Annotated in this window: 94 protein-coding genes (2 of these 94 running past the window's edge); 71 read left to right on the forward strand and 23 right to left on the reverse strand. The window is 61.4% G+C overall.

Going from position 1 to position 115,343, the window contains the following annotated elements; genetic code table 11:
• Together VQ071_RS00550 and VQ071_RS00555 are read right to left on the reverse strand one after the other, a co-directional pair.
• A protein-coding gene (locus tag VQ071_RS00550) for an MFS transporter (protein ID WP_340511881.1) crosses the window boundary here: on the reverse strand, window positions 1-1,095 show its 5' portion. The gene continues 168 nt to the left of window position 1, outside the view; only the first 1,095 of its 1,263 coding nucleotides appear in the window; its start codon is at window positions 1,093-1,095; its stop codon lies beyond the left edge, outside the window.
• A gap of 147 nt (window positions 1,096-1,242) precedes the next feature.
• Window positions 1,243-2,142 (reverse strand): MerR family transcriptional regulator, encoded by a 900-nt coding sequence (locus tag VQ071_RS00555; RefSeq protein ID WP_340511882.1) that lies wholly within the window; start codon window positions 2,140-2,142, stop codon window positions 1,243-1,245.
• A 54-nt stretch (window positions 2,143-2,196) separates the two neighbouring features.
• Between VQ071_RS00555 and VQ071_RS00560 the strand changes: the two genes are divergently transcribed.
• The 16 genes from VQ071_RS00560 to VQ071_RS00635 all read left to right on the forward strand — a co-directional run bounded on the left by VQ071_RS00560 (window position 2,197) and on the right by VQ071_RS00635 (window position 25,663).
• Window positions 2,197-3,009, forward strand: a complete 813-nt coding sequence (locus VQ071_RS00560) for a hypothetical protein (protein ID WP_445293242.1) — start codon at window positions 2,197-2,199, stop codon at window positions 3,007-3,009.
• A gap of 99 nt (window positions 3,010-3,108) precedes the next feature.
• Window positions 3,109-3,987: an AraC family transcriptional regulator gene (locus VQ071_RS00565; protein WP_340511884.1), complete on the forward strand. Its 879-nt coding sequence runs from the start codon at window positions 3,109-3,111 to the stop codon at window positions 3,985-3,987.
• 703 nt (window positions 3,988-4,690) lie between these two features.
• Window positions 4,691-6,073, forward strand: coding sequence for an extracellular solute-binding protein (locus tag VQ071_RS00570; protein WP_340511885.1), 1,383 nt, complete (start codon window positions 4,691-4,693; stop codon window positions 6,071-6,073).
• 89 nt (window positions 6,074-6,162) lie between these two features.
• The gene (locus VQ071_RS00575) at window positions 6,163-7,056 is read left to right on the forward strand and encodes a carbohydrate ABC transporter permease (RefSeq protein ID WP_340511886.1); all 894 of its coding nucleotides are present in this window, start codon (window positions 6,163-6,165) and stop codon (window positions 7,054-7,056) included.
• A 35-nt stretch (window positions 7,057-7,091) separates the two neighbouring features.
• Window positions 7,092-7,973 carry a carbohydrate ABC transporter permease gene (locus VQ071_RS00580; RefSeq protein WP_340511887.1) on the forward strand — a complete coding sequence of 294 codons (882 nt, stop codon included), beginning with the start codon at window positions 7,092-7,094 and terminating at the stop codon, window positions 7,971-7,973.
• 9 nt (window positions 7,974-7,982) lie between these two features.
• Window positions 7,983-9,797, forward strand: a complete 1,815-nt coding sequence (locus VQ071_RS00585; RefSeq protein WP_340511888.1) for a cache domain-containing sensor histidine kinase — start codon at window positions 7,983-7,985, stop codon at window positions 9,795-9,797.
• Window positions 9,794-10,990 carry a response regulator gene (locus VQ071_RS00590; protein ID WP_340511889.1) on the forward strand — a complete coding sequence of 399 codons (1,197 nt, stop codon included), beginning with the start codon at window positions 9,794-9,796 and terminating at the stop codon, window positions 10,988-10,990. The genes VQ071_RS00585 and VQ071_RS00590 overlap by 4 nt, the downstream gene beginning before the upstream one ends.
• A gap of 791 nt (window positions 10,991-11,781) precedes the next feature.
• Window positions 11,782-14,280: a glycoside hydrolase family 95 protein gene (locus VQ071_RS00595; RefSeq protein WP_340511890.1), complete on the forward strand. Its 2,499-nt coding sequence runs from the start codon at window positions 11,782-11,784 to the stop codon at window positions 14,278-14,280.
• Window positions 14,281-14,446: 166 nt separating this feature from the next.
• Window positions 14,447-15,163, forward strand: coding sequence for an N-acetylmannosamine-6-phosphate 2-epimerase (locus tag VQ071_RS00600; protein ID WP_340511891.1), 717 nt, complete (start codon window positions 14,447-14,449; stop codon window positions 15,161-15,163).
• A gap of 77 nt (window positions 15,164-15,240) precedes the next feature.
• Window positions 15,241-16,110, forward strand: coding sequence for a MurR/RpiR family transcriptional regulator (locus VQ071_RS00605; protein ID WP_340511892.1), 870 nt, complete (start codon window positions 15,241-15,243; stop codon window positions 16,108-16,110).
• A 37-nt stretch (window positions 16,111-16,147) separates the two neighbouring features.
• A complete protein-coding gene (locus VQ071_RS00610) occupies window positions 16,148-17,074 on the forward strand; it encodes an ROK family protein (RefSeq protein ID WP_340511893.1) in 927 nt (308 codons plus the stop codon).
• Window positions 17,075-17,321: 247 nt separating this feature from the next.
• A complete protein-coding gene (locus VQ071_RS00615; RefSeq protein WP_340511894.1) occupies window positions 17,322-18,731 on the forward strand; it encodes a carbohydrate ABC transporter substrate-binding protein in 1,410 nt (469 codons plus the stop codon).
• 79 nt (window positions 18,732-18,810) lie between these two features.
• Window positions 18,811-19,704, forward strand: coding sequence for a carbohydrate ABC transporter permease (locus VQ071_RS00620; protein WP_340511895.1), 894 nt, complete (start codon window positions 18,811-18,813; stop codon window positions 19,702-19,704).
• A 15-nt stretch (window positions 19,705-19,719) separates the two neighbouring features.
• Entirely contained in the window at window positions 19,720-20,565 is an 846-nt protein-coding gene (locus tag VQ071_RS00625; RefSeq protein ID WP_340511896.1) for a carbohydrate ABC transporter permease, read from the forward strand.
• A 30-nt stretch (window positions 20,566-20,595) separates the two neighbouring features.
• Window positions 20,596-22,503: a hypothetical protein gene (locus VQ071_RS00630; protein ID WP_340511897.1), complete on the forward strand. Its 1,908-nt coding sequence runs from the start codon at window positions 20,596-20,598 to the stop codon at window positions 22,501-22,503.
• Between the two features lie 106 nt (window positions 22,504-22,609).
• The gene (locus VQ071_RS00635; protein WP_340511898.1) at window positions 22,610-25,663 is read left to right on the forward strand and encodes a glycoside hydrolase domain-containing protein; all 3,054 of its coding nucleotides are present in this window, start codon (window positions 22,610-22,612) and stop codon (window positions 25,661-25,663) included.
• Between the two features lie 60 nt (window positions 25,664-25,723).
• Here the strand turns inward: VQ071_RS00635 and VQ071_RS00640 are convergent, their stop codons facing one another.
• Window positions 25,724-26,470 (reverse strand): hypothetical protein, encoded by a 747-nt coding sequence (locus tag VQ071_RS00640; protein WP_340511899.1) that lies wholly within the window; start codon window positions 26,468-26,470, stop codon window positions 25,724-25,726.
• Window positions 26,471-26,597: 127 nt separating this feature from the next.
• Here VQ071_RS00640 and VQ071_RS00645 point away from each other — a divergent pair, with 127 nt between their 5' ends.
• Both VQ071_RS00645 and VQ071_RS00650 read left to right on the forward strand, forming a co-directional pair.
• Window positions 26,598-27,380, forward strand: coding sequence for a gluconate 2-dehydrogenase subunit 3 family protein (locus VQ071_RS00645; protein ID WP_340512367.1), 783 nt, complete (start codon window positions 26,598-26,600; stop codon window positions 27,378-27,380).
• A gap of 20 nt (window positions 27,381-27,400) precedes the next feature.
• The gene (locus VQ071_RS00650) at window positions 27,401-29,116 is read left to right on the forward strand and encodes a GMC family oxidoreductase (protein ID WP_340511900.1); all 1,716 of its coding nucleotides are present in this window, start codon (window positions 27,401-27,403) and stop codon (window positions 29,114-29,116) included.
• Between the two features lie 60 nt (window positions 29,117-29,176).
• Here VQ071_RS00650 and VQ071_RS00655 read toward each other — a convergent pair whose 3' ends face one another.
• Entirely contained in the window at window positions 29,177-29,389 is a 213-nt protein-coding gene (locus VQ071_RS00655) for a hypothetical protein (RefSeq protein WP_340511901.1), read from the reverse strand.
• A gap of 204 nt (window positions 29,390-29,593) precedes the next feature.
• Here VQ071_RS00655 and VQ071_RS00660 point away from each other — a divergent pair, with 204 nt between their 5' ends.
• Complete coding sequence (locus VQ071_RS00660; RefSeq protein WP_340511902.1) at window positions 29,594-30,649, forward strand: YjgB family protein; 1,056 nt, start codon at window positions 29,594-29,596, stop codon at window positions 30,647-30,649.
• 451 nt (window positions 30,650-31,100) lie between these two features.
• Here VQ071_RS00660 and VQ071_RS00665 read toward each other — a convergent pair whose 3' ends face one another.
• Together VQ071_RS00665 and tatC are read right to left on the reverse strand one after the other, a co-directional pair.
• Window positions 31,101-31,301 carry a twin-arginine translocase TatA/TatE family subunit gene (locus tag VQ071_RS00665; RefSeq protein ID WP_340511903.1) on the reverse strand — a complete coding sequence of 67 codons (201 nt, stop codon included), beginning with the start codon at window positions 31,299-31,301 and terminating at the stop codon, window positions 31,101-31,103.
• A gap of 110 nt (window positions 31,302-31,411) precedes the next feature.
• Window positions 31,412-32,170 carry a twin-arginine translocase subunit TatC gene (gene tatC / locus VQ071_RS00670; protein ID WP_340511904.1) on the reverse strand — a complete coding sequence of 253 codons (759 nt, stop codon included), beginning with the start codon at window positions 32,168-32,170 and terminating at the stop codon, window positions 31,412-31,414.
• Between the two features lie 156 nt (window positions 32,171-32,326).
• Here tatC and VQ071_RS00675 point away from each other — a divergent pair, with 156 nt between their 5' ends.
• Window positions 32,327-32,710, forward strand: coding sequence for a c-type cytochrome (locus VQ071_RS00675; protein ID WP_340511905.1), 384 nt, complete (start codon window positions 32,327-32,329; stop codon window positions 32,708-32,710).
• Window positions 32,711-32,820: 110 nt separating this feature from the next.
• Here VQ071_RS00675 and VQ071_RS00680 read toward each other — a convergent pair whose 3' ends face one another.
• Window positions 32,821-33,375: an NADPH-dependent FMN reductase gene (locus tag VQ071_RS00680; RefSeq protein WP_340511906.1), complete on the reverse strand. Its 555-nt coding sequence runs from the start codon at window positions 33,373-33,375 to the stop codon at window positions 32,821-32,823.
• Between the two features lie 160 nt (window positions 33,376-33,535).
• Between VQ071_RS00680 and VQ071_RS00685 the strand changes: the two genes are divergently transcribed.
• The gene (locus VQ071_RS00685) at window positions 33,536-34,003 is read left to right on the forward strand and encodes a MarR family winged helix-turn-helix transcriptional regulator (protein WP_340511907.1); all 468 of its coding nucleotides are present in this window, start codon (window positions 33,536-33,538) and stop codon (window positions 34,001-34,003) included.
• A gap of 154 nt (window positions 34,004-34,157) precedes the next feature.
• Here VQ071_RS00685 and VQ071_RS00690 read toward each other — a convergent pair whose 3' ends face one another.
• Both VQ071_RS00690 and VQ071_RS00695 read right to left on the reverse strand, forming a co-directional pair.
• Window positions 34,158-35,252 carry an N-acetylglucosamine kinase gene (locus VQ071_RS00690; protein ID WP_340511908.1) on the reverse strand — a complete coding sequence of 365 codons (1,095 nt, stop codon included), beginning with the start codon at window positions 35,250-35,252 and terminating at the stop codon, window positions 34,158-34,160.
• A 44-nt stretch (window positions 35,253-35,296) separates the two neighbouring features.
• Window positions 35,297-36,577 (reverse strand): 6-phospho-beta-glucosidase, encoded by a 1,281-nt coding sequence (locus VQ071_RS00695; RefSeq protein ID WP_340511909.1) that lies wholly within the window; start codon window positions 36,575-36,577, stop codon window positions 35,297-35,299.
• A 250-nt stretch (window positions 36,578-36,827) separates the two neighbouring features.
• Between VQ071_RS00695 and VQ071_RS00700 the strand changes: the two genes are divergently transcribed.
• From VQ071_RS00700 to VQ071_RS00755, 12 genes are all read left to right on the forward strand, one after another.
• The gene (locus tag VQ071_RS00700; RefSeq protein ID WP_340511910.1) at window positions 36,828-37,691 is read left to right on the forward strand and encodes a MurR/RpiR family transcriptional regulator; all 864 of its coding nucleotides are present in this window, start codon (window positions 36,828-36,830) and stop codon (window positions 37,689-37,691) included.
• Between the two features lie 209 nt (window positions 37,692-37,900).
• Window positions 37,901-38,815 carry an N-acetylmuramic acid 6-phosphate etherase gene (gene murQ / locus VQ071_RS00705; protein ID WP_340511911.1) on the forward strand — a complete coding sequence of 305 codons (915 nt, stop codon included), beginning with the start codon at window positions 37,901-37,903 and terminating at the stop codon, window positions 38,813-38,815.
• A 73-nt stretch (window positions 38,816-38,888) separates the two neighbouring features.
• The gene (locus VQ071_RS00710) at window positions 38,889-40,346 is read left to right on the forward strand and encodes an ABC transporter substrate-binding protein (RefSeq protein WP_340511912.1); all 1,458 of its coding nucleotides are present in this window, start codon (window positions 38,889-38,891) and stop codon (window positions 40,344-40,346) included.
• Window positions 40,347-40,433: 87 nt separating this feature from the next.
• Window positions 40,434-41,336 carry a carbohydrate ABC transporter permease gene (locus VQ071_RS00715; protein WP_340511913.1) on the forward strand — a complete coding sequence of 301 codons (903 nt, stop codon included), beginning with the start codon at window positions 40,434-40,436 and terminating at the stop codon, window positions 41,334-41,336.
• 19 nt (window positions 41,337-41,355) lie between these two features.
• Window positions 41,356-42,216 (forward strand): carbohydrate ABC transporter permease, encoded by an 861-nt coding sequence (locus tag VQ071_RS00720; protein WP_340511914.1) that lies wholly within the window; start codon window positions 41,356-41,358, stop codon window positions 42,214-42,216.
• 1 nt (window position 42,217) lies between these two features.
• Window positions 42,218-43,378, forward strand: coding sequence for an anhydro-N-acetylmuramic acid kinase (locus tag VQ071_RS00725; RefSeq protein WP_340511915.1), 1,161 nt, complete (start codon window positions 42,218-42,220; stop codon window positions 43,376-43,378).
• A 156-nt stretch (window positions 43,379-43,534) separates the two neighbouring features.
• Entirely contained in the window at window positions 43,535-44,518 is a 984-nt protein-coding gene (locus tag VQ071_RS00730; RefSeq protein WP_340511916.1) for a GNAT family N-acetyltransferase, read from the forward strand.
• A complete protein-coding gene (locus tag VQ071_RS00735; RefSeq protein ID WP_340511917.1) occupies window positions 44,515-45,219 on the forward strand; it encodes a PIG-L deacetylase family protein in 705 nt (234 codons plus the stop codon). Before VQ071_RS00730 ends, VQ071_RS00735 begins: the two co-directional genes overlap by 4 nt.
• Before the next feature lie 6 nt (window positions 45,220-45,225).
• Window positions 45,226-46,377: an exo-beta-N-acetylmuramidase NamZ family protein gene (locus tag VQ071_RS00740; protein WP_340511918.1), complete on the forward strand. Its 1,152-nt coding sequence runs from the start codon at window positions 45,226-45,228 to the stop codon at window positions 46,375-46,377.
• 87 nt (window positions 46,378-46,464) lie between these two features.
• Window positions 46,465-48,054: a glycoside hydrolase family 3 protein gene (locus tag VQ071_RS00745; RefSeq protein ID WP_340511919.1), complete on the forward strand. Its 1,590-nt coding sequence runs from the start codon at window positions 46,465-46,467 to the stop codon at window positions 48,052-48,054.
• 381 nt (window positions 48,055-48,435) lie between these two features.
• The gene (locus VQ071_RS00750; RefSeq protein ID WP_340511920.1) at window positions 48,436-48,690 is read left to right on the forward strand and encodes a hypothetical protein; all 255 of its coding nucleotides are present in this window, start codon (window positions 48,436-48,438) and stop codon (window positions 48,688-48,690) included.
• Window positions 48,687-49,601: an N-acetylglucosamine kinase gene (locus VQ071_RS00755; protein WP_340511921.1), complete on the forward strand. Its 915-nt coding sequence runs from the start codon at window positions 48,687-48,689 to the stop codon at window positions 49,599-49,601. The genes VQ071_RS00750 and VQ071_RS00755 overlap by 4 nt, the downstream gene beginning before the upstream one ends.
• A 360-nt stretch (window positions 49,602-49,961) precedes the next feature.
• Here VQ071_RS00755 and VQ071_RS00760 read toward each other — a convergent pair whose 3' ends face one another.
• On the reverse strand, window positions 49,962-50,495 hold the full coding sequence (locus VQ071_RS00760) for a phosphatase PAP2 family protein (protein ID WP_340511922.1): 534 nt from the start codon (window positions 50,493-50,495) through the stop codon (window positions 49,962-49,964).
• Window positions 50,496-50,694: 199 nt separating this feature from the next.
• Here VQ071_RS00760 and VQ071_RS00765 point away from each other — a divergent pair, with 199 nt between their 5' ends.
• Entirely contained in the window at window positions 50,695-51,852 is a 1,158-nt protein-coding gene (locus VQ071_RS00765; protein WP_340511923.1) for a glycosyltransferase family 4 protein, read from the forward strand.
• Between the two features lie 271 nt (window positions 51,853-52,123).
• On the opposite strand, the gene VQ071_RS00770 is transcribed toward VQ071_RS00765, so the two are convergent.
• Entirely contained in the window at window positions 52,124-52,876 is a 753-nt protein-coding gene (locus tag VQ071_RS00770; protein ID WP_340511924.1) for an SDR family NAD(P)-dependent oxidoreductase, read from the reverse strand.
• 162 nt (window positions 52,877-53,038) lie between these two features.
• Between VQ071_RS00770 and VQ071_RS00775 the strand changes: the two genes are divergently transcribed.
• The gene (locus tag VQ071_RS00775; RefSeq protein WP_340511925.1) at window positions 53,039-53,803 is read left to right on the forward strand and encodes a MerR family transcriptional regulator; all 765 of its coding nucleotides are present in this window, start codon (window positions 53,039-53,041) and stop codon (window positions 53,801-53,803) included.
• A 69-nt stretch (window positions 53,804-53,872) separates the two neighbouring features.
• Here the strand turns inward: VQ071_RS00775 and VQ071_RS00780 are convergent, their stop codons facing one another.
• From VQ071_RS00780 to udk, 4 genes are all read right to left on the reverse strand, one after another.
• Window positions 53,873-55,624 (reverse strand): hypothetical protein, encoded by a 1,752-nt coding sequence (locus VQ071_RS00780; protein ID WP_340511926.1) that lies wholly within the window; start codon window positions 55,622-55,624, stop codon window positions 53,873-53,875.
• Between the two features lie 15 nt (window positions 55,625-55,639).
• Window positions 55,640-56,788, reverse strand: coding sequence for a response regulator (locus tag VQ071_RS00785; protein WP_340511927.1), 1,149 nt, complete (start codon window positions 56,786-56,788; stop codon window positions 55,640-55,642).
• Window positions 56,785-58,551, reverse strand: a complete 1,767-nt coding sequence (locus VQ071_RS00790) for a sensor histidine kinase (RefSeq protein ID WP_340511928.1) — start codon at window positions 58,549-58,551, stop codon at window positions 56,785-56,787. The genes VQ071_RS00785 and VQ071_RS00790 overlap by 4 nt, the downstream gene beginning before the upstream one ends.
• A 95-nt stretch (window positions 58,552-58,646) precedes the next feature.
• Entirely contained in the window at window positions 58,647-59,276 is a 630-nt protein-coding gene (gene udk, locus VQ071_RS00795) for a uridine kinase (RefSeq protein ID WP_340511929.1), read from the reverse strand.
• A 330-nt stretch (window positions 59,277-59,606) separates the two neighbouring features.
• On the opposite strand from udk, the gene VQ071_RS00800 reads away from it, so the two are divergent.
• Window positions 59,607-61,520, forward strand: a complete 1,914-nt coding sequence (locus VQ071_RS00800) for an MHYT domain-containing protein (protein WP_340511930.1) — start codon at window positions 59,607-59,609, stop codon at window positions 61,518-61,520.
• 91 nt (window positions 61,521-61,611) lie between these two features.
• Here the strand turns inward: VQ071_RS00800 and VQ071_RS00805 are convergent, their stop codons facing one another.
• A complete protein-coding gene (locus tag VQ071_RS00805) occupies window positions 61,612-63,471 on the reverse strand; it encodes an ATP-binding protein (RefSeq protein ID WP_340511931.1) in 1,860 nt (619 codons plus the stop codon).
• 291 nt (window positions 63,472-63,762) lie between these two features.
• On the opposite strand from VQ071_RS00805, the gene VQ071_RS00810 reads away from it, so the two are divergent.
• From VQ071_RS00810 to VQ071_RS00820, 3 genes are all read left to right on the forward strand, one after another.
• Window positions 63,763-64,071 (forward strand): EthD family reductase, encoded by a 309-nt coding sequence (locus VQ071_RS00810; protein ID WP_340511932.1) that lies wholly within the window; start codon window positions 63,763-63,765, stop codon window positions 64,069-64,071.
• A gap of 12 nt (window positions 64,072-64,083) precedes the next feature.
• On the forward strand, window positions 64,084-64,821 hold the full coding sequence (locus tag VQ071_RS00815; protein ID WP_340511933.1) for an SDR family NAD(P)-dependent oxidoreductase: 738 nt from the start codon (window positions 64,084-64,086) through the stop codon (window positions 64,819-64,821).
• A gap of 203 nt (window positions 64,822-65,024) precedes the next feature.
• Window positions 65,025-66,017: a phytanoyl-CoA dioxygenase family protein gene (locus VQ071_RS00820; protein ID WP_340511934.1), complete on the forward strand. Its 993-nt coding sequence runs from the start codon at window positions 65,025-65,027 to the stop codon at window positions 66,015-66,017.
• A gap of 16 nt (window positions 66,018-66,033) precedes the next feature.
• Here the strand turns inward: VQ071_RS00820 and VQ071_RS00825 are convergent, their stop codons facing one another.
• Window positions 66,034-66,870 (reverse strand): AraC family transcriptional regulator, encoded by an 837-nt coding sequence (locus tag VQ071_RS00825; protein WP_340511935.1) that lies wholly within the window; start codon window positions 66,868-66,870, stop codon window positions 66,034-66,036.
• Window positions 66,871-67,035: 165 nt separating this feature from the next.
• On the opposite strand from VQ071_RS00825, the gene VQ071_RS00830 reads away from it, so the two are divergent.
• On the forward strand, window positions 67,036-67,899 hold the full coding sequence (locus VQ071_RS00830) for a DUF72 domain-containing protein (protein WP_340511936.1): 864 nt from the start codon (window positions 67,036-67,038) through the stop codon (window positions 67,897-67,899).
• A gap of 87 nt (window positions 67,900-67,986) precedes the next feature.
• Window positions 67,987-68,391, forward strand: coding sequence for a hypothetical protein (locus VQ071_RS00835; RefSeq protein WP_340511937.1), 405 nt, complete (start codon window positions 67,987-67,989; stop codon window positions 68,389-68,391).
• A gap of 508 nt (window positions 68,392-68,899) precedes the next feature.
• On the opposite strand, the gene VQ071_RS00840 is transcribed toward VQ071_RS00835, so the two are convergent.
• Both VQ071_RS00840 and VQ071_RS00845 read right to left on the reverse strand, forming a co-directional pair.
• Window positions 68,900-69,715 (reverse strand): cation diffusion facilitator family transporter, encoded by an 816-nt coding sequence (locus tag VQ071_RS00840; RefSeq protein WP_445293243.1) that lies wholly within the window; start codon window positions 69,713-69,715, stop codon window positions 68,900-68,902.
• Between the two features lie 29 nt (window positions 69,716-69,744).
• Complete coding sequence (locus tag VQ071_RS00845) at window positions 69,745-70,194, reverse strand: hypothetical protein (RefSeq protein ID WP_340512386.1); 450 nt, start codon at window positions 70,192-70,194, stop codon at window positions 69,745-69,747.
• Window positions 70,195-70,468: 274 nt separating this feature from the next.
• Between VQ071_RS00845 and VQ071_RS00850 the strand changes: the two genes are divergently transcribed.
• The 10 genes from VQ071_RS00850 to VQ071_RS00895 all read left to right on the forward strand — a co-directional run bounded on the left by VQ071_RS00850 (window position 70,469) and on the right by VQ071_RS00895 (window position 83,409).
• Entirely contained in the window at window positions 70,469-70,903 is a 435-nt protein-coding gene (locus tag VQ071_RS00850) for a GNAT family N-acetyltransferase (protein ID WP_340511938.1), read from the forward strand.
• A 136-nt stretch (window positions 70,904-71,039) separates the two neighbouring features.
• Window positions 71,040-71,549 carry an SRPBCC family protein gene (locus tag VQ071_RS00855; RefSeq protein WP_340511939.1) on the forward strand — a complete coding sequence of 170 codons (510 nt, stop codon included), beginning with the start codon at window positions 71,040-71,042 and terminating at the stop codon, window positions 71,547-71,549.
• A 353-nt stretch (window positions 71,550-71,902) separates the two neighbouring features.
• On the forward strand, window positions 71,903-72,853 hold the full coding sequence (locus VQ071_RS00860; protein ID WP_340511940.1) for an ArsR/SmtB family transcription factor: 951 nt from the start codon (window positions 71,903-71,905) through the stop codon (window positions 72,851-72,853).
• Between the two features lie 178 nt (window positions 72,854-73,031).
• Window positions 73,032-74,396 carry an ABC transporter substrate-binding protein gene (locus VQ071_RS00865; protein ID WP_340511941.1) on the forward strand — a complete coding sequence of 455 codons (1,365 nt, stop codon included), beginning with the start codon at window positions 73,032-73,034 and terminating at the stop codon, window positions 74,394-74,396.
• 83 nt (window positions 74,397-74,479) lie between these two features.
• Window positions 74,480-75,370 carry a carbohydrate ABC transporter permease gene (locus tag VQ071_RS00870; RefSeq protein ID WP_340511942.1) on the forward strand — a complete coding sequence of 297 codons (891 nt, stop codon included), beginning with the start codon at window positions 74,480-74,482 and terminating at the stop codon, window positions 75,368-75,370.
• A complete protein-coding gene (locus VQ071_RS00875) occupies window positions 75,370-76,179 on the forward strand; it encodes a carbohydrate ABC transporter permease (RefSeq protein WP_340511943.1) in 810 nt (269 codons plus the stop codon). The genes VQ071_RS00870 and VQ071_RS00875 overlap by 1 nt, the downstream gene beginning before the upstream one ends.
• On the forward strand, window positions 76,176-77,261 hold the full coding sequence (locus tag VQ071_RS00880; protein WP_340511944.1) for an acyltransferase family protein: 1,086 nt from the start codon (window positions 76,176-76,178) through the stop codon (window positions 77,259-77,261). Before VQ071_RS00875 ends, VQ071_RS00880 begins: the two co-directional genes overlap by 4 nt.
• Before the next feature lie 19 nt (window positions 77,262-77,280).
• Window positions 77,281-79,032, forward strand: a complete 1,752-nt coding sequence (locus VQ071_RS00885; protein WP_340511945.1) for a glycoside hydrolase family 2 protein — start codon at window positions 77,281-77,283, stop codon at window positions 79,030-79,032.
• A gap of 88 nt (window positions 79,033-79,120) precedes the next feature.
• Window positions 79,121-81,586 carry a family 43 glycosylhydrolase gene (locus VQ071_RS00890; protein ID WP_340511946.1) on the forward strand — a complete coding sequence of 822 codons (2,466 nt, stop codon included), beginning with the start codon at window positions 79,121-79,123 and terminating at the stop codon, window positions 81,584-81,586.
• A gap of 41 nt (window positions 81,587-81,627) precedes the next feature.
• A complete protein-coding gene (locus VQ071_RS00895) occupies window positions 81,628-83,409 on the forward strand; it encodes a glycoside hydrolase family 2 protein (protein ID WP_340511947.1) in 1,782 nt (593 codons plus the stop codon).
• 74 nt (window positions 83,410-83,483) lie between these two features.
• On the opposite strand, the gene VQ071_RS00900 is transcribed toward VQ071_RS00895, so the two are convergent.
• Window positions 83,484-84,200, reverse strand: coding sequence for an AraC family transcriptional regulator (locus tag VQ071_RS00900; protein WP_340511948.1), 717 nt, complete (start codon window positions 84,198-84,200; stop codon window positions 83,484-83,486).
• 206 nt (window positions 84,201-84,406) lie between these two features.
• Between VQ071_RS00900 and VQ071_RS00905 the strand changes: the two genes are divergently transcribed.
• The 5 genes from VQ071_RS00905 to VQ071_RS00925 all read left to right on the forward strand — a co-directional run bounded on the left by VQ071_RS00905 (window position 84,407) and on the right by VQ071_RS00925 (window position 91,782).
• Window positions 84,407-85,342 (forward strand): nucleoside hydrolase, encoded by a 936-nt coding sequence (locus VQ071_RS00905; RefSeq protein ID WP_340511949.1) that lies wholly within the window; start codon window positions 84,407-84,409, stop codon window positions 85,340-85,342.
• A gap of 547 nt (window positions 85,343-85,889) precedes the next feature.
• A complete protein-coding gene (locus VQ071_RS00910; protein ID WP_340511950.1) occupies window positions 85,890-86,894 on the forward strand; it encodes a DnaJ domain-containing protein in 1,005 nt (334 codons plus the stop codon).
• Between the two features lie 30 nt (window positions 86,895-86,924).
• Window positions 86,925-89,588, forward strand: coding sequence for an ATP-dependent chaperone ClpB (clpB, locus tag VQ071_RS00915; protein WP_340511951.1), 2,664 nt, complete (start codon window positions 86,925-86,927; stop codon window positions 89,586-89,588).
• Window positions 89,589-90,371: 783 nt separating this feature from the next.
• Complete coding sequence (locus VQ071_RS00920) at window positions 90,372-90,935, forward strand: RNA polymerase sigma factor (RefSeq protein ID WP_340511952.1); 564 nt, start codon at window positions 90,372-90,374, stop codon at window positions 90,933-90,935.
• A complete protein-coding gene (locus tag VQ071_RS00925; RefSeq protein ID WP_340511953.1) occupies window positions 90,913-91,782 on the forward strand; it encodes a hypothetical protein in 870 nt (289 codons plus the stop codon). Before VQ071_RS00920 ends, VQ071_RS00925 begins: the two co-directional genes overlap by 23 nt.
• An 8-nt stretch (window positions 91,783-91,790) precedes the next feature.
• On the opposite strand, the gene VQ071_RS00930 is transcribed toward VQ071_RS00925, so the two are convergent.
• Entirely contained in the window at window positions 91,791-92,768 is a 978-nt protein-coding gene (locus tag VQ071_RS00930; protein ID WP_340511954.1) for an SDR family oxidoreductase, read from the reverse strand.
• A gap of 200 nt (window positions 92,769-92,968) precedes the next feature.
• Between VQ071_RS00930 and VQ071_RS00935 the strand changes: the two genes are divergently transcribed.
• Window positions 92,969-93,142: a hypothetical protein gene (locus tag VQ071_RS00935; protein WP_340511955.1), complete on the forward strand. Its 174-nt coding sequence runs from the start codon at window positions 92,969-92,971 to the stop codon at window positions 93,140-93,142.
• A 105-nt stretch (window positions 93,143-93,247) separates the two neighbouring features.
• Here the strand turns inward: VQ071_RS00935 and VQ071_RS00940 are convergent, their stop codons facing one another.
• Window positions 93,248-96,280, reverse strand: a complete 3,033-nt coding sequence (locus tag VQ071_RS00940; RefSeq protein WP_340511956.1) for a DEAD/DEAH box helicase — start codon at window positions 96,278-96,280, stop codon at window positions 93,248-93,250.
• Entirely contained in the window at window positions 96,277-97,884 is a 1,608-nt protein-coding gene (locus tag VQ071_RS00945; RefSeq protein ID WP_340511957.1) for an SWIM zinc finger family protein, read from the reverse strand. Before VQ071_RS00945 ends, VQ071_RS00940 begins: the two co-directional genes overlap by 4 nt.
• Before the next feature lie 186 nt (window positions 97,885-98,070).
• Between VQ071_RS00945 and VQ071_RS00950 the strand changes: the two genes are divergently transcribed.
• The 14 genes from VQ071_RS00950 to galU all read left to right on the forward strand — a co-directional run.
• Window positions 98,071-99,126: a hypothetical protein gene (locus tag VQ071_RS00950; protein WP_340511958.1), complete on the forward strand. Its 1,056-nt coding sequence runs from the start codon at window positions 98,071-98,073 to the stop codon at window positions 99,124-99,126.
• A gap of 653 nt (window positions 99,127-99,779) precedes the next feature.
• A complete protein-coding gene (locus tag VQ071_RS00955) occupies window positions 99,780-101,417 on the forward strand; it encodes a right-handed parallel beta-helix repeat-containing protein (RefSeq protein WP_340511959.1) in 1,638 nt (545 codons plus the stop codon).
• Between the two features lie 240 nt (window positions 101,418-101,657).
• Window positions 101,658-102,857, forward strand: a complete 1,200-nt coding sequence (locus VQ071_RS00960) for a right-handed parallel beta-helix repeat-containing protein (RefSeq protein WP_340511960.1) — start codon at window positions 101,658-101,660, stop codon at window positions 102,855-102,857.
• Window positions 102,858-103,222: 365 nt separating this feature from the next.
• Window positions 103,223-103,999 carry a YveK family protein gene (locus tag VQ071_RS00965; RefSeq protein WP_340511961.1) on the forward strand — a complete coding sequence of 259 codons (777 nt, stop codon included), beginning with the start codon at window positions 103,223-103,225 and terminating at the stop codon, window positions 103,997-103,999.
• Between the two features lie 118 nt (window positions 104,000-104,117).
• On the forward strand, window positions 104,118-105,221 hold the full coding sequence (locus VQ071_RS00970; protein WP_340511962.1) for a glycosyltransferase: 1,104 nt from the start codon (window positions 104,118-104,120) through the stop codon (window positions 105,219-105,221).
• 66 nt (window positions 105,222-105,287) lie between these two features.
• The gene (locus VQ071_RS00975; protein ID WP_340511963.1) at window positions 105,288-105,986 is read left to right on the forward strand and encodes a CpsD/CapB family tyrosine-protein kinase; all 699 of its coding nucleotides are present in this window, start codon (window positions 105,288-105,290) and stop codon (window positions 105,984-105,986) included.
• Window positions 105,983-106,699 (forward strand): sugar transferase, encoded by a 717-nt coding sequence (locus tag VQ071_RS00980; RefSeq protein ID WP_340511964.1) that lies wholly within the window; start codon window positions 105,983-105,985, stop codon window positions 106,697-106,699. The genes VQ071_RS00975 and VQ071_RS00980 overlap by 4 nt, the downstream gene beginning before the upstream one ends.
• Window positions 106,700-106,744: 45 nt before the next feature.
• On the forward strand, window positions 106,745-107,908 hold the full coding sequence (locus tag VQ071_RS00985; protein ID WP_340511965.1) for a glycosyltransferase family 4 protein: 1,164 nt from the start codon (window positions 106,745-106,747) through the stop codon (window positions 107,906-107,908).
• A 46-nt stretch (window positions 107,909-107,954) separates the two neighbouring features.
• Complete coding sequence (locus VQ071_RS00990) at window positions 107,955-109,304, forward strand: UDP-glucose dehydrogenase family protein (RefSeq protein WP_340511967.1); 1,350 nt, start codon at window positions 107,955-107,957, stop codon at window positions 109,302-109,304.
• Between the two features lie 46 nt (window positions 109,305-109,350).
• Entirely contained in the window at window positions 109,351-110,649 is a 1,299-nt protein-coding gene (locus tag VQ071_RS00995) for an O-antigen polymerase (protein ID WP_340511968.1), read from the forward strand.
• Window positions 110,646-111,782, forward strand: coding sequence for a glycosyltransferase family 4 protein (locus VQ071_RS01000; protein ID WP_340511969.1), 1,137 nt, complete (start codon window positions 110,646-110,648; stop codon window positions 111,780-111,782). The genes VQ071_RS00995 and VQ071_RS01000 overlap by 4 nt, the downstream gene beginning before the upstream one ends.
• Window positions 111,779-112,942 carry a glycosyltransferase gene (locus tag VQ071_RS01005; protein ID WP_340511970.1) on the forward strand — a complete coding sequence of 388 codons (1,164 nt, stop codon included), beginning with the start codon at window positions 111,779-111,781 and terminating at the stop codon, window positions 112,940-112,942. Before VQ071_RS01000 ends, VQ071_RS01005 begins: the two co-directional genes overlap by 4 nt.
• Window positions 112,943-112,946: 4 nt before the next feature.
• Window positions 112,947-114,419 carry an MOP flippase family protein gene (locus tag VQ071_RS01010; RefSeq protein WP_340511971.1) on the forward strand — a complete coding sequence of 491 codons (1,473 nt, stop codon included), beginning with the start codon at window positions 112,947-112,949 and terminating at the stop codon, window positions 114,417-114,419.
• Between the two features lie 116 nt (window positions 114,420-114,535).
• A protein-coding gene (gene galU / locus VQ071_RS01015) for a UTP--glucose-1-phosphate uridylyltransferase GalU (protein ID WP_340511972.1) crosses the window boundary here: on the forward strand, window positions 114,536-115,343 show its 5' portion. The gene runs 101 nt beyond the window's last position; the window shows 808 of its 909 coding nt (coding positions 1-808); its start codon is at window positions 114,536-114,538; its stop codon lies off the right edge, out of view.

The following is a 115,343-nucleotide window of genomic DNA, read 5'->3' on the forward strand; positions in this document are numbered from 1 at the left end:
CATCATGCCGGTGAACAGCGGGTTCAGCACGCCGTTGACGCGTCCGATGATGGACGGCTTGGACCATCTGAGGATCATCGTGCTGATGCCGATGTGAATGCAAGGGAACACGAGGCCGTTGACGAACTGGACGACCAGCGTCAGCGGCACGCTCGTCGAGTAGCCGACGATGACGGTGCAGATCGCGCCGAACAGCATACCGGTGGCGAGCAGCGCCTGCGGCGGCACCTTCTGCGCGAACGCGGCCACGAGACCGCCGCCGATCAGCATCGCGGCGCCGCTGACCATGAGCATGTACTGGAGGAAGTCCTCGGACTTGCCCAGCCGCTCCGTCACGACAAACAGGTTGAGCGCCTGCGCGACGCCGACGGCAAGTCCGGCCAGGACAAAGGCCAGTCCCAGCATGCGGAGCACGCGGCTGTGCCATACGTAGCTGAAGCCTTCGACGAACTCGGCGCGGAAGTTGCTCTGCGCCGCCGAGCGGTCCTCTACGGCGTCCGCGGGCAGGCGGACGAGCACGAGCGCGGACAGCAGGAACGCCACGCCCATGACCGCGACGGACGACTCCAGTCCGAAGCGGCTGTAGGCGAACGTGCCGAGCATCGGGCCGAGCACCATGAAGATCGCCATCAGCGACTGGAACAGTGCCATGCCTTGCTGCATCTGCGCTTCGGGCACATGCTGCTTGAACAGGCGCATGCCGGACGGCTGTGAAAATTGCGACAGGATGGCGGAGATGAAGGTGACGAGATAGACCGACTGCCACGAGCCGAAATGAATGCTGAGCAGCACGACGAACACCGATATGGCGGACAGCAGATCGCACCATACCATCGTGCGCTTGGGCCGCCAGCGGTCGGCGAACGTGCCGCCGATGAACGAGAAGACGAAGATCGGCGCGAACTCGGCTACGCTGATGAGCGAGATGGCGTAGGGGTCTTTGTTCGTCTTTTCGGCGACGTACAGCAGAATCGCGAAGTTGCGTACCCAGATGCCGATCTGAAGCAGAACGTTGGAGAACAGGATGGTCTGGAGGAAGCGGTTGGACAGCATGCCCGGTGGCTTCGCGGGGGCGGCATGGGATGCCGGATTCATAGGTTTATACACTCCTTAATCATATCGGCGTTCGTACGCGGTTGTGGCGGTTCGCCATGAGATAAACGTTCGAACGCTTCGTTTTGTTGCTTGATCATAACATAAACAAAAATGATATGTTTCTTTTCTTTTGCTTACTTCTTTTGCCTATTTTTCTGTGCCTCGCTCCTGCTCCGCATCCGCCTGAATCAGCTCGACCAGCCGGTGCAAATGATGAATCCCCCGCATCTGATCTCTGTTTTTGCGATGCAGGAATTGAAGCGAATCTCGGGCGATCTTGCGAGCCTGCTCCACATTGTTGCGGTCGAGCTCGCGCATGACCTTGCCGATCGTATCGAGCGACCGCACGGCCTTGCGCAGCGTCGCGATGATGAGAATCCGCCGCACTTGGGGCGGACTGAACCTGCGGTAGCCGTTGTCCTCCGAGCGGGACACGGAGAGCAGCCCGGCCTGCTCCCAATGGCGAATCGCCGACGCCGGCACGGACGTCTCGCGCGACACCTCGCCGATCGTCATCCATCTGCGCCTGCCGCGCGTATCCACCTGGTCGAGTTCGGCCGTATCGAGCAGCTCGATCGTTTGCTCCGCCGCCTGTTTATCCCGGACCAGCCGCGCCTGCGCCTCGCTGACCAGCCAGAGCGCGCCGTCGATCTCCCCGGCCACCATCTTGCGCATTGCCTTGCCCAGCAGCGGCATGCCGAATCCTTCGTTCATCGCGCGTATGCAGGTGAAATATGCGATATGCGTCTGCGAGTAGACCCGATAGCCGTTGGGCCCCCGGGGCACGGGAGGAACGATGCCCCACACTTCGTAATGCCGCAGCGCGGCTGTGCTGATGCCGAGCTGTCTGGCGATATCGATCGGTCTTGGCTCCAGACGGCTCTCCCTCCTTTGCTGCCCGCACGGTGCGTTCGATCCCGCCTGTATCAGTGTAATGCGCAGCGGCTGCCTTGACAATAAAGCTTCAAGCGCTACGCTAAGGTTGCCGCTGCCGAATTTGCCGTCATGCCAACGTTTTTTGGGATCAACCTTTCCATCCATAATCATGCCTTGGCCGCTTGTGATGTTTTATGTCGCCGGACGATTTATAATGAAGCGAAGATGTCTATAAAAAGGCGGGATGAGACGGTGTACGCATTTGTCATTGAGCCGGCAACATATATCGCGTTCGCGGACGAGGCCGAACAGATCGGCAAGTGCAAGGAATGGGACTTGCTCTCGGAGAAAGCGACCAAAACCAAAGTATTCTACTACAAGGGCAACGGGCTGAAGGAAGCCTGCAGCCTCGTCGGCTATGCCGATCATATGACCGCGGTCATCGAATTTGCCAACAAGCAGAAGCATTGCATTCACTACGCTTACTTGAAGGAGATGCAGGCGGCGAGCTTCGGCCAGCGCTATGAGTCCGCAGCATCGCCGGATGAGGCGAGCGCGGGGCATGACTTGCCGGCGTCTGCGGCAGCAGCCGCAGTGTATGCGCCGGAAGCCGAGGCTGCCCCGTCCGTGCCGTCGGTCTCTGCGCCGGCCGACCACGCCGCGGACCCGGCTGCCGCTGCCGACCGGCCTGCTTCCGCAGAGCCGCCGGTCAAGGCGAGAGCTTCGGCGGGCAAATCGAAGAAGGCGCAGCTTCCCGAGGAGAAGGTGAAGCTGACCGCGGTCATCCAGGAGTTCACGACGGTGCCCAATCACTTCGCCGACAACGACGACGAAGTCATCATCTACGAATCGGTCGTGATCGCAGATACCGGGACCGAGCTGGGCGAAGCCTGGTCGAGCCACAGCGCCACGCTCAAGAAGCTGGAGCTCGCGGTCGGGGACAAGCTCTCGTTCGAGGCCAAGCTCGTGGCCAAGAAGCTCGCCAAGCACCCGATCCCGTACAAGATCAACAATCCGGCCAAGATCGTCAAGGAATAAGGGCGGCGCATCTCTCGTACTCCGTCCGAATCCGACCGGGCAAAGTCGGACCGTCCGCTGCCGATCCTGCTAACCTTGTAGGCGAAGGGAGGTTGTCGCATGAACGGACTGGAGCGGCTGAACGAAGCGCTGGCTTATGTGGAGGCGCACTTGGTCGACGAGGACGAACCCGATATCGGGGAAGCCGCGCGGCGGGCCTGCTGCGGCGAGCATCATTTTCGGCGGATGTTCGCCTCGCTCGCGGGCGTGACGCTGGCGGAGTACGTGAGGCGCAGACGGCTGACGCTGGCGGCCTTCGAGCTGATCGGCAGCGGGACGCGTATCATCGACATTGCCGTCAAGTACGGCTACGGCTCGCCGGATGCGTTCACCCGCGCTTTTCAAGCGATGCACGGCTTGACGCCCTCCGAGGCGCGCGAGCTCGGACATCCGCTCAAGGCGTATCCGCGTATGACCTTCCGGATCACGATTCAGGGAGGCGACGAGATGAAGTACAGACTGGTGGAAAAGGAAGCTTTTCGCATCGTCGGCATCATGCAACGCGTGCCGCTGATCTACGACGGCGTCAATCCGCATATCGCGGACATGTGGAGCAGCCTGACTGCTGCGCGGATCGCGGAGCTGAAGGCGCTGTCCGACATCGAGCCGGGCGGATTGATCAGCGCATCGGCGAACTTCTCCGATGGGAGGAAGGACGGCGGGGAGGTCGACCAGTATATCGGCGCGGCTACGACGCAGCATACCCCGCCGCATCTGGCGGCGCTCGAGGTCGCGGCGTCGGAGTGGGCCGTGTTCGAGGCGGCGGGCGAGTTCCCGACGGCGCTGCAAACCCTGTGGGGCCGCATCTACGCCGAATGGTTCCCTTCGTCGAGCTATGAGCTGGCCCCCGGCCCCGAGCTGCTGTGGAACGAAGGCCAGGATACGAGCAAGCCCGACTACCGAAGCGAGATCTGGATTCCGGTCCGGCGGCAGCGCTAGCTCAGCCAATAATCTCCTTGCCCGCGGATAGCGGGGAGGGGGATTTTTTTGCCCTGCCGCCGCCTTCCGATGGCAGCGATAAAGTGCCACGCCGCTTGGCATCGCCACTCCGCCAAAGAAGTCTCGGCTGGAAACAAACCCGCCCCCCGGCACCGCCACTCCGCCAAAGAAGTCTCGGCTGGAAACAAACCCGCCCCCCCGGCATCGCCACACCGCCAAAGAAGTCTCGGCTGGAAACAAACCCGCCCCCCGGCACCGCCACTCCGCCAAAGAAGTCTCGGCTAGAAACGAATCCGCCCCCCGGCACCGCCACTCCGCCAAAGAAGTCTCGGCTAGAAACAAACCCGTCCCCCGGCATCGCCACTCCGCCAAAGAAGTCTCGGCTGGAAACAAACCCGTCCCCCGGCACCGCCACTCCGCCAAAGAAGTCTCGGCTGGAAACAAACCCGCCCCCCGGCATCGCCACACCGCCAAAGAAGTCTCGGCTGGAAACGAATCCGCCCCCCGGCATCGCCACTCCGCCAAAGAAGTCTCGGCTGGAAACAAACCCGCCCCCCGGCACCGCCACTCCGCCAAAGAAGTCTCACATAGAAACAAATCCCCCCCACCTTAAAAAAACAAACATCCCCTCCTAATTATGCGCATTGTATGCGATTACAGATCCCATCATAATGTGGCTATACCAAGTCAAGGGGGATATGAAATGAACTCGACCGGCAAAAAGGTAGTTGGAACCGCCATGGTTGGCTTCCTCGCGGTAGGCATGGCCGCCTGCGGCTCTAAAAACGACAACGACAACGCGGCTCCGTCTTCGTCGGCCGCATCTACCGCTTCGGCATCGGCCAGCGCGCCTGCGTCCTCCGATTCCGGCAGCAAGGAAAAGGTCACGATCACTTTCCAAAACATTTATCCCGATCCGACCGATCCGAAGTATAACATGCTTCACAAAATCGTGAAGCAGTACGAGACGGATCACCCGAACGTCCATATCGAGCTCGACTCCCTGAACACCGACCAGCAAAAGCAAAAGCTGAAGACGCAAGCCGCCTCCAACGAAGTGCCGGACATCACGATCGTCAATCCGTCCGCACAGATGAAGCCTTACGTCGATGCCGGCCTGTTCGCGCCGCTCAATGAAATGATCGAGCAGAACGGCCTCAAGGACACGTTCCAATCGGGCATCCTCGATTACTACACCTTCGACGGCAACGTGTACGCGCTGCCGGACGGCAACAACATCGCGCTGCTCTACTACAACAAGGCGCTGTTCAAGCAAGCCGGCATCGATGCGCCGCCGACGACGTTCGAGGATCTCGTCGCCGACGTGAAGAAGCTGAAGGAGAAGGGCATCCAGCCGATGGCGATCGGCGAGAAGGACACCTGGACCGGCTCGTTCCTGTTCATGAACGTCCTGCTCCGCACGAACGGCGGACCGGGCTTCCTGCAAGATATCGTAGACGGCAAGAAGACGTTCGAAGATCCGGCGTTCACGGGCGCGGTCGACGCATTCGAGCAGCTCGTCCAGGCGGGCGCATTCCAGGAAGGCGCGACGAGCTTCGATTACAATGCCGGCGAGAACCTGTTCAAGACGGGCAAAGCCGCGATGTACTTCATGGGCAGCTGGGCGACCGGCGGCATCGAAGTATCCGACGCGAACAAAGACGGCAATGTCGGCGTGTTCAAGTTCCCGACGGTCGGCGGCAAGGGCGATCCGAACCAGTTCATGCTGGCGCCGGGCAGCGCGTTCGCAGTATCCAAGAACAGCAAGCACCTGCCTGAGACGCTCGACTTCCTGAACTACTTCATGCTGAACTACCCGAAGGAAGCGTTCGCGGTCAAGGGCGCCGTAGGCGTCGCGCAGAAGGTGGACGGCGACTTCAAGGCGGCAGGCTACTCCGACATGGCGATGGAAGTGCTCGCGATGTTCAAGGACGTCCAAGGCGGCGACATCTCCTTCGACAACACGATGAACCCGGCTACGTCGCAGGCGCATCTGTCCAGCATCCAGAACCTGTTCGTCGCGAAGAAGGACGCTGCGGCGGTCGCGAAGGAACATCAGCAAGCTTACGAAGACAACAAAGAATAATCGGCGCTAACGAATGCGGTACGGAGGGAGACGCCTGGCGCCTCCCTCTGTCGCCGTATAGATGAAGCCGCCCTAAGGAGGCGACAGCCTTGAATGTACTGAAGGTATCCCGCTGGACGATCGCGGCATTCGTGCTGCCCTGTCTGCTGCTGTACGTCGGCCTCGTGTTCGCGCCGATCATCGTATCCTTTTACAACGCTACGCTCAACTGGAACGGCATCGGTGTCGCCAAGCATGTCGGCCTCGGCAATTTCCACCGCATGTTCACGAACGATTCCGTGTTCTGGCCGTCCGTCCGGCGGACGTTCATGCTCGCCGGCTTCTCCATGCTGGTGCAGCTGCCGATCGCTTTGTTCGTCGCCATCCTCATCAGCCGCTATGTCCGCAAAGCCAACTTTCTCGTATCGAGCTACTTTATGCCCGTCATTCTGTCCGTCGCTGTCATCGGGCAGCTGTGGAAGACGATCTACAATCCCGCTTCGCAGGGCGGCATGATCAACCAGATTCTCATCAAGCTCGGCCTCGATTCGTGGACGCATGCCTGGCTGTCGGAGCCGAAGGTGGCGATCTACGCCATCATCTTCATCGGACTGTGGCAGTATCTGGGCTATCACATCCTCATTCAGTTCACCGGAATACAGAACATTCCGGCCGATATCTACGAAGCCGCCAAGATCGACGGGGCCGAGGGCTTAACGGCCGACCGATATATCACCTTGCCGATGATCGTGCCGATCTTCAAGATCTCCGTCGTGCTCTCGTTCATCGGATCGCTGCAGTCGTTCGACCTCATCATGGTTACGACGGCCGGCGGACCGGCGCATGCGACAGACGTGCTGGCCAGCCATATGTACAACATCTCGATTCTGTCCCAGAAGTACGGCTACGGCAGCGCCATCGCCTGCTTCCTCGTCGTCGTCTGCCTCGTGGCGACGGTCATCATCAACTTCCTGTTCAACCGGCTGGACAGACGGTACAACTAAGTGCCCGCAATTATACGAAAGGGGGCGCGCGCCTCATGAGCCAATCCGCCAGCATCGCCGTCCGGGAGCCTGCCGTCCAGCCCCGCAGACGCGGATTCTCGCTTAAAAAGACGATCGTCTTCGGCTTCTTCGGCATTCTGCTCGTCACGCAGCTGTACCCGCTGCTGTGGCTGCTCATCTATTCGCTCAAGACCAACGAGGAGATTCTGTCGGGCAGCTTCTTCGCCCTGCCGGCTTCCGTCCAGTGGAGCAACTATTCGAACGCACTCGCGGGCGGCCGCTACTGGCATTATTTGCTCAACAGCGTGATCGTGACCTCGGCGACGATGGTTTGCGTCATCTTGCTCGCGTCGCTCGCGGCCTTCGCCATCACCCGTTTCCGCTGGAAATACGGCCAGATCGTGATGCTTATCTTCCTGATGGGCATGATGATCCCGCTGCAGAGCACGCTGCTGCCGCTCATGCTCATTTTCAAGCACATGCATATTCTCAACACGCGCTGGGCGATGATACTGCCGTATATCGCTTTCCAGATTCCGATCGCCGTCTTCATCATGAGCGGCTTTCTGCGCACGATCCCGCACGAGATCGAGGAGTCCGCGATTATGGACGGGGCGAACGTCATCCGTATTTTCCGCAGCATCATCCTGCCGGTGTCCGTGCCGCCGATCATGACCGTCTGCATCCTGACGTTCATCAACGTGTGGAACGAATACATTCTCGCCGCCACGTTCATCTCCAAGGAGGCGCTTAAGACGCTGCCGTTCGGGGTATACAGCTTCGTCAGCCAGTACTCGGTCAACTACGGCGCGATCGGGGCGTTCCTGGTGCTCGGCGCATTGCCGGTCATCCTCGTCTACTTCCTGCTGGCCGAGAAAATTACGAAGGGCATGGTAGCGGGCGCGGTTAAAGGTTAAGATGATGGCATGAGACGCTTCCAATCCATCCACGGCCGCCTGTTCCTGATCTTCCTGTTCAGCATGCTCGGACTGCTGCTCATCGTCAGCCTGGTCTATTACCAGCGGGCGAGCGAGCAGGTCAGGGACAAGGTCGGCGTGATCGCCGAAAAAAACATATCGCAGACGGTCGGCCTGTTCGAGCTCATGCTCAAAGGGTACGATAGCGTCACCAAGTCGCTGAACAGCAACAACGAGCTGATGCATCTGCTGCAGCAGAAGACGGGTCCGGGGGCCGTAGGCGCCGCCGCCGCGGTCAATCAGGAGCGGCAGATCACGGATATTTTGGCAGCCATCTTCTATTCGCGCAGTGATATCGTCGGCATCCACGTCATCGCCAGCACGGGCAAGGTGTACAGCTTCGACCGCTCGATCGGCGCCTCGACGCGCGGCTACGAGGGGACGGACTGGTTCGCCGAGCTGCAACAGTCGCGGGGCGACATGCGCTGGCTCGGCGTGTTCCCGCAGGCGCCGATGAGCGGCGGCATCGACAGCCCGGTGTTCGCCTTCGGCCGGCAGTTGTTCGAGCTGAGCACGATGAAGTCGGCCGGCTATGTGCTGATCGAGACCGAGGAGGACCCGATCCTGTCGGCGCTGTCCAACGCGAGCATCGGTCCGGGCAGCAGCGTCGTCATCCGCGATCCGTCGGGGCGCATCATCGTGCAGACGAAGCCGGAGGGCGACCCGGAGGCGGAGGCGCTGCCGACCGACTGGCCGGGCAGGCTGAAGCAGGGACAGGTCGCCGTCCGCGAACGCAAGGACGCGCTGCTCACGGCTTCATGGATCGGCACGGCGAACTGGACGGTCATCGGCGTCACGCCGAAGCGCGATCTGAAGCTGGAGCTCAAGCAGACGCAGCGCTTCCTGCTCACCGTCATCGTGCTGCTCGTCATGGCGGCTACCGTGCTGGCGACCTTCGTGTCGCGCTCGTTCTCGTCGCCGTTCAAGCGGCTCATCCAGCAGATGAAGCAGGTGGAGCTCGGCAACTTCCACGGCCAGGTGCGCGTGCATTCGTACCAGGAGCTGAATGTGCTCGTCGGCTCCTTCAACCGGATGGTGCGTCAGATGGACGACCTGATCGAGCGGGAGAAGCTGTCCTCCATCAGCGAGAAAAACGCCCAGCTGCAGGCGCTGCAATCCCAGGTCAACCCGCACTTCCTGTTCAACACGCTCGACATGATCTACTGGATGCTCGACGAGCGGGAGAACGACCGGCTGGGGCGCATCATCCTGGCGCTGTCGCGTATTTTCCGGTACAGCAGCGACTGGGAGGAGGCCTCGCGCGTGCCGCTGCGCCTGGAGCTGGAGCAGCTGCGGCATTATCTGACGATCATCGAGACGCGCCTCGGCGGCCGCGTTCGCACGGTGATCGAGGTCGAGGAGCGCTGGCTGGGCACGCGGGTGCCGAAGATGATTTTGCAGCCGATCGTGGAGAACGCGGTCAAGTACGGCCTCGAGCCGCTGAGCCGGCCGGGCGAGCTGCGCATCTATTCCGTCGAGGCCGGGTGCAGCCTGTCCATCGTCGTCGAGGACAACGGCATCGGCATGGATGCGGACACGCTGGCCCGTCTGCGTCAGGCGCTGGCCGTGGCCGACGATCGCCGCGCGGCGCCGCAGCAGGAGGACGCGGCCGGACGCAGAGGCGTCGGGCTCGCCAATGTGCATCGTCGCATCGTTCTCATGTTCGGCGAGGCTTACGGCCTGACCGTGGACAGCGAGCCCGGCCGCGGCACGGTGATTACCGTTTCATTTCCCAAGCCCGGGGGAGAGGGGGGCATCCAATGAACATTCTCGTAGTCGACGACGAGGAGGTGATACGCAGCGGCCTGGAGCGGACGATCACGCGCCAGTTCCCCGAGCATCGCGTCCTGCTCGCCGGGAGCCCGGCCGAGGCCGTGGAGCTGCTGCGGTCGCGGCCCGTCGATCTCGTGCTGACGGACGTGCTTATGCCGGGCATGACGGGGCTTGAGCTGATGGCCTTTTCCCGGGCCAAGCAGCCCCAGGTCAAATGGGTCGTCATCTCCGCCTACTCCGAATTCGCCTACGCTCAGGAGGCGGTGCGGCTGGGCGCCCGCGCCTACCTGCTCAAGCCGATCGGCAAGGACTCGCTGATCGCGCTGATCGAGGAGCTGGGCTGCGAGATTGCGGAGGAGCGCGAGCGCGGACGGGAAGCCGACCTCATGAAGCGCAATCTGCGTTTTCTGCGCGAGGCCGTGCTGGCCCGCTGGTTCGCCGGGCTCGACCTGAAGGGCACGGAGCTGGCGCCGTTTGCCGAGGATCACCCGCATTTTCACCTGGTGATGGTGCGGCTGGAGAGCGACGCCGATACGAAGCTCGAGCACTTCATCGTCGAAAATGTGCTGACCGAGCTGATGGAAGCGTCCGGCCGCGGCTTCGTCGCCAGCGTCGACTCGCGCTGCCTGCTCGGACTCGTCACGCTGCGCGAGGGGAGCGGTATGAGCGGGCTGAACGACCAGCTTCGCAGCCATCTCAAGCGCTACCTCAAAACGCCGTTCCAGGTGATGCATTCGGCGCGGATCGAGGACTTGGCCGCGGTGCCGGCAGAGGTGCGGCGGATGCGGGCGTCGATGGCCGCACAGGGCTACGAGCATTATACGAGCGGCGGCGAAAAAGCGATCGAGGTCGCGGTCCAGTACATTCACACGCACTACAGCGACGAGATCAGCCTGGAGAAGGTCGCCTCGATCGTCTACCTGAACCCGGTCTATTTCAGCCAGCTGTTCAAGCAGCGGACCGGCAGCGGGTTCAAAGAGTACGTCACCCAGCTTCGCCTCGCACAAGCGATGGAGCTGCTGCGGAGCTCGGAGCTGAAGATCGGCGACATCGCCGAACGCGTCGGTTATCCGGACGTGCGGCATTTCTCGCAAATTTTCCGCAAGAAAACAGGCTTTACCCCCTCGGAGTACCGGCAAGAGACCGGCCAAGGGGAGACGGACGAGGCGGGGGAGGGAATTTAATAAACTGAAGGGCGGGCCTTGCTCGCCGGACCCTCGCGCTTCATTGGCGGGCGGTCTGGCGGACAAGGTCCTTTTTGCGGCAAATTCGCGCCCGCTGCGGCATGCAGGCAGGGATTGGCGGGGGACGTTGCCGCGTCACCGCCGCATTCGCCGCCAGCAAGTGCTATCCGACACTACATTGAACGCCCAATAGTGGGCGGTGATGTCCTGTCACGACGGCGTCTGCCGTTAATGCGTTGTTGGAAGCAACGGACCCGCTAGGGGGAATTTGTATGGTTAATATGGAAATCGGCGGTGATACGGTCCGCGAATTAAGTCAACGTTGGTGAAGGGCCCATTGCAAGCAATCCCGCATCCCGCACGTCATGCCCTCCGCGCGCTCGCCTCCGCGCGGCGCCGCGAAGGCGAGCGCGCGGAGGGCATGACGCGTCGCCCGCTACCGCGTCAGATGCGTCAGCCGCGTGCGAACGATTAATTATTTTTTTAAAATGAACATCAGCGATAAAAAATAAATTTTGTAATATATGGGTTATATCTCTTTTTTTTCTGGCGCTGCTGCTGCGTCCGATTTTTATTGACATACAGGAACGGCCTGTTATATTTAAAATTATTTTTGGGGAAGGGGGGATGATCTGTACGGTTATTTATACAAAGAGGTGCTCGCAAACACGCTGATGGAGCAATTTGTATGAATTTCCGTACAGAAGACGGGCCGACAGCACATCGCTGTGCGGCGGGCAGGGTGCAGTCAAGCGCTGATTTCTGTTTTGAGCCGGAATTGGAGGGAGAACATGTTGAACGTTTGGATGGAGGATGAACAGCCGGATTTTCGGAGCGGCGACGTGCTATGGTCGGAGAAGCCCGCATCGGAGTGGGCGGAGGGCTACCCGATCGGCAACGGAAGACTCGGGGCGATGGTGTCGGGCGCGCCGGAGCTAGAGCGGATCGGGCTGAATCACGATCTGCTGTGGCGGAATTACTGGAAATACCAGGAGCGCGGCGCCGCTTCGTTGCTGCCGGAGGTTCGCCGGCTATGCAAGGATGGAAGGTGGGACGAGGCCTGCGAGCTGCTGCTGCGGAAAACGCCTTTGACCGGAGAGGGGCTCTACGTCAATCCTTATGTTCCCGTCGGGGATTTAGGCTTGCGGATGCTGCATCGAGAGGGGGCAATCGAGGATTACCGAAGGCATTTGGACATGGCCCGCGGAATCGCCGAAACGACATATCGGATTAACGGAATTACGTTTCGGCGGAGTTATTTTTGCAGCTGGAGCGAGGGCGTGATCGTCATTCGTCTAACGTCCGATCGGGCGGGAAGTCTGAGCGGCGAAGTATCGCTATCCCGTTTGCCCGATCCGGAATGTGTCGTGACGGGCGAGTCGCAGCTCGGCGAAGTCCGAATGAGCGGCGAGTTTGAGGAGGGCAAGCGGTTTGCGGCGGCGGTTCGCATCGCGCAAAGGGGCGGCCGCCTGACCGGTGGCCGGCGAACCTACGCACCGCCCGGCGAGCAGGAGCCGGCCAGAAATGTCAAGGGGATCGAGTTCGTGTTTCGCGACGAGAACGATCCGGACAATCCATTCGGAGCTGCCGGGGCTTCGACCTGCTTCGATTCCGCCGACGAGGTGCTGCTGCTGGTTGCGATCGCGACGGACGACGGGACGCAGGAGGACCCGCTGCAATTATGCTTAAGCAGGCTGGACCGGGTCTCGCCGGATTACGGGCAAATCCGTCAGGCGCATATCGAAGATCACGGGAAATATTACGGGCGCGCGAAGCTGAAGCTTGCGCCGCTCGGCGAACCCGTTGCTTCCGATGCGCTGCTGCGCCAGGCCTGCGAATCCGATCGCGTTCCGCCGCAATTGTTTGAGCTTTTGTTCAACCTGGGACGCTACGCTGCGATTGCCAGCGGTCGATCGCAGCCGTCGGGCGAGCCCCCGAAGGTCCCGATCAACCTGCAGGGCATATGGAATCAGGATCGGCGTCCCGCATGGGATTGCGATCTTCATCTCGACATGAATCTGCAGATGAGCTATTGGCCGCTGCATGCCGTCGACCTTGGGGAATGGTTCGCACCGCTCATGGATTGGGCGACTCGGCATGTTCCCCAAGGAGAGCGGGTGGCCCGCGATCTGTACGATTGCCGCGGCGTTGTCTTCAACGTGTCGGTCGATGCGAATCATCAGGGCGTAAGCGATAACATGTCGTACAGCTGGACTGGATCGGCCGCCTGGGTCGCCCAGCTGCTGTGGGAGCATTGGGAATACGAGCGCGACGAACGATTTTTGAGGGAATCGCTCTATCCGTTTCTCAAGCAGATCGTTCTGTTTTACGAGGATTTCTTGCAAGAAGACGATCAAGGGAGGCTCGTGCCCTGTCCGAGCGGCTCTCCCGAGATGGCGATCAAGGGAAGGTCGAACTGGAGCATGCTGTCCAGTCCGTCGACGATCGATCTGGAGCTGATTCGGGATATGCTTTCCTGCGCACTGGAGGCCTCCTCCATCCTGGGGACGAATGCGGAGAAAAGAGAAGTCTGGCGACAAATGCTGGACAAGGTGCCGCTTCCGCGCCAAAAGGATGGAATGCTGATGGAATGGTTGGAGGAACACGAGGCGGCGGACCCGGGCCATCGTCATCGCTCGCACTTGATTGGTTTATGTCCGGGCAACCGTATCAGTCTCGAGGATACGCCGGCCGATTTTCATGCCGCGAGGGCTGCATTGGCGGAACGGCAGCGGCATGGCAGCGGCAGTTCAGTAGCATTCTCAGGTATTTGGGACGCGCAGCTGCTCGCCCGAATGTACGACGGAGAGGAGGCGTACAAGCTGCTTTGCGATACGGTGAGAAATCATGTGATGGATAATCTGCTGATGTCGCTCTGCGACTGGAGGCCGCGCGGCAACAGTCTGAGCTGGTTCGGGGGAAGAAAGCTATTCCAGATTGAGTCCAGCCTTGGCATCATCGCATCGCTTGCGGAGCTGCTGTTTCAAGATCGGCGGGGACTGCTTCGCCTGCTGCCAGCGCTTCCGGAGGCTTGGCGCGATGGGGAAATCAGCGGCTTTCGCGGTCGCGGCGGGCTGGAGCTCGACCTGAAGTGGCGGGACGGCCGATTCTCGGAGGCGACGATTCGGACCCGATTGGATCGCGATTGCCAGGTGAAGCTATTCCGGGCGACCGGTCCGTTCCGCGTGGAGAAGGACGGGGAGGTGCTGAGCGGCGTGCAGTCGGACGAGGGCGTGCTGTCTTTCCGCGCGCTTGGCGGCTTCTCGTATACGATTAAGCCGCAGCGATAGCCCGGTTCGATGGGCGCTTAGCCCGCCATTCGAGAGCCTGCTGCGCCTCAACGCAGGAAATTAAGCTTTACACAAGGCAAAGCTGCTTTTATAATTGGAGGCAATATCCTTCTTATTTATTTAAAATAAAATTTAATTCCATTATTCATCCGAAAAGAGTGAGGAAATGAGCTATGCTGCGTTTCAACTGCAAAGACTGCAAGGAAAATTGATCGTTTCCTGCCAAGCGTTAGTCGACGAGGAGCTGTATGGCAGCGAAATCATGGCCAAGATGGCACTTGCCGCAAAAAACGGGGGGGCCGCCGGCATTCGGGCGAATTCTCCGGAGGATATTGCCGAGATTCGCAAAGCGGTGCAGATTCCCGTGATTGGCCTGTGGAAGCGAACGTATTCGGACTCCGACATTTACATTACGCCGACACTGTCCGATGCCAAACAGGTCGCGCAGGCGGGCGCTTCGATCGTAGCGATGGACGCGACCTTGCGGCGCCGCCCAGGCGGCGAAGATCTGCAGGAAATCGTTGCGGCGATGAAGGCATCATGTCCTTGCCTGCTGATGGCGGACGTGTCAACTGTGGAAGAAGGTGTGAACGCCGCGGAAATCGGGTTCGATATCGTGTCCACGACGCTATCCGGATACACGCCGTACAGCAAGCAGACGGACGATCCCGACTTCGAATTGGTGGCGGAGCTCTCGAAAAAGGTCGATATTCCCGTCTTCGCCGAGGGCAGGATCCGGACGCTCGAACAAGCGGCCTCCCTTCTGAAGCTGGGAGCGTACGCGATCGTCGTGGGCGCCGCGATTACGAAGCCGCGGACGATCACGAGAAGGTTCGCCGATCAATTGGAGCTGATCGCCGAACGCGCCGTCAAACCGGTTTAGTCTGCCTTGTGCCGGCGGCATTCTCCAAATATAATCGTTCTATGGGTGAAAATTTTCTTACAAGGGTGAGTAGAACGATGTCTAAAAGAGAAGGCGTCAAAGCCGGCTCCAGCACGTTGTTAATATTGTCCAGCATGTATAAGTCGTTGACCAAGACGGAACAGAAGATCGCCGACATTATCAAGCAAGAGCCCGACACGGTGGTCTATTCGACATTGACCGATTTATCGGAAAAAGCGAGAACCGGGGACACGTCGGTGCTGCGCCTGTGCCGGAAGCTCGGGTTCAGCGGGTTTCAGGAATTCAAGCTTACGCTGGCGCAGGAGCTTGTCACGACGAGCAGAAACGTGCACAGCGAAATCGAGGAAGGCGACAATCTGACGACGATTGCCCAAAAAATAACGCTGGAAAACAAAATGTTTTTAGAAAATACGTTTGACCTGCTGGATATGAAGGAGCTTCAGAAGGCGATCGACGCAATCGGAAAAGCGAACAAAATTTACTTTTTCGGCGTCGGCTCTTCCGCGAATACGGCGGCGGACGCCAAGCATCGGTTTATGAGGCTCGGCTTCAACACAGAGCTTGTGACGGATTCTCATGTTATGGCGATGTCGGCGATGCTGATGGAAAAGCAGGATGTCGTATTCGCCGTTTCAACGACGGGCAGCACCAAGGATATTGTGGATGCGGTGCGTCTGGCCAAAAGCAACGGCGCTTATTTTATTTGCCTTACCAGCCATGCCAAATCTCCGGTCACACAGTACGCGGACGCGGTTCTGCTGTCCTGCTCAAAGGAATCTCCGCTTCAGGGCGGAGCCTTCAAATCGAAGATTACGCAAATCCACGTGCTGGATATCATGACGACGGCCGTCGCGCTGCAAAACAAAGAGAAGGCGTACAGAGCCATCGAGCGCACCTCTAAAGGGATTATCGACAAGCTCTATTAATAAAAACAATCGTCGGCTGCTTGGGGAGACGGGAACCATGGATGCGAAAATTGCGATCGGAATTGATATCGGCGGCACGAACATAAAGGCGGGCTTCGTGAGCGCCGACGGGAGCATTCTTTATGAAACGTCCAGGCCGACCCGCGCGTTCGAAGGTAGGGACGCGCTGCTCGCGCAGCTCGCAAGCCTTGCGGAGGAGCTGGTGGCGCTGGCTGTCCGTACCGGCTCAAGCGTCTCGGGCATCGGAGTCGGCACGGCAGGTTATGTCACGCTGGATGGCGCAATCGCAGAGGCTACCGGCAATTTGCCGGGCTGGAGCGGGACGCGGCTGAAGGAAATTCTGGAGCGGCGGCTTCGGCTGCCGGTCTCTATCGACAACGATGCGAACGCGATGGCGGTCGGGGAGATGTGGCTGGGCGTCGGCCGAGGCCTGGAGGACGCGATTTGCGTTACTTTAGGCACAGGCATCGGCGGGGCCATCATCCGGAATCGCAAGCATGAACGGGGAAGAGACGGCTACGCGGGAGGCTTCGGGCATCAGACGATCGTATTCGGCGGACATCCGTGCACCTGCGGGCTGCGCGGCTGCTGGGAGCAGTACGCTTCGGTCACGGCGCTGCGGCGCTTCGCGCGCGAGAGTATCGGCGGAGAGGTCAGCCCGGAGCAGCTTTTCGTTCTGGCCCAAGAAGGCGATGCGCAAGCGCTATCGGTGATCGATCGCTACGCCCAGCATGTGGCGGCCGGACTCGCCAACCTGATCCATATCTTTAATCCGAGCGCGTTTATTGTCGGGGGGGCCGTCACGGCCCAGGGCGCAGCTTTGTTCGGACCGATACGGCATTATATGGAGAAGTTCGCGCTCGGCGCTTTCGTAAAGCGGGAGGTGCTTCTTCTCCCTGCCGAGCTGGGAAGCAAGGCGGGCATGGTCGGAGCGGCGAAGCTGGGGCTAGATGCGAGTGAATAGAAAAAGAGGAATATTTCATTTTTAATATTGAAAAAAGAGAAAAAATCCATTAATATTGAAATGTGAAAGTAAACGGATACATGGTGGGCTTCTCCAACATAATATGGAGGTATTTTTCTCCATTGCATGGTTCAGGGATGGGTTCTGCCTTCATCCTGTTATGGAGATGACCGGCCAGGCTTTCACAGCAAGCTTGTAACGATGGGTATGGCAGGTTGAGAGAATCATAAAATGGGAGGGTTAAGAAATGAAGAGAACAATGTGGTCGGCATTAATGCTTGTTTTTCTTGCCAGTCTGGTTTTATCTGCTTGCTCCAAAAACTCGAATCGTACCGAATCGAGTCCTTCCGCGAGCGCTTCGGCTCCGGCGTCGAGCGCGGCGCCGACGGAAAGCGCGAGCGGCTCCACCGACAAGCCCAAATTCGAGAATATGACCTTGAATGTCGCGGCGTTCGACGGCGGCTTCGGCACGGCGTATTGGCAGGAGGTCGTCAAGAAGTTCGAAGCCGACTATCCGGGAGTGAAGGTGAACCTCGATACGAAGAAAGGCGATGTCTTCCGGGATTACATCAAAACGCAATTCCTTTCGGGCAACGCGCCGGACTTCATCGCGACGCCGTTCGTCGAGACGTTCGCGGTTGACGGTCAACTGCTGGAGCTCAACGACGTATTCGACGGAGAAGCGTTGGACAAATCGGGGCCGCTCAAAAATAAAGTGCTGGACGGGTTCCTGGAGGCGAGCATGCCGCTTGGCGACGGAAAAATCCTGTACGCGCCGACCGGATTCAATGTGCAGGGGCTGTGGTTCAACAAGACGCTGTTTGACTCCAAGGGGTGGGCGAAGCCGACAACCTGGGACGATTTTTACGCGATGAACGATAAGGCGAAAAGCGTAGGCGCGGCGCTCTATACCTACCAGGGCGCTTACCCGAGCTATAACGAGTCGATTCTGCTGCCGATGATCGCCAGCCATGCGGGACCCGAGGCGCTGAAGAAAATTTTCAACTACGAGGAAGGCGCTTGGACCGATCCGAAGGTGAAAGAAGTATTGAATGTCTTCTATCAAATCGCCCAGAAGGATTATTTGATGAAGGGCACAGTCGCGCTTAACCATACGCAAGCTCAAACGGAGTTCCTGAACGGCAAGGCGCTGTTCATTCCGAACGGAACCTGGTTCGAGAACGAGATGAAGGATGCCATTCCCGCCGAGGGCTTCTCGTTCGGCTTCATGGCTCCGCCGACCTTCCCCGGAGAGCAGTCCTACGCGGTGGCGAGCAACGGCTACTACCTCATTCCCAAGAACGGCAAAAATCCCGAGCTCGCTAAGGAATTCCTGAGATATCAGTTCAACGAAGACAATATCCTCCTCAACATTGAGAAGACGGGAGAGCTGGCTGCGGTCAAGGGCGTCGTCGAACTGGCGAAGCCGCATGTTTCCCCGGCGCTGTACGAGGCGCTCAGCGTCTTCGACCAAGGCACGAAGCCGGTCATGACGGCATGGAAGGTCACGCCTCCGCTGTCGGTAAACGTTTCCGAGGCCATCTTTAACCCGTTCACTTCGGTCATGAACAAAAAGCTGACGGTAGACGAATGGTCGGCGTCCATCGAGAAATCGATGGCGACAGTAAGAAAAGAAATCGCAGCGGCAGCGAAGTAAATCTCCGAGGCCTTCCGGCTTACGCTTTGTCCGGGAGGCCTTCAATATCGCCAAGGCTGAACTTACATGAGGTGAGAAAGTGAAAGAAAAGGGACGATTTTTATTTCTGGCCGTGTGTACCGTTCCCGCGTTGCTGGTTTTCCTCGTTTTTTTCCTGTATCCGATCCTCCGCGCCTTCATTATGGCTTTTTATCGCTGGAGCGGTATGTCGAAGGGAACGGAGGTGTTTATCGGGCTGGACAATTTTCGGACGATGCTGCGAGACGATATTTTCTGGCGTTCATTCCAGAACAGCTTTGTCGTGATGCTGATCGTCCCGGCGATTACCGTCGTATTGGCTTTGTTTCTGGCGGTGCTGCTGACCCGATTTAAATTGAAGGAAAGATTCTTGTACCGGACCGTCATCTTCTTTCCGAATGTACTGTCCGTCGTCGTTACTTCGATTCTGTGGTCCTTCATCTACCACCCGACGATGGGCATTTTGAAATCGCTGTTCGAATGGCTCGGGTGGGACCGACTGGCGGGAATCGTCTGGCTGGGGCTCCCGGAAACGGCTTTGTATTCCGTCGCAGTCACGATCATTTGGGCCGGCCTCGGCTTTTACCTCATCCTGTTCATTGCCGGCATCGAAAGCATTCCCGCACAGTATTATGAAGCCTCCGCGATTGACGGAGCCGGCCAAATCCGGCAGTTTTTCTCGGTGACGCTGCCCTTGCTGTGGGGCGTTGTGCGCGTCGCCATTGTGCTGCTCCTCTCGGGCGTATTCTACGGCAGCTTTGTCTACGTGCAAATTATGACAAACGGGGGGCCGGACTGGGCTTCCGAGACATTGGTTAATTACTTGTACTATCAAGCCTTTAAAAACTTCAACATGGGTTACGCCACCGCGATCGGCATCGTCGTTTTCCTGATCGGCGTCACACTGGCTTTTATCGCGAACAGGCTGACCAGAAAGGAAGCCGTCGAGTTCTGACGGGAGGTGAACGCCATGACAGAAAACACGTCCCTGCGGAGGCTGTCGACCGCCGTCGTCAGGCTGATTTTGATCGTTTTTTCGGCTACGGTCGTCTTTCCCTTCCTATGGCTGGTCTATAGCTCGTTTAAGACCTCGCGGGAATTTATGGAGAATCCGGTTCTCTTGCCGAAGCAGCTTTATTGGGAAAACTATTCTCATGCATGGGTGCAAGCGAAGCTGGGCAGCTATTTTTTCAACTCGATTCTCGTATCTGTCAGCGCGCTGCTCATTATCTTGCTCATCAGCCTGACGTCCGCATACGCCATCACCCGTTTTGTCAACGTCTATACAAAAATGCTGAGGGGCTTATACATTTCTACTTTTTTCCTCCCGGGCATCGTCGGCTTGGTGCCGTTGTTTCTGATGATGAACGACCTGAATCTGATCAACTCCCGGTTGGGGATCGTCATCGTCTATGTCGCCGTCAATATCTCGTTCTCCGTATTTGTGCTTAGTGGCTTCGTAGGCCAGATTTCCAAGGAATACGAGGAGGCGGCGTTCATCGACGGTGCTTCGCGGTACAGCATTTTGTTCAAAATCATTCTTCCTCTCTCGATGCCCGCCATTGTGACTGTCGCCGTGTTTGTCTTTCTCGGCCTGTGGAACGAATTTCTGTACGCCTATACCTTCCTTTCGGACGAGTCGCTCATGACGGTTCCGATCGGACTCAACAATCTGTTTGCCATTCAAAAATATCAAACCGACTGGGGAGCGCTGTTCGCGGGCCTGACGATGGTTCTGCTTCCCACGCTGCTGTTTTATATTTTCGTTCAAAAGCGCATTACGTCTGGAATCGCTACGGGCGGCCTCAAGATGTAAGCAAAAAGCAAGCGAGGGGACAAATACGTCATGGAGCAAAAACGAATCGCAGTCATTACGGGCGGCGAGAGCGATTTCTTGTCGATCATCGAAAAAGCGTCCGTTCCGTTTCAAACGATCAAGCCGGAGGAGGTCGACAGGCATGAGCTGGATTCCTTCGACTCCTTGCTCATTCTCGGTGGATATCGGGAGCAACCGATCGTGTTCGGTCCGAGAGAAAGGGTCAAGCTCGAGGCGTTCATCCGTTCGGGAAAACGGGTGTTCAGCGAGTACTGCCAAAGCATCGGGGATATCTACTGCGATTCCCCGGAATCGACGCGGTTCGAAAAGCTGGCATTCTGCGCGGAGGAGGGGGACTTCGGCTCGCTGGCGCGCGGAGATTTGCTGGACGATCAATGCAATACAAGGCTCAAGCCGTACGATTTCTCGGGGCTGCCAAAAAAGGCGATTCTCCGGTACGTCAGAACGAGGGCGCATAGCAACGCCGACCTCGACAGCGAGCAGCTGGACGACTTTTCCAATATGGCTCTGTGGTTCGACCTTCCCTCCAATCTGTTGATTTGCAATTTCCGCATTTCGAACTTCGTCAAAGCCCGTTTCTCGCCCGCCGGCAGGTGGCAATCGATCGCGCAATTCATTCTCGGCTGGAGCTGCGGCCAAGAACTCGATGTCGGCTCGCTCCCCCCCGTCTACCGCCTGAACCAGTTTGACAGCGCGCTGCCTTGCGATGCCCAGGTCCATGCCTGCGTCGAGCGCGCGATCTCCTGGTTTACGAACGCGAATATGCTTGTCGATGATGGGAAGAACGGCGTGATGGAAGGGCTGGCAACGGAAATTTACCCGGATGGAAGCCAGCGCGTTCTGGCCGGCGTGAGGAACGATTGCACCGCCGAGACGGCATTGGTCTTTTATATGAACTATTTAAGAAGCGGCGAGGTCAGAAATCTGGAGATTTCGGACAATCTGCTGTCTCTGTGCTTCGATGCCTTTCAATGCAAGGAGGAGGGGCACTTGAAGGGCATGCTCAGATGGACGCAGACCGGATGGGGCGTATGCTATCAGGACGATGCGGCCAGGGTACTGATTCCCCAGCTTCTGAAAAACCTGTATTCCGGCAGCGTGGATTACGCGGAGGAATGCGTCGAGGCGCTGCGGTTTCTCGTGCGGAGCACGGGGACGGACGGCACGCGCGTCTGGCGGACGGATAATGGCAATTTGACGGAGCAGAGGATGAGGGAGCTTGGCTCGACGCCCGCTCGTTATCCAAGCGCGCATTATAACGCTTATTATCTTGGCGCGTTGCTGCTGGCCTATAAGGTAACCGGCTTGGAGGAGTTCAAGGAAGCGGGCGTCAGAGGAATGGAAACGATGATGGCGGCGTATCCCCATACGATCCGGGAGCACAGCGAGACGCAGGAAATGTGCAGGCTGATCTTGCCGTTGTCCTGGCTGTATTGGGTTACCGGAGAACAGCGGCACAAGGATTGGCTGTATCGGGTATCCGGGGACCTGACGAAGTTTAAGCACGCTTCGGGCGGCTATTTGGAGTGGGATACCGGCTATGCCGCAGAGATCAAGGAAGGCGCGGAAAGCTCGCTGCTTGCGAATAACGGCGACCCTGTCGTCGATATGCTGTATTCGCTGAATTGGCTTCCCATGGGCTTCGCCCAAGCCTTTTTGGTGACGAAGGACCCTTATTTTCGAGAGCTGTGGGAGGAGATAGCCCGGTTTTTCATCGCGGTACAAATCCGCAGCGGAGACAAGATGATCGACGGGACCTGGACGAGAGCCTTGGACGTCGAGCTTATGGAGGTAAACGGTCTGGTGGCGGATGCGGGCTGGGGACCTTGGGCGATCGAGTCGGGCTGGACCGTCGCCGAAATTGCCTCCGGGCTGGTCGTGGGGCTGCAGAGCGAGGAATTGGCGAGGTTCTATTAAGGCATGGGGAACGAGAGGGAGGTGAAGCGCCAACGAAAATCAGAGGCTCTCAGAAGTACGCACTTCCGAAAGGGCATTGCCTATTCAGAAAAAGGAGGCAATATCGATGAAGATTTGGAAGAGCACTGTGTACCTTGTATTTGCGGTTCTGCTCGTGTTGGGGACGTTGGCCATCGGAGGCTCGAGAGCGTCCGCCGCGATCAACGCTTGGACGGCGACCTCTTACGATAACGTGTTCCTGGACGAGACGAAGCCACCGAACGCCAGTACATCGATTAAGCTCGCCACCGCGAGGAACGAATTCGAAGCCGCCCAAATCGTCGTCAAAAACGAAAATTCATCGGCTTTCACAATAACGGGCGTCACCTTCAGCAATTTGACCAGCGGCTCCAACACAATCGCTTCCAGCAATCTGAAATACCAATTCGTAGAGACGATTCGGCTGAACTTCAATTCCCCGGGGTTCAATAACTACGTCCGGGAAGGTGCCGGGTGGTATCCTGACCGGCTGACGAACGCCGCGACGATCGCTGTCCAGCCCGGTATCTCGCAGCCGATCTGGATTCGGGCGTACGCGCCGAAGACGGCGGCGGCGGGCTCGTACACCGGAACGGCAACCGTGAACACGACGGCGGGCAACATTGTGGTCAATCTCACAGTGGACGTCTATAATGTAACGATTCCGGACGCCAAGGACGGGACGTTTAATACCGCTCTATGGCAGACGACCAGCGCTCCGATTTCATGGCTGACCTCCGATCCGGCTTACGACGATCTCATTTATGTCTATTCCCAGGTTCGTCCGGGCTTCTCCGCGTACAGCGCGGACTTTTGGACAGTCATGGACAGCTTCGCCCAGTTCATGCATGACTATCGCAACAACGTATTGTCCGTCAATATGGTGGATTTGTTGGTGCATGGCGGCTCTGCCTATAACTCGTCGACCGGCGTCTATACCTTCAATTGGAGCAGATTCGACGAATACATTCAGTTTTTCCTCGACCGGGACGCGGTGAAGCGGCTGGAGGGCTTGTTTATCGCCCAGGCCAATGATTACTTGGACGGCTACGGCGTCCAGATTATCGATCGCGACTCAAACAACAACAATATTCGAACCTTCGCGCCGACAGGCACCGCCAAGGCGAATAATTGGATCGACCAATTCGTGCCCGCGCTGAAAGCGCATCTGGACGCCAAGGGCTGGACCTCGATGTGGTATATGCATATCGGAGACGAGGTCAGTCTCGGGAACAGAGCGAACCAGTTCAAATACAACTCAGACCGGGTTCGCGCGCTCTGGCCGACGGTCAAGCTGGGGGATGCCGTTTTTCTCCAGGATGCCGCCGAGGATGTGCAGGGGTATTCAAATATTTTGATCCCGATGATTGATATCTACGATGCGAACGCCGCCTACTATCAAGGAAGAAAGGCCGCGGGAGACGAGCTGTGGATTTACACGAGTGGCGCTCCTCAAGGTTTGTACATGAACCGGGCGCTGGACAAGCAAATCTGGAACAACCGTCTTATGATCTGGGACGCCTTCAAGGACGGAGCGACCGGATACCTGCATTGGGGCTACAACGGCTGGCATTACTTAATGGACGATCAGGCGATGAAGGGCGACGGGTATATCGTCTACCCGGACCCGGCCAACCTGAAGCTCGCGGCTTCCCTTCGTTATGAAGGCTTGCGGGACGGAATCGAGGACTATGAGCTTCTCAAGATCGTTCAGAACACGAATCCGGCGTTGGCTGACGGAATCGTGCGCAGCCTGGTAACGAACTACTCCAATTATTCCCGCGATACGGCTTATATGAGCCGCATGCGCGAAATATTGCTGCGGTTCGCGTCCGGCCAGAGCTTCGGCCCGGACCTGGCATCCGGCAAAACGGCGACGGCTTCCACGCAGACGAGCGGCCACGAAGCGTCCCAGGCAGTGGACGGCAATTCGTCAACCTTCTGGCAATCGTCGGCCGCCGGTTCGCAATGGCTCGCGGTGGACTTGGGCTCGCAGCATCAAGTGGATGCGGTGAGGCTGAAGTGGGGCGCGAATTACGCGACAAGCTACAAGGTGCAAACCTCCTACAACGGAACGGTGTGGGCGGACGCGAAGGCCGTGACCGGCGGCGACGGCGGCGACGATTTCCTCGGCATCAACGCGAAAGCGAGATACGTGCGCATCAGCGCCACCGCGAGCAGCGGCTCCTCCTACACGTTGAACAGTCTGGAGATCGGCGGGTACGCGCTGCCCAAACAAAACCTCGCGGCCGGCAAACCGTATACGGCCTCCTCCGCGCCGAGCGGGACGTATCCCGACAGCGGCTATGAGTCGACGGACGGCTTGCCTGGCGGCATTTTCCAGGATGGAAGAACGTGGGGCACGCAGTCCAGCGGCGGCACGCAAACCCAGAACGTAACGATCGATCTGGGCTCGGTCCAGCTCGTTAACGATCTGCGGATGAAAAGGTACGAGAACTATCAGTTTAACTACGCCGCCGATTCTGTTAGCTTTTCCATTAGCACGGACGGCGTCAGCTTTACAAACGTAGGGACGTTGAACAAGACGAACGCGAGCGGGGACCAATACGTGGCAGTGTTTAATGCAGCGCCCGCCAGATACGTAAAGGCAACCGTAACGAAAGCGTACGCCCCTACCGCGGACTGGCTGTTCATCGACGAGATCGAAGCATACGGACCGTCAGGCATGCCGACGAGCAACTTGGCTGCGGGCAGAGCCTATACGAAATCGGCGGCTCCGCATGCGAACTTCCCCGACACGGGCAATGTCGAGTCTACCGACGGGATCTTGGCGGGTCCGTATACCGACGGCAAGTCGTACGGCTATTCGATATCAAGCGGACAGACGATTTCGGTGGACGTGAAATTCGACTTGGGGGCGAACAAAACGCTAAGCCTCGTGCGCGTAAAAGCTTACGATGCCGCTCCTCACGTGTACAAGCCGGATAACGTCAAGGTGTACACAAGCACGGACAACGTCAACTTTACGCTGAAGGGCGACCTTGGAGCGCCGTCGGCGGGGTGGTTCAACGCGATTTTCGCGGATTCCTCTTCGCGCTACGTCAAGATTACCGCGACGAAGACATACGGCAGCTTCGCGGATTGGCTGTTCCTTGACGAGATCGAAATCTACGGCTATTAACTGACGAAAAAAAGATGTCCCGCAGCTTGTCGACGATAAGCCGGGACATCTTTTTGCTGTCTATTTGCTGTTCTTTCCTTCTCCCTGCGCCAGATGCGTCAGCCGCGCGAGGTCGGCGGCCCGGCCGGCGCTGCCGCTGGCCGGACTGGACGAGCGCAGCCGCTCGACGATGTCGACGGCCTCCGGGCCCGCCGCCGCGACGATGCGCTCGCCGGCGCCCTGGCGCTTCAGCCACGCCTCGGCCGCGGCCAGCGTGTCCTGCGCCTGCGCATCCGGCTGCACCGACCGGATGCCGATGCCGCCGTGCGGCCCGGGCTCCGCGCCCTTGCCGGACAGGCCGCCCGTGCCGCTCAGCAGCTTGCGCTGCAGCGGATCGGAGCCCGCCTGCTGCCCGTCCGCGGCGAGGAACACCGTGCCGTCCGCGACGAGCACATGGACGTCAGCCATGCCGGCCGAATCCAGCTCGGCCTCCAGCCGGCTCGCCGGATCGTCGCCGCGCAGGCCCGAGCTGCCGATCCGGCTCAGCGTGCCGGTGCCCATGCCGTAGCCGGACGCCCCGTACTGGTTGGTCGTCTGCGTCTTGGCCCGGTCGAGGCCCGGGATGACGGCGGCGTCCGGCTGGCCGGCGACGCTGGGGGGCTGCACCGACCGCTGCTTCAGCAGATGATCGGTGCCGCGCTGCGCGTCGACCGCGTGCCTGACCGATTGCTCGCGCATGCTGTGGCTTTGGCAGGCGGACAGCGTGAGTACGCCGGCCGCGCAGGTCAGCGCGAGCAGGCGGCGTTTATTCGCGAATGCATGGACCATTTTAATCCCCACCTTATACGGATATTGTTGCGCTTAGCATGACCGTTCGAACGGAATGCATAAGGACTTAATTTTGGAAAAAACTAAGGCGGAAGAAAGCGGCAACTTTAGAAATGAGGTGGCGGAGATGGCCGACAACGATCATAAGGACGAAGCGCGGGGACAGCAGGTCGAACAGCCGTCGCGGCGAAAATTTCTCGTGCAGGCCGGCTATGCGGTCGGCGGCGTCATCGTGGGCGGGGCGATCGGGAGCCTGATCCGCTCCGGAAACGGCAAAAAGGAGACCGCGCCGGAGGCTTCGCCCGCGCCGGGCGAGACGGCGGCGAAAAGCTACAGCCGGGCGCCGATGTTTTTCACTCAGGAGCAGCTTGGCATCGTATCGGCGGCGACGGAGCGCATCTTTCCCGAAGACGACACCGGTCCCGGCGCGCTGGCGCTGGGGGTGCCGTTTTTTATCGACCACCAACTGGCCGGGGAGTGGGGCTTCAACTCGCGCGAGTATATGTCGCCGCCCTTTTATGCCGGCGAGAAGGTGCAGGGCTATCAGGGCCGTCTGAAGCGGCGGGAGATGTTCGAGATCGGCCTGCGCGAGATGGACAACTACAGTCGGACGAAGTTTTCCAAAGGGTTCGCGGAGCTGGAGGCCGCGCAGCAGGACGAGGTGCTGAAGGCGTTCGAGGCGGACGAGGTCAAGCTGACGACGATCTCGGCCAGCGGATTTTTCAAGGCGCTGCGCAGCAGCACGCTCGAGGGCGCGTACAGCGACCCGCTGTATGGCGGCAATGCGGACATGAACGGCTGGCGGATGAAAAGCTATCCGGGCAACCAGATGAGCTATACGGATGTCATCGACAAGGAATTTGCGGTCATCGCGCCGAGCAGTCTGCAGGATCATCTGAGCGCCCACTAGGCGGAGAGGACGGAAGCATTATGGCAAAAACATTGCCGAAAACGGATGTCGTCGTCGTAGGCGTCGGCTGGGCGGGCGGCATCATCGCCGCAGAGCTGGCGAAGGGCGGGCTGAACGTCGTCGGACTGGAGCGGGGCAAAGAGCGCAAGACGGAAGATTACTTTATGGTGCACGATGAGCTGCGCTACGCTTTTCGGTATGAGCTGATGCAAGATTTGTCCAAGGATACGGTGACCTTTCGCAGCAACGAGAAAATCCGCGCGCTGCCGATGCGGGCGTACGGCTCCTTTCTGCTGGGCGAGGGGCTGGGCGGAGCGGGCGTACACTGGAACGGGCAGACGTACCGCTTTCTCCCCTACGACTTCCAGATTCATTCCAAGACGGTCGAGCGCTACGGCAAAAATAAAATTCCGGACGGCATGACGATTCAGGACTGGGGCATCACCTACGACGAACTGGAGCCTTACTACGACAAGTTTGAGAAGCTGACCGGCATCTCCGGGGAGCCCAATCCGCTCGGAGGCAAGCGGTCCGCGGACTATCCGACGCCTCCGATGAAAAAGTCGCCGGCGCTCAGCCTGTTCGGGGAAGCCGCATCCAAGCTCAAGCTGCATCCGTATATGATGCCGTCGGCCAATCTGTCGGAGACGTATACGAATCCGGACGGCATCTCCCGCGCGGCTTGTCAGTATTGCGCCTACTGCGAGCGCTTCGGCTGCGAGTACGGGGCGAAGGCCGATCCTGTCGTGACGGTGCTGCCCGTGGCGCTGAAGACCGGCAAATTCGAGATTCGCACCCACTCGCATGTGCGCCGCATTTTGCACAAGGGCGGCAAGGCGACCGGCGTCATGTACACGGACGTGACGACGGGCGAGGAGCTGATCCAGCCCGCCGATGTCGTCGTCGTGACCAGCTTTGTGTTTAACAACGTTAAGCTGCTGCTCATGTCCGGTATCGGCAAGCCCTACGACCCCGCGAGCGGTACCGGGGTCATCGGCCGCAACTATGCCTACCAGGTGCTCAAGGGCAATGCCGCCGGCTTTTTCGAGGACAAGCAGTTCAACACCTTCGCGGGCGCGGGCTCGCTCGGGGTGACGCTCGACGATTACAACGGGGACAACTTCGACCACGCGGACCTGAAGTTTATTCACGGCGGCTCGATCAGCCTCAGCCAGACCGGCCTGCGGCCGATCGCCAACAATCCCGTGCCCGGCGGGACGGCGACCTGGGGCTCCGAGTTCAAGGCCAACTCCGTCAAGTACGCCAATCGCGTCCTGTCCATCGGCGGGCAAGGCTCATCGATGCCGTTCAAGCATCACTTTCTCGACCTCGATCCTACATACAAGGACGCTTACGGAGACCCGCTTATGCGGCTGACGTTCGACTTTGAGGAGCAGGATCGCCAGCTCGCGCTGTACCTGTCGGGACGGTGCGCCGAGATTATGAAGGAGATGGGCGCGAGCCATATCGACCAGCTCAAGGAGCTGGGGCCGTACGAGATCACGACCTACCAGTCCACGCACAATACGGGCGGCGTCGTCATGGGCGCCTCGCCGGATACGTCGGCGATCAATTCGTACGGGCAGATGTGGGACGCGGAAAACGTGTTCGTCATCGGGGCCAGCGCCTTCCCTCACAACTCGGGCTACAACCCGACCGGCACCGTCGGCGCGCTCGCCTACCGGACGGCGGAGGGCATCCTCAAGTATCGGCAAAAGGGCGGCATGCTGGTGTAGGCGGACAGCGAGCAGGATACAATCGACAGGCGACGCCCGGGACAGCGGGGGTCGCCTTTTCTATGGCGTCTCGGGAACACCGGCGCCGCGCACCTCCTCCAGCGAGTCCTTGAGACGCACGGCGATCTCGTCCATCTTGTATTTGTGTTCGATCGGCGCCACGCCGTCGTCGATTTTGGCGGCGTCGAGCTGCTTTAATTTTTTGAGCGGGTGGGTCAGGATGCGCGCCAGCGTGTAATAGACGGCAAAGGAAAACAAGATCAGCAGCAGCACGGACGGCGAGCTGCGGGCAATCTGTCGGCATGAAGCATCGGCCGGTGTCGGGCACGCTTGAGTACGGAGCGCTGCGCCTGGACTTCAGCGTCGGCGGCGACGGGGGCCCTTTATCCGTTTGAACCCGGAAGGAGTTGAAACCTTAATTACGGACCGAACGTCCAATTATAAGAGCACAGCAAACTACGCAAGGAGATGAAGCTTATGAAAAGGATTCAAAAAGCAACCGTTGCGATCGTGGCTGCAGGAGCGCTAACGCTCGGAGCAGCTGGTATAGCAGGACCATTCTCGTCTAATCCGGCCGCGGCCGCGTCCGTTAGCTCTTCCGCCGCGTCAGCGTACTACAAGCAGGCCCTGCAGACGCTGAACAGCTTCTACAAGCCGGCGCTTCAAGGGCAATTTCCCCGTCTTGAGGGATTGACATTAGGAGAAAGCACGCGCGAGGATGTTATCAAAGCGATCGGCGAGCCTGAAACGCCTGCCAGAGCATCGGGTGCATTCGATGTCTATCATGCGGAGATGGGCAACCCCGGGTATGCGATCTCGTATAAGCAAAACAAAATCCAGGAAATGCGTTACTTCGGGACAAATGTGGAGCGTCAGGCCAATATCGGCGGCATTACGGTGAAGATGCTCGTACAGCAATGGGGAGCGCCGCATTCCTCCACTGTTTTCAAAAACGGCAGCGTCAATCAGAAAAAGATCGTTTATATCCGCGGAGCCTATCGGCTCGAGTTTATTTTTAACAACAGCACGGATCTCGACCACATCAATCTGGTGAAAAATGACGCGGCTGCATCGTCAGATTACTACAAGCAGGCTCTGCAGACGCTGAACAGCTTTTACAAGCCGGCGCTTCAAGGGCAATTTCCCCGTCTTGAGGGCTTGACGTTAGGAAAAAGCACGCGCGAGGATGTTATCAAAGCGATCGGCGAGCCTGAAACGCCTGCCAAAGCATCGGGTGCATTCGATGTCTATCATGCGGAGATGGGCAACCCCGGGTATGCGATCTCGTATAAGCAAAACAAAATCCGGGAAATGCGCTACTTCGGGACAAATGTGGAGCGTCAGGCCAATATCGGCGGCATTACGGTGAAGATGCTCGTACAGCAATGGGGAGCGCCGCATTCCTCCACTGTTTTCAAAAACGGCAGCGTCAATCAGAAAAAGATCGTTTATATCCGCGGAGCCTATCAGCTCGAGTTTATTTTCAACAGCAGCACGGATCTCGATCACATCAATCTGGTTTCCAAAGCGTAAGTGTACCCATCTCCCTCACCGGTATTCCGGTGAGGTTTTTTTTGCGACTTCGTTGGAATGGCGTAGAAATCTGATCGATGCCGATACTTTAGCCGGTCCGGATTATTAATAATGAGAGGAACGGCAACGCTCGGATATACTTCTGGAGAAACGACAACCTGCAAAAATCGGATTGAGACCGGACACTGAAATGTCTTTAATCAAATGCTTCGGGCCGGGTCAACCGTCGGCGGACGGTTGCGACCGATCGGCCAAGGACAAAGAAAAGGCGCAGGTTTTGGCCTGTGCCGTTTCGGATTTCATTGATATTGCCGGCGATGAGCGCCTCTTTGTACGAAAGTACGCGTGCGCGTGCGGCAGGGGTGGCGGTCGATGGCGCGCGCGGCGCGTCCGAGCTTCGCTTCGCGCATAGGAGCGGGCACTTGCGGCTGCCGTGGCTGCGGGCGGCGGCTCAGGACGGATGCCGTTCCTTCAGCAGCTCGGCCGCAGGCTCGTGCTTGTCGTCCTCGATGATGCCGCGGGTCGAGCTGCGGAACTCGCGCAGCGTCTCGCCGAAGGCTTTGCCGAGCTGGGGCAGCTTGGCCGGGCCGAACACGATCAGCGCGATGGCGAAGATGATCAGTAGCCCGGAGATGCCGATATTGTGGAACATCGTTGAATCACCTCCTTTGGGATGGGGGGAGTCGTAGGATTTGCCGCTCTGTCCCATTGCCATTGCCCGTTTATTCCGTTAACCGTACACTCGGTTGATCATGAACGGCGTTAACCGGGGGCCGGGCCTGCCGCGGGCGAGGCGCTGCGCCGGAATTGCCGGCACGCGACCAGGGCGCTGCATTCGAACAACAGCAGCAGAGGCACGGTAACCGACAGATGCGAAAACAGATCGGGCGGCGAGATGCACGAGCCGACGATCGCGAGCCCGACATAGGCGTACTTGCGGACCTGCCGGATGCGCGTCGGATCGAGCAGCCCGAGCCGCGTCAGGAACAGCATAATCAGCGGCATTTCAAAGGCGATCCCGAGCGGGAGCAGCACGCCGAACAGGAAGGCGAAGTAGCGCTCGATCCCGTACAGCTCCACGGCTCCCACGCTGGCGTTCATCGACTGCATGAACTTCAGCATCATCGGGAACACGAGAAAGTAGCCGAACGAGAGGCCGCCGACAAACAGCAAAAACGAAGCCGGCACATAGCCGAACGTACCCCGCGCCTCCCGCGCGGTCAGTCCGGGCCGCACGAACGCCCAGGCGTGATACATCGCCAGCGGCAGCGTCAGCAGCGCGGCCAGCAGGAAGGCACAGCGCAGGTAGACGAACAGGCCGTCCGTAAACGAGAACACATGCCAATCGATCGGCGCGCCGGCCGCGGCTCTACTTTTTAACAGCAGCAGGATCGAAGGAGAGAGATACAGTCCCGCGCCCATCGAGGCGACGAACCAAATGCCGGTCACGATCAGCCGCTTGCGCAGCTCGGACAGATGACCGATCCACTCCTGATTTGCGCTCATCCCGTTCATTTTCATCGATATCACCCGCCGTTTGGCATAAATTGCATGCTGCCCTTATCGTGTCCAATCTGCGCCCGGCTATTCCCGCCGCACAATTGTCATCGCCGGGCGCATGGTCCTGCGTTATATGGAGAACGCTAAGCAAAAAGCATACGACGAGGTGACCGAAGCATGAATAAATGGACGGCAACGGCCGCGGCTGTCGCCCTGCTGGCGGCAATAACGATGACGGCGGGCTGCGGTAAAAGCAGCAAAAACAACAACACCTCCACGACGCCTCCGTCGAGCGAGGCGCCGGCTTCGCCTGGCGGCACGACAACGGCCTCCGGCGAGGACGCCGAGACGATCTATAAAGCGCAGTGCATCGCCTGCCACGCCGCCGACCTGAGCGGAGGCGTCGGTCCGAATCTTACCGATGTCGGCGCGCGACTGTCGGCGGACGAAATCTCCTCGCGCATCCACAACGGCGGCGGCGGTATGCCGGCCTTCAAGGACAAGCTGACCGACGACCAGATCAACACGCTCGTGAACTGGCTCAGCGCCAAGAAGGGCTGAACGGACTAGCGACGAAAAAGCGCAACAAAAAGCCCGCAATCGCGATTCCTGACAGGAATTCGCGTCGCGGGCTTTTTGTTATATGGCTGGCAACTGAGAAGCTTGTTAAATTACTTGGCTCTGACCGGCTTCAAGGCCGCGCTCCAGGTAATGAGCTGATTCAGCATCTCGGTCACAACCGGGACATGCAGTTCCGCGGGCTTGAACGTTTGCCGGTCCGCGAAGTCCGTAAATACGGAGAGGGCAGGGTGCGAACGCACGTCGGCGATCAGCAGCTCGCCGAGAATGCCGCGCAGATGCTCCGCTGCGCGGGCACCGCCGGCCGACCCGTAGCTGACGATTCCCGCAGCCTTGTGGTTCCAGGCGTCGCGCGCCAGATCCAGTGCGTTTTTCAGCGCACCCGTAATGCTGTGATTATATTCCTGAACGATAAAAATAAATCCGTCCAGGGAAGCGAGCTTTTGATTCCAGGCGGCGATACCGGGCTCCTGCATGGCGGTCGTACCGAAAAACGGCAAGTCATATTCGGCGATATCCACAATTTCGTATTCCGCGTCTTGCCGCCGGTCCGCGATCTCCTTCACCCAAGCGCCCACTTGAGGGCTGACGCGCCCCTCGCGCGTGCTGCCCAATATAATACCGATGCGGATATTGTTTGTTGTCATTGCCGATGCCTCCATCTTGTGTAATTGGCAACCGTACGAGAAACGTGTAAACTAACTACAAGTATATTGAAATATTGTGGTGTGTTAAAGTGAGGGCCCTCACTAATTCGTTATTAGATTACCTCGCCCACTTTTATTTGTCAAGGAGCGTCGCATCCTCATGGCCGGTCAGGATTCGAGCGGGCCGCAGGCAACGGAAATCGTCCAGTTGCTGCTGCGAGCCGCCCATTATATACAACAGGAATACGAAGTTCTACTCGCGGCGTCCGAGCAACCCTTTCAACTGTCCGGGTCCAGGACCCGCCTCTTGCTCACGGTGTGGAGCGCCGATACGATCCGCATGAGCGAATTGGCGGTCAAGCTGGGCGTGCGGCCCAGAACCGTCACGGAGCAGGTGGACGCGCTGGAGCGCGATGGGCTCCTCCGAAGAATCGCCGATCCGAACGACCGCCGCGCGACACTGCTCCAGCTTACCGAGGAAGCGAGCTGTCAGGTTCACAGCATCATAGCGTATCAGGCGCAAATTTCGGAGTCGCTGCTCGGAGACTTCACGCCCCAGCAGCGAGCGGATCTGAAAGAGCTGCTCTCCATCTTTTTCAACGGCAAAGAAATGGACTTCACTTGTTGAGCCCGCCAAGACGACAATCGGCCCCTTTCCTCTCTGCAAAGAGAGTGAAGGGGCCGATCAGTGCGCTTGGTGAGCCGCACATTCGCGGGACTATCGTTTTCCATGCATTCCTTCTACCGGTCTCTCAAGGGGAGGCCGTTTTTCTTTGGCCGCCTCAGAGCCGCGCCAACACGCCTTGCAGCACTTTGCTTCGCATGTCCGCATCGACGGGCGCTCCGTGCGCCAGCTCCAGCGCCCACAGTACGGCGCCCGTTGCCGGGGGCACCGCGAGCGGCACGAACCGGCAGCGCTGCCGGACCAGCTCGCTGACGTCGCGCATGTACCGCCGCATCATCAGCGGGCTTTCCGCCTTGATCCAGACGGAGCCGGACAGCACGATCTCGATCTCGTCTTCCGCGGCGAAGTCGAGATTGGCGATGCAGCCGGCCGTGGAGAGCGCCATCTGCCGGGCCGAGTGCTCCAGCAGCGCGACGGCCGCTTCGTCGCACGCGTCCGCCGCGGCGAACAACACGCGCATCAGCTCCGTGTTGGGGAGCGTGCGCTTGTACGCGCCTTCGGCCGCGTACTCCATGAAGCGCTCGCGGGACGGTACGCCGAGCAGCGCCATGACAGGCTCGGTCATCGCGGTCCGCGGGCCCAGCCGGTAGAGACCGTCGTAGACCGCACGCACGACCTTGCGGCCCAGATAATAGCCGCCGCCCTCGTCCCCGGCCAGCTCGCTGCCGATGCCGCCCACCTGCAGCCGCATCCCGCTCGGCGAGATGCCGCCGGTGACGGCGCCGGAGCCGTTGACCGAGCAGATGCCGATGCCCCGCGAGGTGCCCGCCTTGATGCCGAGGAACGAATCGTTGTCTACGGCAAAGCGGGACAAGCCGATGCGCGCCACGATGAGGTCGAGCTGCTCGCGCTGGGACGGCAGGTCGCAGCCGGCCAGCCCGAAGGCGGCCGCATCGACCTGATCCATCCGTACGCCCGCGCCGTCCAGCAGCTCGCGAATGCGCGCATCCATCTCGCGATAGGCCCCCGCATAGCCGTCGGTGAACCGCTCATGGCTGCATGTGCCTGCACGGATATGATTGACGAATTCGCCTGCGCGGTCGAACAAGAAATAATCGGTCTTGCTGTTGCCGCCGTCGACGCCGACGACATAGCCAGGCTCGTTCGCCGCTCTGCCTTCGCTGTTCCGTCCCGCCGCCCGTCTTTCGCCTATGCCGCCTACGACCGCCCGACCGCCGGTTTTCCTTTCCATCGAGATCACATCCGTTCCTCATCCGTTGAATAAGCTGCCTGCCTTCAAGCAAACTGCGGCAAATACGCCTTGTGCGCTTCCTTCAGCTCGCCGAAGCAGGCGAGCGCCGTATTGTAGTCGCCGACGAGCGGGTTCATCAGCAGCGCACGCATCGCCGCGTCCACGCTGCCGGTCACCGCCGCCGCGACCGTCTCGCGCTCGTACGCCTTCACCATCCGCATATAGTCGATGATATGGCGATTGTCGAAGCCCGGCACCGCGACCGGCACTGCGCCGTCCTTGCCGATGACCGCGGACATCTCGACCGCGTCGTCGTCCTCCATGAACGACAAGGCGCCCCGATTCAGCAGGTTCACGACATGCACCTCGCGCTTGTCGTTCCAGATCGCGTCCACGAGGCTGATCGCCACCTCCGAATAGTTGGCGCCGCCGCGCGAGGACAGCAGCTCCGGCTTCACATGCAGCTCGGCGTCCTCATAAATCCGCAGCAGATCGGCTTCGATCCCGATGCATTTCTCGCCGCGCGTCAGCTCGCTCTCTTCCAGCAGCTTGAGCTTTTTGTCTTTGAAGTAGTAATACTCGAGATAGGAGGAGGGAATCGCGCCGACCATGCCGACCAGCTCGCGGCTGAATCCGCTCGACGGAATGTTTTTCATCGCCTCGCTGTTGAGCCCGAGCTCGAGCGCCGTTTTCAGATAGTCCTTGCCGTCGTGCTCGATCGCGGTGATCCAGCTGAGGTGGTTGAGGCCGACGTACGTCATCTTGGCGTCCGGCAGCGCGAGCGTCTCGCGGATGCTCTTGTACATATTGTACGGCACGTTGCACAGGCCGAGCATCTTGATGCGGGTATGCTTCAGCAGCGCTTCGGTGATGATGCCCGCCGGATTGGAGAAGTTGATCAGCCAAGCGTCCGGACAGAGCGCCTCCATGCGCTCCGCAATGTGCAGCATGACCGGAATCGTGCGCATCGCCTTGAAAAAGCCGCCGATCCCGCAAGTCTCCTGGCCGATCAGGCCGTACTTGAGCGGGATCTTCTCGTCGAGCACGCGCGCGGACAGCTTGCCGACGCGAATCTGCGCGAGCACGAAGTCGGCATCCCGCAGCGCCTCGTCCAGGTCCTGCGTGAGCGTGACGGTGCACGGCAACTGCTCGGCTTCGATCATGCGGCGGCACAGGCTGCCGACGACATTCAGTTTGTTCTCGTCGATGTCCATCAGCACGAGCTCGCTGATTGGCAGGACGCGCTTGCGCTTGATGATTCCCTCGATCAGCTCGGGCGTATACGTGCTCCCGGAGCCGATGATCGCAATTTTCAGCTTGCTCATGATGTTCCTCCTGCGGGCCCTGTGCTATGAATCGTACGTTATCCAGCCTCGGCCCTTCATTTGCGGCTATTATAGCACGGGGTCATGCTGGCAACAATAAAATATAGAAATTTTATTTCAGTATGATATATTTATTTTAAAATAATATTTCTATCACGCCACTGCCGATCATACCGCAGGAATACCTTGTCTTTTGGAAAAAATGGCCTTACTATTTACTAAAATACGACAGAATGCGCAGGTATCTACCATGGCGATCCAGAACAACATACTGCTGAAGATCCGCGACATGAAGGACAGCATGACCCCTGTCGAACGGATGGTTGCCGAGTACATCCTCGCCAACACGGAGGAGATCCCGCATCTCTCCATCAAGAGCCTGGCGCAGTTCAGCCGGACGAGCGACGCCTCGGTGCTGCGCTTCTGCAAGACGCTCGGCTACAGCGGCTACCGCAGCTTCATCGTGAGCGTCTCGGCCTCGCTCGGCTCGATGGACGAGGAGCAGAAGGACGAATATACGGATATTCAGCCGGGGGACGATCTGAACGTCGTCATCTCCAACATCTCCTACAACAACATGAAGTCGATCGAGGATACGCTCAGCATCATCGACCGGCAGGCCGTCGCGAAGGCGGTCCAGGCGCTGCGCGACACGAACCGCATCGTGTTCTTCGGCATCGGCGCGTCCGGGCTTGTGTGCATGGACGGCGAACAGAAGTTTTCCCGCATCAACAAGATGTGCCACGCCTACACGGACGGCCACAGCCAGCTGACGGCGGCCACGCTGCTCGGCAAGGGCGACGTCGCCTTCTTCGTCTCGAACTCCGGCGACACGATCGAGATTCTCGAGGCGCTCGAGATTACGCAGCGCGCGGGCGCGACGTCGATCGCGCTGACCAAGTTCAACAAGAGCGAGCTTGCGGACAAGGCGGACATCGTGCTCAGCATCTCCACGCCGGAGGTCACGATCCGCAGCGGCGCGATGGGCTCCCGCATCGCGATGCTGACCGTCATCGACATTTTGTTCGCAGGCGTAGCCAGCGCCGAATATCCGAACATCAAGAAGTATTTGTTGAAGACTCACAATATTTTAGCGGGCAAACACCGGAGATAACGGTTACAGACATCGCCAGGAGACTGCGGCGGTGTCTTTTTTTGTTGCTTTTCTGAAAATAAAAGCGCAATTAAAACTTTTACAATGAAATTTTATTTCAAAAACTATTGACGATATGTAAGCGGTAACGGTAAGATAAATCGCAAGAGGGGACATTAAATAGATCCATGAAAGGACGATCCTCACAAACAAAGGGTAGGAGAATGGCCATGAACGAATATCTCGCGGGTCTAACCACCGAGAAGATCAATCCGGCAACCCGGACGATCGACGAGTGTACAACGGAGCAGATGCTGCATCTCCTCAACAAGGAGGATGCCGCCGTTCCGGCCGCGGTGGCGGAAGAAATTCCGAACATCAGGGAGGCTGTGGACATCCTGCACGACCGGCTAAGGCACGGGGGCAGAATGTTCTACATTGGCGCCGGATCATCCGGCAGAATCGGCGTACTGGACGCATCCGAATGCCCGCCCACCTTCGGGGTCGACCCTGAGCTCGTGCAGGGTCATATCGCAGGCGGGGATACGGCACTTCGGACAGCGGTGGAAGGATTCGAGGACAACGCGGAGGAGGGAATGGCGCTAATCGAGCGCATCGGCGTCACCGGCAAGGACGCGGTCGTCGGCATCTCCGCCAGCGGCAGCGCAGCCTTCGTCATCGCTGCGATCCGGAGAGCCGCAGAGATCGGCGCCGCCACGATCGGGGTCGTCAACAACAAGGGCTCCAAGCTCGGCGAAGTGTGCGACATCTGCATCGCGCCCGTCGTCGGACCGGAAGTCATCATGGGCTCCACGCGGCTGAAGGCCGGTTCGGCGCAGAAGCTGGTGCTCAACATGCTGACGACCGCTACGATGGTCAAGCTTGGGAAAACCTACAACAATCTGATGGTCGACCTCAAGGCGAGCAACAAAAAGCTGCAGGACCGCTCGATCCGCATCATCGAGGCCGCGACCGGCGTCGATGCCGAGCAGGCGTCGGATTATCTGGCGCAGGCGTCGCAGAGCTGCAAGCTCGCGATCATGATGATCGAGACGGGGCTCGCGGCCTCGGAGGCGGCGGCATCGCTGGCGCGCTCCGAAGGCAATCTCAAGGCCGCGATCCGCGCGCACAAGCAAGTCGTCTGAATCGCAAGGCGCAAGCAAGGCAACGGAATCATTCGCCCATATAGAGGGGCCATCCCAAGGAGGAAGCATTCGAATGATGAACAAAGGCAAAGCACTCTCGCTCATGCTCGCCGCCACGCTGTCCGTATCCGCACTGACCGCATGCGGAGGCAACAAGAACGACAACGGCGCGTCCAGCCCGGCCGCATCCGGTTCTGCCGCAGCATCCGGCTCCGCCAGCTCCGGCGCCAAGGATACGATCACGGCGCTGCTGCCGCCCGTATCGCCGACGTACCAGGACAACTTCGACCAGATGGAAAAGGACTTCAATGCCAAGTATCCGAACCTGACGCTGAAGATCGAGCCGGCCAGCTGGGAGGACATGACGCAGAAGCTCGATACGCAGGTCAACGCAGGCAGCCCGCCCGACATCGCGTTCATCGGCTCCGACGGCATCTCCAAGTACGTGCAGCAGGGCATGGCGCTCGACCTGACGGACGCCGTGACGCCGGAGATGACGGGCGACTATGACGCCGTGCCGCTCGAGTACATGAAGAACGGCTCCGGCCTGTACGGCTTCCCGGCCTATATGGAAGTCCACGCCCTCGGCGGCAACAAGCAATTCCTCGAGGAAGCGGGCATCGACTGGAAAAAGGTGCAGAAGGACGGCTGGACGTACGACGAATTCCGCGACGCGATCAAGAAGGGCGTCGTCAAAAACGGCAATACGACGTCCCGCTACGGCTTCGTATTCGCGACGGCCGGCGTCGCGTCCAAGGACTATCTGGGCATCATGGCCAAGAGCGCGGGCATGCCTGCGTCGTTCAACAAGGATCTGAAGTATGCGCTGACGAGCAAAAACTACCTGGAGCTGCTGACGGACCTGCGCCAGATGATCGACGACGGCTCGATGCCCAAGGAGCTGAGCTCGGTCGACGCGGGCAAGCGCTGGAACATGTTCCTGACCGGCCAGACGATGATCACCGGCAAGGGACTGGCGACGTTCGAGAACTCCGCCAAGAAGAACAACGCGAAGATCGACGCCAATGACGGCAGCGCGGTCAAGGACAGCATCAAGGTCGACTATATCGTCCTGCCGGTGCCGACCTTCGCCGGCGCGGCTCCGGTGTCCTCTACGGTTGTCGACGGCTATGTCGCCTTCCGCGGCAAGAAGGAGCCGACCGCCGAGCACAAGGCGAACATCGCCAAGGCGGCGTACTTCCTGTCGAGCGGCCAAGTCGCAGCGACGACGAACAACGACCTGTTCGCCGCCCACATCACCAAGAGCGGACGCGATGCGGCGGCCTCGATGAAGATCGACCGCAATCCGGACAACGTCGCCGCCGTCGAGACGATGCTCTCTCACGCCGCGCCGGCTCGTCCCGACATCCCGGCCGATCTGGGCGCCAAGGCGATCAAGATCGAGAACGAGGTCATCGTGCCGAAGATGCAGGCGCTGCTCGCAGGCGAGATCAAGCCGCAGGACATGTACGACGCCGTGAAGAAGGCTGCGATCGACGCCTTCGGCCAGGACGGCATCGTTCAAGATTAATACAGCTATGGCGTACGGATAGCCGCGTGATTCCCGCATGCGGCTATCCTTCTTCATAGCGTTCGACGCAAGAGAGGAGTCTTGTACATGGCCCAGTCTGCACAATCGGTCAAAAAGCGCAAGATCAAAGGAGACGGCGTCTGGGGCTACGCGTTCATCGCGGTCGCGCTCATCGTCTACGCCATGTTCACGGCCTATCCGGTATTCAGCGCCTTCATCATCAGCTTTCAGGAATACAAGCCGCTCGGCTCGACCTATATCGGCTTCGACAACTATACGGCGACGTTCAAGGACGATCTGTTCTGGAAGTCGATCAAGAACACCATCGTGTACACGGTGCTGACCGTCCCGGTCGCGCTGCTGCTGTCCTTCCTCGTGGCGATCATGATCCTCCCGCTGCGCAAGAAGCTGCAGACCGTATTCAAGGCCGTTTATTACCTCCCGGTGGTCGCCTCGGGCGTCGCACTGTCGCTCGTCTGGCTGTGGATCTTCGATCCGATGCCGGGCGGCATCTTCAATCAATTCATCGGCTGGTTCGGCGCGCACAACCAGAACTGGCTCGGGTCGAGCGCCACGGCGATGTTCTCGCTCGTCATCATGGCCTGGCTGTCCAGCCACGGCGCCAGCATCATCATCTATCTGGCCGCATTGCTCGGCATCGACGACAGCTACTACGAGGCGGCCGATCTCGACGGCGCGTCCTTCCTGCAGAAGCTGTGGCATATCGTCATCCCCAGTCTCAAGCCGACGACGCTGTTCCTGCTCGTGACGGCCATCATCGGATCGTTCCAGGTGTTCCAGAACGCGTATCTGATGACCGGCGGCGGACCGGACCATGCGACGACGATGGTCGGCCTGCTCATTTTCGACAATGCCTTCAAGTACTTTGAATTCGGCAAAGCCGCGGCCCAATCGTTGATATTGGCGCTTATTATAGCCCTGGTCTCGCTGTTCCAGTTCAAGTTCCTGGGCAAAGACGTGGATTACTAGGGGAAGGAGGCAACCGCAGATGTCACTATACAACAACCACACGGGCAGCCGGGCGGGCAAGGCGGCGCGCAATACCGTGATTGTCGTCCTCCTCCTGCTGTTCGCGCTGGCGACGCTGTTCCCGATTTACTTCATGGTCATCTCCTCGTTCGGAGATCCGGTCGAAGCGGGCGCAGTCAGCTATTCAATCTGGCCGGGCAAGTTCACGCTGGAGTCGTATTCCTTCTTCTTCAACTATAGCAAGTATTCGTACCGCTGGATTCTCAACTCCACGATCGTGGCAGGCGCAATCACGGTTACCAACGTCTTCTTTGCGACGATGGCCGGCTACGCCTTCTCCAAACTCCGCTTCAAGGGCAGGGGCGTGCTGTTCTCCATCCTGCTCGCCGCGATGATGATCCCGTACCAGGTGACCCAGGTGCCGCTGTACATTCTGATCGTCAACACCTTCCACATCCAGAACACGTACAGCGCGCTGATCCTGCCGAGCCTTGTGACGGTGTACAACATCTTCCTTGCCAAGCAGTTCATGAGCAGCATTCCGACCGAGATTTTGGAGTCCGCCAAGGTGGAGGGCTGCAGCCAGTTCCAGATTTTCTTCCGGATCATCGTGCCGCTGTCCAAGACGGTCATGGCCGTCATCGCGATTCTGACGTTCATGGACAGCTGGAACACGTTCTTCTGGCCGTTCCTCGTCACCAACACGATGGATATGCAGACGATCCAGGTCGGCCTCAAAAACTTCCGCTTCGCGAACACGACCTACTTCTCCCCGATGATGGCGGGCGCGACGATCTCGGCGGTGCCGATGTTCATCCTGTTCTTCAGCCTGCAGAAGTACTTCCTCGAAGGCGTCACCGTCGGCGCGGTCAAGGGCTGATATGGTTGGGGGAAAACAGTACGCGGTCGGCCTCATGTCCGGCACGTCCGTCGACGGCATCGACGCCGCGGTCGTGGAGATCGCGGGCCGGCCGGGCGGAGGCGACCGGATTGCCGTGCGCCTGCTCGCCTTCGAGAACAAGCCGTTCCCGGCGGAAGTGCGGCGCGAGATCTTCGAGCTGTTCGATCCGATGCGGGCGACTGTTGACCGCGTCGGCGCGATGAACGTACGCCTGGGCCGGCTGTATGCGGATGCGGCGCTGTCCGTCATCGCGCGGGCCGGGCTCGCGCCGGCGGATATCTCGGTCGTCGGCTCCCATGGGCAGACGATCTATCATGCGCCGGAGGCCGGCTTCACCGTACAGATCGGCGAAGGCGCTGTCATCGCCGCGCGGACGGGCATCCCGTGCGTGTCGGACTTCCGCCCCGCAGACCTCGCGGTCGGCGGGCAGGGTGCGCCGCTCGTGCCGTTCACCGAATATTTGCTGTACGGCGAGGCGGACCGTACGCTGCTGCTGCAAAACATCGGCGGCATCGGCAACATCACCGTCATCCCGGCGGGCTGCGGGCCGGCGGACGTGTACGCCTTCGACACCGGCCCGGGCAATATGCTGATCGACGGCCTCGTCAGCCGTCTGACGGAAGGCGAGCGGGAGATGGATGTCGGCGGCGAACTGGCGGGGCGGGGCAGCGTGAGTCGGGCGCTGCTGGATGAGCTGCGGCAGGATGCGTACTATGCGATGTCCGTGCCGAAGTCGACGGGGCGCGAGCGGTTCGGCGCGGACTATGTGGACCGGATCGTGCGCCGCGGCCGGGCGCTCGGTCTGTCGGACGCGGATCTCGCGGCCACCGTCACGATGCTGACCGCCTGGTCGATCGGCGACGCGTACGGCCGGTTCGTCGCGGACAGGCACCGCGCAGACCTGATGATCGTCGGCGGGGGCGGCAGCTACAACCCCGTGCTGATGCGGCTGCTGACCGCGGAGATGGCCGCGCGTGGCGTGGAGGTTGCGACGCAGGAGCAAGTCGGCGGCAGCAGCGACGCCAAGGAAGCGATCGCATTCGCGCTGCTGGCCGCGTACACGATGGCCCGGCAGCCGGGCAATCTGCCGGCGGCGACGGGCGCGTCGCGGCCGGTCGTGCTGGGCAAGATCTCTTACTAAGCGCTGGTGGCCTGGCCGTGAACGGACTCACGGTTGCGGCATGCGCATCAAAGTGTGGACATACGTCGATAGTTTGCACGGTATCGACACTGTCCCCCGATACGGACGGCGATTTGCTTCGATTGAACGCTAGTTAGCGGAGAGAGGGTGCGGCGAATGGGCAGGTTGACAATCGAGACTTGGGACGACCAATACGCGGACGCGGCCGTCGCACTATGGAACGGCGCGGCTGTCCGCGACGGCTACAAGGAGTTGACGCGCGCGAGCTTCGCGGACATTTTCACATCGAGCCCGTACTTCGATCCGGCATGCACATTCGTGCTGCTCGAGGACGGGGAGCCGTGCGGCTTCGCCTGCGGATGTACGGGCGACGATCTGCCGCTTGGCGATGTCGCGGGCTACATCACTTGTATCGTGCTGGCCGCAGGCTTTGACTCGGATTCGAACCGCGAGTCGCTGCTGGCGGCGATGGAGGCGCGATTCCGTGCGCTCGGCAAGCGACAGTCGGAGGTGCTTTTCTTCAACCCGATGAAGCTGCCCTGGTACATACCGGGCACGCCGGGCCACGAGCACAACAACGCGCCGGGCGTCCCGGTCGATACTGCCTTGTACGCCTTCCTGCTCGGCCGGGGATATGCGGATCGGGCGCGGCAGTGCGCGATGTACAGGCCGCTCGCGGACTTCGCGATTCCGGAGAGCGTCCGGGCGAAGGAAGCGCAGGCGGCCGAGACCGGCTATCGGGTGGAGCTGTACGACCCGGTGCGCCATACGGGCCTGGAGCGGATGCTGGCCGGACTCGGCAATCCCGCCTGGGAGCGCGAGATCGCGGCCTGCGCCGCGGACGGCGTGCCGTTCGTCATCGCCGCGCACGGTGCCGAGGCGGCCGGGTTCGCCGGACCGGTCGTCCGGCAGGACAACGGGCGGGGCTACTTCGCCGGCATCGGCGTCCATCCGGAGCATGAGGGCAAGGGGCTCGGCAGCATTTTGTTTTTCAAGCTTTGCGAGGCGCTGCGCGATGTCGGCGCCGACTATATGTCGCTTTTCACAGGGAGCACCAATCCCGCGATTCGCATCTACGAGAGAGCGGGCTTCAACACGGTACGTCAATTTGCCATCATGCGGAAGGAGCTAACACAATGAGCGACAAGCAGACGATATTGGCCATCGGAGGCCATGTAGGCGATATGGAATTGACGGCGGGAGGCGTGCTGGCGAGCCACTCGCTCAAGGGAGACCGCATCGTGACGCTGGCGCTCACGCCGGGAGAACGCGGGGTGCCCGCGGGCCAGGACATGGCGGACTACCGGGCTCAGAAGATTCGGGAGGCGCATGCGTTCGCAGACCTGCTTGGCGGCGAAGCGATCGTGTTCGACGACAACCCCGACGGCGAGCTGCCGGACGATGCGGCGATCCGCTGGCGCGTGTGCGACGTGATCCGCAAGGTGCGGCCGAACATCATCATTACGCATTTCAAGAACAGTATGCACAAGGACCATATGACGACGCACCGCATCGTGAACGATGCGCGCTTTTTCGCAGGCCTGCCGTCCATCGAGCGGGAACTGCCGGCTGCGTTCGCGGGCAAGCTGTATTATGCGGAAAATTGGGAGGACGCCGTCGACTACCGTCCTTACGTCTACGTGGACTTCGATCAGGAGGCTTACGACCTGTGGGTCAAGGCGGTCTCGACGCACTGGTTCGTCACGGGCAGCAAGTCGTTCCCTTACCTGGAGTACTACAAGCATCTGGCCAGAGTACGCGGCATCGAGGCGCGCAAAACTTACGCAGAGACGTTTATGGTGCCTGAAGAAACGCTGCGCCTGCGTCAATCGGCGCTGTAGGCGGCGATGGCGACGGTGCTGAACGGCGTCGACACGCTGGCGAGCGGCAAATACGACGGCTTGCTTCAGGGCAAGCGGCTGGGGCTGATCACGGCGCCGACCGGACTGACGCTCGGCTTCGAATCGACCATCCAACGGCTTCACGACCGGTACCGACTGGCCGCGCTGTTCTCGCCCGAGCACGGCGTGCGCGGCGACCAGCCGGCCGGCGGCTCGGTAGACACCTACACCGACGAGCGGACCGGCGTGCCGGTGTACAGCCTGTACCGCAAGGATTCCAAGCGCCTCACGCCGGAGATGCTCGAGCAGGTCGATGCCGTCGTATACGACATTCAGGATGTCGGCGTGCGTTATTATACTTTTATATATACGATGCTCTATGCGCTGGAGGACTGCGCGAAGGCCGGCAAGCCGTTCATCGTGCTCGACCGGATTGCCCCGCTGGACGGCGTCACGGTCGAAGGCAATGTGCTCAAGGACGGCTACCGCTCCTTCGTCGGCGGCTATCCGCTCGCGGTGCGGTACGGCCTCACGGCGGGCGAGGTTGCGACGATGGCGAACGCGCAGCAGGGCTGGGGCGCCGAGCTGCATGTCGTCCGCTGCGAGGGCTGGGAGCGGGAGCTGCTGTACCCCGATACGGGGCGGCTGTGGATTCATCCGTCGCTCGGCATCCCGCGCTTCGAGACGGCGCTGCTGTACGGCGGCACCTGTCTGTTCGAGGGGACCAACCTGTCGGAAGGCAGAGGGACGACGTTCCCGTTCGAGATGATCGGGGCGCCGTTCGTCGATGCGGAGCGGCTGTCGGACGAGATGAACGGGCTCGGCTTGCCGGGCGTGCGGTTCCGGCCGGCGTACTTCAAGCCGTCGTTTTCCAAGCATGAGGGCGAGCTGTGCCGGGGCGTGCAGCTGCATGTCACGGACGCGCGCGCTGTCCGGCCGCTCGATACCGGCGTGTTCCTCCTGCAGACGATCAAGCGGAACTATGAGGCGTTCGCCTTCCTGCCGACGCTGCGGGAAGGGTCCAGGCCGTTCATCGATCTGCTCGGCGGAGACACTGTTTATCGAGATGAAGGTTGGGATGCGCCGGCGCTGCTCGCGCGCTTCCGCGAGGAGAGCGCGGCGTTCGCGGCGATGAAGGCGGAGTTTCATTTGTATTGAACAGGGCTGCGGACAACCGGATCGCTGCGTACGCGCGGCCGACCGGTTGCCGCATTTCTTTTATAGCTGCTGAATGGAGGAAGCATGGTGAACGACCAGACTGAACATCGCCGGGAGCTGTCGCTGCGGGAAAAGATCGGGCAGCTGATCGTGACGGGGTTCCCGGGTCCCGCGATTACAGATGAGCTGCGGGAGCTGGCGCGCGAGTGGAAGATCGGCAATATCATCCTGTTCGCCTACAACGCGGAGAACAAATCGCAGCTGGCGGCGCTCTGCGGCGACCTGCAGCGTCTGATGACCGGGGCGACGGGCTATCCCGCCTTGATCTCGATCGACCAGGAAGGCGGCCGCGTGACGCGTCTGCCCCGGGATGCCGTCAACGTCCCCGGCGCGATGGCCGTCGCCGCATCGGGCCGGCCCGACCATGCGCTCACGGCGGGGCGGATGACCGCGCGGGAGCTCAGAGCGCTGGGCATCAACTTCAACCTCGCGCCCGTGCTCGACATCAACAACAACAAGCGCAATCCGGTCATCAATGTCCGCGCATACGGCGATACGGCCGAGTCGGTGACGAGCTATGGTCTGCAGATGCTGCGGGGGCTGCAGGAGGAAGGCGTGCTGGCCGCGGTCAAGCATTTCCCCGGTCATGGCGATACGGAGGTCGATTCGCATCTCGGCCTGCCCGCGGTGTCCAAGTCGCTGGCGGAGCTGGAGGCGCTGGAGCTGCGGTCGTTCCGGGCGGCGATCGCGGCGGGCGCCGAGGCGCTCACGATTGCGCATATGCTGTTCCCTGCCATCGAGCCGGAGCGGGTGCCCGCGACGATGTCGCGCGCGATCGTCACGGATCTGCTGAAGCGGGAGCTCGGCTACGAGGGGCTCGTCATCTCGGACTGCCTGGAAATGGATGCGATTCAGCAGTATTACGGCACCGCGAAGGGCGCGCTGGGCGCGCTCAAGGCCGGCATTCATCTGCTGTTCGTGAGCCATACGCCGGCGCTCGTCCGGGAGACGGTGCAGGTGATCGAACGAGCGGTCCTGTCGGGCGAGCTGCCGATGGAGACGGTCGACGCAGCGGTGGACAAAGTGCTGTATTATAAAATGAAATACGGCAAGCCGTCCGAAGCGCTGCCGCTGTCCGTCGTAGGCTGCGAGGCGCATCGGCAGGCGGCTGCGGCGATCAGCGAGGCGAGCGTCTGTCTGGTTGCGGGCGAGCTGGCGCCGATAGCAGCTGACGGGGGCCGCACCTTGTTCGCGGGCAGCCATCCTTACCGGACCGACCGGGCTTCGAGCCAGGTGCGGATGGGGCTGTCCTTCCCGGAGGCGATGGCGGATAGATTGGGCGGAGCGCAGCTGCTCACCGGGATCGACCCGGACGAGGCGGAGCTCGGACAGCTGCTGCGCGAAGCGGAGGCATGCGACCGCGTCGTGTTCGGCCTGTACAACGGGGTCGACAATCCGGGCCAGCTGGCGGCCGTGCGCAGACTCGTGTCCGCGGGCAAGCGGGTGACGGCGGTCGCGCTCGGCAAGCCGTACGATCTGGAGGCGCTGGCGGGGCTTGCATGCGGGCTTGCGGCTTTTGAATATACCGCGCTGTCCCTGGCGTCCGTCGCCCGTGTACTGGCCGGAGAGGTTGCGCCGGCAGGGCGGATCGAGCGCGTGTGGCAGCGTGACAGCTGAGTCGACATGCGCAGCAGCACGACACAGCACGACACAGCACGACACAGCTCGCGCAGCTCCCCGGGCCGGACGCCGAGCCATTAGCTGCAAATATGCAGCTAATTCTCGGCGCTGAGGGCATTTTTGGGGCGATAGCTGCAAATATGCAGTTATCGCTCCAGAAACAGCCGCCTCCCGGCGCCGAATCGCAAAATAACTGTACAATTGCAGTTATCGCGTCCAAACGTCGTGGCTCGGAAGCAAATAACTGTAAATTTGCAGTTATCTCTCTGCCTGCGGCTGGGGCAGCGCTTAGCCTGACGGTTGGCGCCAAAGGGTGCGGCGCGGGAGCAAAAAGTTGCGGCGCAGGAGCCAAAAGTTGCGGCGCGGGAGCCAAAAGTTGTGGCGTGGGAGAAAAAAGTTGCGGCGCGGGAGCAAAAAGTTGCGGCGTGGGAGCAAATAGTTGCGGCGCAGGAGCCAAAAGTTGTGGCGCGGGAGCCAAAAGTTGTGGCGTGGGAGCAAAAAGTTGCGGCGTGGGAGCAAATAGTTGCGAAAGGAACAACGTCGGCTGTGAGGGCCCGGCATGCCGAAGCCTATTCATTTTACAAAAACGAAGCGGCGAGTAACCCGGCTGCGAGCAAGGAGATACGAAGATGAAATATGTGGCGGGCGTGGATGGCGGCGGGACGAAAACCGCGGTGACCGTCATGGACGATACCGGACGCACGGTAAGCACGTTCGCATCCGGCGGCATTAACTACAACGGGCGGGACGAGGCGGAGGTTAGCCGCCATCTGGCGGAGATTGTGGCGGCGCTTGGTGTGGCTTGCGGCGGCCTGGATTCGTGCGCGCAGCTCGTCGTCGGTGCGGCGGGCGTCAGCAATCCGACCGTGCCCGGCCGCCTGACCGCCGCGCTCCGGGCGTCGGGCTACGGCGGGGGCGTCCATATCGTCGGCGATCACGAGACGGCGCTGTTCGGCGCGCTCGAGCGGGAGCACGGCATGATCCTGATCGCGGGCACCGGGTCGATCTGCTTCGGCCGGAGCGGATCCGGCGCCGTGCACCGTACAGGCGGCTTCGGCCATCTCATCGACGACGAGGGCAGCGGGTACAGCATCGGGCGCGATGTGCTGTCTGCGGTCGTCCGGTCTCACGACGGCCGTGCGCCGGGCACCGTGCTGACCGAGATGACGTATGCGAAGCTGGGCATCGGCTCAGTCCCGGAGCTCGTCGGCTTCGTCTACGACCGGCGCACCGGCAAGCAGGACATCGCGGCGCTCGCGCCGCTGCTGTCCGACGCTTGCGCGCGCGGCGACGAGGCTGCGCTCGCCATCGCCGCGCGCAGCGGCGCATCGCTGGCTGAGCTCGTCCGCCCGGTCGCAGAGCGGCTGTGGCCGAATGGCGGCGAGCTCGCGCTGGCGGGCAGCGTGCTGCTCCGCAACGCGCATGTGCGCGAGGCGCTCCTGGCGCGGCTGGCGCAGATATGCCCCGCCGTGCAGGCGGCGGCCGCCCGCAGGGACGCGTCCGCCGGCGCCGCGCTGATGGCGCTGCGCATGCTGAAGGCATAAAGAAGGGGCCTCCTTTGTCATCCGAGATGACAGAGGAGGCCTTTCTTTGCATGACCGATCAGAGGGAAGGCCGGAAGGAGAGGCGGCAGCGAAGAAGTAGTCTCACCTAGAGCTACTTCGCGGTTAACGGGGGCAACGGCGTGAAAGTAGTCTCACCTAGAGCTACTTCGCGGTTAACGGGGGCAACGGCGTGAAAGTAGTCTCACCTAGAGCTACATCGTGGGCAGCCGAGGTCATCAGCACGAAAGTAGCTTCACCTAGAGCTACTTCGAGGGCAGTCGGGGTCAGCGGCAAGAAAGTAGTCTCACCTAGAGCTACTTCGCGGGTAGCCGGGGGCGGGGTCAGCGGGCAGCACCTAAGTCAGGCCGCATGAATCCATACGCCGACGAGCAGCGCTGTGGAGCTGCCGAGGAGCATGCCGGCGACGGTGTCGCTAGGATAGTGCAGACCGAAGTAGATGCGGGACAGCGCGACGCCGGCGCCGATGGGGAGCAGCAGCGCGATCAGCGCCGGCGAGGCGGCCATCCAGGGCGTCAGCAGGGCGAAGGCCGCGGTCGTATGGCCCGAGGGGAAGGAAGGGTCCTGCAGCGGGCGCGGTCCGGTCTTGGCCTGGGGCAGTACCTGATACGGACGCGAGCGCGGGGAGACGCGTTTGGCGATGGCGACGGGCAGATGGCTGAGCGCGACCGCGGCCAGCCCTTGCCAGCCGGCGATGCCCCAGATGCCGGGAGCGAGCAAGCCGGCCGCCAGGGAGACGCTCAGCGAGAACGTCGCCCCGCCGATGATCGACAAGAGCCAGAACAGCCTGTTCAGCGCCTCCCGATTCCAGCGGACGTTGACATGAAGGAACCAATCGCTCTCGAAGCGGCTGAGCATGCGGTAGAACTGAGCCATGGCCATCACTCCTTTGCCGCGCGGGGGGCGGCGCCCTTTACCATTCAGTGTAGCTGCGAATTGTCAATCCGGTATGAAGCGCAGCCTGTCGGATTGTAAACGCAAGATCATCTCGCGAATTGACACTCCGCTGATCTCGCGGTGACGCAGCTGCCGTATGATGGGCCCAGACTGCATTGTCAGAGGAGGAGTCCGTCGCATGAGCGAGATCCGCCTGGCTTTGTTTACCGATACGTATGCTCCGGAGATCAACGGCGTCGCCAAGACGCTGCAGAGATGGATCGCATATCTGGAAAAAAGGGGAGTCGCCTGCAAAGTGTACGCACCGGCGGGGCCGCGCCGTGCTGCCGGCTACGTGGAGACCGCGGAGCGTCTGGCGAGCCTGCCGTTTTTCCTCTATCCGGAATGCCGGCTGGCGACGCCCGTCTCCGCCGCGGCCGAGCGCAGCCTGCTCGCCTTCAAGCCTACGCTCGTGCATGTGGCGACGCCCTTCGGCACCGGCCTCACGGGGCGCAGACTGGCGCTGAAGCACGGCATCCCGCTCGTCGCCTCACACCATACGCACTTCGCGCGCTACCTGCCCTACTACAATCTCGGTTGGGCGGGCACGCTGCTGCGCCGCTATCTGCATTGGTTCCATCGTCCGTGCAGGCGCATCTTCGTGCCGTCGCCGTCCGTGCTCGAGGAATGCCGCAGGGACGGCTGGCTCGGTCTCGGCCTGTGGAGCCGCGGCATCGACGCCGCCATCTTCCGGCGGGAAGGCGATGGAGAGGCATGGCTGCGCGAGCACGGCTTGCCGCCAGGCAGCTTCCCGGTTCTGCACGCGGGGCGGCTGGCCCCCGAGAAGGACGTGCGGACGGCACTCCTCGCCGTGCGGCGGTTCAGCGAGAGGACGGACGCCGACGTACGGCTTGTGCTCGCGGGGGAAGGGCCGCAGGCCGCAGAGCTGCGCCAGCTCGCCGAGCGGCTCGGGATCGCCGCGCTGTTCGTCGGCGCCGTGCCGCAGGCAACGCTTCAGCGCTGGATGCAGGCGTCCCGCGCGCTGCTGTTCCCGTCGCCGACGGAGACGTTCGGCAACGTGGCGCTCGAGGCGATGGCCTGCGGCCTGCCCGTGATCGCGGCGGATGCGGGCGCGCTGCCCGATCTCGTGCAGGACGGCGATACCGGGTTGCTCTGCCCGCCGGGGGACGCGGATGCCTTCGCTTCCGCGCTCGCGCGGCTGCATGCGGACCCGGCGCTGCGCAGCGCCATCTCCGATCGGGCGCATGCCTTCGCCGCCGCGCAGGACTGGAACGCGGTGTTCGGCCGTCTGCTCGGACAACTGGCCGGCATTCGCGACGAGGCAGACGCAATGTGAGGGCCGGGCCGCCGTCGCAAGCTGCGCAGCCGGACGACAAGAGGACTGCCCTTGTCATCCGCGATGACGAAGGGCAGTCCTCTGCTTGTCCGGGGCTGGCAGGCGCTATTGCGGCTACGCATACAGCCTGACCTCAGTCTGATCGCATTCTGACCGCAGCCCAATCGCAGCATGACCGCACTCTAAACGCAGCCCGCCCTCAGCCCGCTCTCAGTCCGTCTGACCGAAGCCCGCTCTCAGCCCGCCTCCAGTCCGTCCTCAGCCCAACGGATCAGATCGCGTACGGCGTCGCTTCCACCTGCTCGGCCTTGGCGACGGCCGCTTCGAGCGTCATGCCCGTGAACAGCTGCGCATGCAGGAAGCGGCCGCTGCGCCGATCGTCGACGAACGCGCCGACGGCGATGCCGGGGATGACGGTCTCCACGGCGTTCGGCGCCTGGGGGCCCCCCAGATCGGTGCGGCACCAGCCCGGATCGGTCAGGCTGATGACGACATCCGTCCCGTCCAGCCTGGACGCCAGATCCTTGGTGAACTTGTCGAGCGCGGCCTTGCTCGCCGCATAGCCGGCTTGCTCGGGCTCGTTGCGGATGCCGCTCGTCGTGTTGATCACGCGCCCGTGGCCGCGTTCAATCATCTTCGGAATGAGCCGGTTGCAGATCAGCGCCGCCGAGATGAAGTTGATCTTGAAGCTCTGCTCGAAGTCGCCGACGGGCGTCCGCCAGTAGTCCGTCCGATAGGCGATCTGCACCGCGGCATTGTTGAACACGATGTCGACCTGCGTGCCCTTCGCCACAATCTCGTCCAGCATCGCTTCGACCTCGTCCATCGCGCCCAGCTCCGCGCTCACGGCATAAGCCTCGACGCCGAGCGCCCGCACTTCTTCCAGGACAGGGGCCGTATGCTCGGGCTTCCTGCTGTGCAGGATCAGATTGCAACCCTGCCGGGCCATGAAGAGCGCCGTCTGATAGCCGACGCCGCGGCTCGCGCCTGTGAGCAGCGCCCATTTTCCTTTTACGTCATACATCGCTTCATCCGTCCTCCCATCATAAACGCGCGTTCACAACAATCTGCTATTATTATATAAATGCAAGCCACTTGAGTCAAAAAAATCGGTGTATCCTATAAAATAACGATTGACCTTCACGTTGCGTCAACGTGTACAGTGAAGCTGTCGGGAGGCGATCGCATGGAGTATACGGTGCAGAGGCTGGGCAGACTGGCCGGCGTGAGCGCCAGAACGCTGCGGTATTACGACGAGATCGGGATTCTGAAGCCGGCCAGAATCAATTCGTCGGGCTATCGGATTTACGGCGGGGCGGAGGTCGACAGACTGCAGCAGATTTTGTTCTTCCGGGAGCTCGGCGTCGGTCTGGAGCGGGTCAAGGCGCTGATGGACGATCCGGCCTACGACGACGTGCGGGCGCTCCGGACCCATCGCGAGGAGCTGCTCGAACGCAAGGCGCGGCTGGAGACGCTGATCGCTAGCGTCGATCGAACGCTGGCCGCCCGTCAAGGAGGAGTCACGATGAGCGACGAAGAGAAGTTCGCAGGCCTCAAGGACAGATTGATCGTCGAAAATGAGGCCAAATACGGCGCGGAAATTCGCGCCAAATATGGCCAGGAGGAGGTCGCGCGGTCCAACGAGCAGCTGCGGGGGATGAGCGAGGCGCAATATGCGGAGATGAACCGGCTGGCCGAGGAGGTCGCCGCGTCGCTGGCCGCCGCGTTCGCTACGGGCGATCCGACCGGCGAAGCCGCACAGCGGACGGCCGACCTGCACAAGCAGTGGCTGTCCTATTCCTGGAGCAGCTACTCCGAGGAGGCGCACGCCGGCCTCGCGCAGATGTACGTCGACGACGAGCGCTTCAAAGCCTACTACGAGAAGCAGCCGGGCATGACGGCGTTTCTGCGCGACGCCATCTTCGCCTACACCGGCCGCAAGCAGCAATAGACGACAACAGGGGCGCCCGCCAACCCGGCGGCGCCCTTTGTTGTCGTCATAGGTTCGGCCCGGGCTCGGCTATGTCCTGCCCGCCGCCGGAGCCATCTGCTGCGCGGCCCGGTCCGCCTCGTTGACCTCGCGCACGATGTCGCTGCCGCCGCCGGCGTACCACTCGCCCGCGAAGTCGTCAAACGCGGCGGGCGGGTCCTCGCCGTAGACGATCCGCAGGTACGCGTCATGCTCGAGCTGCGACAGCCGCCGCCAGCTGAGCAGCATCGTCCTGGTGTACGGCCCGACGAACTGCTCCGGCCGGGACAGCTCGGGCTGCGCCTCGGCGGCGAGGCGGCCCTCCAGATAGCGTTTGGAGGAGGTGGCCGCCAGCTTGCGCTCGTACGGATTGCTGGTCTGGCCGCGATAGACGCGGGCTTCGATGCTCTCGCTGCCTGCGGGTGTCGGCACGCTGCCCGGCGCGACGAGCAGAAAGTTGCCGATCGAGCTGGTCACGCCGTCGAAGTCATACACCGGCTGCCCATCCTGCACGATATAGTCGTAGCCCTCGCCGTAGCCGTAGGCGAAGGCGGAGGCAGGGTCCTCGGTGAGGGCGCCGAACACCTCGTCATAGTAGGCGAAGATTTTGTCAAAATGGTCAAAGCCCGCGCGGAACAAATAAGCGCCGTAGGAGGGGCGGGTGCCGAGCCGGCCGGCGCGCCCGTCGTCTCCTGACGGATAGGGATACGCCCTGAAGTTCACCCCGGCCGCGACGCCTTCGCCGAGCGGCCAGCCGCCCATCCAGCCGGGACCCGAGATAATCCCGGCAGTGCCCGACGAGGCGAGCGCGGCCGCCTCGTTCACATCGTGCGTGCCGAAGTCCGGCGCCAGATAACCCGCCTTGTACCAGTCCGCCAGCCGGGCGAGCGCCTGCTTCACCGACGGCTGCACGGAGCCGTACGAGAGCGCGCCGTCCGCGCCGCGGTTCCACTGCGCCGGCTGATCGCCGTAGGCGCCGAACAAAAAGCTGGCGTCGCCCATCCAGGCGTTCAGCCCCGTCTGCCCGGCGAGCGCCAGGCCGATCGTGTCGTCCTGGCCGTTGCGGTCGGGATCGCCGTGCGTGAAGGCATCCATCACCTGTTCCAGCTCGCTCAGCGTCCGCGGCGCCTCAAGGCCCAGCGTCTCCAGCCAATCCTGGCGAATCCACAGCACCGGATCGCCCAGTTTGCCGTCGGACAGCTGGGGCAGCCCCCAGCGCCGGCCGTTCAGCGTGACCGTCCGCCAGGCGTCGGGGGAGCGGCTGTACGCCTCGCGGACGCGGGCCGACGCATAGCGGTCGAACGCCGCCTCGATGTCCTCGATCGCGCCCGCCTGGACGAGATCGCCGAGCAGCGAGGGCAGCTCGTGATTGGTCAGGAACACCACGTCCGGCAGCTGCTCCCCGCCGATCAGCGCGGCGCGGATGCGCTCGCTCAGCGCATTGTCCACGTCCTTGACCATCCAGGCGTTCGTCTGCTTCACGCAGAGGCTGTCCAGCGCCCAGCGCGTGATCGGATTGTTGTCCGGCGTATCCCCGTTTTTGAGAATCTCATAGTCCCGCAGCGCCTTGACCGTCGTGATCGTCGTCACCGCTCCGCAGTCTCCCGTCGCGGCCGGGAGCACGGTCGCAGCCGCGGTCCCCGCCGCGGTCCCCGCCGCGGTCCCGCCGCTGTGTCCGGGCGCCCCGTTGTCATCGCCGCTGCCCCCGCCGCCGAAGCAGGCGGCACAGGCCATGCCGAGCAGCGCGGCGCAGCCGGCGAGCAGCGCCGCGCGCATCAGCTTGCGTATGCTCATATACGCCATCCCCGCCACCTCCGGCTACAATTGCGCCGGGCCGTCCGCCCGCGCCTCGTTCGGCCAGGGCAGCAGCACGGTCAGCAGCGAGCCGTCAGGCTGTGCGGTCGGGACGAGGCTGGCCCGTCCGCCCCAGCGCGCGAGCCGCTCGGCCATCGCCGCGAGGCCCGTGCCCGGCGTCGCCTGCGCCGGCGCGGGATTGCCGTCGTTCCACAGCGCGAGCCGCAGCTCGCCCGCGGTGTCCGTCAGCTCGACGACGAAGCGCTCCGCGCCGCCGTGGCGGATGCCGTTCGTGATGCCCTCCTGCAGCACGTGCAGCAGCGCGCGGACGAGATCGGGATCGTCGGGCGCGCCCGGCAGCGAGATGCGGCGCTCCAGCGCGATCCCGACGGTGTGCGCCGCGCCGTCCAAAAACTGCTCCACCGCATCCTTCAGATCGGCGAGCACCGGCGGCGCGGCGCCTTCGGGGTCGGACAGGCGCAGGTGGCCGAGCGTCTCGCGGATATCGTTCAGGCTGCGCCGCGCGAACAGGGCCGAATTCGCAAGCCGGCTCATGCCCTCCTCGCGGCGGTCCTTGGCGAGCTGCTTGCTCGCCGCCTCGATCTGCACGATCATCGCGGTGAGCGTGTAGCCGACGATGTCGTGCAGGTCGCCGGCGATCCGCGCGCGCTCGGCCTCGGCGGCGCGCTCCGCCGCAGCCTGCGCGGCCAGCAGGTCCGCGCGCAGCCGGGGCAGCTCGCTGCGCACCGTCCGCCGCAGCCGCTCCGCCTCGCTGCGCTCCGCCTGCCTGGCGGCGCGCTTCTCCAGCAGCCGCAGCACCGCCTCGGCCAGCTCGCTCTCGCGGACCGGCTTCATCAGATAGCCGGCGGCGCCCAGCTCCATCGCCTGCCGCGCATACTCGAACTCGGCGTAGCCGGTCAGCAGCAGGCAGTCCGTGTCCGGGTACGTCTCCCGCACGATGCGCACCAGCTCCAGCCCGCTCATGGCCGGCATGCGGATATCCGTGATGACGATATCCGCGCCGTCCGGGGCGAGCATGCGCAGCGCATCCAGCGCCTCGGGCCCGGAATACGCCTGCAGCACGAGCGACACGCCCCGCTCGGCCCATGGAATCGTCGTCGCCAGATTTTCGGCCAGATGCCGGTGATCGTCCACGATCAGTATGCTCGTCAACTGTCGTTCCTCCCCATTGCTCGTTGGTCGTCGTCCGCGTCTGCCGGCCGCCAGCGGAGCGTCACGCTGAAGCCGCCCGCCGCGCCGTGCGCGGGGATCAGGTCGGCGTCCTCGCCGAACCGGTATTTGAGCCGCCACTTGACGTTCCACAGCCCGAAGCTCGCCCCGGCCGGCGCGGGGCCGTCCAGCCTGCATCGCAGCTGCGAGAGCGCTTCGGGCGAGAGGCCGGCGCCGTCGTCCTCGACGATGACGACATGCCACGGCCCCTCCACGCGCCCGGAGACGGCGATCGACCCGGGGCCGAGGCGGCCCTCCAGGCCGTGCACGACGGCATTCTCCGCGAGCGGCTGGATCAGGAGCCGGGGGATGCTGCCTGCCCGCATCGTCTCCGGCACATCGATCTCGAATGTCATATTGCCGAGCTGCTGCTTCATGATGGACAGGTAGGTCGACACGAACGCCAGCTCCTCGCCGAGCGTCGTATCCAGCTCGCTGTTGCGCGTCGTATAGCGGAAATATTCGGCCAGCTCATGCCCCATCTCCACGGCGGGGCCGGGACGGTTCATATTCACCATGCTGATGATATAGGCGAGGCTGTTGTAGAGAAAATGCGGATTGATCTGCGATTGCAGCTGCTTCATGACCGCTTCCTTGGCCCGGATCTCCTCGCGGTACACCTTTTCGACGAGATGCTGGATCTCGGCCGCCATGTCGTTGAACCGGCTCACGACGCGTTCGAAGTCCGGCCCGGTCCCGGCGCTGATGCGGATCGACAGCCGGCCGCTCTTGAGCTTCTCCATGCCGCGCGTCAGCAGCCTGATCGGCACCTGCACATTGGCGTACAGCAGGTAGGCGGCGCCCGCGCCGAGCAGCACCAGCAGGCCGACCGTGATGAAAAACTGCCTGCGCGCCTCCGTCACCGGACGCAAAATATCCTCCAGCGGCACATAATCGACGAGCCACATGCCCAGCGTATCCGAGCGGAAGGCGTACACCCAGTAGTGCTCGCCGTCCATCGAGACGGTGACGCGCCTGCGGTCTTCGCTCCATGCGCCGCCGCCAGCCGCCGTCTTGAACGCGCCCAGCGCCAGCTCCGCGCTCCCGGACGGGGAGGAGCCGTTGGGCAGAATATCGCCCGCCTCGGAGGCCAGGAACGGATCGCTGCCGCCCTTGGACTTGAAGCTGTCGAGCAGGCCGACGATGTTGTCGGCCATCAGCTCGACCTCGACGACCGTCGTCGCCGAGCCGAGGTCGGCGTAGCCCGCGAACGGATCGACGAAGTGGCGGACGAACACCTGCTTGGCGATGCCGTTGATCTGGGCCGTCCGCAGATGCCAGGTCCGGTCGAGCCGGCCTCCGAGCGCGTCGGCGTCGTAGGGCAGCGTCCCGCCGGACGATACGGCGATCCCGGACTGCGGGAAGTACACGTTGATGCGATTCATCCAGCGCGACGACTGGCTGAACAGGCTGAGCTTGCGCTCGATGCGCTGCAGCGCCTCCGCGTAGGCGTACCGGTTTTTCGGCGGCGGCCCGCCCGCGAAGCCGACGAAGTCCGGGTCGGTCAGGATGACGTCGCTATAGCCGGCGAATTGCTCCGCCTCCGAGCCGATCTGCTCGACGAACAGCTCGAGCCGGTGCCGGTCGGCCTCGTCGATCTGCCGCTTCAGCAGCGCGGTGCTCTGCCGGTTCGAGTTGGCGAACAGGATGATGACGGGGACCGTGAGCAGCACGACCAGCAGCATCAGTTTGACAATAAGCTTCATGGCACCTCGCGCGACCATTTTCAGGGAAATTAAAGGTCTGTATCCAGCTTACCATGTAGATCGGCATTCTGGCACGATTATTGCAGAGGATGAATTCAGGAATTGCGGGGAACGCCATGCAGATACTTCTCCGTCAGCACAGTGAGCAGCTCGATGCCGACCTGGTTGTGGCCGCCCTCGGGCAGAATCAGATCGGCGTACTTCTTGGACGGCTCGATGAACGCCTCGTGCATCGGCTTGACCGTCTCCATATATTGGCGATAGACCGACTGGATCGTCCGGCCGCGCTCCTCGATGTCCCGCACGACCCGCCGCAGGATGCGCACGTCGGGATCGGTATCGACGAACACCTTGATGTCGAGCATCGCTCTGAGCTTGTCGTCGTACAGCACATGCAGCCCTTCGATGATGACGATCGGATTGGGCGCGAGCGGCTCGCGCTCCGAGCCGGAACGGCCGTAAATATTGAAGTCGTATACGGGCGCATACGCCGTCTTCCCTTGCTTCAGCAGGTTCAGATGCGCAATCAGCAGCTCGTTGTCGAACATGAGCGGATGGTCGTAATTCATCGTCGCCCGCTCCGCCAGGCTCAGATGGGGATAGTCGTTGTAGTAGCTGTCCTGGGAGATGAACGTGACCTTGCCGGGGCCGAGGCGCTCGATGACGGAGCGGGCCACGGTGGTCTTGCCGGAGCCGGTGCCGCCGGCGATGCCGATGATTAGCATGAACGTATGATCAGCCTTCCTTGGTTCGTGAGTGCGAATGCCGCAGGGCGTTCGATGTTCGTATTGTAGCACAGCCGGACAGGGGTTGCAGCAAGTCCGAACGGCAGCAAATATTCGCTATGATCAAGCAAGAAGTTTCCTTTATAATATGGATATATAATATGGATAGATGTCGATTCAAGTCGGAAAAACGGGCGCTACAGCGCCTTCCGTCATATGGTGATATTTGTGCGATATGCTAGACTGATAGTAGCGATTTGCGGAGCCTTCATCGCTTTATACTATACGAATGGGCCCATGACGCTGCACGCCGCCCGGGAAGGACATTCCATGAGGTTGCTTCAAGGTTCCTATAATGTCCCGCTCGTCGTATTGTCGGTGTTGATATCGGTGTTCGCCGCCTACTGCTCGATCGTGATCTACGAGCGGGTACGGTCGCCGCGAGGCGGGGGGCGCATCCTATGGCTGCTGCTGGGCTCGGCTGCGCTGGGGCTCGGCATCTGGTCCATGCACTTCATCGGCATGCTTGCCTATCATCTGCCGATGCCGTTCCATTATCAGCCGGCATGGCTTGTCGTTTCTATTATATTGCCGATGCTCGCGGCATCGGCCGCCTTCTGGATGATCGCCCGCAACCTCTCTCTCACGCGATCGATGCTGCAGGGCAGCTTCTGGCTATGCCTGGCCATCGTCGGCATGCATTACAGCGGCATGGCCGCCATCCGCATGCCCATGTCCCAGCACTACGATCCCGTGCTGGTCGCGGCATCGGCCGTCATCGCCTTCGCCGCCTCCTTCGCCGCGCTGAAGCTGGCCCATCGCCAGCAGACCAGCGGCGGCACGCCGGGTTATCGCATGAAGCTGATCCTGTCGATCGTGCTCGGCGCGGCGATCGCCGGCATGCATTATACCGCGATGGCCGCCGTCTCGTTCGGCAGCATGGAGGATGCGGATGCGGATGCGGAGGCGGCGCAGCACGCTGTGGGCAGCAGCCTGCCCGGCGATATGCCGCTGGCTGTCATAGTCGGGGGCGCTACGATATTCATCCTCGTGCTGGTGCTCTTCAGCGAGATTCTGGACAAGCGGTTCGCGCTCAGACTGGCGGACAGCAGCAAGCGAAGATACGACTCGATCTTCGAGCTGCATCCCGACATGGTCTGTCTGTACGACGTCAAGGGCCGCATCGTGCGGGCAAACCCGGCGGCGCAGCGCATCACGGGCTACACGACCGCCGAGCTGCCGAACCGGATCCGCTCGGAGATGCTGGGCGCGCCGGAGCTCGAGCAGCTCAAGACCTGCTTCATGGCAACGCTGCGCGGCGAGTCGGGAACGGTCGAATTCAACATCCGTCACAAACAAGGGCATCAGATCCGGCTCAGCTGCACGATGGTGCCCTGGGTGGAGAACGGACGGGTGCAGGACGTATATACGATCTCTCAGGACATCACCCGTATCCGCGAATCCGAACGCGAGCTGCTCGCGGCCAAGCGGGCCGCGGAGGAAGCGCTGCGGATCAAGAGCGACTTCCTGGCGGTGATGAGCCATGAGATCCGCACGCCGCTCAACGGCGTGCTCGGCATGAGCGCGATTCTGCTGGAGACGGAGCTGAGCCCGGAGCAGCGGGAGTTCGTCCAGGTGATTCAGGGCAGCGGATCCCTGCTGCTCAGCACCATCAACGACGTGCTCGATTTTTCCAAGCTCGAGGCGGGCAAGATGCAGGCGGCGAGCGAACCGTTCAGCCTGGGCGGCCTGGTGCAGGATACGGCCCAGCTGTTCAATGCCCACTGCCGGCAAAAGGGGCTTGAGCTTGCGTGGCACGTCAGCGGCCGATTGCCGGATGCGGTCTGCGGCGACGAGCAGCGCGTCTGCCAGGTGCTCATCAATCTGCTCGGCAATGCGGTGAAGTTCACGCCGAAGGGCCGGATCGAGGTCGACGTGCGGCCGGCCGAGGACGGGGGAGAGCCGGCCGGCTCGCGGGGGAATCGCGTCCGCTTCAGCGTCCGCGATACCGGCATCGGCATCGGCGAAGACGAGCTCTCCAGCCTGTTCCAGCCCTTCTATCAGACGGCTTCGGCCGGAGGCAAGCGCCGCGAGGGTACGGGACTCGGCCTCGCGATCTGCAAGGACCTCGTAGAGTTGATGGGCGGCTCGATATCCGTCGCGTCGGTGCTGGGCGAGGGGACATGCTTCGTCTTCGAGCTTCCTCTGCCGCCGGCGGATACGCTGGCGAGACGGCCGGGATGAGAGCGGCTCAGATCGGCTCGCCGCCTGGAAATAACGCCAAGCAGGGCCGCCACGAATGGCGGCCCTGCTGGCGTCTGCGCGCTGGACCCGCTTAGTCGTGAACGGGCAGCGAGACGGTCACTCTCGTCCCGCGGCCGACCTCGCTCTCGAAGCGGATCGCGCCTTGATGATTGTCCATGATCTTGTAGCACACGGTCAGTCCGAGTCCCGTTCCTTTTTCTTTGGTCGTGAAGAAGGGCTGTCCGAGCCTTGCGAGCTTGCTCTCGGGGATGCCGGGGCCGTTGTCGGAGAATCGTACGTGCAGGTAGCGGTCTGCCCCGAGCTCCGCCCGGATGCTGATGCGGCCGCCGGCAGGCATCGCCTCTATCCCGTTTTTGATCATATTGATGAATACCTGTTTGATTTGATTTTCTACGCAGCGGATGGGGGGCAGATGCTCCTCGAAGTTGCAGAGGATCTCCACGTTGTTCAGATGCGCCTGGGATTCGAGCAGCATGACGACATCGCGGAGGATGACGTCAGCTTCCTTGTACGCGAAGTCGAGCACCTGGGGCTTGGCCAGCACGAGCAGCTCGCCGACGATGAGCTCGATGCGGCTCAGCTCGTTCATCATGATGTCCGTGTAGCTGTCCTTGGCCACGCCGGATGCGATCAGCTTGGTGAAGCCCTTGAGCGAGGTCAGCGGGTTGCGGATCTCGTGCGCGATGCCTGCGGCAAGCTGGCCCATGGCGGACAGCATCTCGTTTTTTTGCAGCATCTGTTCGGCATGCCGCAGTCCGGTGATATCCTCCGACAGCTTGAGATAGTGGATCGTCCGTCCGTCGTTGTCCGTAATCGGCACGAGCTTGGCCGATTCCCGGTAGTATGTGCCGTCTATACGCACACTCTCGAGCTCGCCCTTCCATACTTTGCCCGCTTGGAGCGTGCAGAGCACGGCATGGTACGAATCGTCGGCCAGGGACCAGTTGCTGAGCGATTCGAGCCTGCGTCCGCGGATATCGAGCGAAGTGAAGCCCGTCGTCTCCACGAACGTTGGATTCACATACTCCACCGTGCCCTTCACGTCCGTGATCATGACCAGGCTCGGGCTCTGCTCCAGCGCGTAGGACAGCTTCAGCAGCTCTTCGTTGTAGAGCTTGAGCTCGGTAATGTCGACGAAGCTCAGCACGACGCCGCTGACCTCGCCGCCGGTCGTCCTGTACGGCATAATATGCAGGTTGTACCAGACGCCCCGTTTGCTGCGGATGACCTTCTCGAAGGGCGTCTGCTTCTCGAGTACGTCGGCGGCGGCTTCGACGAGCCGGTCGTAGCCGAAGTTGTGCGAGAGATGCGCGAGGGGCCGGCCGCAGTCGATCTCGAGCAGATTGATCTCCTTGGTGATCGCAGGCGTGAACCGACGGATGCACAGATGCCGGTCGAGCAGCACCATGCCGATCTGCGTGCTCTCAAAAAAATTGACCATATCGTCGCGAAGCTCGGACAGCTCCCGGATCTGGGATTGAAAGGCCGCGTTGACTGCGGCGAGCTCTTCGTTCAGCGAATGAACCGCTTCATTGGCGTGCCGCAGCCGGTCGTTGGCATGCTGCAGGCGGTCGTCGTTGGCCGCCAGCCGATCCTGGGCGGACCGCAGCATCTCGATCGTCGCCGCCAGCTCCCGACTCCTCGCGCGCAGGCGCTCCTCCGTCCGCCACAGCTCGCGCTCGAGCTTCATGATTCGCTCGTTGTCGTCAATGCGTGCGACCGCTTCGGCGGATGGCGGGCCTGCCGAGCCCGCGATTTGCGGGCGATTATCCCCGCCGCCGGCCGGCCCGGGATGCACGAATCCCGGCGCCCCGCTTGTCGTCTCCGCCGCGCGCGAAGCGTGCTGCCGGACAATGCCGCAGCCGTAGTCGCCATCCGTTGCCGCCGCGTTCTCCTGCGCGGCTCTCGCTTGAAGTCCTTCCGCAGCCATCCGCCAATCCTCCTGTGCTGGATCCATTCTGGTAGACGATGCGCCCAACGATAGTTTCTGTTTCCCCATATATTAGTCCTATGTCAAGAGAGTCGTCAAATTCGACAAAATCCGCTGCATACCGCGAATGAAAGCGCTGTTTTCCAAAACGATTCGGACGTCACAACGATTGTCACGGAAGATTGTGACCGTGTCATACGCGATGTGGGAGCACGGACACTTCATGCGGACGAGCCCGATTCGCCATAATCAAAGGGCATTGAAACTAACTTGCAGCTGGAGGAGAAAACGATGGCTAAGGTCGTAATATTGTTCGAAGAGCCGGTTGACCGGGAAGGGTTCGAGAGGTACTATGCGTCGGTTCATCTGCCGATCGCGCGGCAGGTGCCGGATGCCGAGATTCAGTTGTACAAAGTGTTGGCGGCGCCTCAGATCACACCGGGCTACGGACAGCCGTACAGGGTATCCGAGATGATATTCGAGAGTGCGGATAGCATGAACCGTACGCTCGCCGGCGAAGCTTGGGCGGCGGTGGCCGCGGATGCGGCCAATCTGCTGCCCTATCTGGGCAAGCCGCCGCTCGTGCTGCTGGTAGAATAGGAGGCGGGAGCTATGGCTGATATTATCGTAACCGGGACGTCCCGCGGGATCGGAGAGGCATTGGCGGAGCGGCTGCTGGCGCAGGGGCATCGCGTGATCGGCATCGCGAGAACAAATAGCGGCAAGCTGGCGGGAGGCGCGGGAGGCGGATATACGCACATCGAAGCGGACCTGGGCGAGACGGCCAGTCTGGAGCGGCTCATGGCGCGCGTGTTCGAGGCGGTCTCGCCCGGCGGCGCGCAGGGCGTATACCTGGTCAACAACGCGGCTGTGCTCCAGCCGCTCGGAGACGTCGGCGCGTGCGGCAGCGAGGCGGTCGACCGACATCTGCGCGTTAATCTGACGGCGCCGATGATTCTCTCGTCGCTCTTCGCGAGACATACGCAGCAGTGGGTGGCGGACAAGCGCATCTTGAACGTGTCGTCGGCATCGGCTTCGATACTGCTGCCCGGCATGAGCGCCTATTGTACGGTCAAGGCCGGCCTCGACGTATTCGCCAAGGTGATGGGGATGGAGCAGGCGCGGCAGGCCAATCCGATCAAGGTCGCAGCGGTGTGGCCGGGCATGATCGAGACGGCCATGCAGGCCGAGATCAGGGGACAGAGCCCGGACGTCTTCCCGAGCGCCGAGGTGTTCATCGGGGCGCTGCAAGGGGGCATGCTGACGACGCCGGAGCAGACCGCGGCCAAGCTGGCCGACCTGCTGACCGGTCCGGCATTCCCGCAGGGGGAGGTGCTGACCGAGCTGTAGGCGCAGGCCGGCGGGAGACGGGGGGCCGCAGTTGAATGGAGAAGAGCTGTCGGAGAAGAGCTGTTACGCGAGCGGGGAACCGCACGCGCGGCGGCTCTTTTTTTCGATATCAATACCGGATACAAACCTGTTAACCCCATGCATTGCCGGACAGACGGAGAACCCTTACATTGAAACTAATCAAACCAAGGAGGAATGACAGCATGGCTACCTTTTACACGCCCAAGTCCAGAGCGCACGACCGTCATCTCGTGTCGGTGGAAGAATACAAACATTATCATCGCGACGGGTACCTCATCGTTCGCGGCTTGCTGTCCAAGGAAGTCATAGACGATCTGCTGGCGCTGGCGGACAAGACCAGAGCCCAGAAGAAGCAGGGCATGGCATCGGAAGCCAGCCGCGATCCGCTGAAGGAAGAATTCGCCCAGGCCACGCGCGTGCACATGCTGTCCCGGATTGAAGCCTCCGCCGAGCAGGGCATGCTGAATCCCCGCGTACTGGACGTCGTCGAAGCGTTGGTCGGACCGGACGTATACGCGCTGCAGTCGATGATGTTCCTGAATCCGCCGGGCAAAGGCGGGCAAGGCTGGCACCAGGACGCCTGCTATATCAAGACGCATCCGGACACATTGATCGGCGCATGGATCGCGCTCGAGCGGGCGGACGAGGACAACGGCTGCCTGTGGGTCGTCCCTGGCTCGAACCATGAGCCCGTCTATCCGCCGGAGGAGGTCGGCGGGGGCAATGTGCACGCGGTCGATGCGTTCCGCGATCTGCATGCGGTCCACAACGTCAGTCATCTGGACGACGAGGTTAACACGCTGTCCCGCGTCGTCGCCCACTATCCGCCGCCGATCCCGGTCGTGCTGGAGCCCGGGGACGTGCTCTTTTTCGACTCCCACCTGTTCCACCGCTCGTATCCGAACAAGACGGAGGACCGATTCCGCCGCTCCTACGTGTGCCACTACTGCAACGCCAGATCGTGGGTGCCTTGGGATCATGACGGATTCGAAGGCGAATCGGGCAATTACAGACAGATTCTCGCACGCGGCGCCACGCATCTGCCGTACGCTTCGCCTGTCTTCGGGACCGAAGTATACCTGGCCGAGGAAGGGACGACCGCAGGAGAAGACGTCCGTATGATGGGGATGCCGAACGGCATGATGATGCCGGTCGCGGAGCGCCGCGACGGCTAACAAGCCATATGGCGAACTAACTGGATCGGAAGCCGCTCCAGGACAGGCGGCGGATCTCCGTCGCGGTACGCCCTGTCGCCGACTTGACGAGGCGGGCCAGATGGTGAGAGGTCTTGAAGCCGCAGCGCTGGGCGATCTCCGTGACCGTGAGGCCGGTGTTCGTGAGGAGCTCGATCGCGCGCTTCACCCGGAACTGCCATAGGTACTGGATCGGCGTCGTCTGCTCATGCTGCTTGAACAGGCGGACCAGATGCTCGGGCGACACGCCGGCCCGGTCCGACAATTCGGGCAGCGAGACATCCTCCGCGTAGTGCTCCCGAATCCAGACAAGCGCCGCGTACACGGAAGGGTGCTTCTCCGTCAGGAGCTGCGCTTGCTGAGATTCGCGCGGATAGAGCTGCACGGCGGCGAGACCGAGGCTTCGCACCTCGGGGTCCTCGTGCGAGCCTCGGCGCAGCAGCATGATCATGAGATCGGTCAGCAGGTTCATCTCCTCCGAGAGCGGCAGGCAGCTCGGCAATGCGTGCAGCGCTTGCTCGGTCGCCTCCGGCAAGGCTTCGAAGTTCACGGCGATCCAGCGGTGCCACGTGTCCTCGGTCCGCGAGAAGACGAACGATTCTTCTTGTCCGGGCTTCAGCAAGACGACCTGTCCCGGCTTCACGTGAAGGGGGCGGCCTTCGACGGTGATCGTCATCTCTCCCGAGTACAGCATCACGAGCTGGATGTCCTGCTGGATGCGGGGACCGAATCTGCCTCCGGGAGGGTAGACGATTGAACCGGCCTCAGCGTAGCGCAGCCGTTCGTACGGGAAGAGCAGGGGGGCGGGAATCATTCGTAGCTTGGCTTCATCCATGTTCAGGCTCCTGTCGTTCAAATTGCCGCGCCATGGTCGTGGACCGGGGGTTCGTCCGCGAACTACAGACTATTATATGACAGCACGGTATTCAAGAGGTCTTTCATTCGTCCTTCTCTCGTGTAAGATAGAGTTATAGATTGCCAGCGGGAGGAGGCGTACGAGATGATTCACATCGGATTGACGGGGTTCGGCGACCATGAGGAGCTGTACGGCAAGCTGAAGCAGGGCGAGCGCCTGCGCGAATACAGCAAGCACTTCGGCATCGTGGAGATCGACAGCTCGTTCTATGCCGTGCCGTCCGTGAAGAATACGGCGAAGTGGACGGCGGATACGCCGGACGGATTCCAGTTCATCGTGAAGGCTTATCAGGGGATGACCGGGCATCTGCGCGGCAAAAAAAACTACTTCGACGACGAAGAGACGATGTACAAAGCGTTCCACGAGTCGATCGCGCCGATGCGCGAGGCGGGCAAGCTGACTGCGGCGCTGTTCCAATATCCGCCGTGGTTCGATTGCACCCGGGAGAACGTGGATACGCTGCGCCGGACGCGCGCCTATATGGGCGACGTCGTCTGCGCGCTGGAGCTGCGCAACCGGACCTGGTATTCGCCCGAGTTCAAGGACAAGACGATCGCTTTTATGAAAAAGGAAAACTGGGTGCATACGGTCGTGGACGAGCCGCAGGCCGGCGAAGGATCGATCCCGATCGTCCCCGTCGCCACTTCGGAGCGCATGACCTATGTGAGACTGCACGGCCGCAACGCCGGCGGCTGGCATGCGAGCGGGCATCCGGACTGGCGCAAGCTCCGGTACTTGTACCGCTATAACGAGGAGGAGCTCGCCGAATGGCGGGACAGACTGCGCGAGCTGGAGCGGGAGACGGAGCACGTGCATGTCGTATTCAACAACAACTCGGCAGGCGACGCTACGCCCAACGCGATGGCGCTGATGGACATGCTGCGGGGCGAGGCGCCCGAGGAGGCGGTGGCCAAGGCGGGAGCGCGATATCCCGTGGGCGCTGTCTGACGGATGCCGGATGCCTCCTCGCAATAGGCGGACGCCGGCGGCTGTGGTATGATAGACGCAACTACAGCGAGACGGGCGGGATGGCTTATGACTTCTGAATTGCGCGTAGACCATTGTCCCGGTTGCGGCAGAATCTATCAGATCAACCTCCGGCAGCTGTGCGCGAATTGCGCCGCCGCCGAGGACGCCCTCATGGCTCTCATGGAAAAAGAGCTGAGGAGCAACCGCAAGCTGACGACCGAGGAATTGGCCGAACGCGTATCCGAGCGGCCGGAGAAGATCCGTGCCTGGATCCGCAAAGGCAAGCTTAAGGTGTACGATTACCCGAATCTTGCCGACGCATGCGACTTGTGCCAGGCGCCGATCCGCAAAGGCAAGCTGTGCCAGAACTGCTCGACGCGCATTCGCGGCGAGGTCCAGCACGCGTACGAGCAGGACCGGCTCATGCAAGAGCGCAAGCGCAGGGACAACAGCTACCTGAACAAACGCTAACAAAAAAAAGGGAAGCGGCAGCACACACTGCGCTTTCCTTTTTTTGTTGAGCGCCGGCTGGCGGGCGGTTGGCTGTCAGGCCGGCTGGCTGTTTGGTCGGTTGGCGGGTTGTCTGGTTGTCTGGTCGGTTGGCGGGTTGGTTGTCTGGTCGGTTGGCTGGTTGGTTGGCGGGTTGGTTGTCTGGTCGGTTGGCTGGTTGGTTGTCTGGTCGGTTGGCTGTCAGGCTGGCTGGTCGTTTGGCGGGTTGTCTGGCCGCAAAACCTGCATCCATGCAGGCTTTTTGTGGACCCGACGAGCCTAAGCGAAAAAGCCTGCAAATTAACATCCTTTGAGCCGCGAAGTCCGGGATCACGACCGAAACGCGGCAAAAACCTGCACATTTGCATCTTTTATCGCAAAAAACCCGCCATAAGCTGAAAAAGGATGCACATTTGCAGGTTTTCCGCCTTTCTCCCTCGGATGCAGGGATAGGGGCTTGGTCCGCTCGCGATGGGCCGCGGTCCGGCCCCTAGACGGTAATCTCGCCGTGCCGGATCGCCCCGCTCTCGACCTGAATCGTCGCATGGCTGATGCCGAATCGCCCTTCGATGAGCGTGATCGCCCGCTGCAGCACGTCCTGGCACTGGACGCCCTCCTCGACGAGGATATGGCAGCTGAAGGAGTCGAGCCCCGAGGTGATCGTCCAGATGTGCAGGTCGTGCACGTCGCGGACGCCGGACAGCGTGAGCAGCGCAGACCGGACCTCGCCATGATCGATGCCGGCGGGCGTGCCCTCCATGAGCACGTGGACCGTCTGCGAGATGACGAGCCAGGCGCTGCGCAGGATCAGGACCGAGACGACGATCGAGATGATGGGATCGGCGATATACCAGCCGAAGGCCATCATGAGGACGCCCGCGGCGATGGCGCCGACGGAGCCGAGCGCATCGCCCAACACATGCAGGTACGCGCTCCGCATGTTGACGTTGTGCTCGACGTCGCCCTGCCGCGTGAGCGCCCAGGCGCTGGCGAGATTGGCCAGCAGGCCGACGGCGGCGATCGCCATCATGGGCCCGCCGGATACTTCGGGGGGCGCCGACATGCGCTGGATCGCTTCCCATACGATGAAGCCGGCGATGATGAACAGGGCGACACCGTTGAACAGCGCGGCCAGAATCTCGAAGCGGTGAAAGCCGTACGTCCGCTTCGCGGACGCCGGCCGCGAGGCGAACCATATGGCCGCCAGGCTCAGTGCCAGCGCGCTCGTGTCGCTGAGCATATGGCCCGAGTCGGAGAGCAGGGCGAGACTGTCGGTGAGCAAGCCGCCGACGAACTCCAGCAGCATGATGCCGGCGGTGATCGCCAGCGCGATCGTCAGACCTTTGCGGTCGCCTTCGCGTCCGTGATGATGCCCGCCGATCCCGTGATGATGGTGCCCGTGATGCGAGTGCCCGTGACCGCCGTGCCCGTGACCGCCGTGCTCGAGACCATCGTGCCCGTGACCGCCGTGCTCGTGACCATCATGCCCGTGACCGCCGTGCCCGTGACCGCCGTGCTCGTGACCGCCGTGCTCGTGACCATCATGCCCGTGACCGCCGTGCTCGTGACCGTCATGTCCGTGACCATCATGCCCGTGACCGCCGTGCCCGTGACCGCCGTGCTCGTGACCATCATGCCCGTGACCGCCGTGCCCGTGACCGCCGTGCTCGAGACCGTCATGCCCGTGACCGCCGTGCTCGAGACCGTCATGTCCGTGACCATCATGCCCGTGCCCGCCGTGCTCGAGACCGCCGTGCCCGTGCCCGCCGTGCTCGTGACCATCATGCCCCTGACCATCATGCCCGTGATCGTCGTGCGGCTGCCTCTCGTTTCGTTTATCCATGGACGACCCGTCCTTCCCTCTTGGCCAGTTGCATTACATATGAATACTTGCTCATATTATAATGCCTGCTTCCGCAGGATTCAATGCCGAACCGCCGCCGGACCGGCCGATAAATCGATAAAAGCGCTCCCTTACTGCCCGCGGGCTGAATAACGTCCTCCGCCGAGGGTATATAGTAGTATATGCCATAGCGGCTGATTAGAGGAGGCGAGTGCCATGAGCAGTCCGATCGAGGGCATCAAAAAGGAAATCGACAGCATGAAGGGACATATCGACAGCATCAAAGCGGACGTCCAGGACACGGTCGGCAGTGTGAAGGACACCGTGACGGAAGCGAAGGATACGTTCAAGGGCTGGAAGAAAAAAGACGAGGTCGGCGTCATTCATAAAGAAGGCAATGCGTTTGTCGTCCGTGAGAACGCCGAGCAGATCGGCGAGATCACCTATATGCCGGACGGCGAGGACACATGGCTGCTTAATCATACGTACGTATCCCCGGAATACCGCGGCGGCGATATCGCGCGGCGCCTGCTGGCGAGAGTGGTCGACGAGGCGCGTGCCCAAGGGAAAAAAATCGTGCCCGTGTGCTCCTATGCACTCGTCCAGTTCAAGCGCAACAAAGAATATGAAGATGTCTGGCAAAAAAATTGACGTCTTGAAGTTGGGAGCGGGCCGCGGGACAAGCGCGGGCGCTCTCCTTTTTTGACCGCGCATCCGGCCGATACAAGCGTGAGCGGGCGGCAATCGCGGTTATATACATATATATCAAGACTTAGCGGAGGCGACTATGCGTGACGCGATGTACCGGTTCGAGCATGTTTGGCGGATCGAACGGGAAAAAGAACAGCTGTGGACGCTCATCCGGGACTTCGAGTACGAGGGCTGGTGGCCCGGCGTCACGATCGACAGGCTTGCGACGGGCAGCGCAAGCGACGGCGTAGGCAACGGCTACGCCTCGGTCTTTCGCTCCAAGCTGCCGTATACGCTGAAGCTGCGCGCCGACGTCGTGGACAGTCATCCGCCGGAGCGGATCGAGCTGCGTGTGACGGGGCATCTGGAGGGGAGGGCGATCATCCGGCTGCACGGCGCAGGACAGGCTACGGAGCTGAGGTGCGCGCTGGAGCTGCGGACCAGGCGGCGCTGGATGACGCTGCTCGCGCCGCTGCTGCGTCCCGTGTTCGTCTGGAATCACCGCCAGGTCATGAAGGCGGGACTGGCGGGACTGCGCGCCTACCTGAGCGCGCAGTCCGCACGCGTCGGCGGCGCATCTCCGGTACGCCGGACGGCCAGCGGCTGAAGCTGCCCATCACAACAAAAGAGGCCGTCCGAAGACGACCTCTCGTACCCGATGCGGCGCTGCTTGACTGAACCGTATCCCGCGCCTCCAGCCTGGGTTACAGACTGGACCGGGTAAGGGATACGTTCAACATTATACTACTAATGTCGACGCACCTCCTTTCCTGTACCAGCATTCTACCACAGCTTCGGACTAAAAAGAAAGTCTATTTAGAATAATCTGATTATTATTTTTGGGAGATATAAAAATTATTTAAAACAAAAAAGTAGTTTTAATACAAAATTATTGATTGCATCCCCCCGTTCGTGTAGACTTTTGGTAGAAAAGATCACATTTGCGAGGGCGGGGACGATATGCTCGAACTGAGTTTTAACGATCCGGAAGGAATGGTCAAAGTCTCGCACGCGCTCTCCACGCGGTCGCGCGTCGATATTCTCAAGCTGCTGAGCACCAGACATATGAATGTGGCGGAGCTGGCGGAGACGCTGGGCTTGCCGATGTCCACCGTGGCGAACAATGTCAAGATTCTCGAGGCGGCGCACCTGATCAACACCGAGCTGCTGCCCGCTTCGCGCGGAGCCATGAAGGTGTGCAGCCGGAATTACGACGATATCCATATCGCCTTCAGCCTGGAGAAGTCGATGCCGAAGAAGGCGATCGACCTGTACGAAGTAGAAGTGCCGATCGGACACTATACCGATTGCGAGGTTCAGCCGACATGCGGGATGGCGAACGCGGAAGGCATGATCATACGGGAGGACGAGCCTGCGAGCTTCTATCATCCCAAGCATATCGGCGCCCAGATTATCTGGTTCCGCAAGGGCTATGTCGAATATCTGCTGCCGCTCGAGCTGCCGCTGAAGGCGCGCATCGAGGCGCTGGAGCTGTCCGCAGAGATCTGTTCCGAAGCGCCGAATTACGACAACAACTGGCCGTCCGACATCTCGTTCTGGATCAATGGCGTAGAGATCGGCATGTGGACGAGCCCCGGCGATTTTGGCGATCGCAGAGGCAAGCTGAATCCGGCGTGGTGGCTCGACTGGACGACGCAATACGGGCTGCTGAAGACGTGGCGGATCGACGCCGAGCGGACGACGCTGGACATGAACAAAATATCAAACGTGAAGCTGAGCGACCTGAATCTGATGCAGCGTCCGAATATTCGGCTGCGCATCGGCGTCAAGCCGGATGCCGTACATGCCGGCGGCGTCAATTTATTTGGCAAGCAGTTCGGCGATCATGAACAGGATATCGTCATGAAAGTGCATTATTCGCTAGATGAAAACATGCCTGGCGACCTTTAATTACAGAATTCCTGTAATTCAAGGTCTTTTTGATTGTTATTAATACAACATTATGGTTTGAAATCGTTGACATTATAATTTAAAGCGTTTATTATAGGCTCATAGATACAAAATAAATGTAATAAAACAACAATGTTGTTTTGTATCTAATCACTTTAAAGTTTTAGGGGAGGCAAACATGAAGAAAAGCTATGGTTTGTCCGTAACGGCGTTACTCTCGGTGTCCCTCATGCTCAGCGCATGCGGCGGCAACAACAATGGCAATGCTTCTCCGTCCGACTCGGCAGCCGAGTCTTCGGCGCCCGCATCATCGGCGCCCGCATCTGAAAGCGCTGCACCGTCCGATAACGGCGGCAGCGGCGAAAAAGTCAATCTTAGCTTCTGGACGTTGTTCGACGGCGGCGACGGCGCGAACATGCAGGCGCTGGTCGACGAGTTCAACAAGACGCATCCGGATATCCAAGTGAAAAACACGAAGCTCGTATGGGGCGAATATTACACGAAGCTGATTACGGCCGTCGGCAACGGCACGGGTCCCGACATCGGCATCTCCCACACATCGCGACTGCCGGACCTGATCGATCAAGGCGTCGTGACTTCCTACGACGATGTTGCGCAAGACGCAAGCATCGATTGGAGCACCTTCAACCAGAATCTCCTGAACGCGACGGTCGTCGACGGCGAGCACTACGCGGTGCCGATCGATACCCACCCGTTCATCATGTACTACAACAAGAAGCTGCTGCAGGACGCCGGGCTGCTCGGCGAAGACGGCAAGCCGGTGCTGGAGCAATCGGCCGACGGCTTCGTCAAGTTCCTCGAGACGCTGAAGAGCAAGCTGCCGGCGAAGGACACCGCATTCGCGCTGTCGCCGAGCAATGACGACCCTTACCGCCTCTGGTGGGCGCTGTACTCTCAGCTCGGCGGCAACGACGTCGTGGCCGACGACCTGAAGACGGCCGCGGTCGATGCCGACAAGGGCGCCAAGGCTGCCGACTATATCCAGAAGCTGTACACGGCCGGCTATATCAAGAAAAACGATCCGGACTTCTATAAGAACTTCCAGAGCGGCACGGCCGCCATCATGATGACCGGCGTATGGGCCACGGGCACGTGGGAATCGACGAAGGGCCTCGAATTCGGCGCGATGCCGATTCCGAAGATCTTCGACCAGCCGGCAACGTGGGGCGACTCGCACACGATCATCCTGCCGACGACCAAGTCGAACGATGCGGCCAAGCGCAAGGCTGCGGCGATCTTCGCGAACTGGGTGGCGGACAACGGACAGATCTGGGCGAAGGCGGGTCACATCCCTTCCAAGCCGTCCGTACTCGAGAAGGAAGAGTTCAAGGCGCTGCCGTACCGGAGCGACTATGCTTCCGTCGCCGATACCGTCAAGTTCAGCAAGCCGTCCACCAAGGTATGGCAAATTCGCGACAACAGCTCCTTCAAGTTCCTGAACGAAGTATGGGCGAACAAGATGTCGCCGGCGGACGCCATGGCCAAGATGCAAGAGGCGACGCAGAAGATCCTGAACGAATAGGGCAGGCATAAGCGCACGGGCGAGCTTGCGGTTCAACACGAGCCGCAGGCTCGTCTGGCGATCAGGGATGAGGTGACGCGCGAATGAGAATGAACAAGATGAGAGCGGACGTGCTTGCGCTGCTGTTCTTGCTCCCGTTTTTGGCCGTATACGGCATCTTCACGATCTGGCCGATGATCAAGGGCGTGGAGATGACCTTTTACAAATGGACCTTGATCAAAAAAATGAAATACGTCGGCTGGGACAACTACACCAAGATGTTCCACGACCAGGAAGTATGGGCGGCCATCTGGCACTCGACGATTTTCGTCATCCTGACGACGCCGACGATGATCGTGCTCGCCATCCTGCTCGCGATGATCGCCAACCGCAAGTCGCGGCTGCAGAAGCTGTACCGCAGCGTTTTTTTCCTGCCCAGCGTGCTGTCGGTAGCCGTAGCCTCTTATTTGGGCCTTTTTATTTTTCAGCCTTACAACGGATTCGTGAATACGCTGCTTCATCTGATACAGCTGCTCCCCGAGAGCAAGGAGATCTTCTGGCTCAATGAGACGAATCTCTCCTGGATCGCCCTCACGCTTATCACGCTGTGGTGGACGGTCGGCTTCAACTTTATCCTCTATCTGTCGGCGATGCAGGACATTCCCGACGAGATCGTCGAGGCCGCGAAGCTGGACGGCGCGACCGATTCCACGATTTTCTGGAAGATCACGCTCCCTTATCTGACGCCGATTACGAAGACGATCGCGATGCTGCAGATTATCAGCTCGTTCAAAGTCTTTTTGCAAATTTATATCATCACGGGCGGCGGCCCGCTGGACAAGACGAGACCGATCATCCAGCTCATCTATCAGACCGGCTTCCGCAAGAACGATCTGGGCTACGCGGCCACGATGTCCTATATGCTGTTCGTCATCCTGCTCGTTCTGTCCGCCATCCAGTACTTCATCAATAACCGGAAAGGAGCGAACGCCTGATGTGGAAGTGGATCTATCGGATCGTATCCGTCTTGTTCGGCTTCCTGTTCATCGCTCCGATCGTCTGGATGCTGGTCGTCTCCATTAAAAAAGAAGGCATGAAAATCATCACCCTGGTCGACTGGTTCACGCCGCCTTATTCCTTCGCCGTCTACGATCAGATCTTGAGCGGCACCAAGCTGACGAATTGGATGTTCAACAGCTTCTTCGTCGCAATCTGCGTCACGGTATTCACGGTCGCATTCGCGGCCATGGCGGGCTTCGTCATGTCGAAGCTGCCCTTCCGGTACAAGTCCGCCATGTTCTTCCTGGTGCTGTCCGGTCTGCTCATCCCGGGCGAGGCGATCATCATCCCGCTGTACCAGGTCGCCAAGGATATGGGCCTGTTGAACTCCTATCAGGGCCTCATCATTCCCGTGCTCGCGTCCCCGGTCGCCGTCATCGTCCTCAAGAGCTTTTTCGACGGCGTGCCCAACGACCTGCTCGAGAGCGTGCAGATCGACGGCGGCGGCACGTGGCGCATCTTCACCCAGATCATGCTGCCGCTGAACCGTCCTGCGCTCGCGTCGATGGCGATCCTGACGTTCATCGGCTCCTGGAACAACTTCCTGTGGCCGTTCCTGTCGATCACCAACGATAATCTGTTCACGCTGCCGATGGGAATCCCGACGCTGATGAGCCAATATTCCGAGGACTACGTGAAGCCGATGGTCGTCAACACGATCTCCTCGATCCCGATCATCCTGCTGTTCGTCATCTTCGAGCGCCAGATCATCAAGGGCGTCAGCCTGTCGGGCATCAAAGGATGAGCGCGCCGCAAGCGGTCAAGCGACGGGAGAGAGCCATCGACCTGTTCAAGGGGCTGCTCGTCATCGGCATGATCTATTGCCATACGCTGCAGTTTTTCAGCGATCAGCAGGTGTACCCGAACGGACAGCCGTTCATCGACGCGATCAACCTGATCACGTTCTCCGGCTTCGTATTCGCCTTTGGCTACGTCTCGCAGCTGGCCTACTATGCGAAGCCGTTCCGCCGGGCGGCGCCGCGCATGCTGGTCGCAGCCATCAAGACGCTGGGCGCCTTCTACCTGTCCGGCACGGCCTACCGCCTGTTCATCGACGGGCGCGGCCTGACCTGGACGAATATCAAGCCGATCCTGCTGCTGGACGATATGCCGGGCTGGTCCGAGTTCCTCGCGTCGTTCACGTATTTGATGATCGTCGGGCTCGTATTGTTCGTGCCGCTGCGCAAGCTGGCGGAGCGCCAGTGGCTCGGCTTCGCGGTCGCCGCGGCGCTGCTGCTGGCGACGTGGATGCCGTACGGCTCCGTCCATGCGACCCAGCTCGGACCGCTCATCGGGACGCGCGACTTCGCTTCGTTCCCGGTGCTGCAATATTTTCCGTATTACATCGCCGGCATGCTGTTCGCCCGCCACCGCATCGTATGGGATTGGCGCGTACTGACTGGCGCGGCCGCCTTGACCGCCGCCTTCCTGTGGAAGTGGCTGTCGGCCGAAGGCCAGGCGCTGCCCGGCAGATTCCCGCCTACCGTCTGGTGGATCGTCGGACCCGCGCTCGTCCTGTACGGCTACTATTTGCTGTCGCGGCTGATGGAGCGCTACCCGGCGCCGTTCGCGCCGATCGAGGCGATGGGCCGCAACGTGCTGTGGTTCCTTGTGATGAGCAACGTGCTCATCTTCGCATTGAAAAGCAAGCTGTCCGACTACATGCTCAGCGCGTCTGATGCCTGCTGGATGGCGCTCGCGCTGCTGGCGATCGTGTCCTTCAGCGTGTGGATCGTCACGAAGCCGTCCGGCGGCCGCCCGCCGGCAAGAGAGAGCCGTCCGACATCGGACGGAACAACATCTGTGAATATGTCATCATCGGCATAGATAAAGGAGCAGGAGAGAAATGACTGAAGCATGGAGAAGCGAGTATCCCCGCCCGCAGTTCGTCCGGGAGCAATGGATGAGCCTGAACGGGGAATGGGAGTTCGAATTCGACGATGCGCGCGCGGGAGACAGGGAAGGCTGGTACGAAAAGGGCGACTTCAGCCGCAAAATCATCGTGCCGTTCTGCTATCAGAGCGAATTGAGCGGCATCGGCGATACGTCGTTCCATGACGTCGTCTGGTACCGCCGCTCGTTCGCCGTGCCTGCCGACTATGTCGGCAAGCGGCTGCTGCTGCACTTCGGCGCGGTCGACTACGAGGCTTCGGTATGGGTGAACGGCAGACTCGTCGCGACGCATGAGGGCGGGCACACGCCCTTCCACGCCGACATTACCGATGCGCTCCGGGACGGGGACAATGTCGTCGCCGTCAAGGCGGTCGACTACAGCAAGGATGTCACGCTGCCCCGCGGCAAGCAGTTCTGGGAGGAGAAGTCCGCGGGCATCTTCTACACGCGGACGACGGGCATCTGGCAGAGCGTCTGGCTGGAGCCGGTATCGCAGACGCATCTGGCGCGCATCCGCCTGACGCCCGATATCGATCGCAGCGAGCTCAAGCTGCAGGCATTCATCGGCGGCTTCGAGCCCGGCCGCGATGTATCGCTGGAGGCGACGGTATCGTTCGAGGGGGCGTTCCTGTCCCGCGACGTGTTCACGATCGCGCGCGAGTCCGAGACCCGCTCGATCGGCATCCACGACTTCAACGACCACGGCCTCGGCCGCTGGTGGAGTCCGGAGAAGCCGCATCTGTACGACCTGACGCTGCGGCTGCTCGTGGACGGCCGGGAGGCGGACCGCGTCGACAGCTACTTCGGCATGCGCAAGATCTCGATCGAGGACGGTGTCGTGCAGCTGAACAACCGGCCGTATACGATGCGGCTCGTGCTGGACCAGGGCTACTTCCCGGCGGGTCTATTGACCGCGCCGAGCGACGACGAGCTGCGGCGCGATATCGAGCTGACCAAGGAAATGGGCTTCAACGGCGCGCGCAAGCATCAGAAGATCGAGGACCCGCGCTATCTGTACTGGGCGGACCGGCTGGGCCTGCTCGTCTGGGGCGAGATGGCCAACTCCTATCATTTCTCCGAGACGTACGTCGGCCGTGTGACGAGAGAGTGGCTGCAGGCGGTCGAGCGGGACTACAACCATCCGTCGATCGTGGCGTGGGTGCCGATCAACGAGAGCTGGGGCGTCACCAACATCCTCGTCGACGAGCAGCAGCAGCAGCATGCGCTGGCCATGTACCATATGACCAAGTCGCTCGACCCGATGCGTCCGGTCATCTCCAACGACGGCTGGGAGCTGGTGAAGACGGACCTGGTGACGATTCACGATTACGAGTGGCGCCGGGATGTGCTCGCCGACCGCTACTCCGCGCTGGACAAGGCGCTGTCCGCCCGTCCGGGCAACCGCTGGATCCTCGTGCCGGGCTACGAATACGAGGGCCAGCCGCTGCTGCTGACCGAATTCGGCGGCATCTCGTTCAAGAAGAGCGACTGGGAGGGCTGGGGCTACTCCGGCGCCTCGGACGATGCCGACTTCCTGCGCCGTCTGGGCGACGTGCTGGAGCCGGTGCGTGCGGCTTCGCTGCTGCAGGGGTTCTGCTATACGCAGCTGACCGATGTGGAGCAGGAGATCAACGGACTGCTCACGTACGATCGCAAGCCGAAGGTGCCGCTGGACGAGATCCGCAAGCTCGTCCGGGGCAGCTGACGGCGCGGGTTCACGATATGCCAGCGACGAGGGGCGTCCGGAGCTTCAGCGCCGGATGCCCCTCGTCCGGGAGGAGGAGCGACCGGCGATGAAGCGTGCATACCGAACGGCGGGACTCGGCCTGCTCGCCCTGATGCTAGGCGTCGGCGGCTTCGGCTGTGCGAAGGGCGGGGAGCCGGCCCCCGAGCAGCCGGCCCGCACGTACGCCAACCCGATCTCGCTGACGGACGAGTGGGGCGAATACGGGCTCGGCGATCCGTTCGTTTTTAAATTCAACGGCTATTATTACCTGTATGTCAGTACGCGGGATACGGATGCCGGCATCAAGGTGTGGCGTTCGCCCGATCTCATCGACTGGACGTACGCAGGGCTGTGTACGGAGGAACCGCTCACGGCGGCGGCCTATGCGCCGGAAGTCCGCTACTGGAACGGCAAGTTCTACATGTATACGTCGCCCGCCGGTCAGGGGCACTACGCGCTCGTCGCGGACAGTCCGACCGGGCCGTTCAAGATCGCGACCGACAACTTCGGGCGCTCGATCGACGGTACGACGTTCGTCGACGACGACGGCCGCTGGTACTTCTATTATGCCGGTCCGCAGGGCATTCAGGCGGCGCCGATGACCGATCCGCTGACGGTCGCGCCGGAGGAAGACTTGACCGGTGCATACATGGACGGCTGGACCGAGGGGCCGACTGTGTTCAAGCGCGGCGGCAAGTATTATATGACGTATACGGGCAACCACGTTTTCAGCGCCGGGTATCGCGTGAACGCCGCCGTCAGCGGAGATCCGCTGCAGGGCTTCGAGGGCTTCGCGGGCAACCCCGTGCTGCTGCGCACGGACGGAGCGACGGTCGGACTCGGCCATAACTCCTGGGTGCGCGGACCGGACCTGGACAGCGACTATATGATCTACCACAATCTCGAGGGCCATGGCGTCGTCGGCCCGCTGCGGCATATGGACATCGACCGCGTCGTCTGGAACGGGGAACGGTTCTCGGTATGGGGCCCGACGTCCGAGGCGCAGCCGGTGCCGGACCTGCCGACGTTCGAGGACCGCTTCGAGCGGCGCGAGCCCGGCAAGGACTGGCGCAGTCAGGGTGCGGGCAGCTGGTCGGTCAAGGCGGGCGAAGGCCTGCGCGTCGACACGGATGCGGACGGCGGGGACAAGAGGGCGCTGCTCATAACGAAAAAGGACGCGGCGGCCGACTTCACGGCCGAATATCACGTGAAGCCGCCGGCGGCGGGACGCGCCGGCGCGGTGTTCGCCTATGATGACGGCAAAAACTACGGGACCGCGCTGATCGATGCGAACGAGCGGACGCTGCAGGTGCAGGTGCTGCGCAAAGGCAAGGTTGCCGAGGAGGTGACCGCACCGCTGCCGGCCGGCGTGGACCCGATGCAGCTGCATACGCTGCGGCTGGAGAAGTCGGGCCTCGCGCTGCGCGTGTACGCGGACGAGCTGCAGCTGGTCACGCTGCAACTGAAGGCGCCGCTCGCAGCGGGCGGCATCGGCTATGCGGCCGAGGGCGCGGATGCCGCGTTCGGCTACGTTGCGTTCAGCGATAAGGTGGATGGCGGCGGTTCGCGCGCCGCCTACGCGCCGCTGCCGGGACGGGCGGACGCCGTGCACGCCGAGGCGGCGGGCGCAGCGGCGGCGAAGCGGGCCGACGACGGCGAAGGCGGGTTCAATCTGGCCGGCCTGGCGCGCGGCCAGAAGCTGAGCTACCGCGTCAACGTCGCCAAGGAAGGCGCGTACGGCATTCGCCTCCGCGTGAAGCCCGGCGCGGACGGCGTGAAGCTCCGCCTGACGACGGAGAGCGGCGGCGCGGGGATTGAGCTGGCGGCGCCGGCGGTCGGCGGCGGCGAGGCGGGTGCGGGCGCATGGACGACCGTGGGCGCCGATGACGTCAAGCTGAAGGCCGGCACCCAGACGTGGCGGCTCGAGGTCGCGGCGGGTCAGACGGACCTGGCCTGGCTGGAAGCATGGGCCTATGCGCCGGTCGAGGCTGCCGAGGACGGCTTCGACGATCGCAACGACTTCGGCTGGACGCGGTACGAAGGCGAGTGGTCGGTGCGGGAAGGCCAGCTGCGCGCTTCCTCGGTGCAGCCGGCCAAGACGCTGTGGGGCGACTACGGCTATGCGGACTATACGTTCGAAGCGGATGTCACCGTGCCCGACACGGGCGGCGAGACCGGACTGCTGGTCCGGGCGACGAATCCGGCGAACGGCATGGAGCTGAACCAGAACCGGACGGATTTCTTGAGCGGCTACTATATTTACCTGGATGCGGCAGGCATTCATCTGGTCAAGCAGGATTACGGCTCGGAGGCGCTTCGGGACGCCGCGTACGACATGCCGAAGGCCGGACAATGGCTCCATCTCAAAGTCGAGGCGAGGGGCCATCAAATCTCCGTGTACGCAGGGGAAGCGAGCGAGCCGGTCATCCGGTACGAGGATCGGGGCGCGCGGCCGCTGCTGCACGGCAAGGTCGGCTTCAAGTCGATCGATGCGGCTTCTAGGTTCGATCGGGCGCGCATTGCGCCGCTCTGAGCACGACCGTCAACATTACGCAGAAGGAAAGGTGAACCTTGATGTCGCTAGGCATTTATCGCGAACAATATCCGAGACCTCAATTCGTCCGCGAATTTTGGCTCGATCTGAACGGGGAGTGGGACTTCGGCTTCGACGACGGCAACGTCGGGGAGTCGCAGCAGTGGTACCGGACCTTTCCGGGCGACCGCAAGATTCAGGTGCCGTTCGCTTACGAGACGAAGGCGAGCGGGATCGGCGAGGAGCAGTTCCATCCGTACGTCTGGTATCGCCGCACGTTCGAGATTCCGGCCGAACAGCGCGGCAAGCAAGTGGTCCTCCATTTCCAGGCGGTCGATTATGTCGCCAAGCTGTGGGTGAACGGCGAATATGTCGGACTTCACGAGGGCGGCTATACGGCGTTTTCCTTCGATATCACACGCTACCTGACGGACGGCGCGAACAGTGTCGTCCTGAAGGCCGAGGACAGCGACAGCTGTACGCAGCCGCGGGGCAAGCAGCGCTGGCGCGAGGCGAACTTCGGCTGCTGGTACGTGCAGACGACCGGCATCTGGCAGCCGGTATGGCTGGAATGCGTCGAGGCGCAGCATGTCGAGTCCGTCAAGATCACCCCGGACGTCGATGCCAACGCCGTGCGCTTCGACTATCGGGTGCAAGGCCGGACGAAGACGGGCGCCGATCTTCGATTGACGACGCGCATCACGATGGACGGAGCGCTCATCAAGGAGACGAGCATGGCTGTCGACCGCGACGCCCTGTCCGCGAGCGTCGAGCTGATCAGCGAAGCGCGGGAGTGGCGAGTCGAGCACTGGAGCCCGCAGAACCCGAAGCTGTACGAGGTCGAGTTCGTCCTGACGGACGGAGGCCGCATCGCGGACCGCGTCAGCTCTTACTTCGGCATGCGCAAGGTATCGATTCAGAAGGGCCAGATTCTCCTCAACAATGCGCCGATCTATCAGCGCCTTATTCTCGATCAAGGCTACTGGACGGACAGCCATCTGACGCCGCCTTCGGTAGAGGCGCTCGTGCAGGACATCGATCTGATCATGGCGATGGGCTACAACGGCGTGCGCAAGCATCAGAAGATCGAGGACCCGCGCTTCCTGTATTGGTGCGATGTGAAAGGTCTGCTCGTCTGGTCGGAGGTTCCGGCGACCTATGAATTCAACGACGAGGCGGTCTCGCGGTTCACGCGGGAATGGCTGGATATCGTCCGGCAGCAGTACAACCACCCGTCGATCATCACCTGGGTGCCGTTCAACGAGTCCTGGGGCATCGGCAACGTGTTCGCGGACCGCAAGCAGCAGCAGTTCACGGAATCGATCTATCATCTGACCAAGGCGATCGACCCGTACCGCCCGGTCGTCGTGAACGACGGCTGGGAGCATACGATCTCCGACATTCTCACACTTCATGATTATGAGGAGGATGGGGCGGCCTTCGCCGAACGCTATGCCGACAAGGACGCCATCACGTCCAACGAGATCGCCCACAGCAACCACAAGTACGCGCTTGCCCAAGGCTACGCATACCGCGGGCAGCCGATCGTGATCAGCGAATTCGGCGGCATCGCCTTCCGCACCGACAAGGGCTGGGGCTACGGCAACCAGGTCGATTCGGAGGCGTCGTTCCTCGAGCGGTTCCGCGCGATTACGCAGGCGATCAAGGATACCGATTATGTGTGCGGGTACTGCTACACGCAAGTGTCCGACGTTCAGCAAGAGGTGAACGGCCTGCTCACCGAGGACCGGACGCCCAAGATCGCGCTGGACAAGATCAGGGCGATCAACCTGGCCAAGCGCAGCGGCGGCTTGCTGGGATGAAGATGCCGCCTGGCATCGAACAGATAGAAGGAGCGCCCGGAGGCTGACGCCGGTGCGCTCCTTTTTATGCTTGTTCAAGCTTCGCCCTGCTTGCGGTAGGTGCCCGGACTCATCCCGGTCTCGCGCCTGAACAGGCTGCAAAATTGCGAATCGCTCGCGAAGCCGCAATCCGCAGCGATCTCGGATACGCTGCGCCAGGTGCCGCGGAGCAGCGCGCGGGCATGTGCGATCCGCTTGTCCAGCACATATCGGCCGGGAGACAGGCCCGTCTGCTCCTTGAAGAGGTGGCGGTATCGGTCGAGACTGTAGCCGGCCATCGCGGCCAGCGCCTGAAAGTCGATCTTCTGATGAAAGTGCTCGTCCATATAATTAAGGGCATAGCGGAACTTGTCCTCCGCGTCCGCCGGCGTGCCGCCGTGCAGCCGGCGGCGCAGCAGCAGCACCAGCTCCGACGTCAGCAGGTCGAGCATGTCGGCGTACGCCTCGTCCTTGTTCCGCATCTCCTTGGCCATCTTGAGCAGCAGCGGCAGGATAGGTTCGCTCGCATTAGACCTGTCGCCGCTTCGCTTGGCGGGATAGACGCCCTCCGGCAGCGGCGGCTCGCGCGAAGTCACGAAGCCGAGGCACAGCACCTCCGTCGGCATGACGTGGCGCTCGTCATGCGGCGTGTCGGCCGGGATGAGCGCATAGTCGTCCTCGCGATATTCGTAATCCCGTTCTCCGATGCGGGTGCGCCCTGACCCTTTCACATAATAAACGAGTTCATGGCAGCCGTGCTTGTGCATGCCCACACGAGCTCCCGCCCCGTGCCGAACGGGGAACAGGAATTCAAGTCGCGCTCCCAGAAGCTATTCCTCCTCAAATTCAGCCGGATCGTGATAAAAGCTGGCCGGATCAATATACGATATAATCAATAAAAGATGTATGCTGTGAGTGAATTGTAGCATAGACTTCCCGATACGATCAGCCAAAAAGATATAAAAAGGAGAAGATTCGGATGTTGTCTCCGTTCGTGTCGCTGACCGAGGAGCGCCGTGCCCGCATGCTGGCGCATCCCGGCGGCCAAGTGTCCATCGTATTGGACACCGATACTTATAACGAGATCGACGATCAGTTCGCCCTGATCTACGCACTGTGCTCGCCGGAGTCGATCGCAGTCGAGGCCGTGCACGCGGCGCCCTTCCACAACGAGCTGTCGGACGGCCCTGCCGACGGCATGGAAAAGAGCTACAGGGAAATTTTAAAAATCCGGGCATTGGCCGAACGCGAGGATTTGCCGGTGTACAGAGGATCGACCTCCTATCTGCCGGGACCGGATACGCCAGTCGAGAGCGAAGCGGCGCGTGACCTGATCCGCCGTGCGCTGGCGCGCGACGAAGCGGACCCGCTCTATGTCGTCGCGATCGGGGCGATCACCAATGTCGCCTCGGCACTGCTACTGGCGCCGGAGCTCGCCGGACGGATCGTCCTGATCTGGCTGGGCGGGCACGCATTCCATTGGAAGGATACGCGGGAGTTCAATCTCGCGCAGGATGTCCATGCGGCGAATGTCGTATTCGACTCCGGGGTGCCGCTCGTCCTGCTCCCTTGCATGGGTGTCGTGTCGCATCTGACGACGACGCTGTCCGAAGTGCGCGATCATGTTATGGAAAAGGGCCCCCTCGGACGATACCTGTACGAGACGTTCCTGGCCTGCATGGACGATCACGAAGGTCGCTCTCGCGTCATCTGGGATCTGTCGGCCGTCGCCTGGCTGATCAATCCGGATTGGTGTCCGAGCGAGCTGGTGCCTGGCCCGCGGGTGACTGCGGATTGCCGCTGGGCGAACGTGCCGGACCGGCACGATATCCGCTATGTCACATACGCCGACAGAGACGCGATCTTCCGCGATCTGTTCGCCAAGCTCGGACGGGCGAGCGGACAGCGGTCCTGAGCGGCCAAGCTGCGCGGGCGGCTGTGCTGGCTGCGCCGACTGCGCCGACTGCGCCGACTGCACCGACTGCGTCCAACGCACGCACTGTGCCCACTGTGCCCACTGCGCCCACTGCGCCCACTGCGCCCACTGCGCCCACTGCGCCCACTGCGCCGAATGCACCGACTGCGCCGACTGCGTCCACCTCACGCACTGTGCCCGCTCCGCCGCTGCGTCTGTCCGACCGTGCTGCCTTCTTTATCCCCTCCGCTCAGGCGGCGGGGATTTTTTGCTAATCGACCGCATGAGACCCGGACTCCGCCGACTGTCGCTGGTCGCTCTGCTCGAGCGTCGGCTCGGCAGATGCAGCCGTCGGGAAAGTCAGCAAATAGGTCAAAAAAGGTCAAATCAATCAAAAGCACCTCCCGGACGCATCCAATCGACTCACAAAGCCTTAAATCGCTCCATATGGCCTCAAATCGCTTTTGTTAATCGGAGCTGCGGGCTTTATAATGACAATAAGGTCAAAAAAGGTCAGACTAAACCTGCCCGGGGGAGGAGAAACGCCATGACGATCGGCAATCCGTACGAAGTGCTCGGCGTAGGCAAGGAAGCGTCGAAGCAGGACATCAAGAAGGCATATCAAAAGCTGGCGAAGAAGTGGCATCCGGACGTCAACAAAGCCCCCGAGGCAGAAGCGAAGTTCAAAGAGATCGCAGAGGCTTACGACATTCTCAGTCATGACGATAAAAGGGAAGCTTACGAAGAGGAACAACGGTACGCAAACATGCGACGAGAGTACGCGGGCCGTCAGGGCAGCGAATGGCGGAGCGGTTCACAGGACGAAGGCGCCAGGCGCTGGAGCGGACAGGGCTCGGGCGGGCTGTCGGAAGAGGAATTGTACGAGATGCTCTTCGGGCGAGGCGGCGGCATCGGCGGCATGCATGGGTTCGGCGCGGGAGCGGGATCGTACGGTCAGTATGACTTCGGCGGTATGGGTGGCCGGAGCTCGGCCGGATACGATCCCTTCGGCGCGAATTCGCGATCGCAGCACGCGCAGCTGAACGTGAGCCTGGAGCAAGCCTGGAAGGGCGCGAAGATCAATGTGAAGGTCGGGACAAAGGATATCGCCCTGCGCATACCCGAGCGGGCGGCGGACGGGACCGTCATCCGGTTAAAGGGAGACGGGGCGAACGGCTTGCCGGAAGGCGAAGAGCTGCTCATCACGCTGTCGGTGACGCCGGACGCCGTGTATGCGCTCGGCGAAGACGGCAACTTGCGCGCTACGGTGCAGGCGGCGCCCTGGCAGGTCGTGCTCGGCGCGGACGCGCAAGTTCGCCTGCCGGACGGCGGTCAGGTGAAGCTCAAGATACCGCCGGATTTCCCGGCCGGCAGACAGCTGCGTATTCCCGGCAAGGGGCTGCGCCGGGCAGACGGCAGCTATGGCGATATTTTGTTCGACGTAGCGGTGACCGTACCTCCGAATCCCGGCGCTGCGGAGCGGGAGCTCTACCGCAAGCTCGCGGAGAGCAGCGGCTTCAAGGCCGGTACGATTTCGCACATGAACAATTGACCATATTAATCAATAAGGAGAGATCGCCATATGGACTTCAACAAATATACGCAAAAACTGCAGGAGGCCGTTGCGGGCGCCCAATCGCTGGCCGGTGCCAGCGGACATCCGGAGATCGATTCGCTGCATCTGCTGGCCGCGCTGCTGAAGCAGCAAGACGGCTTGCTGCCGAGACTGCTGCAGCGGGCCGACATTCAGCCGACGGAGATGGATCGCCAGGCGATGAGCAGACTGATGAGGCGGCCGCGCGTCGGCGGCTCGGATACCGTCAAGCGCTATGCATCGCCCGCGCTCGTAGCCGTGCTGGAGCAGGCAGAGAGGGAAGCCGCCGCGATGACGGACGAATATGTAGCAGTTGAGCATGCCGTGCTGGCGATGGCTTCGGCACCCCGGGACGGCAATCGCGACGTGCGCGAGCTGTTCGACAGCTTCGGCCTGACGCGCGAACGGCTGCTGACCGTACTCAAGGAAATTCGCGGGCATCAGCGCGTGACGAGCCGCGAGCCGGAAGCGACCTACGAGGTGCTGGAGAAGTACGGCCGGGACCTGGTCGCCGAAGTGCGCGCAGGCAAAGTCGATCCCGTCATCGGACGGGATAGCGAGATTCGGCGGGTCATCCGCATCCTCTCGCGCAAGACCAAAAACAATCCGGTACTGATCGGCGAACCCGGCGTCGGCAAGACGGCGATCGTCGAAGGGTTGGCCCAGCGCATCGTGCGCAAGGACGTGCCGGAGGGGCTGAAGGACAAAACGGTTTTCTCGCTGGATATGAGCGCGCTCGTCGCGGGCGCGAAGTATCGCGGGGAGTTCGAGGAACGGCTGCAAGCCGTGCTCAAGGAAGTAAAGGAGAGCGACGGCCGGATCATCCTGTTCATCGACGAGCTGCATACGATCGTCGGCGCAGGCAAGACCGAGGGCGCGATGGATGCGGGCAATATGCTCAAGCCGATGCTCGCGCGGGGCGAACTGCACTGCATCGGAGCGACGACACTTGACGAATACCGTTCTTATATTGAAAAGGACCCGGCGCTCGAGCGCAGATTCCAGCAGGTACTCGTCAGCGAGCCAAATGTGGAGGATACGATCTCCATTCTCCGTGGCTTGAAGGAGCGCTTCGAGCTGCATCACGGCGTCAAGATTCACGACAGCGCGCTTGTGGCGGCGGGGACATTGTCCAATCGTTACATCGCGGACCGCTTCCTGCCGGACAAGGCGATCGACCTCGTCGACGAGGCGTGTGCGATGATCCGCACGGAGATCGATTCGATGCCCGGCGAGATGGACGAAGTCATGCGGCGCATGATGCAGATGGAGATTGAGGAAGCCGCGCTCAAGAAGGAGTCGGACGATGCGAGCAAGCGCAGGCTGGAGTCGCTCCAGCGCGAGCTGGCCGATCTCAAGGAGAAGCATCTGGGCATGATGGCCCGCTGGGAAAAGGAAAAGGCCGCCATCCAGGGTGTCCGCGACTTGCAGAAACAGTTGGAGCAGGCGCGCAAGGAGCTGGCGGACGCGCAGGAAGAGTACGACCTGAACCGCTCCGCGGAGCTCAGCTACGGGATCATCCCCGATCTGGAGCGCCAGCTGAAGGCGGCGGAGGAAGCGGCAGAGCAGGACGGCGAATCGCGTCTGCTGCGGGAATCCGTGACCGAGGAAGAGATCGCGGACATCGTCTCGCGCTGGACCGGCATCCCGGTCAAGCGACTCGTCGAAGGCGAGCGCGACAAGCTGCTGCGGCTTGAGGAGACGCTGCACGAGCGCGTCGTCGGGCAGGAGGAGGCCGTCGGCCTCGTCGCCGATGCGGTGCTGCGGGCGCGGGCGGGCATCCAGGATCCGAACCGGCCGATCGGCTCGTTCCTGTTCCTCGGTCCGACCGGCGTCGGCAAGACGGAGCTGGCCAAGGCGCTGTCCGCCACGCTATTCGACCGTGAAGACGGCATGATCCGGATCGACATGTCGGAATATATGGAAAAGCACAGCGTGTCGCGTCTCGTCGGGGCGCCTCCCGGATATGTAGGCTACGAGGAGGGCGGCCAGCTGACGGAGGCCGTGCGCAGACAGCCGTACACCGTCGTCCTGCTGGACGAAGTCGAGAAGGCGCATCCCGACGTATTCAACGTTCTGCTGCAGCTGCTGGACGACGGTCGCCTGACCGATTCGCAGGGCCGCGTCGTCGACTTCAAGAATACGATTGTCATCATGACGTCCAACATCGGCTCCCCCCATCTGCTGCAGGGCGTCGACGACAACGGCGAGATCACCCCGGCGGTGCGGGACCGCGTCATGAAGGAGCTGACCGGCCATTTCCGGCCCGAGTTCCTGAACCGCGTGGACGACATCGTGATGTTCAAGCCGCTGTCGCGGACCGAGATCGAAGCAATCGTACGCAAGCTGGCGCGCGGACTCGGCGAGCGCCTGGCCGATCGCGGCATCGCCCTGCGACTGACGGACGCCGCTGTACGATTCATCGCCCAAGAGGGCTTCGACCCCGTATACGGTGCGCGGCCGCTCAAGCGGTTCATCCAGCGCCATCTCGAGACGCGCGTAGCACGTGCGCTGATCGCGGGCGATGCGCCAGAAGGCTCCGTGATGACGGTCGACGAGACGGCCGGCGAACTGTCGGTGGACATCCGCCCTGCCGCCCCAACCGGCACCGAAGCCGCACCTCCGGCGGCCGAGAGACTTCAAACCGTCTAAACAAACGATCGAACAAGGCCATTGCCCCGTTCCGGCTCCTGCCGGGACAGAGCGTGGCCTTTTTTCATCGACACGGTGCTGAACGCCATATGCTCCTTTACGCGATCTGCACGTTTGAACGGTATCCCTCTCCGTCAGGAGCGTTTGAACGGTATCCCTCTCCGTCAGGAACGTTTGAACGATATCCCCCTCCGTCAGGAGCGTTTGAACGGTATCCCTCTCCGTCAGGAGCGTTTGAACGATATCCATCTCCGTCAGGAGCGTTTGAACGGTATCCCCCTCCGTCAGGAGCGTTTGAACGGTATCCCTCTCCGTCAGGAGCGTTTGAACGGTATCCCTCTCCGTCAGGAACGTTTGAACGGTATCCCCCTCCGTCAGGAAGCGCTTGAACGGTATCCCTCTCCGTCAGGCTTCCAGGTTGTGGCTGTTATTGGATAGTTAAACCCCGTAATTTGTTCATTTTTTGCGGAGAAGCAAGACGGATATTGCTATAACCTGTTCCAAGGGGATACCGTTAAAAAGAGGCGAACTCGATGGCGGACCTGACCCAAGGGGATACCGTTAAAAAGAGGTGAAACCGATGGTGGACCTGACCTAAGGGGATACCGTTAAAAAGAGGTGAATCCGATGGTGGACCTGTGTGAAGGGGATACCGTAAAAAAGAAGGTGAATCCGATGGCGGACCTGTGCGAAGGGGATACCGTTAAAAAGTGCAAAAAGCTGCGGTCATCCGGGAACAATCGCTGCCGTCCGTTGTCTGTTAAGTAGGGGAGGCGAGGCCGTTTGGAGAATATCGAGGATCACGACCTTATATACAGAACGCGGCTGGGCCCCGATGAGATGGATGCGCTTGTCAAGCAGCATTGGCAGGATGTCTGGCAATATGCGTTGTTCCTGACCCGACGGGAGCATGTGGCGGAGGATATCGCGCAGGAGACGTTTATGAAGGCGATGGGGGCGGTTGCTTCATATCGGGGCGATGGGCCGGTTAAACATTGGCTGTTCAGGATCGCTCGCAATACGGCGTTTAATTATCGCAAGTCGGCATTCTGGCGGAAGGTGGTGTTGGTCGGCCTGTTTCCGGACGGGTCAAGATCGTCTTCGGCGGAGAGCGAATACTGGCGGGGCGAGCTCTCGAACGAGGTCTGGTCGGCTGTGTGGGAGCTGCCCGCCAAATATCGCGAGCCGATCATGCTGTTCGCTTATTATGAATGGTCCTACCGGGAGATGGCGGAGCTGCTCGGCATCTCTGAGGGCACGGTCAAGTCCCGGCTGCACCGCGCGAGGGCGATGCTGGCCGATCGAATGAAGGAGGCGAAGCTTGATGGATGGCCGGACAACGGATAATGAGTTGCTGCACAATCCGCTTCAGGACCCGCTGCTCGCGCAGCTTCGGCAACGGCCCTTCGCGGCCGGGAGGATGCCTAGCGAGCGGCAGCTGGCGTTTATAGCAGCAGGTGCGCATGAAGCTCGCCGCCACATTGCGCGCAAAAGGCGCATACGGTTCGCGTGGACGGGCGCTGTATTGGCGTTGGTGATGCTGCTGATCGGTCTGGCCTACGCTTATGAAGCGCCGGGGGGAATAGCGGACAGGCACCAGGCGCACGCGATGGGGTTGACGGGGACGATCCGGATTCCGCTCGGCCGTACGCCGGAGGAGGCGGTGGAGAAGTTCCGGAATTTCGGATATATGCGGGTCGTACACCGCGAGGCCGTAGACGGCGGCATGCTGTTGTTTGTCAAACGCGATCTGAAACAGGATAGCACGGATCTGCAGATTGAATTCGTGCGTCATACGTGGCTGGGCTGGAAATGGGGCATGGGCGGCGGTTACTACATCGGTCATAGCACTCCCGGTTCAACTGTATCCGGCGAGAAGACATTGCTGAATTATATGAGCTTGCCTCATTTTCCGGGCATCCGGGGGCCGTTCCCGCTGCTGTTCGGGGAGCTGACCGATCCTTCGGTCGCCAGCGTAGTCGTCAGGGTGGGCGGCGGGTCTCCGGGCAAACTTGAGGCCACGCTCGTAGAGTACGAGCCGGGCCAAAAGCTCTGGTTCGTCTTGCTGCCCGACTCCTCAGCCGTCCAATATACGATCCAGGCGTTAGACCGGGAGGGACGCCTCGCCGCCGAAAAAAGCTTTTCCGATCAACGGGATATGGGGGAAGTCAAAATTAAAGAGAGCAGCCCGTAAACCGCAGATCAGGAGTTCGTAGACTGACCGCCGTCGACATGCAGCACCTGGGCGGTGACGTAGCGGGAGTCGTCGGATGCGAGATAGACGTAGGTAGGCGCCAGCTCGAACGGTTGGCCCGGCCGGGCGAGCATCGTCTCCGTCCCGAAGACGGCGACTCGATCGGCGCTGAAGCTGCTCGGGATGAGCGGGGTCCAGATCGGGCCGGGTGCGACCGCGTTGACGCGAATGCCCTTCGGCGCCAGGTTGCGCGCGAGCGCGCGGGTCCAACCGACGATGGCGCCCTTGGTGGCGGTGTAGTCGATCAGCGTCTTCTCGCCGACGTAGGTCACGACCGAAGCCGTCCCGATGATCGAGGCGCCGGGCTGCAGGTAGGGCAGGGCCGCGCGTGTCGTATGGAAGTGGGAGAAGAAGTTGACCTTGAACGTATTCTCGAATTGCTCGTCGCTGATGTCTTCGAGGCTGTTCTGCTGGAACTGGATGCCAACGTTGTTGACGAGGACGTCGAGCCGTCCGAATGCCTTGGCCGCGGCATGGGGGAGCGATTCGCTGACCGCTTTGTCGCGTACGTCGCCCGGCAGCAGGAGGCAGCGGCGGCCGTACGCCTCGATGCAGGCTCTGGTCCGCTCGGCGTCCTCATGCTCGTCGAGGTAGGAGATCGCGATGTCGGCGCCTTCCTTGGCGAAGGCGATCGCGGCCGCCGCACCGATCCCGCTGTCGCCCCCGGTGATCAACGCTGCCCGGCCTTCGAGCTTGCCGCTTCCTTTATAATGCGGATTGTCCACGATCGGTCTCGGCACCATGAGGCTCTCGATGCCGGGCTGGCGATACTGTCGCTGCTCGGGCACGCTGATGGCCACATCCTCGTATTGTGTGACCGTGCCGTAGTTCGGATAGAGCGGATAGGGATTCGCAAGCTTCGCCTCTTCGAATTGCCGCTGCATATCCCGGATTTGCTCAAGTTCTTTGCTTTGTTGATCGCTCATGTCAGCCTCCTGCATGCGGGCGCTGTCCGGTCGAGGGACCGGCTGGCCGGTATTTTCGTTGCTTTACACTATGCGGGGATGAATGGGCGGGTGCCTAGCGGCAACGGGGGGGAGGGCATTCGGGCACGGACATGCGCACGAGTGGGCGCGTCGGCATAGGGTAGAGGAGCGGGCATCAGGCAGACGGGAGGATGAATCTAATGAAGGTGCCTTACTCGTTCAGCAGGAATGCCGATCTGCTGCTGGTCAAGCAGACGGAGGATAGGGTCAAGATTGCCTACGCGGATTTTTTTACGTTGACGCTGCCGGTGATCGGTCCCAGGCCGCCATACTATGCGAATCCCCGGTACGTGGGGAATTATCCGGTCATCTGAGAAAAACAAACAGCCCCTCCTGTCGCAAGCGATTGGAGGGGCTGTTCGAATTGGAGGCGGGCACGGCGATCCATGTCTGTGCCGATAGAGGATGGCGGGCTCCGCCTAGCCTGTCATGCCGCGCCGCAGCGAGATCAGCTCGCGCAGATCGTCGGTCGACAGCTCGGTGATCCATCCCTCGGAGGAGGAGATGACGTTGTCGCTGAGCTGCTGCTTGCTCTCGAGCATCTCGTCGATACGCTCCTCGAGCGTGCCGAGCGAGATGAACTTGTGCACCTGCACGTCCTTGGTCTGGCCCATCCGATAGGCGCGGTCGGTCGCCTGGTTCTCGACGGCCGGATTCCACCAGCGGTCGAAGTGGAAGACGTGATTGGCCGCGGTCAGATTGAGACCGACGCCGCCCGCCTTGAGCGAGAGGATGAATACGCCCGGCTGTTCGCCTTGCGGGAGCGATTGCGACTGGAACTGCTCGATCATCCGGTCGCGCGTCTTCTTCGGCGTGCTGCCGTTCAGATAGAGGACAGGCTCGCCGAGCTCCTCCGCCAGCACGAGGCGCAGCATCTCGCCCATGCCGATGTACTGGGTGAAAATAAGGCAGCGGTCGCCCTCGTCCCGCAGCTCCTTGACCATGGCGAGCAGCCGCTCCAGCTTGGCGGAGCGGGCGACGAGCGCGGCCAGGTCCGGCGCCGCGGACGCAAGCTCGAGGCCGTCGGCGCCCGCATCCGTGCCGCCGGACGGGGCAGAGGCGCCGGACGCGGCTGCCGGCGCTTCCTTGTTCAGCAGCGCCGGATGGTCGCACAGCTGCTTCAGGCGGGTGAGCGCCGCGAGAATCGCGCCTTTGCGCTCGATGCCCTCCAGCATTTTCATGCGCTCGAGCAGCTCGTTCACCGTCTGCTCGTAGAGCGCGCTTTGCTCGGGCGTGAGCGGGACGTAGGATTTCATTTCGTTTTTGTCCGGCAGATCCAGCTGGATGCTCGGATCTTTTTTCTTGCGGCGCAGCAGGAACGGACCGACGAGCCGCTTCAGCTCCGCCGTCCGGCGCTCGTCGTGATTGCGCTCGATCGGCGTGGCGAACCGCTCCTGGAAGGCGCGCTGCGTCCCGAGATAGCCCGGCGCGATGAAGTCGTAGATCGACCACAGCTCGGCCAGCCGGTTCTCGATCGGCGTGCCGGTGAGCGCGATGCGCTGGCCGGCGGGCAGGCTGCGGACGGCGGCGGACTGCTTGGTCTGCGCGTTCTTGATATTTTGCGCCTCGTCGAGGCAGACCGCGGCCCAAGTGTACGATTGCAGCAGCTCCTGGTCGAGCGACGCCGTAGCGTAGGAGGTCAGCACGACGTCGGAGACGGCGGCCTGCGCCTCGAAGGCGTCCGGCGCCGACAACCGTCCGCCGCCGTAATGCAGGCTGACCGCCAGCGACGGTGCGAACCGGGCGAGCTCCTTCTGCCAGTTGCCCAGCACCGAGGTGGGACAGACGATCAGCGCGGCGCGGCGCCGCTCGGGCGGCGTATCGTGGCGCAGCTGCAGCAGGTAGGCGATGAGCTGCACGGTCTTGCCGAGGCCCATGTCGTCGGCGAGGACTGCGCCGAGCCCGAAGCGCCGCAGCGTGGTGAGCCAGCCGAAGCCCTCGCGCTGATACGTGCGCAGCGTCGCGTGCAAATCTTGCGGCGCTTCGGGCACGGGCCATTCGGAGGGCTTGCCGAGCTGCGCGAAGAAGGCGGCCAGATGCGCGTTCAGCTCGACCTCGAGCTGGACGCGGGCCGCTGATTCTGCCGCGGACGTCTCGGTCTCGCCGCTGTGCCCGCCGTCGCCTGCCGCATCGGCTTCGCCGAGCAGGTGGAGCTGCAGCACGTCCTGGAACGTGAGGCCCTGCGACTTGTCCATGCCCGCCATCATGCGGCGAATCTGCGCGAGCAGCGCAGGATCGAGCGCGATCCATTGGCCGCGATGCCGGACGAGCCGCTGGTTGCGCGCGACGAGCGCGGCGAATTCCTCCTCGCTCAGATCGGCGTCGCCGATGGCGACGCGCCAGTCGAAGTCGACGATCGCGTCGAGCCCGAACAGCGAGTGGCTCTTGCCGCCGGTCTCGCTGGCGATCTTGGCGCGCAGCCGGGGCTTCTTGCGGCTCGCCGCCTCCCACCAGGCCGGCAGCATGACCTGCCAGCCGGCGGCGAGCAGGCGGTCGCTGTCCGCCGACAGGAAGCGCCAGGCCGCTTCGTCGTCGAGCGGCGCGGCGAGCAGATCGCGCGGCGGGCCCGCGAGGCGCTCGGGCGGCAGCACCGCATGCAGCCGCTCCAGCCAGCCGGGGGCGCGCTCGCGGGCTTCGTCCTGCCAGGCGGCCGGCCAGCGCCCAGACACCGTACCGTCCGCGCCGAGCTTGGCCGCGTACACGGCGGTCTCGTCCGCCTTGCTGCGCAGCGCGAGCTGGAGCCGCCACGCGTCCGCCCCTTCGCTCTCCAGGGCCGGCTCCAGCAGCCGCAGCACCGGGCGGAACGGCGCCGTATCCGGGCGCCAGCCGATCGCCTCCAGCCAGCCGCGCTCGTCCATGCCGGACGCGGAGGCGGCGGACTTGTCGAACAGCAGCGGGAAGTCCTGCCGCAGCTCGCTGTAGCCGAGCTCCGTGCCGTAATGCCGCTCCCGCACGGCCATCGAGAAGGCGGCATGCAGCCCCGCCTCGAAGTCCGCGTCCGCCTCGTCCCCGCCGGACGCAGGCAGCTCCTCGTCCCACGTCCAGCGGAGCAGTCCCTGGCGATAGGCGCCCAGATGCGGGATGTACCGGCCGCTCTCGATCCGGTCGGCGAGATCGGGCGCCCGCTCGGTCAGCAGCTTCGCTCCGCCCGTAATTTTCCAATCGACATGCTTGAGCAGTCTGGGCTCCGCGAAGAAGGGGATGACCTGCTCGGCGGGCAGGATGACGACCTCCGCTCTGCGCAGTCCCGGATCGTGCGCTCCCGCCGCCAGCTCTACCTGGGCGACGTCCAGATTCGTCCCGTAGAACGACGGGTCATGCCAGGCGAACAGCTTGTGCTTGAGCAGGACGCCCGGCACGTAGCCGTAGCCGTCCAATACGCCGTATATAAGCGCATCCCCGTGCTCGCTCAGAAGCAAGTCGATGCTGATCGTTTCCCGGTAGGCATTCATGACAGCTTTCCTTTCCGAAGCTCTTCCTGCAAGGCGCGCAGTCTGCTGTGACGAAGCTCGAACAGCTCGTAGAACGTCTCCCAGCGATCCTCGCGCTTCATCTTCTTGTACAGCTTGGCCAGACGCTTGAGCAGCTTGACCGCCGACTTGTAGCCTGCTCTGTTCTTGAGCGCGACATAACGCTCGACCGCCTGATGATAGAAGGGAAGCAGCGTATGCGGCGCATGCTTCTCCAGCGGCGCGAGCTCGGTGGCCCGGTACTCGAGCGGCTCTCTGCCGTACGACAGCTGGATGTCCATCCATTCCTCGTATCTGCCGGCGGCCAGCAGCCTGCTCTCGTACAGCTGTCCGGAGGCGGGCAGCATGCGCTCGAACGTCTCCCACATCAGCGGCTCCGCTTCGGGCAGCCTGGCGACGAGGGCATCCCACAGGCTCGCGTACGCCTCCATATCCCGGGGGCGTCTGCTCGCGATCCAAGGGGCCGCCTCGGTCAGCCAACGGAGCAGCCGGGACCACTGCCCGTCCCGGGCCAGCGAAGCGAGCAGGTCGACGAGCTCGGACGACGAGGCGTCTCTGTTGCGGCCTGCACCCTCGCGCAGCAGGGCCAGCGCGCCATCGTCGTCGGACAGGCTGAACCGCATCCGCAGCGCGGCCGTATTCCAGGCGCCTCTGCTCTGGGGCGGCAGCTCCGGCAGCGCGTCCTCCAGCCTGCGAAGTTCCTCCGCATACAAAGCTTCGCTGCCGATCGACGGCGAGACCCACGTTTCCCACAATCCGCCATAATGCAGCAGATCGTAATCCTGCGTCGGACCCGGCCGCAGCATCGCGGTCCGCAGCGCGTCCGCCGTCTCGAGCAGACGGTCGCGCCAGTGAGGCTCGTCCGCGGCGGCGTCCGGCAGTTCGCGCGCGAGGCAGCCCATCGCGGCTTCATGCAGGTCGGTGATGGCAATATGCGTGAAGTAGCCGAGGTAGGACGACTGGCCGCGCGCGTACATGTTCGGCGGCTCCGCGACATGATGCATCAGGTACAGCAGCGCGTTCAGCTCGTACAGACGCTCGGCCGCCGGCGGCAGCTCTGGCTTGAGCTTGTAAATTAGCCCGAGCGCCTGCTTGGCGTAGTTCGTATTGCGCACCTGATCTGCGATCGGCATCAGGCATCGCTCGAACAACGCCAGCCATTGGGCGACGCTCATCTCGGGAATCCGCACCGCCTCCTGGGCGAGGCGCTGGGCCTCGGCTTTATACCGCGGTGCGGCGGCCGGGACGGAGACGGCTGCCGTTCTGGCGTTCGCCAGCGACTGGACAGACCGGCCCTGATGCTCCGCCCACGCCATGAGCACGGCTGCGATATGCTTGCACGACGAGCCGACGGGACAGTTGCAGTCGCTGTCGCTCGGCTTGCCGGGGTACACGTCGACGACATAGGGGATCGTGCCGTCCACTTCGGCTTCCAGATGCTCCAGATCGTCCGGATTGTCCAGCGTGACCCGGCCTTGCTTGTAGTATTGATAACCGCGCTTGAGCGTGACATCGGTGAACTGCTTGGCGACGCTTCTGAGGAGACGATCCCATGCGGCATCGTTCAGCTTCGTATACGAATCCATCGGTTATGCCCTCATCCTATCTGTTCGCGATCTTCTGTGTACCATTATAGCATTCGGAGTCCGCCGGGCGAGCGCAGAAAACGCAGTCCGGGAGAGATACATAATTCTCCAGAGGGGTAATACATAGTTAGCGGCCATGTTGCAAAGGAAAACGACAGCGATTGTGGGAGGGAGGTAGACAGCCGTATGCTCAGCTTTAAAGCAGCCGCGCCTCTGTATCCTTGGGCCGGCAGACCGTCCGCGTACGATTCGATCGTGCTGCGTACGGGTCAGGACGGCAAGCTCAAGTCGCAGGCGCTGCCCGACGACGATGAATATGCGGACAAGCCCGAACGCAGCTCCGCGCTATGGCGGCTCAGTCTGGACGATGAGCGGACGGTCCGCGAAGAAGCAGACGAAGCGCTGGCCCGTGCGCTCGCCCGTGCGCTGGCGCGTCTCAGCCGCGATCGCAGCGTCCGCAACCGCAGAGCCGCATACCTCGCGCTCATGCGGGACGAGTCGCTCGATGCGATCGGTCCTGCGCTGCAGGCATTACATAAGCTGCCGGGCCTCAACGCCCGTCATCTGTACGAGGAAGCACACTGGATGGCCCGGCACGGCGTACACCGCAACGTCGTCAAGTTCGGCATCGCCCTGCTGAGCCAATACGGCAGCGAGCGGCACAAGGAGCTCGTGTTCACGCTGGGCAAACATGAGGAGTTCACGCTGTATGCGGCTTCGGCCCTCTTGGGCATGGAGCAGGCGAGCGGTGCGCTATGCGAGCTGGCCCGCTATGTGACCGGCTGGGCGCGCATCTATCTCGTCGAGCGGCTCGACCCGGATACGCAGGAGATTCGCGATTGGCTGCTGCGGGACGGATTCCGAAACGAGATCGCGGACGCCTTTTTGGCGTATACATGTGCGCTGAAGGGAGAGCTGCAGGAGGCGCTGGAGGCGGATGCGATCGATCCGAAGCTGTTCGCGGGCGCTTCGGGCATTCTGAGCGCGCTGATTCGGGGCGGACCGGCCGAGGATATCGACGACTACGAGCAGGCCGTGCCGGTCATCGGCGAGTTCCTGCGGCATGCGGAGCGTATGCGGGACGAGCAGGCGGGACGCGACGGCGTCGAGGCGATCGCCGCCTATCTGGAGCAGGACGAGGAGCGCTGGCAAGCGCGCTGCGGGAGCGGCGGTTGGACGCGCGAGCTTCGGGGTGCGTATCTGGCGCAATGCCGCTGCATCTTGAGCGCTTACGGCGAGTGATGCAGCGTAGCGCCCATTAAACAGAAAAACAGGATGCCGCAACAAGCATCCTGTTTTTCATTATCCAATCATTTTCAAAAATAATATAAAAATATATATGGACAACCATTTGGCAATCGTGGTATATTAATGTGCGTTGAGTTTAAATGATTGTTTAGTTGATTCACGCCTCGCAGTAATGAACGCGTTTCTGCCGCATTCGGCATCTCTCATCTCTCATCTCTCATCTCTTATCCCTACTCTTTCAACTCTCATCTCTTATCTCGAATCTCTCATCGTTGCCGCGCATTTCATCCGCTTCTCTGTCCGTCTCGCACGCGCCCTCTTATTTCGAATGCCATTCATTTATCCCCATTAACCTGCAATCTGCTTCCGCGTTCGATGCCGTCCGACGTGTTTCTTCTATTATATATAGATTGGTCTCCAGACGCAGATTATAAAGTTCTCCCTGCAGATGATAAAATCTTTGCTTTTCTAGAACAGTATCCATGCTACAATAATTCGCAGGAAACAATTGGCATGCAAAAAACGATTGCCATGTATTCACGACAACCCGGCAGCAACCGATATATCAAATATAGCAGCAAATGTTTCTATCACTCCGTCATTACCCTATGTCATACCAGTCTAAACACACGATGGAGGTTTTTTATTTGAAAAAGTTCGGTTTGATGGCATTGGCGCTCGTCCTCGGTCTCGTATTAACGAATGCGTTCACTTCCCGATTCGAGGCGCATGCCGTCAGCTCTACCGTTCAATATAGCGCTCCGCAGAACTTTGCGACCGCGCAAGGCCAGAACCAATGGTACTATCAGAAGCTCTCGGGCACGACCTATACCGACCTTGTCTATAATGCGGCGAACAAGCGCTGGCAAGCTGCGGACGCCGGCTATCCCTGGGTGAACAAGGATGCGATGCACCCGAGCAAAGACTTCGACGCGGCGATCAAGTGGGTATCTCCGGGCAAGGGCACGATCACGATCGGCGGCACTGTCAAGAAGGGCGACAACCAAGGCGACGGCATCCTCGCTACGATCAAGAAGGACAAGTCGAAGCTGTGGAGCGCGGTCGTCACGACGACGGCCGGCGTGACGCCGAGCCTCGACAGCGTTGCGGTAGAAAAGGGCACGGCCGTTTATTTTGAAGTCAACGCCGTAAGCTCGATGAACAACGACCATACGCTCTGGGATCCGGTGATCTCGTTCACAGCGGCAGAAGCTGTGGCGCAGCCCGCCTCGACAACGCAGTCTCAAGCGACGCCGACATCCGATCCGTATGCGCTGTCCGTCGACACCTGCGGAGCGGTGGCGAACGACGGCAAGGACGATTATGCGGCATTCGTAGCCTGCCTCGACAAGGCCAAGACACAAGGCAAGTACGTCTATGTGCCGGCAGGCGAATATCAGCTGAGCAAAATACTGACGATCGACGGCGTCAAGCTGATCGGAGCGGGCAAGACGGCGACGACGCTGATCTCGACCGATCCGGAGAACGGTTCGATCGATCTTAAAGGCAATAGTCCGAAGCTGAGCAACCTGAAGCATGTATATAAGACGACAGTCGCGCGCGGCAACGGCGCCAACGAGAAAAACAGCGTAACCGTACGCGGCGCGACGAACTTCGTCATCGACAACATCTACGTGTACAAGTCCAGCACCGCCGGCATTCTCGTACAAGGCGCATCCAAGGGCGGCACCATCACGAACAACACCGTCGATTCGACCGGTGCGGACGGCATTCATATTACGGACAGCAGCAGCGATATCGTCATTCAGGGCAATACGGTCAAAGCGACGGGCGACGATACGATCGCGGTCGTCAGCTATGCGGCCGACGGTCCGGCCGTTCATGATATCAAGATTTTGGGCAACGACGTCGGTTATCTGTCCCAGGCGCGCGGCATAGCCGTCGTCGGCGGCGCCGACGTGCTGATCGAGGGCAATTCGATCAAGGATACTCAGATGGCCGGCATCTATATCGCCTGCGAGGGGAACTACAACACGGTTAACGTCGACCGCATCACCGTCAACAAAAATACGGTCGATCACACGGGCATCCATGAACCGGAAAATCATCCGAACGTGCTCGTCTATGCCTCTTCCGGCGTTATCGACGAGGTTACGTTTACGGGCAATACGATTAAAAACGCGGCGCACCGGGGCATCGGCGTCTGGGGCGGCGGACAGATCAAGGACGTTTATTTTACCGGAAATACGCTGATCAACACGATCGGGGACAACACGACGTTCAAGACGGGGACGATCCATTTGAGCAACAACAAAGGCTTCTAATGCTAAGAGGAAAAAGTTAATTATTCCAATCGCGAACCGCCAATTCAGGGAAACCTGGGTTGGCTTTTTTATTTCAGCTATGTCCAGGAGAAGGGCCGCCGGCTTTGGCTTGGGCCTTTTTCCCGGGTCTTCTTAACGATTTTTAATGTGCGAGATTGTTTTACCCAGGTGCAATAGGGGTGAAACTCTCATAAGTCCCGCGATTTAAAAAAATGATGCTACTGGAGGCAAGAGGCAGGAATGGAGAGAACCGGAAAAAGAAAGCAGGCGCTATGGTGGTCCGGCGTCGCCGCTGCTGCGGTAATCGCGCTCGTGTGGGTGCTGTGGCGGCAGGGCGCAGACAAAGGCGGGCCCGAAGGCGCGCCGCCCGCTCCTTCGTCCGCGCAGGCTACGGATGCGCTGCCCGCGGAGCCGGCATGGACGATCGAGGGCGGCATCTTGACCTGCCCGGCGGGCGGCGGCGACGGCGAGGACGATCTGGCGCTGCTGAATGCCTGTACGGCCAAGGCCAAGACGGACGGCCTGGAGGTTCAATTGTCTGCGGGGAAATACCGGATCGGCGATATATGGCAGATCGACGGCGTGCGTGTGAAGGGAGCGGGGGCGGACGAGACGGTTATCGTATCCACCGATCCGGAGCGGGGCTCGATCGATATCAAGGGCCAGGGCGCGTCGCTCGGCGATCTGGAGCATGTCTATGACCGCACCGTCCAACGCGGGGACGGCGCAAACGTAAAAAACAGCATTACCGTCAGCGGAGCGTCGGGCTTCAAAATCGAAAATGTGCATATCGACAAGTCGAGCACGGCCGGCATTCTCGTCGAGGAAGCGTCCAAGGATGGCCTCATCGCTAACAATACGATTCAGGACACGGGTGCCGACGGCATTCATATTACGGACGGCAGCACCCGAATCCGCGTCGAGAACAACAAGATATCGGGGACGGGAGACGATGCGATCGCGGTCGTCAGCTATCTGAAGGACGGCGCGGTGACGAATGACGTGACGATCGTCGGCAACGATGTTGGCTATGACTCCAAGGCGCGGGGCATCTCGGTCGTCGGCGGCGAGAATATCACGATCGAAAGCAACCGGATCCAGCGCACGGAAATGGCCGGCATCTACATCTCGGTCGAAAAGGAATGGGAGACGGCCGATACGAAAAACATCACGGTCGAGAAAAATACAATCGAGCACACGGGCATGCGCAAGAGCAGCGATCACCCGAACATCCTGGTGTACGCCTCGCACGGCAAGCTGGACGATATCCGATTCGAGGAGAACACGATCAAAAATGCCGTGAACGACGGAATCGGCGTATGGGGCGATGGCGAGCTGGGCAATATTTATTTCTCGAACAACGTGCTCAGCGATTCTAGCAGATCGCCTACCAACTTCAAGGGAGGCAAGATTCACCTCGCCGGCAACGAAGGATTTTAGCATTTTAATAATTTGTCGCATTGAAGCGCGCCGTTGCGATAACGGCGCGCTTTTTGCGTTTTGAGAAAAATGAGAAAAGCCTTATGAAAGCGATGCCACTATTTGCTAGTTTGTTTCAGATTCGAAGCCAAATGTTTAAAGTGGGGACAAGAATGGGAGAGACGGAGCGGGCATGGGCAGACAAGGGGCGCAACTTACATAACACGACGCATCGCTAGGCGCTCTCTTGGGACCGTCAGGGCCGTCCTCATCTCTCATTCGAGGTTTGCGAGTCGACTGTTAAAACAATGACGATTGACATAGATGAGCAAGCCGGCAGGCAGGGTGAAAGGCACAAAAAACAACCGAAGCGGAGGCTAACGAGAATGGAACTGCAGCACTATCTGAAGGTCGTCAAGCGATATTGGTGGATACCTGCCTTGCTGATAGTCATCGCCGTCACGGCTGCATACGTCTACTCCAATCAGTACACGAAGCCTGTCTATCAAGCGACCACGGACCTGATCGTCAACAAGACGGAATCGACGGTCGCAGGCCAGCAGGTCATCGACCAGAACTCTATTAACACGAATCTCATGCTCATCAACACATACAAGCAGATCATCAAGTCTCCATCGATCATGAAGCGCGTCGCAGACGAGCATCCGGAGCTTGGGCTGACGGCCTCCCAGATTCACGACAAAGTCGCCGTCAACACGATGAAGGATGCCCAGATTATCACGCTGGTGGCTCAGGCCGACACATATGCCTCGGCCGTACAGATCGTCGAAGGCGTATCGAGCGCCTTCCGCGGCAGCGTCACCTCGCTCATGAAGCTGAACAACATCACTGTGCTCACCGAGCCGGATCCGCTCGCCGTACCGGGCCCCATCAACAGCAACCATAACGTCCTTTATATTTTCAGCTTCCTGCTCGCGGCGCTTCTGGGCCTCGGCATCGCCTTCCTGGTCGACTACCTGGACGACAAAGTCAGAAGCGAGGACGACCTTGAGCGCGAGCTCGGGATCACGATGCTCGCCGCCATCGGCAAGATCAAGCAAAAGGATCTCGCGCAGGGACGCAATCGTACGGCGGTACCCTTCTCCAGAGAAGCGGCCGTACGGGGCAAGCAGGAGCTAAGACCTGTCAAGGAGCCGCGTTAAGCGTATCGCAACATGAAGGAGGCTTGACTGGAACATCATGACGCTACGGAACATCCTCATTTATCGCGACTGTCTCTTGGCGCCGTCAGAGACTTTCATCCGCTCCCAGGCTGAGGGGATGAGCAAGTATCTGGCTCATTATGCCGGCTCGAAGCGAAGAGAGGGCACCCAGTTGGAGCCGGCGCGGGTGACCGTGCTGAACGACGGCGGCCCGGGCGGGAGGGTGCGCGAGCTGCTATTCAAGGCAGTCGGCCTCGGCTTCCCGATAACCGAACGGTTCAAGCAGATGAACTTCCGCCTGCTGCACGCGCACTTCGGCCCGGATGGCGTGATGGCGCTGCCGCTCGCCAGAAGGCTGCGCATCCCGCTTGTCGTCACTTTTCACGGCTACGACGCGACGATCAAGGAAGCCTACGCGCGCAAATCGTACTATACGCACCGCAACTATATCCGCAAGCGCGCTCTGCTGCAGCGGGAAGGCGCCTTGTTCATCGCCGTATCCGACTTCATCCGCGGCAAGCTGATTGAACAGGGCTTCAATCCCGACAAGATCATCCGTCACTATATCGGGGTCGATACGGCGCTGTTCAAGCCCGATCCGGAAGTGCCCAGAGAAAATATCGTCCTGTTCGTAAGCCGCCTGGTCGAGGTGAAGGGCGCCGCCTACTTGATCCGGGCAATGAGCGAGATTCAGCGCGAACTGCCGGATGCCGAGCTCGTCCTCATCGGCGACGGGCCGCAAAGAGCGGAGCTTGAAGCGATGGCCGCCAGCATGCTGACCAAGTACAGATTCCTCGGGACGCAGCCGCCGGCGGTCGTCCAAGCGTGGATGAACCGCGCGCGCGTATTCTCCGTCCCGAGCGTACCGCTGGAGAACGGAGCGGAGGAAGCCTTCGGCATCTCCTTCCTCGAAGCGGCCTCGATGCAGCTGCCGGTCGCGAGCTTCAGAACCGGCGGCATCCCGGAGGCCGTGAGCGACGGCGAGACCGGATTGCTGTCCGAGCCGCGGGATGCGCGGGCGCTGGCAGCGGATATCCGCCTGCTGCTGACGGACGAGCCGCTCTGGCAGCGCATGAGCATGCGGGGCCGGGAGCGGGCGTGCGAGTCGTTCGACCTGATCGAGCAGACCAGGGAGCTCGAGCGCATCTACCATGCCGTGCTGGCAGGCGATACGAGGCAGGAGACCAGCTATAAGCTGATGCCGAGCCCGATGGACGCATGAACGCCGGCAGCCGCCTTTAATTGAACATTCGAACCCTATCAAAACTCGGACAGGCAGGGATCTCACATGACCAGAGAAACAAGCAAGCACCGCCACATCGCCAAGGCCCAGCCCGGCTCTACGGTGTCGGAATCTTACAAGAAGCTGCGGACGAATATCCGCTTTTCGGTAATGGGACAAGCCGTCAACGTCATTCTCGTCGCCTCGGCGGTCACCGGAGAGGGACGTACGACGACCGCGATCAATCTGGCAATCAGCTACGCACAGGAAAATAAAAGCGTGCTGCTGCTGGATGCCGATCTGCGGCGGCCGGCGGTTGCCCAAGCGTTTTTCCGTACGAGCCGCGCGGGTCTCAGCGACATTCTGATCGGCCAGGGCAAGCTCCAGGATGCGCTGCAGCAGACGGACATCGCCAATCTGTTCGTGCTCCCCGCAGGCACGGTGCCGGCCAATCCGTCAGAGCTGCTCGGCTCCGCCGCGATGCTGGAGCTGCTGGAATCGCTCAAGTCCCAGTTCGACGTCATCATCATCGATTCGCCGCCCGCTTCGTCGTTCGCCGACGCACAGATCGTCGGCGCCATGTCCGACGGCGTCGTGCTCGTCGCCCGCTCGGGCAAGGTTACCAAGGAAGCCGTCCGACGCACGCGCCTCGGCCTGGAGCATGTAGGGGCCCGCATTCTCGGCGCCGTCCTGAACAACAGCAGCCGGGGCCGCGTCGAGTCCAGCTATGCCAACTATTACGGTTACGGAGGAGATTACACATGAGTCTAGTCGGCAACGAGCTCGAGATCGCCAGCCGCGCACCAGCCACGACGTCCGCCAAGCCTATCGTCAAACCTACTGTCAAGACAAGCGGGACATCCTACCTGTTCAGCAGCGCCAAGCGAGTGATCGATTTGCTCGGATCGGGCATCGGACTGATTGTCCTGTTCCCGGTATTTGCCGTCATCGCGCTCCTCATCAAGCTCGAAGATCCGAAGGGACCCGTCTTCTTCAAGCAGCACCGGATCGGCAAGGGCGCCAGCCTGTTCAACATCTACAAGTTCCGCTCCATGAACACGAACTCCGAGCAGCTGCTCCGCGAGGACAAGGAGCTCTATGCCAAGTATGTCGCCAGCAACTACAAGCTCGAGGCGCACGAGGACCCGCGCATTACGCGGATCGGACGGTTCCTGCGCAAGACAAGCCTCGACGAGCTGCCGCAGCTGTTCAACGTGCTGAAGGGCGAGATGAGTCTCGTCGGACCGCGCCCCGTCGTCGCCCAGGAGCTCAAGGAATACCGCGACAAGAAGCGCGAATTCCTGTCGGTCAAGCCCGGCATCACCGGCTACTGGCAGGTCAGCGGACGCAGCGACGTCGGCTACCCGGAGCGCGTCGATCTGGAACTTTACTATGTCTATCACAAATCGCTCGCGCTCGACATCAAGATTTTGCTGGCAACGGTGCGAAGCGTGCTGCTCAAGAAGGGCGCCTACTAAAAATCAGCCAGATGCACCGTGCGTAGACAGGAGGAGAATAGCCGGATGAAGGTTGCGATCGTTCACGAATGGCTGACGACGTATGCGGGTTCGGAGAAGGTCGTCGAGCAGATGCTCGAGGTGTACCCGGAAGCCGACATTTTTACGATGGTCGATTTCCTGCCGGAGAAGGATCGGGGGTTCCTCAAGGGCCGCAAGGTCCGAACCTCTTTTCTCCAGAACATGCCGTTCGCCAAAAAGAAATACAGGCAATATCTGCCGCTCATGCCGCTCGCCATCGAGCAATTCGACTTGTCGTCCTACGACCTCATTCTATCGAGCTCGCATGCCGTCGCGAAGGGCGTCATCACGGGGCCCAATCAGCTTCATATCTCCTACGTTCATTCGCCGATCCGCTACGCCTGGGACATGCAGCATCAGTACCTGAAGGAATCCGGCCTGCAGCGCGGCCTGAAGGGCGCCTTCGCCAAGTACATGCTCAGCCGCATCCGCATGTGGGATTATCGCACCGCCAACGGCGTGGACTTCTTTATCGCCAACTCCGATTTTATCGCCAGCCGCATATGGAAGGTCTACCGCAGAGAGTCCAGCGTCATCTATCCCCCGGTTAACGTGAACGCCTTCGCCTATCGCGAAGACAAGGAAGACTTCTACCTGACCGCCTCGCGCATGGTTCCCTACAAGAAGATGGACATGATCGCCGAAGCGTTCGCGGGCATGCCGGACAAGAGGCTGGTCGTCATCGGCGACGGTCCCGAGATGGACAAGGTCAAGGCCCATGCGGCCAAGGCGCCCAACATCACGGTGCTCGGCTACCAGCCTGACGCGGTGCTGATCGACCACATGCAGCGCGCCAAGGCGTTCGTATTCGCGGCCGAGGAGGACTTCGGCATCACGCCGGTCGAGGCGCAGGCATGCGGCACGCCCGTCATCGCCTACGGCAGAGGCGGCTCGCTCGAGACGGTGCGCGGACTCGGCGTCCAGCAGCCGACGGGCGTGTTCTTCCAGGAGCAGACGGCGTCCAGTCTCGCCGAGGCGGTCAGACGCTTCGAGACGGAGGGCGGCGCGATCCAGGCGGCGAACTGCCGCAAGAACGCGGTGCGGTTCTCGCCGGAGGCGTTCCGCAAGAAGCTGCTGCAGCATGTAGACAACAAGCTGCGCCAGAATACGCGCCAGACCGGCAGCGGCGGCGTGCAGGCGGTTCTGTAAGGGTGTGTAAAGACGTAGACGAACGCATAGGAGGATATAGACAACTATGAAATTGACCTTCATCGGCACCGGGTACGTCGGACTGGTATCCGGCGTCTGCTTCTCGGAGATCGGCAACGACGTCACCTGCCTCGACAAGGATCTGGCGAAGATCGGGCGGCTGAACGGAGGAGAGGTCCCGATCTACGAGCCGGGCCTGCAGGAGCTGATCGCCAAAAACAAAGCGCTCGGCCGCCTGCGCTTCACCGGCGACCTGTCGTCCTCCATCCGGAGCGCGGAGGCGATCTTCATCTGCGTCGGCACCCCGTCGCTGCCGAGCGGAGAAGCCAACCTCGCGTTCATCGAGCAGGCCGCCCGGGACATCGCGCTGGAGATGAACGGCTACAAGATCATCGCGACCAAGAGCACGGTGCCGGTCGGCACGAACGACAAGATCAGGCAGATCGTCGCGCAGCTGACGCAGCATCCGTTCGACGTCGTCTCGATTCCCGAGTTCCTGCGCGAAGGCTCGGCGATCGCGGATACGCTGCACCCGGACCGCATCATCATCGGCTCGGACAGCCCCGACGCCGCGGCCAAGCTCGCCGAGCTGCACCGGCCGCTGACCGAGCGGATCATGCTGACCGACGTGCGCAGCGCGGAGATGATCAAGTACGCGTCCAACGCCTTCCTCGCGACCAAGATCTCGTTCATCAACGAGATTGCCAACATCTGCGAGAAGGTCGGCGCAGACGTCACGGACGTGGCGAAGGGCATGGGGCACGACCGGCGCATCGGGCCGTCGTTCCTGCAGGCCGGCATCGGCTACGGCGGGTCCTGCTTCCCCAAGGACACGAACGCGCTCATCCAGATCGCCGGCAACGTGGACTACGAGTTCAAGCTGCTGAAGTCGGTCGTCGAGGTGAACCAGGGCCAGCGGTTCAATATTATGACGAAGCTGCGGCACAGTCTCGGCGAGCTCGGCGGCAAGCGGATCGGTATCTGGGGGCTGGCGTTCAAGCCGGACACCGACGACGTGCGCGAGTCGCCGGCGCTGGACATCATCGGCGCGCTGCTGGCCGAAGGCGCCGAGGTGCAGGCCTACGATCCGGTGGCGACCGCGAACTTCCGCGCCATCTTCGGCCAGGCGGACGAGGTCCGCTGGTGCGAGGACGCGCTCGATGCCGCGCGCTCTGCCGACGCGCTCTGCCTACTGACCGATTGGCCGGCGTTCAAGGCGCTCGCGCTGCCGGAGGTGCAGGCGGTCATGCGGCAGAATGTGCTGATCGACGGCCGCAATGTGTATACGAGCGAGCAGGTGAACGAAGCGGAGCTGCGCTACTACTCCGTAGGCCGCCCGCACGTAGGCGGACTGTCCCCATCCGCATCGGAGCCTGTCGCCGGCTATGAACGGTGATCGGCGCGCTGCCGAAGCGCAATCAAGACGAGGGAGTGCCCGAGCTATGAGAAAGAACGCATCGGTCTGGTGGATGAACCCGACCGTCCTGTTCGCCATCGTGATGGGAATCGTCATCACCGGCGCTTATATGATCCCGGGGGAGAACTACCGCATGTTCTACCGGGTGGACAAGTTCATCGACAGCGGCAACATCTGGCTGGCGGTCTATCCGGCCGCCGCCTTTGTCCTGGGCGGGCTGCTGGCGGGGTTGCTGAACAAGGGCGTGAAGCCCGCCTCCGTCCTGCCGGAGGCGATCCGGAAGCGGGAGAGCTTCATCAAGTTCGCCGTCTTCGCGCTGTTCGCCATGACGGTGTTCGGCTACGCCGTCTACCTGCTGATCATGGTGCGCAGCGGGTTTACACTCTCGCTGTTCCTGTCCGTGCTCAAGGGAGAACCCGGCGTCATCTATTCGATCAAGCAGAACTTCGACAAGATTACGGGCGTCACTTCGTTCACCAACTTCGGCATCGCCTTTACGATTCTGGCAACCTACTATCAATGCCTCACGGGGAAAAAGACGTTCCTGCCGGCCATGGCGGTCGTGTTCCTGCTCACGCTGATGCGCTCGATCTTCTTTTCGGAGCGTCTCGCTCTGATGGAGATCGTCGTGCCGGCCGCGGTCATCTGGATCTCGATGCGCCTCAAGCAGGGCAAGCGGGTGCCGCTCGTGCGGCTGTACCCGGTCATCGGCATCGTTTTCGTCATCGGATTTTTCGGCGTCAGCGAATATTTCCGTTCCTGGCTCAGCTATTACGTGCATATTTATCCTTCATTTTGGGAGTTCGTAGTCACCCGCTTTTTCGGCTACTACGTCACTGCGCTCAATACCGGCACGCTGTACATACGTGAGCTCGGCTTTCCTGCGAATCCTTTTCCCTACTATACATGGGATTGGCTGTGGAAGATATCGCCGGGCGGCGACGCTTATGCCGAAGCTCATGGCGCACGCCCGATGAATCTGCTGAACAACATTTTGGAAACGATGGGCAATCCGGAGTTCAACAATCCGTCCGGTCTCATGCTGCCCTATCACGATTACGGCTTCGCGGGCGCGCTCGTCTACATGGCGCTGCTCGGCTATGCCAGCGGGGTGCTGTACACGCATTTCCGCAACAATCATACGTTCGGCATGCTGCTGTACCCGATCTGGATCGTGGGCATTCTGGAGTTTCCGCGGTATTTGTACTTCACGAGCGGTCGCTTCTTCCCGTGCTGGGTCGCGCTGCTCCTGTTCACGCTGATTGTTCATTATAATCGTCGCAAAGTGAAGAGCTGGCGACTGTCGGGGGTGAACGAGGCATGACGCGTCGCAAAGTGTATATTAACGGCCGCTTCCTCACCCAGCGCATCACGGGTGTGCAGCGCTACGCGCTCGAGCTGCTGCGTGCGCTCGACCAGCTGGCGGGCAGCCGGGATCCGTCCGTCGCCGCCTGCGAATTCATCGTGCTGGCGCCGCAGGGAGAACTGCAGGATGCGGGCTTGCGCCATATCGAGACGAGGCAGGCCGGCCGCGGCTCCGGCCATGCTTGGGAGCAGCTGAGCCTGCCGTTCCTGTCCGCGGACGGCTTCCTGCTCAGCCTGTGCAACACCGGACCGCTGGCGAAACGCGGCCAGGCCGTCACGATCCACGACGCGGCCGTGTATGCGGCGCCGGACACGTATTCCTTCGCTTTTCGCACATGGTACAAGGTGCTGCTGCGCGGGCTCGGCATGAATGCCAGGCAGATTCTCACCTGCTCCGCCTTCTCCGAGGATCAGCTGAAGCGGCACTTCGGCATTCGGCCGGCCAAGATCAGCACCATCTACCACGGCAAAGAGCATATGCTGCGCACGGCACCGGACAGGACGGTATTCGAGCGTCACAAGCTGGACAGGCCTTATGTGCTGGCCGTCAGCAGCATGAGCCCGAACAAAAACTTCGCCTCGGTCGCGGAGGCGATCCGGCTGCTGGGCGACGTCGACTTCGATATCGTCATCGCGGGCGGCAGCAGCAGCATCTTCAAGCCTGCGGGCGCAGCGCTCGGCGGGGAAGTCAGGCAGCTCGGCTACGTGACGGACGAGGAGCTGCGGGCGCTGTACGACAGCGCCTCCTGCTTCGTCTTCCCGTCCTTCTACGAGGGCTTCGGCTTCCCGGCGCTTGAGGCGATGGCCTGCGGCTGTCCTGTCGTCGCGTCGCGGGCGGCCTCGATTCCCGAGGTATGCCAGGATGCCGCGCTCTACTGCGATCCGCACAGTCCCGCCGATATCGCGGACAAGATCCGGCAGGTCATGTCGGACGGCGAGCTGAGGGAGGGCATGCGCCGGCGGGGCATCGCCCGCGCGGACAGCTTCTCCTGGGAGCGATGCGCCAGAGAGACGATGGACGCGGTGCGGCCGCATCTGAATCGGGGAGCGGAGGCCTACGTCGCGGAGGGAGAGGGGAGCTGGAGCCGATGAACATCGTATTCGCGAGCCATACGTATATGGGCGGGCCGTTCGTCGTCGGCTCGCACCATCTCGCCAGGGAGATGAAGCGGCTTGGGCATCGCGTGCTCCATATGAGCACGCCGCTCAGTCCGATGCATCTGCTCAAGTACAAGGACCGCGACATCCGCGAGCGCATCCGGATCTACCGCGGCGAGCGCGAGGCGGGTCCGGAGCAGGCGGTCAACAGCGTGCCGATGTCGCTGCTGCCGTGGGAGCTGGCCGGTCCGATCTACGCCCGCACGGGCAAGAACTGGACGCTGCCGCGCATGAAGCGGCTGCTCCGTTCGCAGCAGATGGAGCGCGTCGATCTGCTGCTCATCGACCAGCCGCGCTTCGCGGGGCTGGACAAGGTCGTGAAGCCGGCCGTCACCGTATACAGGCCAACCGATCTGTACGCCCAGATGACGGGCGACAGCTCGATCGCGGCGGCGGAGGCGGCCATCATGGCGAGCGCGCACGGGCTCGTCTCCACGTCGGAGCCGGTGCTCGGCGCGCTGCAGCCGTACAACCCCGCGCTGCCGAGCCTGCTGCTCGAGAACGGCGTCGAGTTCGCCCACTTCGCGGCGGGCGGCGAGGAGCCCGAGGATATGCGGGCGATCCCGGGGCCCCGCGCCGTCTACGTCGGCGCGCTCGACGAGCGGCTCGACCTGGACGCGCTGCGCCGGCTCGCGGATGCGTGGCCAGAGCTCGGCCTCGTCATCATCGGGCCGCCGAGCGAAGCGGCCGCCGCCGCGCTCGGCGGCCGGCCGAACGTCCATCTGCTCGGCCCGAAGCCGTACAAGGACGTGCCGCGGTACCTCCATCACGCCGACGTCGCGCTGCTGCCGCTCAGCGATCATGCGGCCAACCGGGGCCGCAGCCCGATGAAGCTGTACGAGTACGCGGCTGCAGGGCTGCCGGTCGTCGTGACCGAGACGCCCGAGCTGCTCCGGCGCGAGGAGCCGTTCCTGTACTTCTACCGGCAGGCGGGCGAATTCCCGGCGCAGGTGCGGGCGGCGATCGCCGCCCGGCACGGGCGCGAGCGCATCCGTGCCATGGCCGAGCGCCATGCCTGGGATGCCAAGGCCGCGGCGCTGCTCGAATTCGCGGCAGGCTTGCGCCGGGCAGTTCTAACCGAAGGAAGGAAGTGACACCATGACCTCGCTCAAAAAAAAGGGCATTGACGCAGCCAAATGGTCCACGCTGGCGACAGTCGTCTCGATCGTCGTGCAACTTCTCCAGCTCATCTCCGTCTCCCATCTGCTCACGCCGACCGACTACGGCCTGATGGGCATGGTCATGGTAATCGTCGCCGCCGCCGTCAATCTGTCCGACATGGGCATCTCCAACGCGATTATTCACCGCCAGGACGTCACCAGGGATCACCTCTCGAGCCTCTACATATTGAATCTGGCGACGAGCTTCGTCATCAGCCTGGCCATCTTCCTGTCCGCACCGCTTGTGGCGGCCTTCTACGATGAGCCCGAGCTCGTGAATCCGGTCCGGTGGATGTCGCTGCTATGTCTCGTTCCGGCTTTTGGCCAGCAATTCGAGGTGCTGTCGCGCAAGGAGCTCAAGTTCGACGTGATCTCCAAGATTCAGATCGCCGCCTATGTCGGGGGCTTCGTCATCGCCCTCGGCGGCGCTTATCTCGGCTATGGCGTGTACGCGCTGGTCGGCTCCTACCTGGGCAACGCATTGATCCGTTCGGCCGGCCTTGCGATTATGGGCTGGCGCAGATGGACGCCGACCGTTCACTTCGCGCGCGACGATCTCAAGGGCTATCTCAGCTTCGGCGTCTACCAGATGTCCTCGAACCTGCTCCAGTCCTTCATTTCGAACGTGGACTATTTGATTCTGGGCCGCATGTACGGCGCGCAGACGCTCGGCTATTACACATTTGCCTATCAGCTGTGCATCATGCCGGTCCAGAAGCTGACGCCGCTCATCAACTCGGTCACGCTGCCGATATTCGCCAAGATTCAGGACGACCTGACGCAGCTGCGCAGAGGTTATATCAAGATCGTCGAGGGCATCAGCTATCTGAGTGCGCCGATCTATCTGGGCCTGCTCGTCACGGCGCCGCTGCTCGTCACGTTCGCCTTCGGCGAGAAGTGGCTGCCGAGCGTACCGCTCATCCAGATCTTGTGCGTCATGTTCCTGCTGCGCTCCATGGTTGTGGCCGTGCTGCCGCTCTTGCAATCCAAAGGACGGATGAATCTGTATTTCCGCTATACGCTGCTCTGCATCGCCATTCAGGTGCCCGGCCTGCTCATCGGCGCTTACGCCGGCGGCATGAAGGGGCTGTGTATCGCCTTTGTGATCGTTCAGCTCGTTATATTCTGCGTCCAGTACAGCTATGCCGTCCGGCGCGTACTGGGGCCGAGTCTGGCCCCGCTGCTCCGAGGTATTGCGCCAGGAATGCTGTGCGGCCTGGTCATGGTCGTCGGGGTGCTTGCCTTCGATTGGCTGTCCCTGACGCTGTTTGAGCTGAATACGGGCTTTATCCTGCAGGTCATCTGCGGTGCGCTGCTCTACTTCGCGGTCATATTCTATTTCAATCGCAATCTGATTCACGCGGTACGCGATAAGGTATATAGGAGACATAAGTCCGTGAAGCCGGGGTGAAGCCCAGCCGGCTCCCCCCTTGACGCCATAATCCCCGTCATCCCCGCAGTTCCGTCGTCCTGTCTCGCGCTCGCCGCTCAGCCAGTATTCACAGCAGATAGGAGGGTTCAACCAGAATGAACACAGTCAAAAAAGCGATCATCCCCGCCGCGGGCCTCGGCACGAGGTTCTTGCCCGCGACGAAGGCGATGCCCAAAGAGATGCTCCCGATCGTCGACAAGCCGACGATCCAATACATCGTCGAAGAGGCGATCTGCTCCGGCATCGAGGACATCATCATCGTCACGGGACGCAGCAAGCGGTCGATCGAGGATCACTTCGACAAAAATCACGAGCTTGAGGCCGATCTCGAATGCAAGCAAAAAAACGAGCTGCTGGAAATCGTGCGGGGCGTGACCAATCTGGTCGAGATCCATTGCGTCCGGCAAAAAGAGCCGCTCGGCCTCGGACATGCCATCTGGTGCGCCCGCAAGTTCATAAATAACGAACCGTTCGCCGTATTGCTCGGCGATATGATCATCGAGAGCGAAGTGCCGTGCCTGAAGCAGATGATCGACGTCTACGAGGAGCGGCAGGGCAGTATTATAGCTGTAGAGGAAGTGCCGTGGGAGAGCGTCTCCAGCTACGGCGTCATCCAGGGCGACATGATCAGCAAGAAGCTGAACCGGATCACGAACCTGGTGGAAAAGCCGAAGATCAACCCGCCGTCCAATCTGGCGATGATCGGGCGCTACATTCTGGATCCGGAAATTATGGACATTCTCGAGCATCAACAGCCGGGCGTGGGCGGGGAGATCCAGCTGACGGATGCGATGAAGCAGCTGGCTTCGCAGAAAAGCATGTACAGCTACAGCTACGAAGGCAAGCTGTACGACGTCGGCAGCAAGCTGGGCTTCCTGAAGGCGAACATCGACTTCGCCCTGA

Origin of the sequence: Cohnella sp. 56 (genome assembly GCF_037963805.1) — a bacterium.
Taxonomy (GTDB): domain Bacteria; phylum Bacillota; class Bacilli; order Paenibacillales; family Paenibacillaceae; genus Cohnella.

Coding starts and splice junctions, on each gene's coding strand:
- VQ071_RS00600 (WP_340511891.1), top strand. CDS start 14,447: ATGAGCTATGCTGCGTTTCAACTGCAAAGACTGCAAGGAAAATTGATC.
- VQ071_RS00740 (WP_340511918.1), top strand. CDS start 45,226: ATGGCGACGGTGCTGAACGGCGTCGACACGCTGGCGAGCGGCAAATAC.
- VQ071_RS01005 (WP_340511970.1), top strand. CDS start 111,779: ATGAACATCGTATTCGCGAGCCATACGTATATGGGCGGGCCGTTCGTC.
- VQ071_RS00845 (WP_340512386.1), bottom strand. CDS start 70,194: ATGATGGTCACGAGCACGGCGGGCACGGGCACGGCGGTCTCGAGCACG.
- VQ071_RS00650 (WP_340511900.1), top strand. CDS start 27,401: ATGGCAAAAACATTGCCGAAAACGGATGTCGTCGTCGTAGGCGTCGGC.
- VQ071_RS00780 (WP_340511926.1), bottom strand. CDS start 55,624: ATGGCGTATATGAGCATACGCAAGCTGATGCGCGCGGCGCTGCTCGCC.
- VQ071_RS00675 (WP_340511905.1), top strand. CDS start 32,327: ATGAATAAATGGACGGCAACGGCCGCGGCTGTCGCCCTGCTGGCGGCA.
- VQ071_RS00880 (WP_340511944.1), top strand. CDS start 76,176: ATGAGCGCGCCGCAAGCGGTCAAGCGACGGGAGAGAGCCATCGACCTG.
- VQ071_RS00840 (WP_445293243.1), bottom strand. CDS start 69,715: ATGCTGCTGGAGTTCGTCGGCGGCTTGCTCACCGACAGTCTCGCCCTG.
- VQ071_RS00820 (WP_340511934.1), top strand. CDS start 65,025: ATGGCTACCTTTTACACGCCCAAGTCCAGAGCGCACGACCGTCATCTC.
- VQ071_RS00610 (WP_340511893.1), top strand. CDS start 16,148: ATGGATGCGAAAATTGCGATCGGAATTGATATCGGCGGCACGAACATA.
- VQ071_RS00585 (WP_340511888.1), top strand. CDS start 7,983: ATGAGACGCTTCCAATCCATCCACGGCCGCCTGTTCCTGATCTTCCTG.
- VQ071_RS00895 (WP_340511947.1), top strand. CDS start 81,628: ATGTCGCTAGGCATTTATCGCGAACAATATCCGAGACCTCAATTCGTC.
- VQ071_RS00770 (WP_340511924.1), bottom strand. CDS start 52,876: ATGTATGACGTAAAAGGAAAATGGGCGCTGCTCACAGGCGCGAGCCGC.
- VQ071_RS00760 (WP_340511922.1), bottom strand. CDS start 50,495: ATGGCTCAGTTCTACCGCATGCTCAGCCGCTTCGAGAGCGATTGGTTC.
- VQ071_RS00995 (WP_340511968.1), top strand. CDS start 109,351: ATGAGAAAGAACGCATCGGTCTGGTGGATGAACCCGACCGTCCTGTTC.
- VQ071_RS00835 (WP_340511937.1), top strand. CDS start 67,987: ATGACTTCTGAATTGCGCGTAGACCATTGTCCCGGTTGCGGCAGAATC.
- VQ071_RS00595 (WP_340511890.1), top strand. CDS start 11,782: ATGTTGAACGTTTGGATGGAGGATGAACAGCCGGATTTTCGGAGCGGC.
- VQ071_RS00590 (WP_340511889.1), top strand. CDS start 9,794: ATGAACATTCTCGTAGTCGACGACGAGGAGGTGATACGCAGCGGCCTG.
- VQ071_RS00715 (WP_340511913.1), top strand. CDS start 40,434: ATGGCCCAGTCTGCACAATCGGTCAAAAAGCGCAAGATCAAAGGAGAC.
- VQ071_RS00990 (WP_340511967.1), top strand. CDS start 107,955: ATGAAATTGACCTTCATCGGCACCGGGTACGTCGGACTGGTATCCGGC.
- VQ071_RS00720 (WP_340511914.1), top strand. CDS start 41,356: ATGTCACTATACAACAACCACACGGGCAGCCGGGCGGGCAAGGCGGCG.
- VQ071_RS00950 (WP_340511958.1), top strand. CDS start 98,071: ATGCTCAGCTTTAAAGCAGCCGCGCCTCTGTATCCTTGGGCCGGCAGA.
- VQ071_RS00765 (WP_340511923.1), top strand. CDS start 50,695: ATGAGCGAGATCCGCCTGGCTTTGTTTACCGATACGTATGCTCCGGAG.
- tatC (WP_340511904.1), bottom strand. CDS start 32,170: ATGAAAATGAACGGGATGAGCGCAAATCAGGAGTGGATCGGTCATCTG.
- VQ071_RS00860 (WP_340511940.1), top strand. CDS start 71,903: ATGCTCGAACTGAGTTTTAACGATCCGGAAGGAATGGTCAAAGTCTCG.
- VQ071_RS00885 (WP_340511945.1), top strand. CDS start 77,281: ATGACTGAAGCATGGAGAAGCGAGTATCCCCGCCCGCAGTTCGTCCGG.
- VQ071_RS00975 (WP_340511963.1), top strand. CDS start 105,288: ATGACCAGAGAAACAAGCAAGCACCGCCACATCGCCAAGGCCCAGCCC.
- VQ071_RS00775 (WP_340511925.1), top strand. CDS start 53,039: ATGGAGTATACGGTGCAGAGGCTGGGCAGACTGGCCGGCGTGAGCGCC.
- VQ071_RS00945 (WP_340511957.1), bottom strand. CDS start 97,884: ATGGATTCGTATACGAAGCTGAACGATGCCGCATGGGATCGTCTCCTC.
- VQ071_RS00635 (WP_340511898.1), top strand. CDS start 22,610: ATGAAGATTTGGAAGAGCACTGTGTACCTTGTATTTGCGGTTCTGCTC.
- VQ071_RS00630 (WP_340511897.1), top strand. CDS start 20,596: ATGGAGCAAAAACGAATCGCAGTCATTACGGGCGGCGAGAGCGATTTC.
- VQ071_RS00925 (WP_340511953.1), top strand. CDS start 90,913: ATGGATGGCCGGACAACGGATAATGAGTTGCTGCACAATCCGCTTCAG.
- VQ071_RS00970 (WP_340511962.1), top strand. CDS start 104,118: ATGAGCAAGTATCTGGCTCATTATGCCGGCTCGAAGCGAAGAGAGGGC.
- VQ071_RS00580 (WP_340511887.1), top strand. CDS start 7,092: ATGAGCCAATCCGCCAGCATCGCCGTCCGGGAGCCTGCCGTCCAGCCC.
- VQ071_RS00930 (WP_340511954.1), bottom strand. CDS start 92,768: ATGAGCGATCAACAAAGCAAAGAACTTGAGCAAATCCGGGATATGCAG.
- VQ071_RS00805 (WP_340511931.1), bottom strand. CDS start 63,471: ATGGCTGCGGAAGGACTTCAAGCGAGAGCCGCGCAGGAGAACGCGGCG.
- VQ071_RS01000 (WP_340511969.1), top strand. CDS start 110,646: ATGACGCGTCGCAAAGTGTATATTAACGGCCGCTTCCTCACCCAGCGC.
- VQ071_RS00555 (WP_340511882.1), bottom strand. CDS start 2,142: ATGATTATGGATGGAAAGGTTGATCCCAAAAAACGTTGGCATGACGGC.
- VQ071_RS00625 (WP_340511896.1), top strand. CDS start 19,720: ATGACAGAAAACACGTCCCTGCGGAGGCTGTCGACCGCCGTCGTCAGG.
- VQ071_RS00700 (WP_340511910.1), top strand. CDS start 36,828: ATGGCGATCCAGAACAACATACTGCTGAAGATCCGCGACATGAAGGAC.
- VQ071_RS00560 (WP_445293242.1), top strand. CDS start 2,197: ATGTCTATAAAAAGGCGGGATGAGACGGTGTACGCATTTGTCATTGAG.
- VQ071_RS00850 (WP_340511938.1), top strand. CDS start 70,469: ATGAGCAGTCCGATCGAGGGCATCAAAAAGGAAATCGACAGCATGAAG.
- VQ071_RS00830 (WP_340511936.1), top strand. CDS start 67,036: ATGATTCACATCGGATTGACGGGGTTCGGCGACCATGAGGAGCTGTAC.
- VQ071_RS00810 (WP_340511932.1), top strand. CDS start 63,763: ATGGCTAAGGTCGTAATATTGTTCGAAGAGCCGGTTGACCGGGAAGGG.
- VQ071_RS00755 (WP_340511921.1), top strand. CDS start 48,687: ATGAAATATGTGGCGGGCGTGGATGGCGGCGGGACGAAAACCGCGGTG.
- murQ (WP_340511911.1), top strand. CDS start 37,901: ATGAACGAATATCTCGCGGGTCTAACCACCGAGAAGATCAATCCGGCA.
- VQ071_RS00855 (WP_340511939.1), top strand. CDS start 71,040: ATGCGTGACGCGATGTACCGGTTCGAGCATGTTTGGCGGATCGAACGG.
- VQ071_RS00710 (WP_340511912.1), top strand. CDS start 38,889: ATGATGAACAAAGGCAAAGCACTCTCGCTCATGCTCGCCGCCACGCTG.
- VQ071_RS00960 (WP_340511960.1), top strand. CDS start 101,658: ATGGAGAGAACCGGAAAAAGAAAGCAGGCGCTATGGTGGTCCGGCGTC.
- VQ071_RS00905 (WP_340511949.1), top strand. CDS start 84,407: ATGTTGTCTCCGTTCGTGTCGCTGACCGAGGAGCGCCGTGCCCGCATG.
- VQ071_RS00965 (WP_340511961.1), top strand. CDS start 103,223: ATGGAACTGCAGCACTATCTGAAGGTCGTCAAGCGATATTGGTGGATA.
- VQ071_RS00690 (WP_340511908.1), bottom strand. CDS start 35,252: ATGGAAAGGAAAACCGGCGGTCGGGCGGTCGTAGGCGGCATAGGCGAA.
- VQ071_RS00725 (WP_340511915.1), top strand. CDS start 42,218: ATGGTTGGGGGAAAACAGTACGCGGTCGGCCTCATGTCCGGCACGTCC.
- udk (WP_340511929.1), bottom strand. CDS start 59,276: ATGCTAATCATCGGCATCGCCGGCGGCACCGGCTCCGGCAAGACCACC.
- VQ071_RS00605 (WP_340511892.1), top strand. CDS start 15,241: ATGTCTAAAAGAGAAGGCGTCAAAGCCGGCTCCAGCACGTTGTTAATA.
- VQ071_RS00940 (WP_340511956.1), bottom strand. CDS start 96,280: ATGAATGCCTACCGGGAAACGATCAGCATCGACTTGCTTCTGAGCGAG.
- VQ071_RS00870 (WP_340511942.1), top strand. CDS start 74,480: ATGAGAATGAACAAGATGAGAGCGGACGTGCTTGCGCTGCTGTTCTTG.
- VQ071_RS00680 (WP_340511906.1), bottom strand. CDS start 33,375: ATGACAACAAACAATATCCGCATCGGTATTATATTGGGCAGCACGCGC.
- VQ071_RS00815 (WP_340511933.1), top strand. CDS start 64,084: ATGGCTGATATTATCGTAACCGGGACGTCCCGCGGGATCGGAGAGGCA.
- clpB (WP_340511951.1), top strand. CDS start 86,925: ATGGACTTCAACAAATATACGCAAAAACTGCAGGAGGCCGTTGCGGGC.
- VQ071_RS00660 (WP_340511902.1), top strand. CDS start 29,594: ATGAAAAGGATTCAAAAAGCAACCGTTGCGATCGTGGCTGCAGGAGCG.
- VQ071_RS00935 (WP_340511955.1), top strand. CDS start 92,969: ATGAAGGTGCCTTACTCGTTCAGCAGGAATGCCGATCTGCTGCTGGTC.
- VQ071_RS00735 (WP_340511917.1), top strand. CDS start 44,515: ATGAGCGACAAGCAGACGATATTGGCCATCGGAGGCCATGTAGGCGAT.
- VQ071_RS00665 (WP_340511903.1), bottom strand. CDS start 31,301: ATGTTCCACAATATCGGCATCTCCGGGCTACTGATCATCTTCGCCATC.
- VQ071_RS00875 (WP_340511943.1), top strand. CDS start 75,370: ATGTGGAAGTGGATCTATCGGATCGTATCCGTCTTGTTCGGCTTCCTG.
- VQ071_RS00565 (WP_340511884.1), top strand. CDS start 3,109: ATGAACGGACTGGAGCGGCTGAACGAAGCGCTGGCTTATGTGGAGGCG.
- VQ071_RS00730 (WP_340511916.1), top strand. CDS start 43,535: ATGGGCAGGTTGACAATCGAGACTTGGGACGACCAATACGCGGACGCG.
- VQ071_RS00685 (WP_340511907.1), top strand. CDS start 33,536: ATGGCCGGTCAGGATTCGAGCGGGCCGCAGGCAACGGAAATCGTCCAG.
- VQ071_RS00640 (WP_340511899.1), bottom strand. CDS start 26,470: ATGGTCCATGCATTCGCGAATAAACGCCGCCTGCTCGCGCTGACCTGC.
- VQ071_RS00890 (WP_340511946.1), top strand. CDS start 79,121: ATGAAGCGTGCATACCGAACGGCGGGACTCGGCCTGCTCGCCCTGATG.
- VQ071_RS00790 (WP_340511928.1), bottom strand. CDS start 58,551: ATGAAGCTTATTGTCAAACTGATGCTGCTGGTCGTGCTGCTCACGGTC.
- VQ071_RS00985 (WP_340511965.1), top strand. CDS start 106,745: ATGAAGGTTGCGATCGTTCACGAATGGCTGACGACGTATGCGGGTTCG.
- VQ071_RS00800 (WP_340511930.1), top strand. CDS start 59,607: ATGAGGTTGCTTCAAGGTTCCTATAATGTCCCGCTCGTCGTATTGTCG.
- VQ071_RS00615 (WP_340511894.1), top strand. CDS start 17,322: ATGAAGAGAACAATGTGGTCGGCATTAATGCTTGTTTTTCTTGCCAGT.
- VQ071_RS00645 (WP_340512367.1), top strand. CDS start 26,598: ATGGCCGACAACGATCATAAGGACGAAGCGCGGGGACAGCAGGTCGAA.
- VQ071_RS00825 (WP_340511935.1), bottom strand. CDS start 66,870: ATGGATGAAGCCAAGCTACGAATGATTCCCGCCCCCCTGCTCTTCCCG.
- VQ071_RS00865 (WP_340511941.1), top strand. CDS start 73,032: ATGAAGAAAAGCTATGGTTTGTCCGTAACGGCGTTACTCTCGGTGTCC.
- VQ071_RS00910 (WP_340511950.1), top strand. CDS start 85,890: ATGACGATCGGCAATCCGTACGAAGTGCTCGGCGTAGGCAAGGAAGCG.
- VQ071_RS00980 (WP_340511964.1), top strand. CDS start 105,983: ATGAGTCTAGTCGGCAACGAGCTCGAGATCGCCAGCCGCGCACCAGCC.
- VQ071_RS00695 (WP_340511909.1), bottom strand. CDS start 36,577: ATGAGCAAGCTGAAAATTGCGATCATCGGCTCCGGGAGCACGTATACG.
- VQ071_RS01010 (WP_340511971.1), top strand. CDS start 112,947: ATGACCTCGCTCAAAAAAAAGGGCATTGACGCAGCCAAATGGTCCACG.
- VQ071_RS00570 (WP_340511885.1), top strand. CDS start 4,691: ATGAACTCGACCGGCAAAAAGGTAGTTGGAACCGCCATGGTTGGCTTC.